Source organism: Bradyrhizobium canariense (genome assembly GCF_900105125.1).
GTDB classification, from domain to species: domain Bacteria; phylum Pseudomonadota; class Alphaproteobacteria; order Rhizobiales; family Xanthobacteraceae; genus Bradyrhizobium; species Bradyrhizobium canariense_A.
In genome coordinates this window covers 285,926-395,535 of record NZ_LT629750.1, presented here as the reverse complement: position 1 = coordinate 395,535, position 109,610 = coordinate 285,926, and the positions used below count along the sequence as shown (strand labels likewise).

Here is a 109,610-nt window from a genome sequence, read left to right as displayed (position 1 = left end):
GTTCGCCGCGGATCACTGCCCTCACCGCCTCCCGGTTGGCCGCATCATGCGTCGTCTTGAACATGTCTTCGGTATAGACGGCAGGCTTCACGTTTCGCGCCAGCGCCCGTTCGAGCGCGCGGGAAAGTGCCGGACGGTCGGCGCCATAGATCAGGATCGGCTGGCCGATCAGCGACAGATATTTGGTGCCCGAGCCATCTTCGTAAGGCTCGCCGATACATTCCGGGAATGCCGCCGCGACGCCGCTGGTGAGGAACGAGGCGACGTTGAGCTTCTGCCACGCTTCCAGGTCGGTCCTGATGATGACCGCGATCTTGGTATCGAATTGCATGGATGATCCAGCCAAGAAGATTCTTGTCGTAGCTTAGCCTCGCCACATCGGCGACGGAAGCGCCGACCTCTCCCTCAGGAAGAGGTGAGATCGTGCTCGTGGCACGCCCTGAGCATCTGGAGAATGAAATCAGCCCTTGGCATCGCAGGCCCAGGCGCGGATGACGCATTCCTTGCCGCCGAATTCGTAGCATTTTTTCGTGGCTACGTTGAGCGAACTCGAAATCCGCGATTCCACCGCGTAGCCGTGGGCACCGCAGGGGTTGGTCAGGTCGATCGACAATGCCGCGCAGGCGCGCTTCATCGTCACGGCGGTACACTCACCCTTGCATTGCTTGAGCGCGGCGGCCCGCGCGCCGGCCTCGCCGGCAAAATCATAGGCCTCGCCGTAAGCACCGCATTTGCCGATGGCAAACGCCCCTGCCGCCCATGCCTCGGTGACGAAACGCGTTCCGGCCAGCGCCAGAGTCAGCGCGAAAATGAACATCGCGCGGCGCTGTAAAGCAGTAAACGAAGTCAAAAGCCCCTCCCCCGAGGTCACGCGGCGGAATCTACCCGAGCGGATGTTTCCACTTGGTGAACGAGGGATTGAAAAATGGATGGCGCGCGAGCTGCTATCGCGCGACTTACGATAGCCGCTCCGTCTGGCGCTTGCCTTGCCGAGCCGCTACGAGCGCCTCGGGCGTATCGATATCGAGAAACGCGCCGTGCCCCTCGACCGGGACTTCCGCCACCGCCTCACCGTGTTTGGCGATCAGATGGCGCGCGCCGATATCGCCGTCGAGCGTCATCAATTCGTCGAAGAACCGGCGCGACCACAGCACCGGATTACCGCGCCTGTTGTCGCTGACCGGCACCGCGATCAAATTGCCGCTATCAGGCGCAAACGCTTCGATCAACCGATCGATCAGGCGCGCATCGATCAGCGGCATGTCGCCGAGACACACCACCGCGCCGTCGGCATTGTCGGGCACCGCCGCAATACCCGACTTGACGGAGCTGGCCAGTCCGGCGGCGAAATCCGGGTTGCGCACGAATTTCACCTTGAGCCCCGCCAATGCTTTCTCGACCTCGGCGGCCTGATGCCCGGTCACCACGATCACATCGGATGCTTTGGAGGCCAGCGCCTGCTCGGTCACGGTCCGGACCAGCGGTTTGCCGCCGAGGTCGGCCAGTAATTTGTTGGGGCCGCCCATCCGGGTGGAGCGCCCGGCCGCCAGGATCACCGCCGTGATATTGCGATTGCCTTCGGAGCCAGCGGGCTTGCGCGGTTGCGGCCGGGTGACGATCTCCATCAACAAGCCGCCGACGCCCATGCCGGTAAGGTCGGCGCGCGTCACCTTGATGCCCGCCAACAGCCGCATCAGCACCCAGTCAAATCCATTCTCCACCGGCGAGCGGGCGCAGCCGGGCGCGCCCAACACCGGCACGCCGCCGGCATTGCCGATCAGCAGCAGATTGCCGGGATCGACCGGCATGCCGAAATGCTCGATGGTGCCGCCGACGTCTTCAAGCGCAGCCGGGATCACATCGCGACGGTCGGCGATCGCAGACGCGCCGAACACGATCACCAGTTCCGCACCAAGGCCGAGCAATTCCCTGATCGCAGCCGCCAGCACCGTCTCGTCATGCGGCACGCGGCGCTCGGCAATGATCGAGGCGCCAGCGGGCGCCAACCGGTCGGCGGTGACCCGCAAGGTCTTCTCGATCACTTTCGGCGCCAACCCCGGCAGCAGCGTCGAGACAATGCCGACGCGCTTGATCTTGTAGGGCGCAACGCGCATCGGGCCGGTCTTTGCCGCAGCCACCGCCCTTTCACACAATTCGCCTTCGATACCGAACGGCACGATCTTGACGGTCGCAATCATCTCGCCGGGCACAACGGCCTTGAAGGCCGGCAGCGTTGCAAACGTGATCGCTTCATCGACGCGGTTGATGTTGTCGACCGCCCCGCGATCGACGACCAGCACGCCTGCTTGCGCCGCGAACAAATTGGACCGTCCGGTGAAGGCACGCTCCACGTCGACGCCCTCACCGGCGATCGCGCGCGCGATACTGCCGGCCGCGACGTCCTCGGAGACGTCGCCGGGCTCAAGCCTGACGACAACGATTTCCTTGACGCCGCCCCTGTTGAGCGCCTCGACCTCGGAGGGACCGATCGTGGTGCCCTTCTTCAGCACCAGCGAGCCCTGGCGCAGCGTGTGAACGGTCACGCCGCCAATCGCGTCTCCCGGACTGGCAGGACCGAATTTCATGCCGCTTCTTCTTTTTCTTTCGGGGGCAAACGTAACTGCGCGGTGATCTCGGCCATGATCGCGACCGCGATTTCGGACGGCGAGACCGCGCCGATGTTCAGGCCGATCGGCGCGTGGATGCGCGCGATGTCGGCATCGGACGCGCCCTGCGCCTTGAGGCGGTCGCCGCGTTTGGCGTGGGTCTTTCGCGAACCCAGCGCGCCGATATAAAAGCAGTTGCGTTCGAACGCGTGCAACAGCGCCGGATCGTCGATTTTCGGATCATGCGTCACCGCGACGAACGCCGTGTAGTGATCGACATTGAGCGGCGGCAGCGCGACGTCGGGCCATTCGGCGATCAGCGGCACGTCCGGAAACCGTTCGGGGCTCGCAAAGGCGGTGCGCGGATCGACCACCGTCACATCGTAATCCAGCGAGCGCGCCAGCGGCGCCAGGGCCTGGCTGATATGAACCGCGCCGATGATGACAAGGCGCGCGGTCGGCGCGTAGACATTGAGGAACACCTTCTTGCCGTCAACCTCGATCATGCCGCTCTTGCCCATGCGCAACTGCTTTGACAGTTCGGCGCGCAACGGATCGGCGGCGATATCCTTGGCCTTGACCAGCCGCTGCCCGCCGTTGGTGGTATCGGTGACCAGGATCACCGGCCGCCGCGCCGCGCGCTCGGCATTCAGCTCTGCCAGCGTTTGAAGCTTCACGACTGACCAACTTTCTCGACAAACACCCGGATGGTGCCGCCGCAGGACAGGCCGACATTCCACGCGGTCTCGTCGGCCACGCCGAATTCGAGCATCTTGGGCTGGCCGCTCGCGATCACGTCCAGCGCCTCGGTGACGACAGCGCCCTCGACGCAGCCGCCCGAGACCGAGCCCAGGAACGTTCCGTCATCGTTGATCACAAGGCTCGAGCCCGCCGGCCGCGGCGCCGAGCCCCAGGTCTCGACCACGGTGGCCAGCGCAACGCCATGGCCGGCCTTTTGCCAGTCTTCGGCCGCCTGCAGGATGTCTTCGTCGCGATTGAGCGTGGTGGGCATGGGCGCCTCTTTTCAAGCTGCGGGGCGGATCAGGCTGCGGTGATGCGGCGGCGGCACCGAGGACAGTGCTGCAATCAGCCCCTCGATAGAACTCAAATTATGCACCGGACGGAATTCGTCAACGTGCGGGAGCATCATTTTGATGCCCTGCGCCTTGGCTTCGAAGCCGCCATAGCGCAGCAGCGGATTGAGCCAGATCAGCCGGCGGCAGGACCGGTGCAGCCGGTCCATCTCGAAGGCGAGCTTGGCGTCCGCCTCACGCTCCAGCCCGTCGGAGATCAAAAGCACGATCGCGCCCTGCCCCAGCACCCGCCGGCCCCATAATTTGTTGAACGTATGCAGCGAGGTGGCAATCCGGGTACCGCCGGCCCAATCCTCCACCGCCGAGGTGCAGCTTGCCAGCGCCTCATCGGGATCGCGTGACCGCAGCGCCCGCGTCACATTGGTCAGCCTTGTGCCGAACAGGAACACCGACACGCGCTTGCGGGCATCGGTGATGGCATGCAGGAAATGCAGGAACAGGCGGGTATATTCGCTCATCGAGCCGGAGATATCGAGCAGAGCCACGATCGGCGCCGGCTTGTCGATCAGCCCCAGGCGATGGATGTCGATGATGTCGCCCCCGGTGCGCAGGGATCCGCGCAGCGTGCGCCGCATGTCCAGCCGCAAGCCCCGCGCATCCGGCCGGTAGCGGCGGGTGCGCAATTCGGCCTGCGGCAATTTCATCTGCGCGATGGCGCGCGTCACTTGCGCGATCTCGGCCGCGCTCATCTGGGCGAAGTCTTTTTTCTGCAGCACTTCTTTGTCGGACACCGAGAGGCGGAGTTCCTGCTCCTGGGCCTGCGGCGTTTCGCTGATGGACGGTTGCGACAACGCCTCCTGGACACGGCGCGAGGCCGGCGGCGGCTTTTTCCTGGCTTGATCCGGCAGCGGCACCGAATCCAGCATGTGCTTCCAGTCCTCGGCGGCGCGGAAGAACAGGTCGAAAGCTTGCTCGAAGATCAGCGCGTGCTCGTGCCGCTTGACGAAGATCGCTTCCAGCGTGGCATAGACGTCGGCGCGGTTGCCGATTTCGATCACCTGCAGCGCGTTCAGCGCATCGATCACGGCGCCCGGCCCGACCGGAAGCCCGGCCGCGCGCAACGCGCGGGCAAAGCCGACGACGTTGTCGGCGATCAGGCCGGTAACTGACGGAGTGGGAGCTGGCGTGGCCATTTTCACTTTCGTCATTCCGGGGCGCGCCACCGGCGCGAACCCGGAATTTCGTGCTGTAATCTCTAGATCAGGATCCGATTAGATTGAATCGGATCCTGATCTCATCTCTTTGTTTGAGCATGATCTTTTCGGAAAACCGGTTCACTTTTCCGGATCATGCTCTGGATTCCGGGTTCACGCTTCGCGTGCCCCGGAATGACGATTGTTGTTTCGCAACGCGCGAGCTAATTCTCGCTCGTCGCTTCCTTGAGCACCTTCTGCAAGGCGTCGCCCTGCATCCGCGCGATATCGTCCTGGTATTTCAACAGCGCGCCGAGCGTGTCGCCGACCACTTGCGGCGTCAGCGAGCGGGCGTCGAGTTCGGTGAGCGCGGTGGCCCAGTCGATGGTCTCGGCCACGCCGGGCGATTTGTAGAAATCCTGATCGCGCAGCGCCTGGACAAACCCGACCACCTGCTGCGACAGCTTTGCCGAAATGCCGGGGACACGGGATTTGACAATCGCAAGCTCGCGTTCAGCGCTGGGGTAATCGACCCAGTGATAGAGGCAGCGGCGCTTCAGCGCATCGTGAATTTCGCGGGTGCGGTTCGAGGTGACGATGACGATCGGCGGCTGTGGCGCCTTCACCGTGCCGAATTCAGGAATCGTCACCTGGAAATCGCTGAGGATTTCGAGCAGATAGGCTTCGAACGCTTCATCGGCGCGGTCGAGTTCGTCGATCAACAGCACCGGTGCGCCTGCCGTATCCGGCTCCAGCGCCTGCAACAATGGCCGCTTGATCAGATAGCGTTCGGCGAAAATATCTGATGACAATTGGTCGCGATCGGTGTCGCCGGCGGCTTCCGCAAGCCTGATCGCGATCATCTGCGCCGCGCTGTTCCACTCGTAGACCGCGGATGCGACGTCCAGGCCCTCGTAACATTGCAGCCTGATCAGCTTCCGCCCAAGTGCGGCCGACAGCACCTTGGCGATTTCGGTTTTGCCGACGCCGGCCTCGCCTTCCAGAAACAACGGCCGGCCCATGCGCAGCGACAGATAGGTCACGGTCGCGAGCGAACGCTCCGCGAGATAGCCGCGCGAGGTCAGAAGCTCAAGCATTGCATCGACGGATTTGGGTAACGCCGATGCACTCATGAGTGGGCCAATCTTGATGATCCAGGAATCGGTGACTTCACGCTTTGGCGTTCGCAGCTTCGATCGCGCGGCGCGTTAGCACCCCGATCAGATGCGCGCGATATTCGGCGCTGCCGTGCAGATCGCTGTTCAGGCCTTCCGCGGGCACCGTCAAACCGTCGAGCGCCTTGTGCGAGAAGCGTTTCTTCAGCGCCTCTTCAAACGCGGCGACGCGGAACACACCGTCGGAGCCGGCTCCGGTGACGGCGACGCGCACATCCGACGGCCGCTTGGCGACGAACACGCCGACCAGCGCATAGCGCGAGGCCTGGTTGCGGAATTTGACGTAAGCGGCCTTCTTCGGCACCGGGAACATCACCTTGGTGATGATCTCGTCGCTCTCGAGCGAAGTGGAGAACAAGCCCTGGAAAAATTCCTCCGGCTTCAGGCGGCGCTTGTTGGTGACGATGGTCGCGCCGAGCGCAAGGCATGCGGCCGGATAGTCGGCGGTCGGATCATTATTGGCGAGCGAGCCGCCGATCGTGCCCTTGTGGCGCACCGCGGGATCGCCGATCAGGCCTGCCAGTTCGGCGAGCGCAGGGATCGCCTCACCGACAACAGCCGACGTCGCGACTTCGGCATGCTTGGCGGTGGCGCCGATGACGAGCGCACGGCCCTTCATTTCGATGTCGTTCAGGCCCTCGATATGGGAGAGGTCGACCAGATGCGGCGGGCTGGCAAGGCGCTGCTTCATGACCGGCACCAGCGTGTGGCCGCCGGCGATCAGCTTGGCGTCTTCATTCTTGATCAGGAGATTGGCGGCCTGCCGTACAGTCGCCGGACGATGATATTTGAATTCGTACATGAGAGATTCCTGGTCGCGGTCGCGATGATATCGGTTAAGCGAGGTCGGATTTCGCCATCGCCTTGGCGCCCGCGGCGATCGATAGAACGATGTTCTGATAGCCAGTGCAGCGGCAGAGATTGCCTTCAAGCTCTTCGCGGATGGTATGGTCGCTGAGATCGTGACCCTTGCGGTGAACCAAGTCGACCGCGGTCATGATCATGCCGGGCGTACAGAAGCCGCATTGCAAACCGTGATGCTCGCGGAAGGCCTCCTGCATCGGGTGCAGCGGCGCGCCATCCGGCGCAAGGCCCTCGATGGTCTTGACCTCATGGCCGTCGGCCATCACCGCAAGCGTGGTGCAGGATTTGACGGCCTTGCCGTCGAGATGCACGACACAGGCGCCGCATTGCGACGTGTCGCAGCCGACATGGGTGCCCGTCAGCCGCAGATTTTCGCGCAGAAACTGGACCAGCAGGGTACGGGGGTCGACATTGGCGTTCACGGGATTGCCGTTCACGATCAGGGAAATTTTGGCCATCAGCACTCTCTTCATCTGCGCTGCCGCATATCGACAGAACAGGCGTTTAAAATCATTCCAGAAGCCATAATATGGGCCATCCCGGTAATGAGCAACCTCACCTGCGGCATGGCCAGATATGACTTACGGCGAGTTGGTCGGGACTAGCCTTTCGGACTAACCTTGCACCGCCTTGGCAAAGTTAGCGAAAAATTCGTCGGCCAGTTTCTTGGCCGAACCGTTGATCAGCCGCTGCCCGAGCTGGGCGAGCTTGCCGCCAATCTGCGCTTCGACATTATAAGTCAACAGCGTGCCGCCATCCTTGTCGGCCAAGGCCACCGTCGCGCCGCCCTTGGCGAATCCCGCCACGCCGCCCTCGCCCTCGCCTGTGATCTTGTAGCCGTTGGGCGGATCGAGATCGCTCAGCGTGACCCGCCCCTTGAAGCGCGCTGACACCGGCCCGACCTTCATTTTGGCGACCGCGCGGAAGCCATTGTCTTCGGTTTTTTCCAGTTCCTCGCATCCGGGGATGCAGGCCTTGAGCACTTCCGGGTCGTTCAATTTGGCCCACACGGCTTCACGCGGCGCCGCAAGCTGGACCTCGCCATTCATTGTCATGGCCATGTGATTCGTCTCCTGAAAAGCTCGGGCGCGGCCCCGCGCCGGTACCAGCCCTGAAGTAAAGCACGGCAAGCCGAAATGAAAGGGGACCGTTGGGCTGATAGCGATGCATATTCGCAGGCGTAACAGGCAAAAGCATTGGCAGATACAGGCTGGAATGGTTAGGTCGCGCGCATCATGAGTACAGCCCTCTCACCCCTGCTCGCGCCTGTCCTGTCGAGCGCCGCCATGCGCGCGGTCTGCGACGATATGGCCTATCTCCAGCACATGCTGGATTTCGAAGCAGCCCTTGCGCGCGCCGAAGCCACCATCGGCATCATCCCCACAAGCGCGGCAGGACCGATCACGAGTGCATGCCAGGCCGCGGCGTTCGATCTTGGCGCATTGGCCGAGGCCGCGACCACGTCCGGCAATCTCGCGATCCCCCTCGTCAAGGCGCTCACCGCGGCTGTTGCCAGGACCGACGCCGAGGCCGCGCGCTATATCCACTGGGGCGCAACCAGCCAGGACGTGATCGACACCGCCGGCATGCTGACGCTACGTGCTGCCATCGATGCGCTGCTTGCCGACATCGACCGCGCCATCACAGGATTCGCCCGGCTCGCGCGACAGCATCGCCATACGCCGGTCGTGGGCCGCACCTGGCTTCAGCACGCCTTGCCGATGCCGTTCGGGCTTAAGCTTGCCGAATATGCCGCCGCGCTCGATCGCTCGCGGACGCGACTGCGGCGGTCGCGGAGCGAGGGACCGGCATTGCAGTTCGGCGGCGCTGCGGGCACGCTCGCCGCCCTCGGCGACAAGGGATTGCTGGTCGCGGAGCAACTCGCGCAAGAGCTTCGGCTGCCGCTGCCCGACGCGCCCTGGCACACCCATCGCGACCGCATCGCGGAAGCAGCCTCGGTGTTTGCCATTGTCGCAGGCACCTGCGGCAAGATCGCGCGCGACGTGTCGCTGATGATGCAGACCGATGTTGCGGAAGCCTTCGAACCTTCAGGCGAAGGCCGCGGCGGCTCTTCGACCATGCCCCACAAACGCAATCCCGTCGCCGCCGCCACCGCGCTTGCCGCAGCCACCATGGCGCCCAATCTGGCGGCGACGATTTTCGCGGCCCAAGTGCAGGACCACGAACGCAGCGCCGGACCGTGGCACGCGGAATGGCCAACCATGCCGAGCTTGCTGCTCGTCACATCGGGTGCGCTCGCAGCCATCGTCGATATCGCCGAAGGCCTGGAAGTCGATACGGCGCGGATGCGCGCCAATCTCGACGCCACGCGCGGGCTGGTCATGGCGGAGTCCGTGACGATGGCGCTGGCGGAAAAGATCGGCAAAAGCGAGGCCCATCATCTGGTCGAGGCCGCCAGCAAAAAAGCCGTCGCCGAGAAAAAAGGCCTGCGCGACGTGCTGACCGGGGATCCGAAGGTCACCAAGTGGCTCGACGCCAAAAAACTTGCAGACCTGTTCGAACCGATGGCCTATCAGGGCGTCGCGCAGCCGCTGATCGACCGGCTGCTCGCTTCGCTCGACAGACAATAAGATACCGGAGAAATCCCGATGCCGATGATCGACGCCGATGGTTGCCTGCTCAACGTGTCCGTCGAGGGCCGCGACGGCGGACCGACCCTGATGCTGTCAAACTCGCTCGGCTGCACCCTGCAGATGTGGGAGCCGCAGATGAAGGCGCTCACGCAGCTTTTTCGCGTGATCCGCTATGATCGCCGCGGCCACGGCAAATCCGACGTGCCGCCCGGCCCCTATTCCATGGAGCGCTTCGGCCGCGACGTGCTCGCCATCCTCGATGATCTCAATATCGAGAAAGTGCATTGGTGCGGACTGTCGATGGGCGGCATGGTCGGACAATGGCTTGGCGCCAACGCGCCGGAGCGCCTCGACAAGATCATCCTGTCCAACACCGCTTGCTACTATGCCGATCCGACCAACTGGCTCAACCGCATCAAGGCGGTGAAGGAAGGCGGCCTCGCGTCGGTGGCCGATACCGTGATCGCGGGCTGGCTGACCGCGGATTTTCGCGAGCGCGAACCCCAGATCACGGCGAATATGAAGGCGATGCTGCTGGCCACGCCAGTGCAGGGCTATCTCGCCTGCTGTGAGGCGCTGAGCACGCTCGACCAGCGTGCGTTGCTGCCGAAGATCAAAAGCCCGACGCTGGTGATCGCTGGGCGCCACGACATGGCAACGCCGCTTGCGGCCGGTGAATTGATCCGCAGCCAGATCCCCCGCGCCAGCCTCACCATTTTCGACGCCGCGCATATTTCCAATGTCGAACAGCCGCACGCCTTTACCGACGCCGTGGTCGGTTTCCTGACGCAACGTTAATTCACACGAATGCCGTCATTGCGAGCGCCAGCGAAGCAATCCAGTACCCACGGAACGATCTGGATTGCTTCGTCGCGGAGTTTATCATCGGGCCCGCCGAAGCCGGGACCCGTTGGCTCCCCGCAATGACGAAGGAGAAAGCAAATGGACGATCAAAAACGCCGGGACGACGGCATGGTTCAGCGCCGCAAGGTGCTCGGCAATGCCTGGGTCGACAAATCAATCGCCAACCGGAATTCGTTCAACACCGATTTCCAGGACATGATCACGCGCTACGCGTGGGGCGAGATCTGGACCCGGCCGCATTTTGACGAGCGCACGCGGCGCGTACTCGTCATCGGCACCATGGTGGCGCTCGGTCAATGGGACGAATTTCGCCTGCACGTGCGCGCGGCGCTCGCGGATGGCGGCTTTACGCCCGACGATATCAAGGAAATCCTGCTGCAGCAGGCGATCTATTGCGGCGTGCCCGCGGCCAATCACGCCGTCAAGGAGGCGTCAGCGATTGTCCAGGAGTTGGGCTTGCTGAAGGGATAAATCGGCAATCGCGCCCTGGTTCTGCGGCGCGGTCTCGACGGGACGTTCGAACACCATCACGATGGCGGTGCCGAGCAGCATCAATAGTTCCGTCGCATGCAGCTGAAGCGCCGCGGTCTCACCGACCTGCGAAGCCATCATCATGCTGGCAAAACTGATCACACTGCCGATGGCAAGCGCGATCGCCAATGCTTCGTCGCCCCCGCTCGTCTTGCGGACCACGGCACGGGCGGTGAAGACCAGAAAGATCGCAAAGAACGCGACCACCGTGAGCTTGCCCAGAGCGAGCAACCATGCCGCGCGCACCGTCGTCACCGCGGCCAGTTGCAGATGATCGCTGATGAACAGCGCCACCGAAATGTTCGGCCGCTCAAACAGGCCATGGATCGGCGAAACCATGATCTTGAAGGCGACGGTGGTCCAGGTCGGGATGAAATAGGCCGCCAGTAGCGCGCCGCTGAATGAACTGATCCGCCAGTTCCTGAACATATCGCTTCCCGCTATTCCGCAGGGCCCCGAATGACGGTGGCCTCATGGAGCGAGGTAACGCGCTTAAATAGCGAGCGGCAATTTAAACCCTTTATTTACCTTAACGTGGGTCAGCCGGAGCGGCCTTCCTGGGGGCAGCGGGGTGCACCTCGTGACCGAGGACCCGATTTCACCTGCTACCAAAGAAAAATCCCGCCTTTCGGCGGGACTTTCCTGCTCCCGCTTCGTCCAGATGCGGACTAGCGATCCTTATCCTTATTGGGGTTCTGGCCCTGACGGCTGGGATCCTGCTGCTGCTGACCGGGCTTCTGGCCGCCGCCCTGCTGCTGCTGGCCGGGCTTCTGATTGGGGTTCTGACTCTGCTGGCCCGGCTGGTTCTGGTTGGACATCAAAGATCTCCGTTGTTGATCCTAAGCCACAACCAACTCCGATGGCGCGCGATTGGTTTCGCAAGGACGCCGGGTTCCACCTTGATCTTTGCGTGGCCGTCGCTTGTCACGACTGTGGCACCGGAACCCTGCCCAAAAGTACCTATGTACAACGCCTTGCAGCCACGCCCTGTGCTGTTGCCGCCCCCGGTTCCCACTGTTAGAAAACGAGACGACGCGTCGTTTGGGCTGCCGGGGCCATCGCCGCGGAATTTGTGAGGCGAGCATTTTCTCGACGGCAAACCGGGACCACTTTGCCGGAAAATGCTCCAACTAACGGCAGCGCATGGACTATTTCGCCCAGCAAGTCATCAACGGCATCGTGCTTGGCTCGATCTACGGCCTGATCGCCATTGGCTACACCATGGTCTATGGCATCGTTGGCATGATCAATTTCGCCCATGGCGACATCTTCATGATCGGCGGCTTTATCGCGCTGATTTCGTTCCTGATCCTGGTCTCGATCGGCCTCACCGCGATTCCGCTGATCCTGCTGATCGTGCTTCTGGTCTCGATGGCGATCACCGCGCTCTATGGCTGGACCGTGGAGCGCATCGCCTACCGGCCGCTGCGGCACTCGTTCCGGCTGGCGCCGATGCTGTCGGCGATCGGCATGTCATTCGTGCTGTCGAACTATTCGCAAGTGGCCCAGGGCGCGCGGGTCAAGCCGGTGCCGCCCATCATCACCGGCGGCTACACGCTGCTGGAGAAGAACGGTTTTGCGGTGCGGTTGTCCAACGCGCAGATCATCGTCGTCGTCACCACCATCGTGCTGCTGGCGATTTTCACCTGGCTGGTGTCGCGCACCCGGCTCGGCCGCGACATGCGCGCCTGCGAGCAGGACCAGACCATGGCGGCGCTGTTGGGCGTCGACGTCGACCGCACCATTTCCATGACCTTCGTGATTGGCGCGGCGCTGGCTGCAGTCGCCGGCATGATGTACCTCCTGTATTACGGACTGGTCGATTTCTTCATGGGCTTTGTCGCCGGCATCAAGGCCTTCACCGCGGCTGTGCTTGGTGGCATCGGCTCGCTGCCCGGCGCGATGCTGGGCGGGCTTGCGATCGGGCTGATCGAGACGCTGTGGTCGGCCTACTTCTCCGTCGAATACAAGGACGTCGCGGCGTTCTCGATTTTGATCATCGTGCTGATCTTCCTTCCGACCGGCCTTCTGGGCCGGCCCGAAGTCGAAAAAGTTTGACGGACGAGCGCGTGGCAACCACTTCAACGCCCGCCTCGCGCCTGCCGGGCGCAGCCTTCATCTTCAAGAAAGCCCTGATCAGCGCCTTGGTCGCGCTGGTGTTGTTTTCGCTGATGATCGGCGTTCGCACCGAGGCCGGCCCCACCGGGCAATTGATCTACTGGACGAGGTTCGGCGATCTCGCTTCCATGGTCGCGATCGTGTTCGGCGGCAGCATCGTTATCGAATTGCTGCGGCAATGGTGGGGACCGCTCGGTACCGTCAGGACCGTTCCGCCGTCGGTGCAAAGCGGCCTTGCGGTCGCGCGGCGTGCCATCGCGCCGCTGCTCTTGATCTTTGCCTTTCTGGTGCCGGTGATTTTCTACGATCAGCGCTACATTCTCGACCTCGGCATTCTCGTGCTGACCTATGTGATGCTGGGATGGGGATTGAACGTCGTCGTCGGCCTCGCGGGCCTGCTCGATCTCGGTTACGTCGCGTTTTATGCGGTCGGCGCCTATTCCTACGCGCTGCTGGCAACCAATTTCGGCCTGTCATTCTGGATCTGTCTGCCGCTGGCCGGCATCCTGGCGGCGTTGTGGGGCGTCATGCTGGGCTTTCCGGTGCTGCGTCTGCGCGGTGACTACCTCGCCATCGTCACGCTCGCCTTTGGCGAGATCATCCGCCTCGTGATCATCAACTGGCAGAGCCTGACCGGCGGCCCAAATGGCGTCAGCGGCATTCCGCGCCCGACATTGTTCGGTATTCCGCTCACGCCCGGCGAGGACGGCCTCGCCGCCAAGCTCGGCATCGAATTCTCGCCGACCCACCGCATCGTATTCCTGTTCTATCTGATACTGGCGCTGGCGCTGCTGACCAACTGGGTGACGATCCGGTTGCGCCGTCTGCCGATCGGGCGCGCCTGGGAAGCGCTGCGCGAGGACGAGGTCGCCTGCCGCGCGCTCGGCATCAACACAACAACGACGAAGCTGACGGCATTTGCGACCGGCGCGATGTTCGGCGGTTTCGCCGGTGCGTTCTTCGCCACCCGGCAGGGCTTCATCAGTCCGGAATCCTTCACCTTCCAGGAATCAGCGCTGGTGCTGGCGATCGTCGTGCTCGGCGGCATGGGATCGCAGCTCGGCGTAGCCCTCGCGGCGCTCACGATGATCGGCGGCTTTGAGCTGTTTCGCGGTCTCGAACAATACCGCATGCTGGTGTTCGGCGTCGCGATGGTGCTGCTGATGATCTGGCGGCCGCGCGGGCTGATCGGCCATCGCGCACCGACCGTGTTCCTGCGACACTCGCAAGCGATCTCATCTGACCTCGTCAAGGAGGGACATGGATGAGCGGCGACGACATTCTCAGCGTCGATCATTTATCCATGCGCTTCGGCGGCATCGTCGCCGTCAACGATCTGTCGTTCGCTGCGAAGCGGCGCGAGGTCACGGCGCTGATCGGACCTAACGGCGCCGGCAAGACCACCGTATTCAACTGCATCACCGGTTTCTACAAGCCCAGTTCAGGCGCCATTCGCCTGACGCATGATAACGGCACGCAGATCCAGCTCGAACGGCTGAATGATTTCCGGATTTCCAAACAGGCCAAGGTCGCCCGCACCTTCCAGAATATCCGGCTGTTTCCCGGCATGACCGCGCTGGAAAACCTGATGGTCGCGCAGCACAACGCGCTGATGCGCGCCTCGGGTCTGACCTTTCTCGGCCTGATCGGCGCGCCATCCTGGCGCAGTGCGGAGAAGCGCGCGATCGATCTGGCAAAGCTCTGGCTCGATCGCATCGGGCTGCTCGACCGCGCCGATGACGCCGCCGGCAATTTGCCCTATGGCGACCAGCGCCGTCTCGAAATCGCTCGCGCGATGTGCACCGAACCCGCGTTGCTCTGTCTCGATGAGCCGGCCGCCGGACTGAACGCACGTGAAAGCGCGGCCTTGAGCGAGTTGCTGCTCTCGATCCGCTCCGATCACGGCACCTCGATCCTGCTGATCGAACATGACATGTCGGTGGTGATGGAGATTTCCGACCGCGTCGTGGTGATGGATTACGGCGTCAAGATCGCCGAAGGCACGCCACAGGATATTCGCGACGACCCCAAGGTGATCGCGGCCTATCTCGGCGCCGACGAAGAGGAAGCCATCGCGGTGATGGAGAGCGGCACATGACCGCTAACGATGGTTCTTTAACCTCCCCCTGCAAGGGGGAGGTCGACCGCGAAGCGGGCGGGAGGGGGTCACGCTTCTCTCGCACGCGGAGGATGACTGCGCGCGCGCGAAATCTTCGCGGGAACATGACTGATGCTGAAAATCGGCTGTGGCATGCACTTCGCCGTGACCAGTTTAATGGCCTTCATTTCAGGAGGCAGCATCCGGTCGGGCCATTCACGCTTGATTTCTATTGCCCGAGCCTGCGCCTCGCCATTGAAGTAGACGGTGGACAGCATGCTGAACAGCAGAAGCACGCCGATGATCGCCGTACGCATTGGCTCGCGGATAACGGCGTTGCGGTCGTTCGGTATTGGAACAACGACGTATTATCGAACTTGGAGGGTGTGCTCACCGACCTTTTGACGCATGTTGAAAGTCGTGCGCGCGGCGTGACCCCCTCCCCGACCCTCCCCCTTTCAGGGGGCGGGAGCACGACGTCCGCCGTTGGGAAACCGGACAAAGAGAGCAAGGCATGACTCATCCCCTGCTCGCGATCCGCGGCCTGCGCGCGGCCTACGGCAAGATCGAGGCGCTGAAGGGTGTCGATCTCGACATCAACAACGGCGAGATCGTAGCCCTGATCGGCGCCAACGGCGCCGGCAAGTCGACGCTGATGATGACGATCTTCGGCAAGCCGCGCGCGCGCGCGGGCCAGATCCAGTTCGACGGCCGCGATATCACAGATGTGGCGACGCATCAGATCGCGCGGCTGCGCATTGCGCAATCGCCTGAGGGCCGGCGGATTTTCCCGCGCATGAGCGTGGCTGAAAATTTGCAGATGGGCGCCGACGCCACCGACTGCAGCGAGAGCGATCGCGCCGCCGGGCTGGAACGCGTCTTCACGCTGTTTCCGCGGCTCAAGGAGCGCATGACCCAGCGCGGCGGCACATTGTCCGGCGGCGAACAGCAGATGCTGGCGATCGGCCGAGCGTTGATGAGCCGCCCTCGCCTTTTGATGCTGGACGAGCCCTCGCTTGGACTGGCGCCGCTGATCGCGCGGCAGATTTTTGACGCGATCCGGACCTTGAACCGGCAGGACGGCCTCACCGTGCTGATCGTCGAGCAGAACGCCAACCACGCGCTACGGCTGGCCCATCGCGGCTATGTCATGGTCAACGGCCTGATCACGCTGAGCGGAACAGGCGGCGAACTGCTGCAGCGTCCGGAGGTTCGGTCAGCCTATCTGGAAGGCGGCCGGCGCGGATAATGCCGCGCGGGAGTCGTTCCAGCGAGCGTCAGGAAGACGTGCGCTGCGGCAAGATGCTGCGAAGGCCCCTTGGATTTGCCCGAAATTTGCCGATGACTTCATGGCAAAATCAGCCGACAATGACGATAATTTCCGGACCCGGCCGCCAGCCGGGGAATTCCCGTAGCGATCCACCGCGAGGACTCCTCATGAAATCATTGAAGCTGATCGGCCTGGCACTCGGCGCGTCGCTGGTCCTGTCCACGACGGCGCTTGCGCAGGACATCACGATCGCTGTCGCCGGCCCGATGACGGGCAGCAACTCCGCGTTCGGCCGGCAGATGAAGAACGGCGCCGAACAGGCGGTGGCGGATCTCAACGAGGCCGGCGGCGTGCTCGGCAAGAAGCTGGCTTTGGACGTCGAGGACGACGCCTGCGATCCCAAGCAGGCGCGTTCGGTCGCGGAAAAGATCGGCAGCGCGAAAATTCCGTTCGTCGCCGGCCATTATTGTTCTTCGTCGTCGATCCCGGCGTCGGAGGCCTATGCCGACGGCAACGTGTTGCAGATCACGCCGGCATCCACCAATCCGCTGTTCACCGAGCGCAAGCTCTGGAACGTGGCGCGCGTCTGCGGCCGTGATGACCAGCAGGGCACTGTTGCCGGCAATTACATCGCGAAGAATTACAAGGGCAAGAATATTGCCATCCTCAACGACAAGTCGACCTATGGCAAAGGCCTCGCCGACGAGACCAAGAAAGCGCTCAACAAGGCCGGCGTCACCGAGAAGCTGTTCGAATCCTACAACGCGGGCGACAAGGATTTTAACGCCATCGTGTCGCGCCTGAAGCTGAACAACATCGACCTGGTCTATGTCGGCGGCTACCATCAGGAAGCCGGCCTGATCCTGCGCCAGATGCGCGACCAGGGCCTGCAGACGGTTCTGATGGCCGGCGACGCGCTAGCCGACAAGGAGTTCGCCTCGATCACGGGGCCTGCCGGCGAAGGCACGCTGTTCACCTTCGGCCCCGACCCCCGCAACAAGCCGACCGCCAAGACCATCGTCGAAAAATTCAAGTCCAGGAATATCGATCCCGAGGGCTATACGCTTTACACCTACGCCGCGATGCAAGTCTGGTCGGACGCCGTTAAGAAAGCCGGCACCACGGATCCGAAGAAGGTCATGGATACGATCAAGGCCAATTCGTGGGAAACGGTGATCGGTCCCCTCGAGTTCGATGCCAAGGGCGACATCAAGCAACTCGACTATGTCGTCTACAAATGGGATGCCAAGGGCGGTTACACCGAGATCAATCCCAAAGGGGCTTGAGATCGGGCTCTCGATACCCTGAATTCGACCACGATATCGCGCCCCCCGGTTCGCGGGGGCGTTTTCGTTTGCCGCTTATGGAAACGCTGCCGCCCCGTTTAACGCGCTGCTGCAACGGGACGTCGCAGCGACGCATTCGCCGCGTCGATCGCCCGGACCAGGTCTTTGGGCCGGAACGGCTTCTGCAAGCATATGACGTCGGACAATTCGGGCGACGCGGAAACGAAGTCGAGCGCCGTCATTCCCGAGATGGCCACCACCGGCAGGTTCGGAACGCGCTCACGCATCGTCCTGATGAGATCGAGACCGCTGGTTCCCTGCAGGAAGATATCAACGATCGCGAGGTCGAAGCTCGAATCTTCGAACGCTTTCAACGCTGCTGCCGCGCTCGCGGCCTCTACGATCTCGAAATGGTGGACCCGCAGCACGATGGAGATCATCGCGCGAACATCGGATTGATCGTCAATAACTAAAATGCGGGACATTTGCGCTCCCGGACCGGCTTTGAGCCAGCCTACATTGGTAATTCCGACTTCTGTCAGAGCGTCCCGGACATTATTCGGCCTGTGAGTAAAGATGCGGTTACTGCTACCGGTTGGTCTCCGATTCCATTAAGGAATATGTAACTTTGGGTTGAAGCGATCGGAAGCGCCGCAATATCCGCAGGGAGCATGCGCGTTAAGCCGGGGCCATAGCGAAATCCATGGCAAAATTGACGCGGATGATATTGGCATATCGACTAAATATGCCGATTCAGCGGGCGCGCTAGTATGGCATGCGAGCCGGTTGCAGGAGGCGACAGTGCAGGTGCAGGCGGACGACGATCACAAAATCTTCCTTTCGACGACACCGGCGACACGCCGCGATCGTGCCACAGCGCTCGCCGTGGTCGGCATCTCGTCGATCCTGTTCGCATTCGTGGTGCCTTTTGCCGGCATGCCGCTTACGCCGGTTCCGGCGTTCGTCGCCAGTTATCAGTCCGCGCTTGCGGTCAACGATCTGATCACCGCGATCCTGCTGTTTTCGCAGTTCAGCATCTCGCGTTCATGGGCGCTTTTGCTGCTGGCGAGCGGATATCTGTTCACAGCGGCGGCCGCGCTCGCTCACGCCCTGACCTTTCCAGGCCTGTTTGCACCAAGCGGGCTGTTCCACGCCGGGCCGCAGACCACGGTCTGGCTTTACATGATCTGGCACGGCGGATTTCCGCTGCTGGTGCTGGCTTACGCGCTGCTGAAAGACAGGGACGGCGGCCCCCGAATACAGGGATCAGCCGTCCGCGCGATCCTGACGAGCGCCATCGTCGTCGGCGTTACGATCGCAGCCGTCGTCTGGGTCGTGACCGGCGGGCACGACATTCTGCCGACGCTGCTGAGCGACGGCCATTATACGCCCGTCTTGATCGGCGTCGTGTCGGCGATATTGCTGTGCTGCTTCGCGGCCCTGCTCGTGCTCTGGTTCAAACGACCGCACACCCTGATCGACGTCTGGCTCATGGTCGTGCTCTGCGCATGGCTGTTCGACATCGCGTTGTCGGCGATGGTCAACGTGGCCAGATTCGACCTCGGCTTTTATGTCGGCCGGATCTATGGACTCTTTGCGGCAAGTTTTGTTCTGACGGTGCTGCTCGTCGACAACGTCGCCCTGCAGGCCAAACTGTCTCGCCTGCTGCAGTCGCTGCGCCGGCAAGCCGCTTCCGACAGGGATCACTATACCGAGCGCGAGCGGCTGTTCAGCGCGGTCGTGGAATCATCCAACGACGCCATTATTACCAAGACGCTTGATGCCACCATCACCGGCTGGAACCGTGCTGCTGAACGCCTGTTCGGGTTTACGGCCGCCGAGGCCGTCGGACAACGCATCGACATCATCGTCCCGCCCGACCGACGCGCCGAGGTGCGTGACATCCTCGATCGAGCTGGCCGGGGCGAAGCGATCGAACAACACGAGACTTTGCGGCTCCACAGGGATGGCAGGCCGGTAGAAGTCTCGCTGGGCATCTCCCCGATCAGGTCGGCGAGCGGACAGATCGTCGGCGTCTCCAAAACCGCGCGCGACATCGGCGAGCGCAAGCGGGCGCAGCAGGCGCTCAATCAGGAGATCGAGGAGCGGCGACGTATTTTCGAGACTTCACAGGATCTCATCCTGGTGACCGACACGAAAGGGAATTTCGTCCAGGTCAGCCCGAGCTCGATGACCATCCTGGGCTACACGCCCGCGGAAATGATTGGACATAGCGCCGTCAAATTCATTCATCCCGACGATCTCGACCGCACGCGCGAGGAGATGCGGGCGGCGCGGCGCGGACGGCAAATGCGCAATTTCGAGACCCGCTATGTCCACAAGGACGGCCGCGACGTGACGCTGACATGGATGGGAACATGGTCGGAGCCGGTGCGGCGGCATTTCTTCGTCGGCCGGGATCTCACGGAAAAGCAGGCTGCGGAAGCGCAGTACCGCCAGGCGCAAAAGATGGAAGCCGTCGGCCAATTGACCGGCGGCATCGCTCACGACTTCAACAACATTCTCACCGTCATCACCGGGACCATCGGGATTCTGGCCGATGCCGTTGCCGATCGTCCCGAACTCGAAGCCATCGCCAAGATGATCGACGAAGCCGCCGAGCGCGGCGGCCAGTTGACCAAGCATCTGCTCGCATTTGCGCGCAAGCAGCCATTGCAGCCGCGAGAGATCGACGTCAATGCGCTGGTGCTGGAAGCGGTGAAGCTGCTGCGCCCGACGCTCGGAGAGCAAATCCAGATCGAATCATTGCTTGCCGAAGATGCGTGGACGGCCCTGGTCGATCCAAACCAGCTCACGACCGCCATTCTCAACCTCGCGTTAAATGCGCGCGACGCCATGCCGGCCGGCGGCAGCCTCGCGATCGAAACCAAGAACACCTACCTCGATGAAGCCTATGCGGACATGCACGCCGAGGTTACGCCGGGCAACTACGTCATGCTTGCCGTCAGCGATACCGGCCAGGGAATTGCCGCCAAGGATATCGAACGGGTGTTCGATCCGTTCTTCACCACCAAGGAAATCGGCAAGGGCACCGGCCTTGGCCTCAGCATGGTCTACGGCCTCGTCAAGCAGTCCAACGGACACATCAAGATCTACAGCGAGGAAGGGCACGGAACCACGGTCAAGCTCTACTTGCCGCGGGCGTTCGGATTGGACCAGGGCGCAGGCGAGATGCTGGCGTTCTCGCCGCTCGAAGGCGGACACGAATCGATCCTGGTCGTCGAAGACGATGCACTGGTGCGCAAATACGTGATCACCCAGATCCACAGCCTCGGTTACAGCACGCTGGAAGCAGCCAACGCCAGGGAAGCTCTGGATCTGATCGATGCCAATGCTGCGATCAATCTGCTGTTCACCGATGTGATCATGCCGGGGTCCATGAACGGCCGCCTGCTGGCCGATGAAGCCCTGCGGCGGCGCCCTTCGCTCAAGGTCTTGTTCACGTCAGGATATACCGAGAACGCGATCGTCCATCATGGGCGCCTCGATGCCGGCGTGCGGCTGCTCGCCAAGCCGTATCGCAAGCCGGAGCTCGCCAGAATGATCCGGATGGCTCTCGACAATTGAAGCGTTTTTCGCAACTGTCACAGTGTGACGAACGATCGATAGGCGCCACGCGATCAAGCCCCGATGGACCAGCCTCTTGAAAAACCTCCTCACTGATATCGCGGGCGTCCGTGTCGGTCATGCCGGGGATGCCACGCTGGCGTCCGGCGTCACCGCGGTGGTTTTCGACCGCCCCGCCGTCGCCTCGATGGATGTGCGCGGCGGCGGGCCCGGCATCCGTGAGGGTTCGCTGCTCGATCCCGTCAGCACGGTGGAGCAGATCGACGCCATCGCGTTTTCAGGCGGCTCGGCGTTTGGGCTCGAAGCCGGCGGCGGGGTCCAGGCCTGGCTCGCTGAACAGGGGCGCGGATTCCGGATTCGCGACGCCGTGATTCCGATCGTGCCCGGAGCGATCTGCTTCGATCTGTTGAACGGCGGCGACAAGGAATGGGGCCGCTTTGCTCCGTACCGGGATCTCGGCTATGCCGCGGCGGCCGCCGCAAGCACGTCATTCACGCTCGGCAGCGTCGGGGCTGGCCTCGGCGCCACCGTGGCTAATTTAAAAGGCGGTCTGGGCTCCGCTTCGGCGGCGACACCAGGCGGTGTCAACGTCGCAGCGCTCGCGGTGGTCAATGCCGTCGGCAGCGTCACGGTCGGCGACGGGCCGTGGTTCTGGGCGGCCCCGTTTGAAATCGACAGCGAGTATGGCGGGCGTGGCCTGCCGACTTCGTTCACGTCAGACATGCTCACGATGCGCCTCAAGGGCGGTCCCGCGATCACCGCCGTGGAGAACACCACGCTGGCAGTGGTCGTGACCGATGCTGTGCTGACAAAGCCGCAGGCCAGGCGGCTCGCCATGATCGCGCAAACCGGATTTGCCCGTGCGATCTATCCGGTGCACGCGCCGCTCGATGGCGACGTGGTGTTCGCAGCCGCCACCTGCGAAAAGCCGATCGATCCGCTGTTCGGTCTCACCGAACTTGGCATGGTCGCCGCCAATGTCACGGCACGCGCGATCGCACGCGGCGTGTATGCGGCAACCGCACTGCCCTTCCCCGGCGCGCTGCCGGCCTGGCAAGACCGCTTCGGCTAGCGATGATGTTTGAGCAGCGCCTCAGCTCCGTAACCGAAGCATGGACGGCTATTCGCGTCAGGCGTTGAAAGCCGATAACGACGACATCATCTGAGCCTGGCGTTGAATCATCTGCTGGGTCACATTGTACGATGACGCACTGAGCGATATCGGCGTCAGCGAGGAAGAGTCTACAGCTGTCAAGGACGCCGAGCTCAAGGCGTTGCTACCCGATGTCGAGGTAGAGGACGAAGCCTGCAGCGCCTGCAACAGCGGATCGGTGCTCGGGTCGGCACTGCTGGAGTTGCCGGATCCGCTCGAACCGTCGGCATGATGATGCCCGTGACCGCCGCCGGCTCCCTTCAACGCCGACGACAATTCGCTGAGACTCACGCTGCCATCGCCGTTGGTGTCCAGCTTGCTGAACACGTCGTCGGCCTGCGCGACGTTGGTTCCTCCAGCGCCGAGCGCATTCTCGAATTCCGATTTGGTGATCTGGCCGTCGCCATTGGCGTCGATCTGCGAAAACAGATTCTGCAGCGCGTCAGACGAACTGGTCGATGCCGAAGTTGTCGTCGACGACTGGCCTTGCGCCGCAAGCAGCGCCTGCATCGTGGCCGGCGATATCTGTGAGCCCCCGCCGCTGAAGCCGGTGGTGGCCTGAGATGAACTCGTCGACGACGGAGCCGGACTGATTTCGAACGGGTCCGACGAGCCCTGGCCGAAGCCCGTGGATTGCGTCGAGGACGAGGCCGATGAGGTCAGCGACTGCATGGCGCTCAATGCGGTCGACGCGGCACCCAAAGCAAATAGCATGATCAAACTCCGATACACGCCGCAAAACGCGGTTCACACCTTCCGCCGATTGTTTCAGCAAATGATGTGCCACAACAAAAAGCCCGGAAAAAACAGGCATTCTTTGTGTACCGGATGGTTCGAGAGCCCGGCAATTGATGCCGCTGCGGCAGAATTTGCCTCGCGCCGGAGCTGAAAATGGAAACGCCGGGTAATTACTTGGCCAGCAACCCAGCCAGTTCATCCGTCGCCTGTGCACACCGCAGGTCGTCAATTTGACGAGAGAGCAAAAGTGCGCCGGCCTTCAGGGCGTCGATTTTCGAGCTCTCGGGTTGGCGCTTTTCGAGTTCTTCGATCTGTTGATTGAACAAGGCCAACTGAGATTGAAGCCCCTCGATCTCACCGTTGTTTCTGTGCGTCCCGTTCTTGTGCGCCCCAAGCGAATTCGAAACTCGTTGTGCCCTCATGGACATCTCCCCCATTTAGTCACGCTGTCGTGAAGGAACATTGTGGCGACCGGATGAGGGTTTTTCGCCGTTACTTTGTTGGTTCTCGTTCTCTTTTGGGCGCTCCTTCAACCTGACTTCGTCAATGCGCGCGCGGTGAGAGAAAGGAAGCCTGGCGATGACGCGAGGGATTTGTGCACTCGCACTATGTCCGCGCGACATTGGCCCGGATAAGCCCTCCTGGCTTTCAGGGAACTTTTTCCGAGCCCAAGCGCTATCCAATCAATTGCAGCAGACAGGGCCGCTTTGTGTATCGATCTGTTTTAACGATTTTCGTTGCGCTTACAGCGGCTTCCGCCTGCGAAGCCGAGACCGGCCTCGCCTCCTATTACGGCGGCCGTGGGCACCGCGGCGAGATGACCTGCGCTCACCGCACCAGACCGTTCGGAAGCATCGTCACGGTGACTCACGCCGGCCAATCAATCCGCTGTCGCGTCAACGATCGCGGCCCCTTCATTCGGGGAAGAGTCATCGACGTCTCCCTCAGCGCCGCCCGCGCTCTCGGCATGACGCGCTCCGGCATCGTTCGCGTCTCGGTCGAATGACGGAATCGAAAACCCCGCATGGACGGCGGGGTCTAATGTAACCCCGTGTTCGTCGGTAACGACGACACGCCATCCCTCGTCGGCCCAGATACGCGCCTTGGCGATAGCGATAAGCAAGCTGTCTCGCTCGCTTCTGACAGTCTCGCTGTCTCTCTCCGCGACAATTTTGTAAGCCAACTCGTCACCCCGACACACCACGCCACATCAAGCCACGTTCGCGCGTCGCTTTGTCGCCTTTTTGCCGAGAACGTGACGATTGAGAGGCGCGAGACAAAAAACTCATTTTCGATCTAACGGTCGCAGTCGGATCCAGCCATGTGCGCATGCACGGCCAAAGGCGTGCAGTCAAAAAGACGTGCGGCCAAAGAAATGGCCCCGGGGGCATTGATCCCCCGAGGCCCTTGGCTGCTGGAGGCGTACATCCGGCCGACAACAGTTACCCCATCTTGCCACGCATTTCTTGAACAAATTGCGACGGCTCCCGGGTTGAACAAGGGCACGCCATGGTTAGAATGCTGGCCGGGTGGAGATTGTAGTGCGGAGGCCGCGTAATGGGCCCACGATTTATTTTCGCCGCGTTGATCGTTGCGTTCGGTATCGTGATTGCTTTAGCCACACTCACCACCATCCGGCATGTGAACTTGCACACGTCATCAGCGGTGCGGGCCACAGCCCGGAGCTAGCCGTCCATCAGGCCCGCGAGCGGCTTAAGGCTGTCCGCGCCGCACCGTGAGCATCAATCAGATGCGCGGCGGCATTGCATTGGGCCTTGGGGTTTGGCTCAAAGCGTGCCCCCTGCAGGCTGACAGTGCCGTTGGCCAGTATCGGAAAATGATAGACATGGCCGTCATCGATGTGTGTGAGAACGACTTCATTCTCCAAAATCGCAGCCGCGAAATCGTTATCTGGCATTACGACGTCTACATTGATTACTTGGCACGGCGCAGCTTCTTGCCCAGATAATCGATTACCAGCAGCAACCCCAACAGGATCGCCGAAAGGGCCGCGGCGGCGCGGATTTTCTCTCTTGAAAAGCCGAGATCATCATGCGCAACGAAACCCAGCGTCATCGCGAGATACCCCGCGACGCAGAGCGCAATCACAATCGTCAGAAGATCTTTCCTAAGCATCATTGCCGTGGGGTTCCAACTCTCGCTAGCCATAGCTTCCGGTAGTCGCTTATGGCTGTGAGCTGGTTCACACTATTCGGAAGAATTAGCCCCCGAACGAGCCCCACAACATAACGGCATAATAGCCGAGCACCGCGACAACGATGTTGATCGCAAGCGTAATCATGACGTCGACGGGTAAAATCGGCTTTTTCTCAAATGGGTCCATCGCCAGTCTCGTGGCGCCTGCGGATTAAAATGGTGTCCGCAAGCCAAAGACTAGTGCAGCCAAATGACAACGATACATCGCAGGACTTCTCGACAAACGAAATTGTCGGATTGTGGCGCCGGAGGCTCACCGGTTTCTGAGCAAAATTGTTCCGGTGATCTCTGTGTGATCTTCACCTGACAAGCGCCAGGCGGCTAACCCGAAATAGCCGGTAAGCGCCAAGCTCAGCGCGATCAGAAGCGCGAAAGAAATCTGGCTCATCTCCTTTGGCTCCGGCCCCTCCCCCAAGGGGTCGTGCAGAAGAGCATTTTTCGCTGAGTCGGGGAAACGCTACTCCAGGGTGCGGGGTCGCAGAGCCAGCCCGCCCGCACGCGCTCACATGTCGCGCTCTTCGTCCGGCGAGAACACGGAGTAGTTGGCCACGGCTAACACGCCGCGCTACCGTCGCAAGACAGCCCTCACGTCGTGGTGTGGCTGATCGATGGAATGCTCAAAAGCGGTGCGGTCCTTGACCAGTTCGACCATGCCATGTCGATGCAGCCAAAGCAGCCCCATAGCCAGTTGGCGTAGATCGTTTCGGTGCGGGCCTACAGGCAGACGTCTCGCCCGACGTAGCGCGTCGGCGGCCTGCAGTTCCAACGCTGATAGCTTGCGTTCCATTCCCCGTTCCATTGGCGTCCTCCTGCATTACCATGCAGCCGACAACCCGGCGCCACACATACATCCATTCGAAGGGAGTTTTTGTGAAGCAGCTCACACACCAGTTGGGCTTGTGACCAGCCTAGCGCCGTTGCCGCCATCGCATGTGACCCGCCACCATCCATGGGCGCGAGAGGTATTTTAAATACAGACAGCGCCTCAATTATCCACAGCGGAAATACAATGCATGCGCGTTATGACGAACTTTTATCGTGCATCGGCCTGGCACTGCTCTGGTTCGATGAACATGCCGTGCCACGCCACTTCGCCTTTGCACCGGATCGATCCGCCAGCCGGCGGAACCGCGGGCTGCATTGCCCCCCGGCCCCACGCATGTTACGCGAAGACCGTTCCGCACGCATTTGAAGATGGTTTCCGGAAAAACGCACATGTCCCAGCAATTTGCGTCACGCCCTCTGGTCATCGCGCCGTCGATCCTGGCGTCGGATTTCTCCAGACTGGGCGAAGAGGTCCGCGCCGTCGATGCGGCCGGCGCTGACTGGCTTCATCTCGATGTGATGGACGGGCATTTCGTGCCCAACATTTCCTATGGCCCCGACATCATCAAGGCGATGCGGCCGCACACCAGGAAGATCTTCGACGCCCATTTGATGATTGCGCCGTGCGATCCCTATCTCGAGGCCTTTGCCAAGGCCGGCTGCGATCACATCACGGTGCATGCCGAGGCCGGTCCGCATTTGCACCGCTCGCTGCAGGCGATCCGCGCGCTCGGCAAGAAAGCCGGAGTCTCCCTCAACCCGGGAACCCCGATCAGCAGCATCGAATATGTGATCGACATGATCGATCTGGTGCTGGTGATGTCGGTTAACCCCGGCTTCGGCGGCCAGGCCTTCATTCGCTCGGCGCTCGGCAAGGTCGGCGACATCAGGGCCATGACCGCGGGACGGCCGATCGATATCGTGGTGGATGGCGGCGTGACTGCGGATGTTTCCGGCCCGCTCGCAGCCGCAGGCGCCAATGCCTTTGTCGCCGGATCGGCCGTGTTCAAGGGCGGCACCGTGGAAAGCTACAAGGCGAACATCGCTGCGATCCGCGACGCCGCGGCTGCCGCGCGTGGAGAGATGGTCTGAGGCGTTTTCGAGCGAACTAGGACCGATCGACATTCATTGCATCCAGATCATGGCGGCTGCGAGATGGATGAAGCCGGTAAAGTTGGCGGTTCGTCTGTCATAACGGGTAGCGAAGCGGCGGAAGTGTTTGAGGCGGTAGAAGCAGCGCTCGATGCGGTTGCGCTGTTTGTAGGCGTCGGCGTCGTGCGGAATGACGATCCTACGGGTGCGGTTTGACGGGATCACCGCCGTTGCGCCGATCCCGGCGATGATCGCGCGCAGGGCGTTGCTGTCATAGGCTTTGTCGGCGAGCACCGCATCGCCGCTTTGGCCGTCGAGCAGCGCCGGCGCCTGGGTGATGTCGCCAACCTGTCCGGCCGTGACGATGAAGCGGAACGGACGGCCGAGCGCATCAGCCAGCATATGGATCTTGGTGGTCAGTCCGCCTCGGGAGCGCCCCAGCGCCTGATCTTTGGCCCCCCTTTTCCGCTTGCGGCCTGCTGGTGGGCACGAACAATGGTGCTATCGATCATCAAATACTGGTTGTCGCGATCGGCGCTCAGCGCGGCGAACACCCGCTCCCAGACGCCGGCATGGCACCAGCGGCTGAAGCGCCGGTGCACGGTCTTCCACTTGCCGTACCGCTCCGGCAGGTCGCACCAGTGCGCGCCCGACCGTAACACCCACAAACATCCGTTCACGAACAGGCGGTTATCCGCAGCTGACCGTCCCGGGTCGCCAGCCTTGCCCGGCAGTAATGGTGAAATCTTCGCCCATTGCGTCTCATTCAACTCGTATCGCTTCGCCGCCATCATCCGCTCCGTGTCGAATCACGGAGCTCTATGAATCAGCGATCAAACCGCTTGGGAATCCTCAATGTCGATCGGCCCTAAAGGCTTACCGTTTGCGCGGCGTCTCAAGGCCCTTCAGCAACAGCTCGAGCAAAGCGTCGATCCGCGCCGCAAGCGCCGGATCCTTCCAATCGTCAGCATGGGCTGGATGATGATAGCGAATGGTGGCGTCGTAAATGGCGCGCGCCGACACTTTGACATCGGCGACATGGAAGGCGCCCTGTTTGACGCCATCAGACAAAATATCCGCGATTTGGTCGACCAGACCTTCCTTATAGGCCTTCACGGCCCCGCAGGCCTCGCGCGCCAATGTCAGATAGGTCTGAAACATTTCAGGATCGTCGCACACCTTCTTCTGCTTGGCAGAGCATAGCGCCCGTAGCCAGCGTTCAAGACGCACAGGTGCGGGACCGGAGCCTTCGGAGATCTTGGCCAGCGGCTCACTGAGGCGGTCAAGCCATCGCTTGGCCACCGCTTCGCGCAACGACGCCTTGCTCGGAAAATGCCGGTAGACGCTGCCGTGGCTCACGTCGAGCGCACGGGCAACGTCCACGACGGTTGCTTTCGCCAGTCCATAGCGGCGCAGCACGTCTTCTGTGACTTCAAGAATACGCTCAGGGGTCAGAACCACGACTTCGTTCATATGCGCCCCATTGGTTTTCCGCTGCCTGGCACTACCTAGCGGGTAAGTCTTGCAGCTTGTGCGGCCAGATGGCGGGCCACGCGCTCATTGAGCCAGTGATGGAGTTGTGAGGTCAAATAAATGATTTCGGCTGTCATCGGAGTTTCTCGGCAAAGTTTCTCGGTAAGTTTCTTGGCTAGTCCCTGCGCTTTCGCAGTGGCTAAGACAGTTATAATGATCTCGCTGACAGATTTCAATATCTGTCAGTCAATATTATGTGACTGACGGGGCCGGCCTAAAGGGGTTCCGGACTTGCCAGTTAGGCCGTCGCGGAAGGCCGTTTGTCTCACCGGAACAGCTCTGCTAAAGTGCAGCGTAATCCCCATTTCGCGCTATTCGAGCCATGAGTCGCCCATGATCCCCCGTTACACTCGTCCGGAAATGGCCTCGATCTGGGAGCCGCAGACCCGCTTCAAGATCTGGTTCGAGATCGAGGCGCATGCGGCGGATGCGCTGGCGGAACTCGGCGTGATCCCGAAGGAAGCCGCCAAGACGATCTGGGCCAAGGCCAAGGACGCCACCTTCGATGTCGCGCGCATCGACGAGATTGAGCGCGAGACCAAGCACGACGTCATCGCCTTCCTGACCCATCTGGCCGAGATCGTCGGTCCCGAGGCGCGCTTCGTGCATCAGGGCATGACCTCCTCCGACGTGCTCGACACCTGCTTCAACGTGCAGCTCACCCGAGCCGCTGATTTGCTGATATCGGACGTCGACAAGGTGCTGGCGGCGCTGAAGAAGCGCGCCTTCGAGCACAAGATGACACCGACCATCGGCCGTTCGCACGGCATTCACGCCGAACCCGTCACGTTCGGGCTGAAGCTCGCCTATGCCTATGCGGAATTTTCCCGCGCCCGCGAGCGTCTGGTCAACGCCCGCAAGGAAGTCGCGACCTGCGCCATCTCGGGCGCGGTCGGCACCTTTGCCCAGATCGATCCGCGCGTCGAAGCGCATGTCGCCAAAGCGATGGGCCTGGTGCCGGAGCCGATCTCGACACAGGTGATCCCGCGAGACCGCCACGCGATGTATTTCGCGACGCTTGGCGTGATCGCTTCCTCGATCGAACGGCTTGCCACCGAAATCCGCCATATGCAGCGCACTGAGGTGCTGGAAGCCGAAGAATTCTTTTCGGAGGGCCAGAAAGGCTCCTCGGCGATGCCGCACAAGCGCAATCCGGTGCTGTCGGAGAATCTCACCGGCCTTGCCCGCATGGTGCGCGCCTATGTGACACCGGCGATGGAGAATGTCGTGCTGTGGCACGAGCGCGATATTTCGCACTCTTCGGCCGAGCGCATGATCGGTCCCGATGCCACGGTGACGCTCGACTTCGCGCTCAACCGCCTGGCCAGCCTGATCGACAAGCTGTTGATCTATCCGGAGAACATGCAGAAGAACCTCGACCGGCTCGGCGGCCTCGTGCATTCGCAGCGGCTGCTGATCGCGCTGACGCAGAAGGGCGCCAGCCGTGAGGACGCCTACAAATTCGTGCAGCGCAACGCGATGCCGGTATGGCGCGGTGAAGGCGACTTCCAGACGCTGTTGAAAAAAGACCCCGAGGTGAAGAAATATCTCGGCGATGCCGAGATCGAGGAGCAGTTCGACCTCGGCTATCACCTCAAGCACGTCGACACGATCTTCAAGCGCGTGTTCGCCGAGAGCTGATCGAGACGCGCTATTTGTCTTGGTTATCCAAGTTTTGGGTTATCCAAGACGCGATGAGAACGGGGCAACCCGTTGCGCAACCACAATTTTGCGCCGCGGCGCCGGTATGCGATAACAACCGAATGGTAACCCGGATCGGCCAAGATCACGACGTGTCAGCTCGCCCAACGATACTCGTGTTTGATTCCGGCCTTGGCGGCCTCACGGTGCTGCGCGAGATCGTAAAGGCGCGGCCCGATGCGCATTATGTCTATGTCGCAGACGACACGTTCTTTCCCTACGGCCACCATAGCGAAGAGGCGATCACCGCGCGGGTGGTGCCGCTGATCGGCGAATTGATATCGGCGCATGCTCCCGACCTCGTCGTGATCGCCTGCAACACGGCCTCGACCCTGGTGATGTCGCATTTGCGCGGCGCCTACGCCGTGCCCTTTGTTGGAACGGTCCCCGCCATCAAGCCGGCTTGCGCCAGTTCGACAACAAAGCGCGTGTCGGTGCTCGGCACCAAGGGCACCGTCAAGCGCGAATATACCCAAGCGCTGATCCGCGATTTTGCCCAGGGCTGCGACGTGACGCTGGTGGGTTCGGCGGATCTCGCAGCGCTTGCGGAAGCGGCGTTGGGCGGCGCTGAAGTGAGCGATTCCCTAATTTTGGCCGAACTGGCGCCGTGTTTTGTCGGGGCCGGCGATCCCAATTCGGCGCGCACCGATACCGTGGTGCTGGCCTGCACCCACTACCCGCTGCTGATGGACCGGCTCGTCCGGCTGGCACCGTGGCCGGTGGACTGGATCGATCCCGCGCCCGCGATTGCGCGGCGGGTCGTGGATTTGCTGGGGTCGCCCGGCAGCGATGCCGATCAGGCCGGTGCCGAAATGATCTTCACCTCGAATCGGCCGCACACGCTGAGCCAGGCGCTGATGCCGTTTTTCGGCGGCCGAGTCCCCGCGTAAGGGTCGCCCGATCTTTTCGTCGTCATTCCCCGCTGCTAGTTTTCCGGTGGCCGCGATCGGCTAAATCGGACGGAGCCTTTGATGACCGCAGCGCCTGCCCCGCTCAACCGCCTCCGCAAACTATGGCGCGAGGGGCGTCCGACATTCGGCGCGATCGCGACCATTCCCAGCATACAGATGGTTCAGATCATGGCCCGTTCAGGGATCGACTGGATCATTGTCGATCTCGAACATGGTCCGATCGATCTCGGCTCCGCGCACGGCATGATCGTCGCCACCTCAGGCACGCCTTGCGTGCCGCTGGCGCGGATCGCCGCCAACGAACCCTGGCTCGCCAAGGCGCCGATGGATCTCGGTGCCCTGGGAATCAATTTTCCGATGATCTGCAACCACACGGACGCTGAAAAAGCCGTACGAAGCGTGCGCTATCCGCCGCGCGGCGACCGGCAGTGGGGCCCGTTTCACGCCCCGTTTCGCTGGGGCGTCTCGATGCCCGATTACATGGCGACCGCCGACGACGACATGATCTGCATGGTCACCATCGAGCATGTCGAGGCAGTCAAGCGCATCGACGAGATCATGGCGACGCCGGGCATCGACGTCGCTGTCATCGGCACCGGCGACCTTGCCACCAGCATCGGCAAGCGCGGCCGGCTGGATGATCCCGAAGTGCTGGCGCTGATCGCGCAAGCCGAAGCCGGCATCCTGAAAAGCGGCGTTCCGATCGGCGGCGCCGCGCGCACGGCCGAACAAGCCAACCAGATGATCGACCGCGGCTACGTAGCGCTGGCGCTCGGCTTCGACTGGTCGCTGTTCGCCCGCGGGATTGCCGTGAGTTTCGAAGGCATCAAGCGCTGAAGCGGCCGTTCGCGCGGACCCATGCAGCGCGCGCTTCTCCCCTTTACCTCACGCTGCTAGGGTCGCCGCACAGGGAGAAAAAATCATGATCAAGAAAATTCTGCTCGGATTAACCGTCGCCGCCTTTACCTTTGCAGGCGGCGCGCTCGCGCAGCAAAGCGGCATCAAACGCACCCCGCTGCAAAAAATCGAGTTTCCGGACGGCTACGTGACCATCACCGGCATTGCCGAAGTCCAGCCAGGCGGCACCGCTGGACGTCATACCCACCCCGGCATCGAAACCGGTTATGTGCTGGAAGGTGAAGCCGACCTCATCGTCGAGGGCAAGACCCAGCACCTGAAAGCCGGCGACTCCTATTCAATTCCTACCGGCGCCATCCATGACGTCAAGGTTTCCGGCGATAAGCCATTCAAAGTGCTTGGTATTTACGTAGTGGACAAAACCAAGCCGCTCGCCACGCCAGCACCATAAGCAGCCCGAACCATCTGTCCTCAGGCAAGTTGGATGATGTTTCGGCTTGCGAAAAAGATCGATATTTCTTCAGGCTGCGAGGCACCGAAGCTGGTGCGCTGCGCTGTCAGCCTGATCATGCGCGCACCACTGAGTCGACGGTCTTAGTTGGCGGGATCCCGCCGGAATTCTTCTGGCGCCCCGCTGGAACTATAAACGCCTCGGTGCCTTGCCTCTGCAGGAAGGGGCGCCAATGATGGTTTATCAAGAGAAGATCGCGCCGCCAGGCCCTCTTCCGATTTTAGAGAGCGACGGTGCTGATGTACTTATTTTTCACCGCACCATCGAATCTCTCGAGCGAGAGAACCGCTGGCTAAAACAGGTTTTGGCCCGCCTGTCGGGACTGAAACGCGATTAAAAAAGCCGCCAGTCGCGGCGGCCTTTTATTAGATTCCTGGTTGGCAGTTCCTGAGTATTTTTCCCGAGGCGGCCTGCAGCCACACTCCGTATTTCCGCTCGGCAAGCTTGACTTGAGTGTCAGTACAGGCGTCGCGCATCAAACGAGAAAGACGCCACCCTTCAATATCCTCCCCTCCTCGAATGGATCTTTGGCGGACGGAATGCGCTGCCGCATTTAAGATCAGACAGCGTTGCTCAAAGCTGGTGGGTGACTTCGTGCCGATCTCCATCATCTTGATTACCTCCGGTTGCCGAGACAACATGATGATCGATGCATGGTTGCAGGCCCGTCTCCAACGCGGTTAATTTCACGATAACAAATAGCGAAAAGCCGCCGAGCGTGCCCGGCGGCTTCCATGATCTCCCTGATCATATCAGGCACTCGTCCTCTTCGATCGGCGATACTCATCGGCCAGCTCAGGAACAAAGGCCAACGTGTGCATGTGATCGGTGCCGGCATCAACACGCAAAGCCATCTGGAGGCGCGCAGCTTTATCGAGCGGCGGGACGAGGACTACGGACCCTTCTCCATCACAGCGGTCGGCGAAGCCGAGTGGCTGCGGATTGTGGCCGGGTTCTAGAGATCTGACTAAAGGCGAAGGGAAACTGGATCGACGAGCCCAGGCGAACATCGAAGCCTTTTCGATGTTCGCCTATGTTTGGCGGAGGGCGCGCGACGCAGGAACAGGTGCCGCATTACTTTCTACGGCAACTCTTTGACCTTGCCGAAGCTGTCAATTACGAGGGACACTTCCTTGCCGGCCCTGACCGCCTTGTAGGTCATGATCTTTCCGGATTTCATTTCGCGGATCTGCGAATACCCAGCTGACTCGAGCTTGGCCACCACCTCCTGACTGGTCAGGCCATAAGCAGGCGAGACGACAGGAACTATCACTAACGCGCAAAGCGCCGCTCGGGATACTCGCATCAACATGGTCCGGGCTCCTTCATCTGAGGGGCCTCATCCAAATAAGCCCCGTGCCGCTTGGCATGAAGCGGCGCCCGCGCCTAACGTGCGGATTTGGCCGAAGCGCAAGGAGCGCTAGAAATGTTGATCGGCATCGCCGTTCTCGCCTTTGTCACCATTTTTACCGGCGGCTTCGCCTCGGGCTTTGCAGTCCGGGCCAGGCAATCCCGGCTCCGCCGCGTCAGGGCGCACTGGAGTAAATCCCTCCGGTGCTGAACCAGCCACCATTGCAACTCAAATTAGCGTAGGGTTCGCGAGCCTCGTCGAGCGACGCCACGTCGTCAATTTCGCGTCGCGTGTAGTTTTTGCTTCCAGGGAACCGGCCGGTGAGTCTTCCATGTTCCATCCTCAGGGCAGCAAAAGTGATGCGCTCGCACGCAACACGACGCGGTGAAGCGCTATAACTTCGCAGCAAAATCTCAAGTAATTTCAATGTACTTGCGCGAGGATGCAACGGGATGCGCTCGGAAGAGTTACATCAAATACTGGTCTCAGGCCCGTTGGTTCGTGCTAGACGAAGATCTGGCGGGCGAGACTCGTCCGCCGCTACGCTATCGCGGAAACCTGAGTGGAACGATGCGCGGAACGGCTCGAAAAATCTCTCTTCCGCGCCGTCTCGTCGCCGATCTCATGCACGCATCGCGCGGCGTTCCCTTCGTTTCGCTGCGGCGAAATCTCGACATCCGTCAGTTGCTGGAAGCCCGCGCGCTGGCCATGCAGCCGCCCGGATGGGCGGCGATTTTCGTCAAGGCGTTCTCGCTGGTCGCAAAAGACCAGCCGACTTTGCGCACGCTTTACGCCAAATGGCCCTGGCCGCATTTCTATGAACTGCCGCGCAGCGTCGGCATGGTGGCAATCGCGCGCGTCGAGGACGGCGAGGATTGCGTGCTGCCGCAAAAGATCGCCTTGGAAAACGATCACTCGCTGACGGAAATCGACCGGCTGATCCGGCACGCCAAGGATGCCCCGGTCGATGAGGTCCCGGCCTTTCGAAAGATCCTGCGGGCAACCGCGCTGCCGCTGCCGCTTCGCCGCCTGGTCTGGCTGGTCGGGCTGAATTTCGGACGCCAGCGCGCCAACTATTTCGGCAGCTTCGGGGTCACTTCCGTCGCCGCCTATGGGGCCGGCGAGCTTCATGCACTCAGTCCCGGCCCGTATATCCTCAGTTATGGCGTGGTAGAGCCCGACCAGACCATCGATGTCGTGATCCGCTGGGATCACCGGATCACCGACGCAGCCTTGATCGCCAAGACCCTGACCCGGCTGGAACAGGTGCTGAACGGCGAAATAGCGGCTGAATTGCGCGGCCTCCGGCCGCAAGGGGAGCCAAAGCCGGTCCGGGCGGTCGCGACCTGACGGCTTCGGCCGTCATTCCCGGGCGTTTCGACGGCGACGAAGCCGGAATCCCGGGGATAAGGGCGTTTGGACGGCCCGATAAAATCAGGCCGATTCATTTGACAGGATGGGGGCTTTTCCCCTAGAAACCGCTTGCTCGCGGGCCGGTTTCGGCCCGCGTTGCGTTTCGCGACCCGTGGCCTGTCCCTTTAGCTTAAGAGGCGAGCCTGTCGGCTCCGGGAAATTCCCGGCGCACAGGAGGGCGCGTTTCCTCAAAACACTCAACCTTTACCAAAGAGGACGCGATGACAAAGCGCAGTGAGGCGAAATACAAGATCGATCGCCGTATGGGCCAGAACATCTGGGGCCGCCCGAAGAGCCCCGTGAACCGCCGGGAATACGGTCCCGGCCAGCACGGCCAGCGCCGCAAGGGCAAGCTGTCCGACTTCGGTGTGCAGCTACGCGCCAAGCAGAAGCTGAAGGGCTACTACGCCAACATCAGCGAACGCCAGTTCCACGGCATCTACGTCGAGGCCGGCCGGATGAAGGGCGATACCGGTGAAAACCTGATCGGCCTGCTCGAGCGCCGTCTCGACACCGTGATCTATCGCGCCAAGTTCGTGTCCACCATGTTCGCCGCGCGCCAGTTCATCAATCACGGCCACGTCAAGGTGAACGGCCGCCGCGTCAACATCGGCAGCTTCAAGCTGAAGGTCGGCGACGTCATCGAGGTCAAGGAATCCTCCAAGCAGCTCACCCCGGTTCTGGAAGCAGTGCAGTTGGCCGAGCGCGACGTGCCCGACTTCATCGAGGTCGATCACTCCAAGATGACGGCGAAGTTCGCCCGCATCCCTGCTCTGTCGGACGTTCCGTTCGCCGTGCAGATGGAGCCGCATCTGATCGTCGAATTCTATTCGCGCTGATTGCTGTCAGCGCTTTGCCGAGATCAAGGGCCCCGGTTTTGCCGGGGCCTTTTTGTTTGAGTAGGATGCCGTCTCCCTGAGGTGCGCGCGCTTTCTTGCGCGCCGCGAAGGGCGACGGCGACGATATGACTCATCCTTCGAGGCTCGAGCGCTCGCACCTCAAGATGACGCATACTCACTTCGCTGAGACTCTGCTGAACCAAGAGAACCCGCCATGACCTACACCCCTGCCCCACGCGATCCCAAGCAGACGCCGGTCCGCATCAATTTATTGTCGGATACGCAAACCCGCCCGACGCCCGCGATGCGCGATGCGATGGCGCGCGCCGACGTCGGCGACGAGCAGATCGGCGACGATCCCACGGTAAATCTGCTTTGCGAGCGCGTCGCGGATCTGCTCGGCAAGGAAGCCGCCGTGTTCATGCCCTCCGGCACCATGTGCAATGTCGCAGCGACGCTGGTGCATTGCCGGCCCGGCGACGAGATCCTGGCGCATGAGAGCGCGCATATCATCGCGCGTGAAGGCGGCGCGCACGCCGCGCTCGGCGGATTCCAGATCACGGCGCTGCCCGGCGCCGACGGGCAGTTCGCACCCGACACGTTTCGAAAAGCCCTGCACCCGCGCACGCGCTACCAGCCGCCGCAGACCGTGGTCAGCGCCGAGCAAACCGCCAATATCGGCGGCGGCACGATCTGGAAGAAGACCGATCTCGACGAGGTCGTGCAAATCGCCAGGTCGAACGGGATGGCAACGCATATGGACGGTGCGCGATTGCTGAATGCCTGCGTCGCGTCAGGCATCAGCGCCCGCGACATGACCGCCGGATGGGATTCGGCCTGGATCGACTTCTCCAAGGGACTGGGCGCGCCGATCGGCGGCGTGATCGCCGGCTCCCGTGACTTCATCGATGAAGTCTGGCGCTGGAAGCAGCGCCTGGGGGGTTCGATGCGCCAGGCCGGCATTTGCGCCGCGGCTTGCGTCTACGCGCTCGACCACCATGTCGACCGCCTTGCGGATGATCATGCCAACGCACGGGCGCTGGCGCGCGGGCTTTCGCAAATCGCCGGCATGCAGGTGCAGCAGCCCGAAACCAATCTGGTGTTCTTCACCCCCGACGGCGCCGGCGTGACCGGCGACAGGATGGTCGAGGCGCTGCGAAACCGCGGCGTGCTGCTGGCGATGATGGACGGCCGAATCAGGGCCTGCACCCATCTCGATGTCACGGCTGCGATGATCGATGAGACGGTCGGGCTGGTGCGCGAGATCGTGCGCGGCGCGTAGACCCCTCTTGACAATAGTATCCTATAGGATACAATGTGTTTCAAATTCAAAAGACTGAAGAATTCGACAAGTGGCTGTCAGGCCTCGCGGATCCAGATAGCTCAAGCGAAAATCGTTTCCCGCATAGAGCGTCTCGGCCTTGGTAATCCGGGTGACGTTGAGCCAGTGGGCGCGGGCGTAAGCGAAATGAGAGTACCCCACGGTCCCGGTTACCAGGTGTACTTCAAGAAACCGGCAACACCATCGTCCTCCTTTTATGCGGCGGAGATAAGTCGTCGCAAGAGAAGGATATCAAGCGAGCGAAAGACATAGCTGCCGAATTGTGAGAGGGAAAGCAGATGGTGAAAATCTCGAAGTTCGATGCGGCGGATTATCTCAAGACCCCGGAAGCCATCGCCGCTTATCTGAACGAGGCATTGGCAACCGATGACGCGACCTATATTTCTACTGCTCTTGATACCGTTGCGAGAGCAAAGGGAATGACCAACGTGGCGAAGGAAACGGGTCTGTCGCGCGAAAGTCTGTACAAATCTTTCAATGGATCGTCGAAACCCGAGTTTGATACGGTCCGAAAAGTAATCAGTTCGTTCGGCGTGCGGCTCGTTACAGAGCCGATCAAGGATTAATTCCCCAGCGCGTCATAAACCAGCGTCTTCACCTCAGTCTCGATCCGGCCACGCTGCGACGGCGTCTGCATCATGCAGATCACGAACATGTCGTCCTTGGGGTCAATGAAGAAGAAGGTGCCGGCAACGCCGTCCCAGCGGTATTCGCCCAGCGGCAACGGCGTATTGGGCGGCTGCATGGTGCGGACGGCGAAGCCGAGGCCGAACCCACTGTCTGCCCCGGGGAAATAGAAATAGTCGCGCGCGATTTTTGTCTCGGGCCCGATATGGTCCGAAGTCATCAGGGCGACGGTTTCAGGCTTGAGATAGCGCCTGCCATCGAGCGTGCCGCCATTGAGCAGCATCTGTGCAAACCGCACGTAATCGCCTGTGGTGCCGACCATGCCGGCGCCGCCCGATTCCCAGCGCCGTTTCAGCATCGGATTCCGGATGCCGGCGATCGGACTGGTGAAGCGGTCGTTCGGCATCGGCTCGGCGATCCGCGGGCGCTTGGCTTCGTCCGCGACGTAGAACGCGGTCTCGCGCATTCCGAGCGGATCAAGCAGGCGTTCCTTCTCGAACTGAAATAAGGATTTTCCCGACACCACCTCGATGACGCGGCCAAGCACATCGGTCGAATGCCCGTAATCCCACAGCGTTCCCGGCTGCTCGGCCAGCGGCAGCTTTGCGAGCCGGTCGGCGAACTCGGCATTATCGAAATCGCCCTTGAACAGATCGGAATTCGCATAAAGTTTCCGCACGGCGCTGTCGCCATAGAATCCGTACGTCAGGCCCGAGGTGTGGCGCAACAGGTCTTCGATCGTGATCGGGCGCTTGAGCGGTTCGAGCGCGAGTGCCGGCTTGCCGCTTTCATTCGGCTCTTCGACGCCGACCTTCACGTCGGCAAATGCGGGGATGTATTTTGAGAGGGGATCGTCGAGCGCGAGCTTGCCGTCTTCGACCAGCATCATCGCCGCGACCGATGTGATCGGCTTTGACATCGAATAGAGACGAAAGATCGCATCCTCTGCCATCGGACGCTTGCTCTCGACGTCGAGCACGCCGAATTTTTCGAAATAGACCGGACGGCCGTGCTGCTGGATCAGAACGATGGCGCCGGGAATCTTGCCGGTCGCGACTTCGTTGCGCATGTAATCGCTGACGCGCTCAAGCCCGGCGTGCGAAAAGCTGACGGAATAGGAAAGCGGCGGCTCGGCGCGGCCTGCGGTCGCGACGATGAGGAGCGCAAGCGCGACCGCAACGCCTGCTCGGCGTGCGGCTCCGTCAGTTCTCCATCGCTTCATAGATCATCTTCTTGACCGCCGGCTGGATCTTCTGACGCTCCGACGGGGTCTGTTCCAGCAACACGAAGAACATGTCCTGCTTGCGGTCGATCACGAAATAGCAGCCGCTGGCGCCATCCCATTTCAATTCGCCGAGCGAGCCCGCCGGCGGCGGCTTGGCGTTGCCGGGATTGGTGCGGACGCCGAAGCCGAGACCGAAGCCGAACCCGTCGCCAGGGAAATAGAAATAGTCACGCTTGACGCCCGAATCCGGGCCGACGTGATCCGACGTCATCATCTCGAACGCCTTGGGGCTGAGATATTGCTTGCCGTCGAATTTGCCGCCGTCGAGCAGCATCTTCGAGAAGCGTGCAAAATCAGCCATGGATGTGACCATGCCGCCGCCGCCGGATTCCCATTTCATGGCAACGGACGCGCTGCTTACGAATCCCACCCTGAAATCGCTGTCGTTCGGCATGGGCAGTGCGATCAACTTTTGCTTCGCAGGATCGGTGACGTAAAAGGTGGTTTCGGTCATACCGAGCGGGTCGAGCAGTTTTTCCTTTTCAAACTGAAACAGCGATTTTCCCGACACGATTTCAATGATGCGACCGAGAATGTCGGTCGAATGGCCGTAATCCCATAGCGTGCCCGGCTGCTCGGCGAGCGGTAGCTGGGCGATGCGCTCCGCAAACTCGGCATTGTCGAAATCGCCGTCATAGATCTTGGCATTGGCATAGGCCTTGCGGACGAGGCTGCCGCCGTAGAAGCCGTAGGTAATCCCGGAGGTTTGCGTCATCAGGTCGAAAACCGTGATCGGCCGGTCCACCGGCACGAGTTCGAGCGATTTTTCGCCGTTTTCGGCTTGCTTTTCGACGCCCACTTTGACCTTGGCAAACGACGGAATGTATTTGGCGACAGGATCGTCGAGCTTCAGTTTGCCTTCATCAATTAGCATCATCGCCGCAACCGACGTGATCGGCTTGGTCATCGAGAAAATGCGGAAGATCGTGTCGTCGGTCATCGGCTTCTTGGAGACGACGTCCTGCACACCGAAGAATTCGTGATAGACCGGCTTGCCATGCTGCGAGATCAGGAGGACCGCGCCGGGAATCTTGCCGTTCGCAATCTGGTCGCGAAAATAGTCGCCGATGCGCTCAAGCTTTTGCGGGTTGAAATGCGCCCCCGCAGGAATATCGAAGGTGCCTTCTGCGCCGGCTGAGGATAGCGCCGCCAGTGTCAGCAACGCACCCGAGATCAGCGACCGCGCCATATGCCGTGAATTCATTGTCCCCTCCCCGGAGCCAAGCGCCGCGGAGTGTAGCGGCCGGTTCAATCGGCACAAGGGTTGCCGAACTCGTCAAGCACCTCCGCGTGCAGCCGGGCGCTATCGTTGGAAAAGCAGCAGAAAATCACGCGTGTTACGGCCGGCGCTGCTGCCAGCGCATCAACGGTGGTTGAAGCCGCGATCCGCGCCGCGCGATCAGCGGGAAAGCGATAGATGCCGGTGGAAATCGCGGGAAAGGCAACCGACGCCAGATGATGGCTTTGGCACAACTCGATCGCACGGGCGTAGCAGGAGGCGAGAGCGGCATCTTCGCCCTGGCTGCCGCCGTGCCAGACCGGGCCAACGGCATGAATCACGTGCCGTGCCGGCAACCGGTACCCTCGGGTGATTTTGGCGTCGCCGGTCGCGCAGCCGTGGAGGGTGCGGCATTCGGCCAGCAGCTCAGGGCCAGCCGCACGGTGGATGGCGCCGTCGACGCCGCCACCGCCAAGTAATGAAGTGTTCGCGGCGTTGACGACAGCGTCAACGCGCAGCGTCGTAATATCGGCGACGATGACTTCGAGCCGCGCCGTGCCGATCTGGCGCGCGGCCAAGGTTAAGCCGACGCGCTGACCGCGACGCCCTTCTCGGCCATAAGCTGCTGCAGCTCGCCAGCCTGGAACATCTCACGGATGATGTCGCATCCGCCGACGAACTCGCCCTTGACGTAAAGCTGCGGGATGGTCGGCCAGTTCGAGTAGGTCTTGATGCCATTGCGAAGCTCGGCGGACTCGAGAACGTTCACGCCCTTATAACCGACCCCGACGTGATCGAGGATCTGGACCACCTGACCGGAAAAACCGCACTGCGGAAACTGCGGCGTGCCCTTCATGAACAGCACGACGTCGTTCGACTTCACTTCGTTCTCGATGAATTGCTCGATGCTCATATTCTCTTCCTTCCGGGGTTTAAGCCCTCGCGGCATGGGCTCGCGGCCGCCTCGTCCATCTAGCCCGACACTGAACATATATGTAGCCCAAACCGTTGTGCATCCAAAGTAAAATGGCGAAGAGCTGGCATACCGGGGGCCGGCTGCGAGGGGGGCGGACCATTGGCTGATGAGGGCAATATCATGGTTCGGGGAGGCTTTTATCCCGGAACGGAGCACCTATCTAGGACGGACTGTCCGCCAGGAACCAGTTCGCAACATCAACGTTCTCTCCCCGACGGAGACACCTGTGACGAAATCAGCATCCGCCGCGGCCGCCTTTGCACCCCCCCATCCGTCACTTTTCTCCGATTCAGGCACCCTCGCCCAGAATCTGGTGGAAGCCTATCTCGCTGTGAGAAACGAGACCGAGCGCCGCACCGCGCCGTTGACACCGGAAGACCAGCTGATCCAGTCGATGCCGGACGCGAGCCCCGCGAAATGGCATCGCGCCCACACCACCTGGTTTTTCGAGCAATTCTTGCTCGGCGAACATTGCCGGGGCTACCAGCCGTTTCATCCTGATTATGCCTATCTGTTCAATTCTTATTACGTCAGCGCCGGACCGCGGCACGCCCGCCACCAGCGCGGCCATCTGACACGGCCCAGCGCCGAGGAAGTCACCGCCTATCGCCGGCACGTCGACGCCGCCGTGGTGAAATTCTTCCAGACATCGGATGCGGATGCTTTGGCGAAACTCGCGCCGCTGGTCGAAGTCGGTCTCAATCACGAGCAGCAGCATCAGGAATTGATACTGACCGACATCCTCCATGCGTTTGCGCAGAACCCGATTCCGCCGGCCTATGATCCGGCCTGGCGCTTTCCGGCCTCAACGCGCGGCGGCGACCAATGGGTCTCTCTCAACGAGGGCATCCACACCGTCGGCCATACCGACGACAGCTTCCATTTCGACAATGAGAAACCAGCCCATCGCGCGCTGGTCGGTCCGGTCAGGCTTGGCCGCGATCTCGTCACCAATGCCGAATGGCTCGGCTTTATGGCAGATGGCGGCTACCGCACGGCGACGCTGTGGCTGATGGATGGCTTTGCAACCGTCACCAACGAAGAGTGGCAGGCGCCTGGCCACTGGCGCCAGATCGATAGCGAATGGAAAGTGATGACGCTCGGCGGGTTGCAGCCGGTCGATCCGAACGCCCCGGTCAGCCACGTCAGTTATTATGAGGCGGATGCTTTCGCACGCTGGAGCGGCAAGCACTTGCCGACCGAGATGGAATGGGAGGTCGCCGCCCGCGCCGGCCAGCTCAACGACGCCTTCGGCATCGTGTGGCAATGGACCCGCAGCGCCTATGCGCCCTACCCCGGCTACCGCGCGATCGAAGGCGCGCTCGGCGAATACAATGGCAAGTTCATGGTCAACCAGCTAGTGCTGCGCGGCTCTTCGCTTGCAACGCCGCAAGGCCATAGCCGTATCACCTATCGCAACTTCTTTTATCCGCACCACCGCTGGCAATTTACGGGGTTACGCCTCGCCGACTACGCCTGACTTTTTCCTTGAGTAATCGCGCGCCCGAAGCGCGTTCTGGAGAGTATCATGAATGTGCATGCCACCGCTTTGGCCGAGGCGCATCTTCCCGATGAACAGACCTCGGTATTCGCGCGCGATGCGATCGATGACCTGTCGCAACGTCCCAAACGCCTGTCGCCGAAATATTTCTACGACGCGACGGGATCGGAGCTGTTCGAAGCGATCACACGGCTGCCGGAATATTATCCGACCCGCACCGAGCTTTCGATTCTCAGGGATCGCAGCAGCGAGATCGCGGCCATCATTCCGAAGGGCGCGGCCTTGGTCGAATTCGGCGCCGGTGCGACCACAAAAGTCCGGCTGCTGCTGGAGAACTGCGCCATCGGCGCCTACGTGCCCGTCGATATTTCCGGCGACTTCCTGAAAGTCCAGGCCGACGCGCTGCGCAAGGATTTCCCTGAGCTGGCGGTCTATCCGGTGGCGGCGGATTTCACCGCCCCGTTCGCGCTTCCGGCGGCCATTGCGGGAATGCCGAAGGTCGGATTCTTTCCAGGCTCGACGCTTGGCAATTTTGAACCGCATGAGGCCTGCGCCTTTTTGCGCAGCGCCCGCGAGATCCTCGGCGCGGGCGCGCAGATGATTATCGGCGTCGACCTCGAAAAGGACGAACGCGTCCTGTATGAGGCGTATAATGATGCCGCCGGCGTCACGGCGCGCTTCAATCTCAACGTCCTGGTGCGCATCAATCGCGAACTCGGCGGCAATTTCGACCTCTCGGCCTTTAGCCATCGCGCGATCTACAATCGCGAGCGGCATCGCATCGAGATGCATTTGATCAGCAAGAAACCGCAGACCGTGCGCATGCTCGGCACCAGCATCGCGTTCCGCGCCGGCGAAAGCATTCATACCGAGAACAGCTATAAATACAGCCTCGAGCGCTTCTCGGCGCTGGCGCGCGGCTCCGGCTGGACGGCAGTAAAGTCGTGGACCGACAAGGCCGGCATGTTTTCGGTTCATGCGCTGGTGGCTTCGGACTGAGAATTCGTAGAGCCTTCTCGGTTCTGATTGAATCAGAACCGAGGCTCTAACCTTTGATTTTACGCGTTTTCTTTACGCGAACCGGCACCCACTTCGCTCGAAAACGTTCCAGCTCCCGATTGCAGCGAGACGGTTTCCCATACCGCGACGACGATCAGGATCGCGGTGGTGACGATCGACAGCATGAGTGGCGACAGATCGCTTGCGAACCACGCCAAAATGGCCAGGGCAACGATGCCGACGCCATGCGACAGCTGAAGCCAGCCGCGGATCGCGTGCTTGAACAGGATCGTTCCGATCAGGAACAACAGCGGACCGCCGATCGCGCTTAGCACCGTCTTCGCATCGGAATGGCCGGCCGGGTGGTTCAGCACCAGCTCATCGGCCACCGCGCCGACAATGATGCCGGCCACGATCGGCATGTGCAGATAGGTATAGGCCAGTCGCGCCAGCCGCCCCGGCGCACTGGATTTCGAAATCCGTTCGGACCCTGCTTCCGCGCCCTTGTGGAAATAGATCCACCACATCGCGATGCTGCCGATAAAGGCCGACACGAAGGCGGTGACATTGTCCGCGGTCCAGCTCAGATCGGCAAACGTTGCCCCGGTGACGACAATGGATTCGCCGAGCGCTATAATGATGAAGCCAGCACAGCGCTCCGCCATGTGACCGCCTTCGACGGCCCAGTCCTCGATCGAGGACATGCCGTATTTGGGCACCCAGAACCGCGCCGCGGGCGACAGATATTCGATCACCAAGGCCACCATCCACAGCCACAGCCGGGACTGGCCTTGCGCGAGACCACCGCCAATCCAGAACACCGCCGATGTCGACAGCCAGACCAGGATGCGGACCGCGTTCATCCGGATCGAACTCTGCGTCCGCGGGATCGACACCAGGAGAAAAATCGTCCGCCCGACCTGCATCGCGGCATAGGCGATCGCGAACCAGATCCCCCTGCTTTCAAAAGCCTGCGGAATCGAGGTCGAGAGCACCAGCCCGCCGAGCATCAGCAAAAACAGCAGGACCCGGACCGGGGTTAGTTCTGGATCAAGCCAGTTGGTGATCCAGGTGGTGTAGACCCACACCCACCAGACACCCAGAAACAGCAGCGTGACCTGCAATGCGCCGAGCGGGGTAAAGCGGCCGAGCAAGGTGTGTGAAATCTGCGTGACAGCGAAAACGAACACCAGGTCGAAAAACAGCTCGGCATTGGTGACGCGGCTGTGATGGTTGGGCAATGTGGGACGAAACAGCGCACCGCGTTGGTCGCCGCCCGCCATGGCCGCCGTCCCCGCCTAACCCTCCGGTACCCCGGGTCCGCTAGGTACCCCGGTCTGCAGGGCCAGCGCATGAAGCACGCCGCCCATCTGGCCCTTCAGCGATTGATAGACGATCTGATGCTGCTGAACGCGGGATTTGCCGCGGAACGAGGCCGAAATCACCGTCGCCGCATAGTGGTCGCCATCGCCAGCGAGGTCGCGGATCGTCACCTCGGCATCGGGAATCGCTGCCTTGATCATCGATTCGATATCGTGGGCGTCCATCGGCATCCAGGTTTTCTCCAGTCTGGCTTCTGAGGGTCTCGCGACCGTGACGCCCAAACCTAGCGCGGACGCCCTTCTAGGTCACGTGCCACGGCACTATATTCCTGATCTAATCGTTTGAAATGTGCCAGATCGCCTCTACCGATCACAACGGACTGACCGAAAAGGCTGACCATCATGAAACTCCCCGGCCCCGACCATCCCATCACCATTACGGCGAACCCGAAACGCATCCGCGTGACAGCTGACGGCGTTGTCATTGCCGACACCACCCATGCCCTGACGCTCAAGGAAGCCAGCTACCCGGCCGTGCAATATGTGCCGCGCAGCGACGCCAATATGGCGCTGCTCAAACGCACCGACCGGACCACGCACTGCCCCTATAAGGGAGATGCGAGTTATTTCAGCGTCCTGGCCAACGGCAAGACCATCGAAAACTCGATCTGGACCTATGAGACGCCGTTCCCGGCGATGACGGAAATCTCCGGCCACCTCGCGTTCTATCCGGATAAGGTCAAGATCGAGGAAGTGGCCTGAGGGGTTGTAGATATTTGGAGCGTCATTCCGGGGCGAAGCAGAGCTTCGAACCCGGAATCTCGAGATTCCGGGTCTGGTGCTGGCGCACCACCACGGAATGACGGAGTTGGTTGCTTCATCGCTATGACGACGACGTCTGCTGTGATCGAGAGCGTCCCCTACACCCTGAATATCGTGAGGCCCAGGATCAACAGGACCAGGAAGATCACGACAAAGACGTAAAACAGGAAGCGGGCGACGTCGGCGGACGCGGCCGAAACGCCAGTGAATCCAAGGACGCCGGCGATGATCGACACCACGAAGAAGATCAGCGCCCATTTCAAGATCGTCATTGCTTGCTCCGAATTGGCCGCGTGGGCCGCGGCTCGAGATTTCGCTGATCTATAACTTCGGGCGGTGGAACCGGTTCCCGAACAAAGCCGGCAGCGGACGGATCGCCGACGCCGATCCCAGCCAGTCCGGCGATCGGCGGCACGGTCCGGGAAATCCGGGATTGCATCGGCCTTGCAAATCTGCCGATTGGGTCTTGCTGAATCGGGTTCCCGGCGGCAACATCCGGCAGCATCAGCCTGCCGAGGCGCTTATGTCATCGATCTCCCATACCGCAACGGGCGCTGACGTTCGCGCTGCGCCAAAAGCCAAAGCGCGCAACGCCTCGCTCGACCGCTCCCGCACCTTTCTGACGCTCGTGGTGCTTATGCATCATGCGGTCATTCCCTACACCCATTTCGGTCATACCGATCCCAAATCGTGGATCGGCTTCGATATGGTCGTGCTCGCCACCGACAGCTTCTTCATGGCGATGTTCTTTTTCCTGTCAGGGCTGTTCGTATGGCCGGGGCTTGGGCATAAGGCGCCGCTGATATTCTTGCGGGATCGCCTGCTCCGGCTCGGCCTGCCGTTTGCGATCGCAGCCTTCACCGTCATACCGATCGCCTATTACGCTATCGCGCTTCGCCAGCAGCCCGACATCAGCTTCTCGGCATTCTGGTTGAAAACGGTGACGGTGGGGCCGTGGCCGAGCGGCCCGCTATGGTTCGTCTGGGTGCTGCTGGCGTTCGATCTGATGGCAAGCCTGCTGTATCGGCTGTCATCCCGCCTCGTCGACCCGATCAATCGCGTCTCGCTGCGCGGTTTCGACCAGCCAGCCGCATTCTTCCTGTTTCTGTTGGTCGTCACGGCCATCGTCTATATTCCGGCGCTGCTTTATTTCGGACCGAACCGCTGGTTCGAGTTCGGACCGTTCTCGGTGCAGGCCAGTCGCGTGCTGCTCTATGCCGCCTACTTCTTCATCGGCGCCGGCATTGGCGCTGCGAATTTCGATCGCGGCGTTCTCGGCACGAGCGGGCGGCTGGCAAAGAGCAGCTGGGGCTGGATCGCAGCAACGCTGATTCCATATTGCCTGATGTGGGTGATGATCTACATCAAGCGCGAAATATTGGGCAATCCTCCCGTCCAGCCGCCTTGGTATCTGGCAAGCTACGGCTTGTTCTACGTGGCCTTCAGCGCCGCCATCCTGTTCGCGATCCTGGCGTACTTCCTGCGGTTCAAACAATCGGGCTGGAGCCTGCTCGATCCGATGCAGCCTGACGCCTACGGCATGTTCCTGGTGCACTACCCGATCGCGCTGTGGCTGCAATATTGGCTATTCGATTTCGATCTGCCTGCGATCGTCAAGGTTGCCATCGTATTCGTGCTTACGGTGGCATTGAGCTGGGCATTGACGGCGGCGCTGCGGAAAATTCCGGGCGCGACGCGGGTGCTTTAGGTCTTTATTCCCCGAGGGGGTGTCCGGCGCGTTTTCTTCAAGAAAGCGCTTTGGCTTGGCATCAAAACTGCATCTGCTTGATGAGGGAGGCGTGTCCAGGGTCCATTCGAAAGGACACCCAATGGGACTATCGGCTATTTTGATTGCTACCGCCCTCAGCCTGACCATGCTTGTAGCCGTATCGGACCTCCCCTAACGGTTTGAATTTATCATAGCGTTCGAGCGAAACCCTGCCCGCACCTCGATAGCGGGGTGGATGTCGGTTCGCGTTGGGAAAACGCATCAAAACAAGAGACTGGAGCCGGTTCTTGTCAAATTGGAACCGGTCTCTAATGCGCGCCGGCCATGTAAGCAGGCAACCAGCGTTCAAAAGCGGACTTGAGTGACGCAACCGAAACCGCCGGCTCGCCGGCCACGGTGATCGCGTCGCCGCCAGTGGTGCCGATACGCACGCAGGGCACGCCGGCGCCCTTCATTTTTGCCAGCACCAGACCGGCCTCCTGCGCCGGCACGGTGACGATGTAGCGGGCCTGGTCCTCGCCGAACCAATATGCATGCGGCACAATTGATGCCGGCGCCGCCAGCAATTGCGCACCGACGCCGCCCGACATCGCCATCTCCGCCAGCGCAATCAAAAGCCCGCCATCGGAAACGTCATGTACGGCTGTCGCCGTCCCGGCGTGGATCATGCCCCGCACCACGCAGCCGTTGCGCTTTTCCGCGGCGAGATCGACCGGCGGCGGCGCGCCTTCTTCGCGGCCGCAGACGTCGCGCAGATAGACGGATTGTCCGAGCCAGCCCTGCGTGTCGCCAATCAGCAGAATCGCCTCATCGGCGGCCTTGAATGCAAGCGTTGCCGATTTCGTGAAATCGTCGAGCAGGCCGACGCCGCCGATCGAGGGCGTCGGCAGGATGCCGCGGCCGTTGGTCTCGTTGTAGAGCGAGACGTTGCCGGACACGACGGGGAAGTCGAGCGTGCGGCAGGCTTCGGAGATGCCCTTCAGGCAGCCGACGAACTGGCCCATGATCTCCGGCCGTTCCGGATTGCCGAAATTGAGATTGTCGGTGATCGCGAGCGGCCGCCCGCCCACCGCCGTGATGTTGCGCCAGGCCTCCGCTACCGCCTGCATGCCGCCCTGATACGGATCGGCCTCGCAGTAGCGCGGCGTGACGTCGACTGTCAGCGCCAGTCCCTTCGGACCATCCTGTACCCGCACCACGGCAGCGTCGCCGCCCGGGCGTTGGACGGTGTTGCCGAGAATGACGTGATCATACTGCTCCCAGACCCAGCGCTTGGAGCAAAGCTCCGGCGTCGCGATCAGTTTTTCCAGCGCCGGCATGATCCCGATCGGCGGCTGGACGTCGCGCGCATGGACGACCGGCAATAGCGGCGTCGCGACATGCGGGCGATCATACAGCGGGGCTTCGTCGCCCAGTTCCTTGATCGGCAGATCGGCCATGACGTCGCCACCATGCTTCACGACAAAGCGCTTGCTCGGCGTGGTGTAGCCGACAACGGCGAAATCGAGCCCCCATTTGCGGAAGATCGCTTCGGCCTGTTTTTCCTTCTCCGGCTTGAGCACCATGAGCATGCGCTCCTGACTCTCCGAGAGCATCATCTCGTAGGCGCTCATGCCGGTTTCACGCGTCGGCACCGCGTCGAGATCGAGATCGACGCCGAGATCGCCCTTGGCGCCCATCTCCACCGCCGAGCAGGTCAGCCCCGCCGCGCCCATGTCCTGGATCGCGATCACGCAATCGGCTTCCATGATTTCGAGGCAGGCCTCCAACAGCAGCTTCTCCGCGAAGGGGTCGCCGACCTGAACGGTCGGGCGCTTCTCGGCGGAATCATCGTCGAATTCGGCCGACGCCATCGAGGCGCCGTGAATGCCGTCGCGACCGGTCTTGGAGCCGAGATAGACGATCGGCATGTTCACGCCGGATGCCGCCGCGTAGAAGATCTTGTCGGTGTCGGCGAGGCCAACCGCCATCGCGTTGACCAGGATGTTGCCGTCATAGCGGGTGTGGAAACGCACCTGCCCGCCCACCGTCGGCACGCCGAACGAATTGCCATAGCCGCCAACACCGGCGACGACGCCCGACACCAGATGGCGGGTCTTGGGATGCTCCGGCGCGCCGAAGCTCAGCGCATTGAGGCACGCGATCGGGCGCGCGCCCATGGTGAAGACGTCGCGCAGGATGCCGCCGACGCCCGTGGTCGCGCCCTGATACGGCTCGATGTAGCTCGGATGGTTGTGGCTCTCCATCTTGAACACCACCGCCTGGCCATCGCCGATGTCGATGACGCCGGCGTTCTCGCCCGGTCCCTGGATCACCCACGGCGCCTTGGTCGGCAGTCCCCGCAGATGGATTCGGGAGGATTTATACGAGCAGTGCTCGTTCCACATCGCCGAGAAAATCCCAAGCTCGGTGAAGCTCGGCACGCGGCCGATCAGCTTGAGAATGCGCTCATACTCGTCGGGTTTGAGCCCATGGCTGGCAACGAGTTCAGGGGTGATTTGCGGCTGGTTCATGAGGCTTCTTGTGCGAGTGAAGTCCCTTATTAGGGAGATCGGCAGGGGTGGAAAAGGCCTTTTATGGCGCAATTTCCCGATGTCCATAGCTTTGCGGCGGCAACGCCTTCCATCAAGGTTTGCACATCGCGGATGGATCGGATTTAAGGGCTGAAACCCTCAATGGAAGGCCATATCGCGTGGACGACCTGACCAAAACCGCATATCGCAACCGCCCCGACCTGCATGTCGAAACTTCAGGCGAATTCGCCGGCTGGCGGACCTGGAGCCGCGACAGCTTCGAATCCCTCAACGGGCCGTTCTGGCACCGGATGGACGACGACGGTCGCGTGCGCTGCGCCTTCCGGGTCGAAAAGAAGCATCTCAACGGCATGGGCAATGTCCATGGCGGTTGCTTCATGACGTTCGCGGACTACTGCCTGTTCGCCATCGCCTCGCCCCTGCTCGAGGGACCCGGGGTCACGGTGTCGTTTGCCAGCGAATTTCTCGATGCCGCCCGCGAAGGCGAGTTGATCGAATGCGACGGCGAAATCATGCGCGCCGGCGGCTCGCTGATCTTCCTGCGCGGGCTGCTGAAATCCGGCGATCGCTCGCTGTTCTCCTTTTCCGGCACCATCAAGCGCGTGAAGCGGCGAACGCTGCCGGCCGCCTGAGACCTGACGCTTCCCCGTCTATCTTACTGCATACTGACTAGCGTCAGATCGACGAACCACGACTGCGGCGAGACGAAGCCCTTGACCTTGGGACTCATCGCGCGCGGGTTGAGATCGTGGACGATATAGAGCCAGGGAGGGTTGTCGACGAGACGTTCATGCGCCTTGCGATAGGCCGCCGAGATTTCCTTGGGATCGGTGGAGTCCCCGACCGTCTTGAGCGCGGCCTCGAATTCATCGTCCTTCCATTGCTCGAAATTGAAGCCGTTCGGCGAAAAATTGGCGGATGAGAAATAGCGCGCCATGACGCCGGGATCCGACGATGGCGAACTGATATTGAGCGCCATCGCACCCTGCAAACTCGGGCTGTCGGGCGTGGCGCGGGCCGCCGTCAAAAGAACCTGCCATTCGATCACATCGAACTCGACATTGACGCCGCAGTCCTCTTTCAGATTCTGCTGCAGGAATTCGTTCATCGGCAAGGGCAGCATCTGTCCCGAACCGGAATTCGAGATCATCACCTTGAACGACAACGGCTTTGCTGGTGTGTATCCGGCCTCGGCGAGCAGCGCCTTGCCTTTGGCCGGATCGAATTTGTAGAGATTGGCCGGTGCGCCAAAATCGGGATCACCGATCTTGAGCCAGCCCACCGAGGGCTCCGCGGTCCCGTTGAGCAATGACACCAGCCCGTCCCGGTCGACGCAGTAGTTCAGGGCCTGGCGAACCCTGACATCCTTGAAGGGACTGTTGGTCGCACCGATGTTGTAAAACCACGGCCAGACATGAGGATAGGAGCCGGTCGTGATGATGTAGCCGGCCGATTTCAGCGAGGAGAGGCCATCAGCCGGAGGCACCTCGATCCAGTCCACCTGACCGGAACGCAACGCCGCCAGACGCGAATTCGCCTCGGGGATCGGCATCAGCACGACATTGTCGACTTTCGCCATCTTGGCGGCGTCCCAATATTTATCCCACCGCGACAGATCAGCCTCCTGCCGCGGCAGGATCCTGGTGATGCGGAACGGCCCGGTGCCGGCCGCCGGCAAGGTCGCGACCTTGGCCCAATCATGACCGGCCTTTTCGAACGAGGCCGGCGAGGTGAACAGCAGATAGACAACCATATAGGGGAAATAAGATGCCGGTTTCGTCGTGGTGATGGCGACGGTGCTGTCATCAATCTTCTTGTAGGAGCCCATCAGCGGCACGCGCGCCCGCGACATCGCCGAACTCGGCGCCTCGAATTGCGGGCTGGAATTGTTGAAATAGCGATCCAGGTTCCAGATCACGGCATCGGCGTTGAAATCCGTGCCGTCGTGGAATTTCACGCCGCGGCGCAGATGGAAGATCCAAGTCTTGTTGTCAGCCGGATCCTGCTCCCATTTCTCCGCGAGCCCGGGGCGCAAAGCCGCCAGTTGGTCGGTCCTGGTCAAATCCCACAGCACCAGGCCTTCAAAAATCGGGTAGCCGAGGAAGCGCATTCCTTCAAAGCCGTTATTCGGCAATCCGGTTGCGGTCGGGATATCGGCCGCAGTCATGGCGATGCGCAGTGTCGTTTCGGCCATTGCGGATTTGCCGCACAATAAAACAGCCGATAGCGCAAGGGCGCAGAAAGCGTTGCGCCAGGAAGCTTTGCGAATAAGCATGACATCTCCTGTCCGACGATCAGCGTTCGGCGAATAGGAGTGCAGGAGCAAGTTTCACGCCAGCCGTAGCTCAGCCTATCGCTGGACCGGAACCCCTCACCCGGCGCTGCGCGCCGACCTCTCCCAACGGGAGAGGTGATGGGGACGGCCGTTGCTTATTTCTGTTGCAACAGCTTGTGATACTTCTCGACGTCGCGCGCCACCAATTGCTGCAGCACTTCGGGCGCGTGCTCGTTGGCATCTGGCGCGACGGTCGACAGATCGGCAAAGCGCTTTTTGACCGCATCGCTTTCAACAGCGGTGCGCGCCGCGGTGTTGAGCTTGGCGATGAGCTCCGGCGGCGTTCCCTTTGGCGCGAACAATCCGTTCCAGCCCTGCGCCTCGAATTCGGGAAGGCCTGCTTCCGCCGAGGTCGGCAGATCCGGCAACGTCGGCAGCCGAACCGTCGAACCGACCACCAGGCCCTTGACCAGCTTGCCCTGGATCGACTGCGACACCGAAGCCGCCGCATCGCAGACGCCATCGATCTGGCCGCCGATTGCGTCCGTCAACGCGGGCGCAGCGCCGCGATAGCTGACCAGCGCCACATCGATCCCGGCCGCCTGCACGAAACTCTTGCAGATCAGGTAATTCGATGAGCCGACGCCGGCATGGCCGAGATTGACCTTGCCGGGGTTGCTTTTGGCGTAGGTGATGAACTCCTTCACGCTCTGGGCAGGAAAATCCTTGCGCAGCGCGATGATGCCGAACGTCTTCGCCACCATGGCGATCGGCACAAATGAGTCCGGCGTGAACGGCAGGTCCGGATAGATCGTGTAGGACGCCGCATTGGTGCCGGCATTGCCGATCGCGATGGTGTAGCCGTCAGGCGCCGCGCGCGCGGCCTTGGCCAGCGCGGTCGAGCCCCCGGCGCCGCCGATATTCTCGATCACGATGTTCTGTCCGAGCGCCAGGCCCATTTGCTCGGCGACCGTGCGCGCGACAACGTCCGACGTTCCACCGGCCGCGAACGGCACGATCATCGTGATCGGATGATTTGGAAAATCCTGCGCGTTGGCACAGGTCGCAAACGAAACCGCGGCAACAAGTGCGAGCAGCCGAACCCCGAATAGATTCACGCAGCGCGCTCCAGATGCGCGACAAGCCCCGCGAACAGGCCGCGACCGTCGGTGCAGCCCATGATGTCTTCGACGTGATTTTCCGGATGCGGCATCATGCCGAGCACATTGCCGCGCTCATTGACGAGGCCCGCGATCGATTGCGCGGCGCCGTTGAAGTTGGAATTTTCGTCGACCACGCCGTCCGCGGAGCAATAGCGATAGAGCACCCTGCCCTCGCCTTCTATCCGCTTCAGCGTCTCTTCATCCGCTTCGTAATTGCCCTCGCCATGCGCGACCGGCACGCGAATGATCTGGCCGGCATTGTAACCGCGCGTAAACGGCGTGTCGGAGCGCTCGACCCGCAGATGCACGTCGCGGCAGACGAATTTCAGCTGCGCGTTGCGCATGAGAACGCCGGGCAACAGGCCGGACTCGCAGAGGATCTGAAACCCGTTACAGACACCAAGCACGAGTCCGCCGTCGGCCGCGAAAGCGCGCACCGCATCCATCACGGGCGAACGCGCCGCGATGGCGCCACAGCGCAGGTAATCGCCATAGGAAAATCCACCGGGCACCACCACAAGATCGGTACCTTTGGGCAGCGAGGTCTCGGCGTGCCAGACCATCTGGGCTTCATGACCGGAAGCGAGCTTGAGCGCGCGTGCCATGTCACGTTCGCGATTGATGCCGGGAAAGACGAGGACCGCAGATTTCATGACGTAGCTCAGTATTCCCTAGCCCAACACTTCAACCCGGTAATTCTCGATCACCGTGTTCGCCAGCAACTTGTCGGCGGCCTCTTTCAATGCCGCCTCTGCCTTGGCCTTGTCGGAGCCTGAGAGTTCGATGTCGAACACCTTGCCCTGACGCACGCTGGCGACGCCGTCGACGCCAAGCGATTTCAGTGCACCTTCGATGGCCTTGCCCTGGGGATCGAGGATGCCGGTCTTAAGGGTAACGGTAACGCGCGCTTTCATATTCCTGACCCAGTATTCAGAACGCCACCCTGAGGTGCGAGGGCTAGCCCGAGCCTCGAAGGGCGACATTGTATTTCACATCTTCATCCTTCGAGGCTCGCCGAAGACGGCTCGCACCTCAGGATGACGGACATCAACTAGCTCTTCACCAGTACCGGGCCCGAACCTGCCGGACGCTCGTTCTCCATCAGAATCCCCAGCCGCTTGGCGACTTCGGTATAGGCCTCCAGCAGGCCACCGAGATCCCGGCGGAAACGATCCTTGTCCAGCTTCTCGTTCGACTTGATGTCCCACAGCCGGCACGAATCCGGCGAGATCTCGTCAGCGACGATGATTCGCATCATCTCGTTCTCGAACAGGCGCCCGCATTCCATCTTGAAATCGACCAGACGGATGCCAATGCCCAGAAACAGCCCGGTGAGGAAGTCGTTGACGCGGATCGCCAGCGCCATGATGTCGTCGATTTCCTGCGGCGTCGCCCAGCCGAACGCCGTGATGTGCTCCTCGGAGACCATGGGATCGTTGAGCTGGTCGTTCTTGTAGTAGAATTCGATAATCGAGCGCGGCAGCTGGGTACCTTCCTCGATGCCGAGGCGCTGCGACAGCGATCCCGCCGCCACGTTCCGCACCACGACCTCGAGCGGCACGATCTCAACTTCGCGAATCAATTGCTCGCGCATGTTGAGGCGGCGGATGAAGTGGGTCGGCACCCCGATGTCGTTGAGGTGCTGAAACAGGTACTCCGAAATCCGGTTGTTGAGGACGCCCTTGCCCTCGATCACCTGGTGTTTCTTGGCATTGAACGCGGTCGCATCGTCCTTGAAGTGCTGGATCAGGGTTCCCGGCTCCGGTCCTTCATAGAGAACCTTGGCCTTGCCTTCATAAATGCGGCGTCGACGGCTCATTGGGATGTACCGTGTTTTGTTGAAATCCATGCGATTGGTGTGCTCCGAATGACAAGGTTACGACCCACGACGGAGCTGCCGTGAAGGTCCGGGACTGGAAACAGAACAAGAACCGGGCCTGTTGGCAACCTATCCGATTGGCCCATGCAGCACAATCGATCCGGCTGCTTTGGGCCCTACTTATACCGCGCTAGTGCCCTGTTTCGGTGACGCAAGACTGCGGCCTTACGGCCCTTTATTTTAACGATTCGCCCTGCTTATCTAGGCATCAGGGCGAGCCGCCGCAACGAGGCCAGGCTACCCCTTCGGCATGAGGATCGGAACCCGGCCATGACCACATTCGACAAGCGCGAAGAGGGATTCGAGAAGAAATTCGTTATCGACGAGGGACTCAAATTCAAGGCCGATGCCCGCCGCAACAAGCTGCTCGGGCTGTGGGTCGCGGGGCAAATCGGCATGACCGGCGATGCCGCCAGCACCTACGCCAAAACAGTCGTAGCCGCCGATTTCGAGGCAACCGGCAATGGCGTGCTCGGCAAAGTCACCGCCGATCTCGGCGCCGCCGGTGTTACCGTCTCGGAAGAGCAGCTTCGCGCCAAGATGGACGAGTTGATGGCGCTGGCTATCTCGCAGGTAAAGGCTGGAATTTAGCGCTCCGTCATTCCGGACGTCGCGTAGATCCGGAATCTCGAGAGAACGAAAACAACTGCGAGATTCCGGATTCGCGCTTCGCGCGCCCCGGAATGACAGAAGGACTCATCCCTCCTTGAATCCGTATTCCGGTACGTTGCCGCTCGCCCCGTAATATTTGTAGGGCAGGAACTTGCCGGACATCGTGATCTTGACCCGATCGCCTTTCGGATTGGGCAGGCGCTCCATCACCATGTCGAAATCGATCGCCGACATGATGCCGTCGCCATATTCCTCCTCGATCAGCGCCTTCCAGGCCGGCCCGTTGACCATCACCAGTTCGTAGAAGCGGTAGATCAGGGGATCGGTCGGCGGCATCGGCGTGCCGCGCATCGGCACTTCGTTCAGCATCGCGGTCTCGGATTTGGAGAGCCCGAACAATTCGCCGGCATTGGCGGCTTGCGGTTTTGTCAATTTCATCTGGCCGAGGATGGCGCCGACGATCAGCACCTTGGAATAGCCGCCGATCTTCTCGCAGATGTATTTCCAGCTCCAGCCTTTCTCGCGCTTGATGTCGAGCAGCTTCTCAGTGAGATCGGATCGTTTCATGCGCATTCTCCCTGACGCTTGATGCGAGTATTCCAGCCCGATCAAACGCAAGGAGCATGCCAAATCCGCCGCACAAACCATCAGAGGAACATGGCGTACACCCCTGCTGGATGCCAGTCGGCCTCGGCAATTTCTCGAAAGGATTACCAACGTTTACCGATCGTCAAGCACGACAGCGCGCGGGCGCGCCGTCTTAAATGCCTGTTAGGGCGTGCGCGTGCTGATCCCGGCCGGGGACGGTGAACCTGATGCCGATCGAGAAAAAACTTTACAGTCTGCCGCGCTGGGGCATTGCCCGCTGGCTCGGCGATGCGGGGCCGGGCGTGCCCGACGATATCCGTGTGGCGCTGATCGACAGGCTACACGGCAGTCTTCCGGTTTTCGGAGCGGGCGCCATCAACACGATCGCCGTGGCGGCGGCGACCGCAATCCGGCATCCGACGGCGCCGTTCCTCGCTTGGCTGGTCCTGGAGGTTGCGATCTGCCTCGCCCGGCTTGTGGTGCTCCTCATCGCCAATAGCGCGGCGCTCGCGGGGCGCAGGACCCCGACGGACCTGCATATCCTGTTCGCCGTCGCCTGGAGCGCGAGTGTGGGGTTCGGCGCCCTGATCAGCCTGGCAAGCGGCGACTGGGGCGTCGCGACGCTGGCCTCGCTGTCGTCGTCGGCGATGGTCGGCGGCATCTGCTTTCGCAATTTCTGCGCGCCGCGCCTTGCTGGAACGATGATCCTGCTCAGCCTTGGCCCTATCGTGCCGGGCGTCGCGCTCGCCGGAGACCCCGTGCTCTATATCGCGTATTTGCAGGTGCCGCTTTATTTCCTGGCGATGACGGCGGCGGCTTTCAGGCTCAACAAGATGCTGATTGCGACCATGCGCTCCGATCGAAAGAACGATCATCTGGCGCGTCATGACGCCCTCACGGGGTTGTTGAATCGCGCAGGATTTGTCGATGCCCTGCAGGCGAAGCTCCCGGCGGGCGGCCACCGCGAAAAATCCGCCGCGCTACTGTTTCTCGATCTCGACAGCTTCAAGCCGATCAACGACACGTTCGGGCATCAGGTCGGCGACAGGCTGCTTAAACTGGTCGCAGAGCGCCTAAGTCACACGTTGTCGCCGACCGACGTGATCGCGCGCCTGGGCGGCGACGAGTTCGTGGTGCTGGCGAACGACCTGACGCCGGAGCAGGCGCTTGCGGTTGGGCACCGCATTATCAGCGTGGTCACGATGTCCTATGATTTGGGCGAGGGAATTCGCACCAATGTCGGCGTCAGCGTCGGCCTGGCGATGTCGCCGGAACACGGCACCGAGGCCGAGGTACTGCTCGCGGTTGCCGATGCGGCGCTCTATGAGGCGAAATCCAGCGGCAAGTCCTGCTGCCGCGTGGCTTCCGCCGGGGCCAACCTGGCCGCCCTGCGCAGACTCCAGGACAAGAGCACCACCAAGATCGGGACTGCCAGGGTCGCTTAACCCGACGCCGAGAGGCTTGATTGCAGCCGCGTGAGCTCTCCCTCGATATCTCGCTCGACCGCGGCGGCCGGCATCTCGATGACCTTGTAGCCGCGCTGCTCCAGCCATGCCTGCCGCATCGCGCGATCCCTGGCGATCAGGTCGGTCTCATCGGGATTGATCAGTTCGATCGCGTGGCGATGCACGAACGAGACGAAGTCGGGGATGTGCCGCCCCACCGGGGTCTGGCGCTTGAACTGCCCGGCAAAGCGCCGGTCGGTGGTCAAAGCCTGCCAGAGAATGCGCTCCGCATCGGTCGGATTTCGTCGTAATAGCCGCGCCAGCCCGCGCACGGTGCCGCTTTCTGACGGCAGCGCACCCTGCCCGTGTTCGGCGAGCAACGCGCGCAGCCGTATGGCCTGTTCGCCATCGAGCACGCCGCCCTTGGCCGGGCCTTTGCGTCCCTCGGCGATCGCCATCACCACGCCGTGCAGCGTGTGCATGTCCTGCTTGGTCGGATCCATGCGGGTGAAGATGTTGCGCAAATTGACCAGCATGGTCTCGCGCTTCTCCGGCGGCCGCAGGAATTCGACCTTGTCGAGCTCGCGCACGAGATTGTCGAAGAACGCCTGCATCTGGTGCTGCGAGGCGGGTTCCGAGCGTTCCGGCATCGCGAACGGCAGTGCGCCCTCGGTCGAGAGCTTGAACCATTCATAGCCGATCAGCAGCACCGCCTGCGCCAGATTGAGCGAGGCGAAACCGGGATTGACCGGAAAAGTGATGATGCGGTTGGCGAGCGCGACCTCCTCGTTCTGCAAGCCGTAGCGCTCGCGGCCGAACAGGATGCCGACCGCGCCACCGGTTGCGACGTGGCCCGCGATTTCCCGCGCGGCGGCTTCAGGTGCGACCACCGGCTTGGCCTGATCATGGGCACGCGCAGTGGTGGCAAACAGCAGGTTCAGATCGGCCACCGCCTGCTCGACGGTGTCGAACAGTTCGGCTTGATCCAGAATATGATCCGCGCCGGAGGCCGCGCGCTGCGCGCTGATGTTCGGCCAGCCGTCGCGCGGATTGACGATCCGCAGCCGCGTCAGGGCAAAATTGCCCATCGCGCGCGCGGCCATGCCGATGTTCTCGCCGAGCTGCGGCTCGACCAGGATGACGACGGGGCCTTCGAGATCGGCGCCTGTTTTGGTCTTGTCGGTGCCCGAACCGGACATCTCACGTCACTTTCTGATTCAACATCCGAAGCTTTTGAATCAAGTCCTGACGAACCTGATCCAGCACCTCATTTCCAGCCTTATTCGACTGACCCGAGCGGAGGAGTTTCTCAAGCGAAATAACGCGGTTAGAACCGCACTCTCGAGAAAACTTTCAACAGGGCATTGTCGAGCCCCGGCTTGCACGCGCGCACCTGTTGGATACGGTATCAATCACAACCCACGCAAACCTGCAAAGACGACCTGACGGCCAGATGCAACGGCCGCGGGCATACGGGAGGACGCCATGCGCAGCCGATGGTCACTGGCGATTGCCGGACTGATCCTGATCGTGGCCGGCGGACTGCTGGCCCGCATGACGCAGACCTCCGACGGCATCCGGATCGAGGATATCCGCTTCAAGGGCGCCGAGGGCAACACCATGAGCGCCCTGCTCTACATCCCGCCAAACGCGACCGCGCAGACCCCGGCGCCCGGCATCCTCGCGGTTCACGGCTACATCAATTCGCGCGAGACGCAGGATGGATTTGCCATCGAATTTGCCCGCCGCGGCTACGTGGTGCTGGCCCTCGACCAGACCGGCCACGGCTATAGCGATCCGCCCGCCTTCGCCCACGGCTTCGGCGGCCCCGACGGGCTGGCGCATCTGCGCAGCCTCGATATCGTCGACAAGGCCAATATCGGCCTCGAAGGCCACTCAATGGGCGGCTGGACCGTTCTCGCTGCCGCTTCCGCGATGCCCAACGACTACAAATCGATGGTGCTGGAGGGATCGTCGACCGGCAAACCCTTCGCCGCCGACGGCACCCCGAACTGGCCGCGCAATGTCGCACTGGTGTTCGCGCAATATGAGGAATTCTCCACCCTGATGTGGGGCGTCGAGCGGGCGCGCGACGTCCCGCTGAGCCCAAAACTCCAGGCCATGTTCGGCACGCAGGAACCAATCGAACCCGGCAAGGTCTATGGCGACATCGAGAAAGGCACCGCGCGGGTGCTCTACACGCCCCCTATGACGCATCCGGCCGAGCATATTTCACAACAGGCGATCGGCTACAGTCTCGACTGGTTTGCGCGGACATTGGAGGGCGGCACGCCGCGTCCCGCGAGCGACCAGATCTGGTTCCGCAAGGAAATCGGCACGCTGATCGCGCTGATCGGCTTTGTCGAGCTTCTGATCGGCGTGTTCGACGGCCTGCTTGAAGCGGCCGTGTTTTCGCGCCTCAGATTGCCCGAGATCGCCGACGGAACGATGCCGGCCCATGCTGCTGCGAGTGGCGGCCGCTGGGTAGCCGCCTTCGCGCTATCCGTCTTGATTCCCGCGCTGACCTATTACCCAGCGTTCGCGCTGGCCGGCACCTTCGTGAAGGCCTCGCCCTGGCTGCCGCAGGGCATCACCAACCAGATCGTGGTCTGGGCCTTGATCAATGCCCTGATCGCGCTGGCGATGATGCCGTTTGCGCCCAAGCGCGCCAGCAGGGCCGGCATCATCGCGCCGTCGATCCTGATCGCGCTTCTGACCGTAACCGCAGGTTATGCCGTGCTGTGGCTGGCCGATCTCGCGTTCAAGATCGATTTCAGGATCTGGATCGTGGCGCTCAAGCTGATGAACGGCAAGCAGGCCCTCATCTTCCTGATTTACCTGGTGCCGTTCACCGCGTTCTTCGTGATCGCCCTGCACGTGCTGCACCGGAATTTCAGCACCATGGCGGCGGGACGCGCCGGTCTCTACCTCACCAATATCCTGGCGCTGACGCTGGGCTTCATCGTGCTGCTGGGCCTGCAATATGGCACGCTATGGAAGACCGGACACCTGTTCAATCCGCTGCAGGACCCCGGGTTCGTGCCGCTCTCCACCATCGTCGCGATTCAGTTCGTGCCGTTGCTGGCGATCGCGGCCGTGATCGCCACCTTCACCTGGCGGCGTACCGGCTCCAGCCTGCCGGGTGCGCTGATCTGCGGCCTGTTCGTGACCTGGTATGTGGTGGCCGGTACGGCCACGCAGGCTGCATTCTAGGCTAAAAAGATCGGCAGAACTGCATAACGGCTTGGCTTCCGCCGGGCCGGTTGCGGTGCTATAGCGCGGATATCTTCACCCTCCCTCCACGCGTTACTCCATAAAGGCCCGATCTCCATGGCAAAAATCAAGGTGACCAACCCCGTCGTCGAACTCGATGGCGACGAGATGACCCGGATCATCTGGCAGTACATCAAGGACAAGCTGATCACTCCTTTCCTTGATGTTAACCTGATGTATTTCGACCTCGGGATGGAATACCGCGACAAAACCAACGATCAGGTCACGATCGATGCCGCCAACGCCATCAAGAAGGTCGGCGTCGGCGTCAAATGCGCCACCATCACCCCGGACGAAGCCCGGGTGAAGGAATTCGGCCTCAAGGAAATGTGGAAGTCGCCGAACGGCACGATCCGCAACATCCTCGGCGGCGTCGTGTTCCGCGAGCCGATCATCTGCCGGAACGTGCCACGGCTGGTGCCGGGCTGGACCAAGCCGATCATCATCGGCCGTCACGCCTTCGGCGACCAGTACCGCGCCACCGATTTCAAATTCCCCGGCAAGGGCACGCTGACGATGAAGTTCGTCGGCGAGGACGGCAAGGTGATCGAGCGCGAAGTCTACAAGTCGCCGAGCGCCGGCATTGCGCTGGCGATGTACAACCTCGACGATTCGATCGCCGATTTCGCCCGTGCCTCGTTCAACATGGGCCTGTCGAAGAACTATTCTGTCTATTTGTCGACCAAGAACACCATCCTCAAGGTCTATGACGGCCGCTTCAAGGACATCTTCCAGGAGATTTTCGACAAGGAGTTCAAGTCGAAATTCGACGCCAAGAAGATCACCTACGAACACCGCTTGATCGACGACATGGTCGCCGCCGCCATGAAGTGGTCGGGTGGTTACGTCTGGGCCTGCAAGAACTACGACGGCGACGTGCAGTCCGACACCGTGGCGCAGGGCTACGGCTCGCTCGGCCTGATGACCTCGGTGCTGATGACGCCCGATGGCCAAACCGTCGAAGCCGAAGCCGCCCACGGCACCGTGACCCGGCACTTCCGCGAACACCAGAAGGGCAAGGAGACCTCGACCAACTCGATCGCCTCGATCTTCGCCTGGACCCGCGGCCTCACGCATCGCGCCAAGCTCGACAACAATGAGGCGCTGGCGAAGTTCGCCGCCACGCTGGAGAAGGTTTGCGTCGCCACTGTCGAGGACGGCTACATGACCAAGGATCTCGCGCTTCTGGTCGGCGCCGACCAGCGCTGGCTGTCGACCACCGGCTTCCTCGACAAGGTTGCCGAGAACCTCACCAAGGCGATGGCGGCGTAAAGCGACCATCGGCCCTTACAATGGACGTCATTCCGGGATGGTGCGCTAGCACCAGACCCGGAATCTCAAGATTCTCCAATGTGCAATTGCACATCGGAGTTCGATGCTTTGCATCGCCCCGGAATGACTAGAGCCAGATTGCTTCGTCGCTTCGCTCCTCGCAATTGACGAAACCCACCATCAGGAGAGCGTGATCATGCATGTCTTTGAAAAAGCCGCTCTCGCTGTGTTGTTGCTGTCGGGCTCGCTGATGAGCCCGGCTGCGGCCGAAACACCCCTGCCCGCGGCCATCGCGGCACCGGGCGAAACGACCGTGCTGACCGCGCATGCGGTTGGCGAGCAGATCTATGAATGCAAGGCCGGCACTGACGGCAAGCTCGCCTGGGCATTCCGCGAACCGGCGGCGTCGCTGACGGCAGATAACAAGATCGTCGGCCGTCACTTTGCCGGACCGAGCTGGGAGTTGAGCGACGGCAGCGCGGTGGTCGGCAAGGCCGCCGGCAGCGCGCCCGGCACGACAGCGAACGATATCGCCTGGCTGAAGCTCGACGTGGCTTCCCACCGCGGCGGCGGCACACTCTCAAACGTCACCACGGTGCAACGGATCAACACGGTGGGTGGCGTGCTGACCGGTGAATGCGACAAGCCCGGCAATACCCGCGCCATGCCTTACAGCGCGGATTATGTGTTCCTGCGCAAGGGCTGAGTGAGAGATCGAAGGCATCTAATTCGTCATGCCCGGCCTTGTGCCGGGCATCCACGTCTTAGCGGTACAAGACAGACGTGGATGGCCGGGACGAAGCCCGGCCATGACCGTTTTCAAGACTGAGTACAAAGTCCCAAAATAGGTTGTCGCCAGTCTTCCTCCTCAGGCGCCGGCCATCGCCTTTTCGATCGCCGAAAGCGCAGCGTTCGCCTTCGCCCCATCGGGGCCGCCGGCCTGGGCCATGTCGGGCCGTCCACCGCCGCCCTTGCCGCCGAGCGCTTCGGAAGCCACCCGCACCAGATCGACCGCGTTATAGCGTGAGGTGAGATCGGAGGTGACGCCGACCACGACGCCGGCCTTGCCGTCACCGGTGACACCGACGATCGCGACCACTCCGGAGCCGAGCTGCTTTTTGCCGTCATCGACCAGGCTCTTGAGGTCCTTGGTCTCGACGCCTTCCACCGCCCGCGCCATCAGCTTGACGTTGCCGATTTCGCGCACGCCATTGCCGCCGGCCGCAGCGCCGTTCGTCGAACCGCCGCCGCCCATCGCGAGCTTCTTGCGCGCATCCGACAGATCGCGCTCCAGCTTCTTGCGCTCTTCCATCAGCGAAGCGATGCGCGCCGGCATGTCCTCGAGCGTGGTGCGCAGCTCGGATGCCGCCGTCTTGGCGAGCGCCATCGTCTCGTTGGCGTGTTGCCGCGCATGGCGCCCGGTCAGCGCCTCGATGCGGCGCACGCCCGACGCAACCGCGCTTTCGCCGGTCACCGAGATCAGACCGATATCGCCGGTGCGGCGGACATGGGTGCCGCCGCACAATTCCACCGACCAGCCGAGTGCGTTCTGGCCATGGTCGCGCGCGGTCTTGCCCATCGACACCACCCGCACCTCGTCGCCGTATTTCTCGCCGAACAGCGCTCGCGCCCCGGCGTCGCGCGCCTCATCGACGCCCATCAGGCGCGTGGTGACCTCGTCATTCTCCAGCACCACCTCGTTGGCGATATCCTCGACCCGGGCGAGCTCTTCCAGCGTGATCGGCTTCGGATGCACGAAGTCGAAGCGCAGGCGATCCGGCGCCACCAGCGAACCGCGCTGCGCGATGTGGTCGCCGAGCACCTGCCGCAGCGCTTCGTGCAGCAGATGCGTCGCGGAGTGATTGGCGCGGATCGACGAACGCCTGACGTGATCGACCTCGAGCTGCAGCGCCGCACCGGGCTTCAGCGTGCCCTGCTCCACGGTGCCGAGATGCACGAAGAGATCGCCGGCCTTCTTCTGGGTCTCGGTGATCCGAATCCGCACGCCGTCACCGCTCATCATGCCGGTGTCGCCGACCTGCCCGCCGGACTCCGCATAAAACGGCGTCTGGTTCAACACGATGGCGCCGGACTCGCCAGCCTTGAGGCTGTCGACCTCCTTGCCGTCTTTCACCAGCGCCCCGACCACGCCTTCGGCGGTTTCGGTCTCGTAGCCTAAAAATTCGGTAGCGCCGAGCTTCTCGCGCAGCGGAAACCAGACGTTCTCGGTCGCGGTGTCGCCGGAGCCTGACCAGGCCGCGCGCGCCTTTTCGCGCTGCCGGTCCATCGCATCGGTGAAGGAGGCAACATCGACGCCGATGCCGCGCGACTTCAGCGCGTCCTGGGTAAGATCAAGCGGAAAGCCGTAGGTGTCGTACAGCGTGAACGCCGTATCGCCGTCGAACATGTCGCCCTTCTTAAGCGAGCTGCTCTTCTCGTCGAGGATCAACAGGCCACGCTCCAGCGTCTTGCGGAAGCGTGTCTCTTCCAGCCGCAGCGTTTCCTCGATCAGGTTTTCGGCGCGCACCAGTTCGGGATAGGCTTGGCCCATCTCGCGCACCAGCGCCCACACCAGACGATGCATCAGCGGCTCGCGCGCGCCGAGCAACTGCGCATGGCGCATGGCGCGGCGCATGATCCGGCGCAGCACATAGCCGCGGCCTTCGTTCGAGGGCAGCACGCCATCGGCGATCAGGAACGACGACGCCCGCAGATGGTCGGCGATGACGCGCAGCGACGCCTTCTGCGGCCCTTGCGGATCAGCGCCGGTCAATTCGGAAATGGCGCGGATCAGGGCTACGAAAAGATCGATGTCGTAATTGTCGTGCTTGCCTTGCAGCACAGCCGCGACGCGCTCCAGGCCCGCGCCGGTATCGATCGAGGGCTTCGGCAAGGGGTTGCGGATGCCGCCCTCGAGCTGCTCGAACTGCATGAACACGAGATTCCAGATCTCGATGAAGCGGTCACCATCCTGCTCGAGCGAGCCCGGCGGTCCGCCCCAAATCTTGTCGCCGTGATCGTAGAAGATCTCCGAACAGGGACCGCAGGGGCCGGTATCGCCCATCTGCCAGAAATTGTCGGCGCCATCGATCCGGATGATCCGCGACTCCGGAAGGCCCGCGATCTTCTTCCAGAGATTGAAGGCCTCGTCGTCGTCGATATAGACGGTCGCGGTGAGCTTGTCCTTTGGCAGGCCGAACTCTTTGGTCACGAGGTTCCAGGCCAGCTCGATCGCGCGATCCTTGAAGTAATCGCCGAACGAGAAATTGCCGAGCATCTCGAAAAAGGTGTGATGCCGCGCGGTATAGCCGACATTGTCGAGGTCGTTATGCTTGCCGCCGGCGCGGACGCATTTCTGCGAGGTGGTGGCGCGCTGATACGGGCGCTTCTCGACGCCGGTGAAGACGTTCTTGAATTGCACCATGCCGGCATTGGTGAACATCAAGGTCGGGTCGTTGCGCGGCACCAGCGGCGACGACGGCACGATCTCGTGGCCGTTCCGGGCAAAGAAGTTCAGAAATGTCGACCTGATCTCGTTAACGCCGCTCATGTTCATCCAATCGCAAAACTGCCGGGAACCCGCCGCAAACAGCTAAACATTATGTCGCAACGCTTTTAGACAAGGGGGATCGCGGTGTCCAGAAACTGTGCAGCCGGATCATAGGCTTGCCGCAATACACCAAAGCTGGTTGATAGATGCTGCGGCTGCGTTGACAGGGTTGGGGTCGCCGTGTTTTCTTCCTATCTGTACGAGACAGTCACGTCGGGAGAGATCGGCTTGAATGCCGACGCCGAAGGAGCAACCGCCCCGGAAACTCTCAGGCAAACGGACCGCGTGACTTGCTAGCATCTGGAAAGAGACGCCGAAGGGTCTTGTCCCTGACGTGTCCGCCGACGGGATAATACTCTCAGGCACAGCGACAGATGGGGCTTTCTGTAGGTTTTTGCGAGGGATCGTCCTGGCAAAAACCGCGAGGGCCCAGTGATGCTTGCGCGCGAAGACCAAACTCCGCTGAAACGTACCCCGCTGCACGCCCTGCATGTGGCCCTGGGCGGCAAGATGGTGCCGTTCGCCGGCTATGACATGCCGGTGCAATATTCGCCCGGCGTGCTGCGGGAACATCTGCATACCCGCAGCGCCGCCGGCCTGTTCGACGTCTCCCATATGGGCCAGATCGCGCTCCGCCCCAAATCCGGCCGGGTCGAGGACGCCGCCCTGGCGCTGGAACGGCTGGTGCCGCAGGACATCGTGGCGGTCGCACCCGGCCGGCAGCGCTATGCGCAATTCACCAATCAAAACGGCGGCATCCTCGACGATCTGATGGTGGCGAATTTCGGCGACCACCTGTTTCTGGTCGTCAATGCCGCCTGCAAGGCCGAGGACGAGGCGCATCTGCGCGCCAATTTGTCCGATGTCTGCGTGATCGAGCCGCTGCCCGATCGGGCGCTGATCGCGCTGCAAGGGCCGAAGGCCTGTTCGGAGCTGGCGAAGTTTTGTGCAGAGGCCTCCGCCCTGCGGTTCATGGACTCCGGACCCCAGCGTGTCGATGGCATCGACTGCTTCGTCTCACGCTCCGGCTATACCGGCGAGGACGGCTTTGAGATTTCGGTCCCGGCGGACCACGCCGAGGCGCTTGCCAAGGCGCTGCTGGCTGACGGTGACGTGCTGCCGATCGGGCTTGGCGCGCGCGACAGCCTGCGGCTCGAGGCCGGGCTTTGCCTCTATGGCCACGACCTCGATACCGCGACGACACCGGTCGAGGGCGCGCTGGAATGGTCCATTCAAAAGAGCCGCCGCACTGGCGGCGCGCGCGCCGGCGGATTCCTCGGCGCCGAGACAATTCTCGCCCAGTTTGAGAGAGGCGCCCCGCGCCGCCGCGTCGGGTTGAGGCCGGAGGGCCGCGCGCCGGTGCGCGAGGGTGCGGCGCTGTTTGCGGATGGCACCTCATCCGAACAGATCGGCGTGGTCACTTCAGGCGGTTTTGGCCCCAGCCTCAATGCGCCGGTGGCGATGGGCTACCTGCCGTCGTCGCACGCCACCACGGGATCTTCAGTCTTTGCCGAAGTCCGCGGCCAGCGGCTGCCGATGCAGGTGTCGCCGATGCCGTTCGTTCCCAACACTTATAAACGTTGAAGCTTGCAAACGCTGAAGAGGTTTTCATGACGACGCTGTTCACATCAGACCACGAATGGCTCCAGATCGAGGGCGACGTCGCCACTATCGGCGTCACGGACTATGCGCAGTCGCAGCTCGGCGACGTCGTGTTCGTCGAACTGCCGAAAGTCGGCCGAAGCCTGAAGAAGGCCGAAGCCGCAGCCGTGGTCGAATCGGTGAAGGCCGCCTCCGATGTCTACGCGCCGATCTCGGGCGAAGTGGTCGCAGTGAATGATGTCCTGGCCGCCGAGCCCGCGTTGGTCAATTCCGACGCCGGCGGCAAGGCGTGGTTTTTCAAGTTGAAGATCGCAGACAAGAAAGAACTCGACGGCCTGATGGATGAGGCCGCCTACGCCAAGCATACCGCGTGAGATGATGAACAGAGAAACGACATCAAACTCAGTGTCATCGTCCGCGAAAGCGGACGATCCAGTACGCCGAGACGTCTCGATTCAATCGCTGGCGTCACGGCGTACTGGATACCCCGCATTCGCGGGGTATGACGGCTGGTGCTGGTGCGGGGCATGACGAATACGAATAAAAGGTGATAGCCATGAACGCGCCGTTCAAACCGACCAACGAAGCCGCCACCAATTTCGCGCGGCGTCACATCGGCCCCTCGCCGCGCGACATCGCGGCGATGCTGGAAACCGTCGGCGCCAAAAGCCTGGATGCGCTGATGGCGGAGACGCTGCCCTCCTCGATCCGGCAGAAGACGCCGCTCGATCTAGGGCTGGCACTGAGCGAGACCGAAGCGCTGGCGCATATGCGCGAGCTGGCATCGCAGAACCAGGTCTTCACCTCGCTGATCGGCCAAGGCTATTCCGGCACAATCCTGCCGGCGGTGATCCAGCGCAACATCCTGGAAAATCCGGCCTGGTATACGGCCTATACGCCGTATCAGCCCGAGATCAGCCAGGGCCGGCTGGAAGCTTTGTTCAACTTCCAGACCATGATCTGCGACCTTGCGGGCCTTGATGTCGCCAACGCTTCGCTGCTCGACGAGGCGACGGCGGCGGCGGAAGCCATGGCGCTGGCGGAACGCGCGGCGCAGGCCAAGACCAAATCGTTCTTCGTCGATGCGGAAGTGCATCCGCAGACGCTGGCGGTGCTGCGCACCCGCGCCGAACCACTGGGCTGGAATCTGATCGTTGGCGATCCCGCTGTTGATCTCGAGCGCGCGGACGTGTTCGGCGGCCTGCTGCAATATCCGGATACTTCGGGCGCGGTGCGTGATCTCAAGCCTGCGATCGCGTCGCTGCATGCGAAAGGCGCGCTGGCGATCGTCGCGGCCGATCTTTTGGCGTTGACGCTATTGGCCTCACCCGGCGAACTCGGCGCCGATATCGCGATCGGATCGGCGCAACGCTTCGGCGTGCCGATGGGCTATGGCGGCCCGCACGCGGCCTATATGGCGGTGCGCGATGCGCTCAAGCGCTCCCTGCCCGGCCGCATCGTCGGTTTGTCCGTGGATTCACGCGGCGAGCCGGCCTATCGCCTTGCGCTGCAGACCCGCGAGCAGCATATCCGCCGCGAAAAAGCGACCTCGAACATCTGCACCGCGCAGGTGCTGCTCGCCGTGATCGCCTCGATGTACGCGGTCTATCACGGCCCCGAGGGACTGACCGAGATCGCCCGCAGGGTGCATCGCCGCACAGCGGTGCTGGCGGCCGGATTGCGCAAGCTCGGCTTTGCGCTGAAATCGGAAGCCTTCTTCGATACCGTGACGGTGGACGTCGGCGGTCGTCGCGACGAAATCGTTGCCCGCGCCTTTGCTGAAAAGCTCAATTTAAGGATTGGTGAAGGCACGCTCGGCATCGCGCTGGACGAAACCACGACACCGGCTACCGTCGAGGCGGTGTGGCGCGCGTTCGGCGGCGCGTTGGCCTACGCCGATATCGAGGCCAGCGCGCGCGAGGCGCTGCCAGCCGAGCTGAAACGCGCCAGCGCCTTCCTCACCCATCCGGTATTCCACGCGCACCGCTCCGAGACCGAGCTGTTGCGCTACATGCGCAAGCTCAGCGATCGCGATCTCGCGCTCGACCGCGCGATGATTCCGCTCGGCTCCTGCACCATGAAGCTCAACGCCACCTCCGAGATGATCCCGCTGACCTGGCCGGAATTCGGCAATCTGCATCCGTTCGCGCCGCGCGCGCAGGCTGCGGGCTATCACGCATTGTTTGCGCGGCTGGAGCAATGGCTGTGCGATATCACCGGCTATGACGCGATCTCGCTGCAGCCGAATTCCGGCGCGCAGGGCGAATATGCCGGCCTGCTCGCGATCCGCGGCTACCACGCCGCGCGCGGCGAACCGCATCGCAACGTCTGCCTGATTCCTTCATCGGCGCACGGCACCAATCCGGCGTCCGCAAGCATGGTCGGCATGACGGTCGTGGTGGTCGCCTGCGACAAGCGCGGCGACGTCGATGTCAATGATCTGCGCGCCAAGGTCGAGCAGCATTCGAAAAATCTCGCCGCCGTGATGATCACCTATCCCTCGACCCATGGCGTGTTCGAGGAGCATATTCGCGAGATCTGCGACATCGTGCACAGCCATGGCGGCCAGGTCTATCTCGACGGCGCCAACATGAATGCGCAGGTCGGGCTGTCGCGGCCCGGCGATTACGGCGCCGATGTCAGCCATCTCAATCTGCACAAGACCTTCTGCATCCCGCATGGCGGCGGCGGCCCGGGCATGGGACCGATCGGCGTCAAAGCGCATCTTGCGCCCTTCCTGCCAGGTCATCCAGCGAATTGCCATCCCGCAACCGAGGGCGCCACGCCGCACGCGGTCGGGCCGGTGTCGGCGGCGCCGTTCGGTTCGGCGTCGATCCTGACGATTTCCTACATCTACATCCTGATGATGTCAGGCGACGGCCTGACGCGCGCCACCGAGATCGCGATCCTCAACGCCAATTACATCGCGACTAAACTCGATGCACATTTTCCGGTGTTGTATCGCAATGCGCGGGGACGCGTGGCGCATGAATGCATCGTCGACCCGCGGCCGCTGAAGAATTCGAGTGGCGTCACGGTCGACGACATCGCCAAGCGGCTGATCGATTATGGCTTCCACGCGCCGACCATGAGTTTTCCGGTGCCGGGCACGCTGATGATCGAACCGACTGAATCCGAATCGAAAGCGGAGCTGGATCGTTTCTGTGACGCCATGATCGCGATTCGTCGCGAGATTGCCGAGATCGAGCAGGGGCGCTGGAAGGTCGAGGCCTCACCGCTGCGCCACGCGCCGCATACCGTGCACGACATCGCCGACGACGCCTGGTCGCGCGCCTATAGCCGCGCCGAGGGCTGTTTCCCGGCGGGCACCTCGCGCACCGACAAATACTGGTGTCCGGTCGGACGGGTCGACAATGTCTATGGCGATCGCAACCTCGTCTGCTCCTGTCCGCCGGTTGAGGCGTACGCGCAGGCGGCGGAGTGATGGCCGCCAAACCGCTACCTCGTCATGCCCGGGCTTGACCCGGGCATCCATCCGAAATGACTCGACCGCAGGGGACGGATTGCCGGGTCAATCTCGGCAATGACGGCCCGTGCGAATTTGCATCCATCTCAAGGTGCGATCAAAGCGCTGTTCGGCTTATCCCACCGCCACAGCCGATCGTTGGTTAATTCGGTGCCGCCCCACCAGCGATGGATCGGGTTATGCCGGCTGAAATCGTCGGCCTTCGCAACGACCGCTTTGCCAAGTTCAGTGAGCGACAATCTGCTTCGCTTGTAGCGTTCGTGACGATCGCGATCGTCGTGCATCTCCAACGTGAACGGCCCCTCATCCAGATCCGACACCGCGGGCGCCGGACAGCGCGCCAAATCATCCAGCAGGGAGCCGACCTCCCAATAGCCGAACACACGCCGCTCGTTGCGCTTCTGATGGCCTGGAAAAACGTCGAACGGAAACGCGTTACCTTCCGAGATCAATTCAAGCATCCGCATTTCCGTCGCGCCGAGACCGGAGCCGGGCATGGGAAGTTCTTCGAGTAACATCACGACAGCCGGCCGAAGACACGGCAGAAGGCTCAAATCCCTCGGCAAAAGATCGAACCAGTCCCGCGGCGTCGGCGCGCGATAGGCCTGCCAGGCCAAGCCAGCTATTTCGAGATGCCCATTCAGTATCTTGATGGCGGGTATCCGCCACGCAGCTACTTCTTCGGAACCGTGGCTACCGATGGGAGTGTCCGCCTGTACCAAAAACAGCTTCGAAACGATTTTCTCGTGAGGACGCAAATAGTCGAGCAGCCAGATCAGGATCAGTTGTGCATTCGGATCGGGATCGATCCATAATTCGATCGTATCGAACAGCTCGCAAAGATCGATGAGGCCAGTGCGGCTATCAATGTCTCCGAGATGCTTGCGGTAGATACGAAACGACCAGTTGTCGTCCGCCTGGTCGTGCTGCGAGGAAAGCGTCATCAACGACGTTGCGATATCGGTATCTGACGGCAGCGGTCCCCAGACAAAGCGATATCCGAACGGGATCACGATGTCGGCGATGCGGGCGCCCTTGAGGGCTCCCGATCCTGAGTCGTTCGTCGTCAGGATCAGACGCGTCATATCATCACCGCTCCGCAGGAGCCGTCAGAACAGGAGCCCAGCGCCACAAACACGCGTTGGTCAGCCTCGTGCCGCCCCACCAACGATCGATCGGGTTATGGCGGCTGAAATCTTCTTTGTGAGCAAGAATCGATTTGCCGAATTCGGTCAGCGAGAGCTCGCTGCGGTGGTAAGCCGTTTGGCGATCCCGCAGATTTTTTCGGCTGATCGTGCGCAACTCGTCATCGAGGCCGGTAACAGCAGGCGTCGGACCAAGCGCAAGCCCATCAAGCAGATACCCGTTCTCCCACTCGTCGAAGACGCGGGTCTGGCGGAGGTCCCAAAGATGGAAAAGTGCGTTCGTAAGCGAATATCCCCTCCCAATTAGTTCCAGCATCCGCATTTCCGTGGCGCCAAGCCCTGTCGAAGCGGAGGGCAGCTCTTCGAGCAGGTCGAGCAGGACCGGCCTGAGCAACGGCAACGCGCTCAAATCCCGACGAAGCAGACCGAAGCAAGCCTCCGGCGTCGTCGCCCGATACGCTTGCCATGCGGCGCTTGCCGTTGCGAGTTCCTGTTCGGTGACGTCGACGAGCGGCGGCCGCCACGTGCCAAAGCCTCCCGGGGGAATCCCGATCATATCGCTGGGTAGCAGACGCAATTTCAACCTGGCCACGGTCTCGGGATTGGAACGGAAGTCATCGAGCAGCCAGATCAGTTGCAATTGAGCGTTCGGACGCGTGTCGAACCAGAGTTCGACGGTCTCGTATTGCTGGCAAAATTCGGCCAAGCTGAGATCCCGCAGACCTTCGTTTTTGCTCCGTTCCCAGCGACTCGCAAAGTCTGACCAGTGGTAGCCGTGGCTGGGGCCGTGGTCGGGCGTCCGAGGGCCAAAATAAGCTGCAAGTTCGTCTGGAGACGGCAACTGTCCCCACACGAAGCGAAAGAAAAAATTAACCGCGAGATCGCCGAGGTCCGCTTCAATGAAGCCAGGGATCGGCCAGCCGGTCAGGACCAGAGGCTTCATGCTCTCACCAAAAGCTATTCACAGAAACAAAACGGGCACCGAAAACGTCGGCAACTCAACGTCCTCAGCGCCCGCGTCTGTCGAAACTTCGGTCACGCGACCCAAGTTTGCAAAAACTCAATCCTCCGCAGCCTCCGGCTCTTCGCCGTCGGCGTCGCGCTCGGGCGAACCGGCCAGGATCTGTTCGGCGATCAGGCCAGAGTTCTGGCGGATTGCCGCTTCGATCTTGGCGGTCATGTCGGGGTTGGCCTTGAGGAATGCCTTCGAGTTCTCGCGGCCCTGCCCCAGGCGCTGGCTATCATAGGAGAACCAGGCGCCGGACTTCTCGACGATGCCGGCCTTGACGCCGAGATCGAGGATCTCGCCCATCTTGGAGACACCCTCGCCATACATGATGTCGAATTCGACCTGCTTGAACGGCGGCGCCAGCTTGTTCTTCACCACCTTGACGCGGGTCTGGTTGCCGACCACCTCGTCGCGCTCCTTGATCGCGCCGATGCGGCGGATGTCGAGACGAACGGAGGCATAGAATTTCAGCGCGTTGCCGCCGGTAGTGGTTTCCGGCGAGCCGTACATCACACCGATCTTCATCCGGATCTGGTTGATGAAGATCACCATGGTGTTGGATTTGTTGATCGAGGCGGTGAGCTTGCGCAGCGCCTGGCTCATCAGCCGCGCCTGCAGGCCGGGCAGCGCATCGCCCATCTCGCCTTCGAGTTCGGCGCGCGGCACCAGCGCCGCCACCGAGTCCACCACCAGCACGTCGACCGCACCGGAGCGCACCAGCGTGTCGCAAATTTCCAGCGCCTGCTCGCCGGTGTCGGGCTGCGAGATCAGGAGCTCATCGATGTTGACGCCGAGCTTCCTGGCATAGACTGGATCGAGCGCATGTTCGGCATCGATGAAGGCGCAGATGCCGCCCTTCTTCTGGCCTTCCGCCACCGTATGCAGCGCCAGCGTGGTCTTGCCGGAGGATTCCGGCCCGTAAATTTCAACCACCCGCCCCCGCGGCAATCCGCCGACACCGAGCGCGATATCCAATCCCAGCGAACCCGAGGAAATGGTCTCGATATCCATCGAACGGTCGTTCTTGCCCAGCTTCATCACCGAGCCCTTGCCGAACTGACGCTCGATCTGGGAAAGCGCGGCAGACAAGGCTTTGGACTTATCCATGGAGGATCCTTCGACGATACGCAGGGCAGTGGCGGACATAGGTGGTGCTCCTTATGGCGGGGATTCGCTAGCGGGACAAACGGGCGGCGAGAATTGAGCAAGTGATCAGCTTATGGAACCTTGTACCACGTTTGTTCTATGTTCGCAATATGTTCTTTTGTCGAAGTGGGTACTGGCCTGTTTTAATTCCTAGTGGCCTAGTTTGAATTTGGCAGTGGCCTAATTCGGATTCTCAGAAATGGCCAACCATCAACCGACGGGTGCCGGCCTATAAAGTGGTTCAGTTTGAATTATTTCAAGATGTTTCTGTATTGTTCAATGCGTGACTAAGTGAGGTATCTCTACGCCAGTCATGCCGAGCAAGAGCAGTAAGGTGCTGGCCTGTTTTAATTCCTAGTGGCCTAGTTTGATTTTGGCATTGGCCTAATTTGAATTTTCGTGGCTGGTCGCATATGTACCCCAAGCACTGCCTCGAAAAGAATCTGGAGGAGCCGCCATGCTGCCCTTGATCGTTTTCATCACGATCCCCGTTCTGGCCGTGGCGTTTCTGTCCGGTCGCTTCACCGCAAAATACGCGGCAGAGAGGGGGCGTTCAGAACGCGCCTGGTTTCTTTTTGGCGCTCTGCTCTTCCCGCTCTTTCCTGTCCAGTGGATGGTCCTGGGACTCTTACCAAGAAAGTAAAGCCGCCTCAGTTGGCGCCCTTTTTATTCAGCGCCATCATCATCGTCATCCGACAAGACTGATTGTTGGGCCTTAAGCAGCCTAATGAATTTGCCGATTTCCTTCGGACCCAGATTACCCGCCACAACTAGACGATAGCTGACATCTTTCGAACGCGGGCCACGAAGCCACTCCCGCTCGCCGACCGAAAATGGTGTTTGCGGCCTCTCAGTGTTGGCCTGCTTCTGATTGCAGCACCCTGATTTGATTTTCGCAGTGGCCTATTTTGGATGAAGTGATCAATACGGACCATCAGTCGTTCACCGGACATGACATCGTGCCGCGATCACCGAGGTGGCGGCAATTGGCATCCATCGACGCGGACTCGCCTTAGCGACCGACAAAATGATTCGCCCGTTCGGCGCTGCGAAAAATGCGATTGGGAGTTGACCTTGTTGGGAGATCTTCCGGCCGTCGCACTGCACGCCGCGGTTAGGGTTTTCCGTTGCTACGTTTGTAACAATATCGTTTCAGAAGAATGCTAAGGCCGCCTCAGTCGGCGCCCCGGCCGGTACCAGGTATGGTCCCTTCCATCCCGGATTAAATCGACGGTGCCTTCTGGTTTTGGACCGTCCAGCCCGAAAAAATATTCGACTAGGCCCGATATCCTACTGTCAAAACTCTCAGGTAGAAAAAACCCGCCACGGCGGCGTGACATTCGTCGTGGTTTCTCAAACTATCCCCGCTCCCGCCCCCGAGAGTGGGGATTTTTTCTGACTATACAGCGCAGCCTGGTGCTGCCGTGAAATCAGAGCGCGTAAGCCCAATCTTTAACACATGAACTTCATAAATTAATTTAGCCGGTTGGATCAGACGCAAAATCTCCACGACCGGTTAGGCCCGGCGCGTGACCGACGGGGGGAACGCAGCCGGGCCGCCTCAGTTGAAGGTGCAAGTTCCAGTGTTACATAGTGGACAGACGCCGCCGGTTACTTCCTTTTAACTGTCCACATTCACTGACGTTAAAAAATACTTACGATTATATTTGCGATTATATTTACGATCAGCCCGGCCCTCAAAGCCGGGCTTTTCGTTTATGGCCGGCTTTGAAGCTGGGCGTGACCGTTTCGGCCGGTATCGCAGCGTCCAATAGAAGCGGCCGAGCCCGGGAAGAAATCAGGGCCGGATTTGGGAAGTTGTGCCGTTTGCGGCGACAATCGTTCCCGGCACGGCCGGCACGGCGGCATAGTATGGTTGGGGCCTTGGCGCCGTCTGCGGTGCCAGTTTCTACGCTTGCCAACCAAATAAACTTGCCCCGCCCTTTGGTCTCCATCGGGCGGGCTTTTTCTTTGAACCTTGGCGCGACCTGCACAGACCAATAGCGACCGGGGGATTGCGCTGTCCGGATCTAAACCAACGCCACCAGGCATCATTCAGCTTGGTGGCGTTGTGCATTTCAGGGGGCCTGTTTCGAATCCGCCAATGGCCTGAATCCGGCGAGCAGCTGCCCCCTACTCCTATGAAACCCTGGCCGGACGAGGACGTATCTGGTCATGCTGGAGGATTGCAATTTCCAGTTCGAGTGCCTCGCCGCCAAGCATTATTCAGCTTGGCGGCGTGGTGCAGCGCAATGGCACTTTCCATGGGGCCGCCGCAACTGGCGGCCTTTTTTATCGCACCGATAGAAACACGATCGCCAGCACGACAGCCCATCCTACGACGACCAGAGCAGCCACCGCCCCGGCGGTTATTTTGAGCTTCTCTTTGGTCGTGTACTCGAACATTCAACCTCGGTTTTGCGGCGCGGACGCCGATACCGACTCCCGCATTATCGAAAATTTGAATCGATTTCGATCTTCAAATTGAGGCAATGAGGTTTACTCAACCTTAGATCATGTACCGTACATTTACGGGGCAAGTCAGTTTTGGCATCACCGCAAGGAGGCAAGCTTGAAGCGCACTTTCCTTAAGTTCTTGTCCGATGAATCCGGGGCAACCGCCATCGAATACGGACTGATCGCAGCCGGTATCGCACTCGCCATTATCGCGGTCGTTAACGGGATCGGCTCCAATCTCAACACCCAGTTCTCGTCGATCAACAGCTCGCTGAAATAAACACGCGCGCTCTGGGAAGTTCATCGAACAGGCCGTCGCTGGTCATTCAGCGGCGGCTTTTTTGCGCGCATCCCATCGGGACAGCATCCCGCTAGGTGGTGTGGACATTTACCGCAGCCATAGGGCAATGGCGGCGAGAGTAACGACGGCCCGATAATTTCGTGCCGTTTTCTCGAAGCGTGTTGCGACGCGGCGGAACTGTTTGAGTTTTGAGAAGCAGCATTCCACGAGATGGCGCTGGGCATAGAGATGCTTGTCGAGCGGATATTTGAGCGCACGTGACGGGTTGTTGGGGATGACAGCGAGCGCCCCCTTGGCGGCGATGGCTTGGCGCAAGTGATCGGCATCATAGGCCGCATCGGCCATGACGACCTCGGCGGGTAATCCCTCGATCAATGCGGCGGCTTGCGGTGCATCGCCCTTCTGACCCGCGGTAAGCGTGAACCGCACGGGACATCCCAAGCCGCGAACGGCCATATGTATCTTGGTGCTCAGGCCACCGCGCGAGCGGCCGAGCGCCTGATCTTCAGACCCCCTTTTTTCGCCCCGGCCGCGTGCTGATGCGCCCGAACGATGGTGGAGTCCATGACCAGATATTCGAAGTCCGGATCATCGGACATCGCCTCGAAGATCCGCCACCAAACACCCTTGATGCTCCATCGACTGAAGCGCCGGAATACGCTGTTCCAATCCCCGAACGTCTCCGGAAGATCACGCCAGGGAGAGCCCGTACGCACGATCCACAGCACGCCCTCCACGAACATCCGGTTGTCGCGTCCAGTCGACCCTTTCTGGTCGGGCCGACCTATGATCAGCGGCGCCATCCGCTCCCACGCCGCGTCGCTCAAAACCAAACGGTCCATCACACCCAAGGCTGCCTCCCAAAAAGCAGCCTTGAATCTGATTTGCTCCTAAAAGGGAATCCTTAGAGTCCACACCACCTAGTGCGTGGTGGCGTTGTCGCCGGCCTGACTGTCGCGCTGCCAATCCTCAATGTCGGCAAGCCTTACCCAGTATTCGGCAATGCTCATCAGGCGATGGGCTTCGCTGGCGTCCCGCTCCTTGTCGGCCTGGCGGGCGACCCGGGCAGCCCATTTCCTGAAATCCGGTGACTCGGACATACCATCCCTCTAACCCCCGACCCAGTGGTTACGACTCAGGGACGGCCCAACAGGTTCAATCACCTTTCCTCAACGACTGGTGAACGATCGGGTATGGCGATCCGCGCGAGAATAAAAAAGCCCCGGACGATGCCCGGGGCTTTTTCTTTGTCTGCGGAGAAATCCAGGTCAGTATTTCGCGACCACCGGGCCGCCCCAGCCGAAGCGGTAGTTGACGCCGGCTTTGACGGTATCCACGCGCAAGCTGAGCGCAATGGGATCGCCAAGGGTTCCTGCCGGCGAGGTTACGGAGTCGAAGTCGTAGTGCATGTACTCGATCTTGGCGCTCCAGTTGGCAGCGAAGCCATATTCGAGGCCGGCACCGACCGCATAGCCCCAACGATCGGCATTGTAGACGCCCGTCGTCCCCGGAGCGGGCAACGCGCCCACAACCGACAGGGCGCTGTAATGTGCGTTGGCATACCCTAATCCGCCCGTTGCGTAGAGCAGCACCGGTCCGGTTGCCCAGCCGACCCGTCCGCGAAACGAGGCCAGGTCACGCGTATTGGATGCGCAAGAGGCTATCGGGCTTGGGCAAGGCGCGGACCCGCTGATGTTGGCCCAATCGCCGTCGGCCTCGACGCCGAACACCCACGCTCCAGCCTGCCAGTTGTAGCCGACCTGACCGCCTGCCAGTGCCCCCGACGTATCGTGGCTGGTGGTCGTCCCAAACAGGGTGGAAAATTCACCCGTGTGTCCCCAGCCGCCGCCGCCGTTAACGCCGACATAGAAGCCGGTCCAATTGTAGACGGCTTCGGCCATCGGCGGAGCCTTGGTGTATGGACGAGCCGCCAGATCAGCCGCGGATGCTGCGCCGATAAATCCAGCAATCGAAAGTAATCCCGCCCCGACGATGGCAAAACGCTGCATTTCCAGTCCCCAGCATGATCAAAAAAGCGCCAACCGCGTTCTGCATGAAATTCTGGTGTGAAGACAGCGGCTACCAGCCCAGATTGTATTTTACGCCGCAATGTTGCCCAAATGGCACGTTTGCACGCAGCCGGCCGGCCTGTTTACTCGGCGCCGAAAACGGCCCAACCCCCGGGCGATACGCACCCAACCACGTTTCAACGGGGTTGTATTTTCAATCAAAAGTCTATAGATTGGCGACATTCGATTAGCCGCTGTGCCTTGTTGAACGCGCCTGCGGGCTCTTTTTCCAGTGACATCGTCAAAATTGAATTGAATCGCGTGATGGTCATGCGAGTTTTTGCGCGTGCGCGCTTTGGAGAAGAGACATGCCGACAGGCACAGTTAAGTGGTTCAATGGCCAAAAGGGCTTCGGATTCATCCAGCCTAATGACGGCGGCAATGACGTGTTCGTACATATCAGTGCGGTCGAACGGGCGGGTCTTACCGGTCTGGCCGAAGGCCAGAAGGTGAACTTCGAAGTCAAGGCCGACAAGATGCGGGGCAAGACCAGCGCAGAGAACCTCTCGCTAGCCTAAGCCCTTCGCGCCATTTCACGGATGTACTGAAATGGTGTTGGCTGCCCGCTCGATCCAAGGGTTGAGCGGGCTTGGCCTGACGGCAAGCTGGAGAGGCACATGACCGGCAAGAAACCTGGTGACCTCTCACCCGAAAGCATCGCCAGGGCCAACCGGCAACGCGTCGCCGCCGAGGAAGGCGTGCGAGCCATGGCCGAGGTCGAACGCCAAGCCGTTGCAGTCCGCAAGAACATGGAACGGCTGCGCGTCCTGAGAAAAGCCAAAGAGGCAGAAGCGGTCGAAACCGAACTGGCTACTGGCGACACCGTCGCGAACACCAAGCGCAAGAAGCGAATTTCAAAGGCTGCCCAGCCTTCAGACCCCAAATAAGCCAGTCTTCCGGCTTCTTGCGGGCACCCTCGCCGAGCCTTCCGCTGCGACACCCCCAACAAATGTCCAAACTCGCCTGTTGAAATTCAAAATCGATCAAGTATCGATTTTGACGATAAAATTGCAGAATCGAAGTTTACTCAACTTTAGATGGTCCGCCTGTAAACCCCCGGCGCTGCGTCACGTCGCAGAGTTCCCAGGAGGAGGCAGGCTTTGAAACGCACTTTTGTTAGATTTTTGGCTGATGAATCTGGTGCCACTGCAATCGAATACGGCCTTATCGCCGCGGGTATCGCACTCGCCATTATCGCTGTCGTCAACGGCATCGGCTCCAATCTCAATACCCAGTTCTCGTCGCTCAACAGCTCGCTGAAATAAAAACGTCTCGCCTTTGGTGCGCGCTCTCGGAACAGCCGTCGCCGGTAACCCCTGCGGCGGCTTCTTTCTTGGAGAGGCCGCTTCGGCCGACAGCCGCAGCTTCACTGAGGCTTCCGTGAAATCCCGCGGGTAACCTCTGGTTCGCACCATCTCGGCAAACCGCAGCCCCGAACCCGCCGGTAAGAAAACATGAACCATAAGAAGCGCGAATCGGCATAGCTCGGCAACCCGCCGGCATCCATCATCGCCTTCAGCTAAAACGACGCAATCTCCGCTTTTTCAGGCTGCTGATCGGCTTCACCTGGCGCCAGGCCTAGCCGAAGTTCCTTTGCGGTAACGAAGCGCGCGCCGACCCGTTCGCCCCGACGCCAGATCAATGAACATACCCGGAGCACCTCGCCGCCCGAGGTGAATGCAAGACCGAACAGTTTCGGCACCGCCAGCGCGCCGACATCCAGGCAAACCCCGTCGTCGGAAACATCGACGATGGTGCACTCGATCCATGGCGCCTCGGGCGCCGGGATCAGAAATCCCGGAGTATGCAGGTCGACCCGGATGCCCTTGCGCCTGCCGCCGTCGTTGCGGTGTTTCGCCATCGTAGTCCTCGCGCGCGAGGATAGGCAAAAATGCTTCAGCAGCCGTTATCGGGAAACGTCAATTCCCGCGAAATTTTACGGAAGGCCGGTTCCAAGATGTCCGCAACAGACGCGATCACATTTTTTGAGCGATGTCGGGACCGAAAGGTTTTAGTCGGCGCTCCGCAACCGCCGCATCGTGAACTCGATATCGCCGCCAGGCAATTCGCGCCAGCTTTCGACACCGCTCATATAGGCGGCCTTGGGATAGCGGGAGAGAAAATCACGCGCCTTGGTCCGGGCCTTGTCGCGCGGCAAAGTGAAGGTCTCGCGCAGATAACCATCGTCCGGCTTGCGGCGGCCGGCCATACGGTCTGCCAGATCGCGCGGGCGAAAGGCCATGTCGCCAACTCCAACACATCACGACCGGCTCAATATAGGGCGCGCGGGCGCCGGTCCCCAGCCCCCCTCGGCCGGCTCAGCCGGAGAAATCGAGGTGTCGAGGGACCAGATGACCGCGGACGCCGCGCCGCTATTTCAAATATTGCTGGATCAACCGGCCGCAAAAGCCTGCACGGGCGCGGCGGCGTCCGCCGGGTTACGCGTCTAGTTCGCGTTGCTGCCGGTTTTGATGCGTGGTTTTGCGGATGGCTGCTTCGTGGGAGCCTGGCTGGCGGAAGTCTTCGGCGTATCCGAGCGCACATTGCCCCACGGATCGGAGGAAACCTTGGCGTCCGGAATTTTTTTCAGCGATTCCTTGTAGGCCTTGTCTCTCGCCTGCTCCGCTTCAATCTGGTCAGGCGTCTTGGACGCCGTTTCCGGAATCAGATTGATGTTGGGCATCTGCGCGTAAGCCGGGCCCGTCAGCAACGCCATGACTGCCGCTGCGCGTAGAAACTTCATGGGATGCTCCCTGCATTTTCCCCGGAAATATATCATTGCGCCGGCCGCAACGCCAAGCGCCTCCGCCAGCGCGCTACAGGTTATCTGACTTGCAGGATTTAGGCAGCCAATCGTCCCAGATCGGGCCGCATTTGGTGCAGCCGTTGAGCAGCAGACCCATGGCGATCACGCTAAAAATCAGTGCCAATCGTCTGAACATCGTCCACCACTCCTGCTACCCCGATTATACGACCTCAAGCCCGGCATTTTCAAGCCGAACGGCCGGCGCCTTTTTTGCGCGAATACCTTCTAGGATAGACAGAAACATACGGACAAAGAGGAACCGGCACTCATGCAGCAAGAGACGAGCTCTGGCGAGGAATTCGGCATCGAGGAAGCAAGGCGCGTCCTCGGCCAAGTGTTTGCGCCCTGGGTGCAGGACCTCAACCTGTCGATCGATCGCATCGACCACGTGCCGCCGCCCGATGCCGTATCCGACTGGCAGCCGGGGGCAATCCTTCGCATGCCGTTTTCAGAGCGTCTGTGCCGGAACGGCGGCATGGTTTGCGGCCAGGCGCTGATGGCGTTCGCCGACACCGCGATGGTGATTGCAAATCTGGCGGCCAATCGCGGGTACCGGCCGATGACAACAGTCGATCAAACCACCCACTTCATGCGCGCGGTCACCTCGTCCGACGTGATCGCCGACGCACGGGTGATTCGTCTCGGGCGCACCATGAGTTTCGGGCGCGTCACGCTGATGAGCGCCAGCGACAACAAGCCGGTCGCAATGGTCTCAAGCGCATTCGCGATGCTGTGAAGAACGTGCGCCTGCCCCTCACGAGAAATCCTGCTTCAAAGTAGCGTCGATCCGCTCCAGCGCCCAGTCGACCTGATCGCCTGTGATCACGAGCGGCGGGGCGATGCGGATCGTGTGTTCATGGGTATCCTTGGCAAGGATGCCCATGCCCTGGAGTGCCTCACAGTAACGACGTGCCTCGCCCGCTTCCGGGTGAAGCTCGACCGCCAGCATCAGCCCGCGTCCGCGCACCTCGCGGATCGTATTGGCGCGGATGCTCCTCAGGCCGTCGAGGAAGCGCGCGCCCTGCACGGCTGCATTCTCGATCATCCCCTCCTCGACAAGCACGCGCAGGGCTGCGCGTGCCACTGCGCAAGCGAGCGGGTTGCCGCCGAAGGTCGAACCGTGCTGGCCGGGTTTCAGGGTACCGAGCACCGCATTGTTCGAAAGCACGGCCGATACCGGATAGAAGCCGCCGGACAACGCTTTGCCGAGCAGCGTCACGTCGGCTTCAATTCCTTCGTGCTGCTCGGCGAGCAGTTTGCCGGTGCGGCCGAGCCCGGTCTGGATCTCGTCGAGGATCAACATCACGTCATGCGCGGTGCAGAGTTCGCGCACTTTGGCGAAATAGCCTGATGGCGGGATGATCACACCAGCCTCGCCCTGGATCGGCTCGACCAGGAAGGCGACCGTATTCGGCGTGATTGCCTCCTCCAACGCCTTGGCGTCGCCGAAGGGGATGATCCGAAAGCCCGGCGCGAACGGCCCGAAATGGTCGCGTGACGCCGGATCGGTGCTGAAGCCGACGATACCGAGGGTACGTCCATGGAAGTTGTCGGCGCAGACGATGATCTCGGCTTGCCCGTCCGGCACCCCCTTCACCTCGTAACCCCATTTACGCACGGACTTGATCGCGCTTTCCACCGCCTCGGCGCCGCTGTTCATCGGCAGCACCTTGTGCGAACCGGTGAGCTCCGCGATCTGCTCGTAGAACGGCGCCAGTTGGTCGTTGTGGAAGGCCCGCGAAGTCAATGTCAGCTTGCCCGCCTGCTCCACCATGGCGGCCAGGATCTTCGGATGGCAGTGGCCCTGATTAACCGCCGAATAGGCGGAGAGGCAGTCGAGATAGCGGTTGCCTTGCGTATCCCACACAAAGACGCCTTCGCCACGGGACAGAACGACACCGAGCGGCGCGTAGTTCTGGGCTCCAAAGCGCGCTTCGGTTGCGATGAAATCAGGGACCGGTGAACTCATCTTTCGTCACTCCAGTTGCAGCAAACTGGCACCGACCGGGTTCTTCACCTGCGCTGATCACGATCCCGGGCATCAGCCTGCCCGCATTGAATCGCTGCAAGGTTCAGCTTGCCAAGCGCGGCATATTGATCGCGGAGAGATTCTGTCTTCGTCCGCAGCGGTCGATGCTTGTTCACATCGGTAGTGTGTCGCGGACCGCGCCTCCCTCATTGTCCCACCGGCACAAAGCCGCAGCGTCGCTGCGCGTACCGTCGATTGGAGTCAGTTCGCTGCGAGCGGCATCATCCTTGTGCTTGTGCAGAAAGCGGGCAATCTGTCCCCGAAGCGCCACCGTATCCAACAATTTTCCCACGGATTCGGCGGTGTCGAAGACCTCCCGTTGCAGCGTCGTCGGCAAGCTGTTCCATTGCATGATGACCGCCGCCCCAAGGCATCGCAGAACGTGCTCTTCCTCGGCAGCAAGGGCTGCGTCACGGGATTGGTCTTGCTCCGTGACGTGCACCGCATCGTTATAATCGTTCGCGAGCCCCTGCTCGCTATCCGACAGCCAGGCGAAGCGATCCTTCAATTCCTGAAATTCGCGGCTTTCCTCGGGGCTGGTCGAAGTCCTGACCAGTTCGCCGTACTCGGTCGCTTTTGCACGATAATGCTTTGATTTGAACATGCAGAGCCCTTTCGTGGGAAGTCTCCGCGCAATCCGACCAATCTCGATGGTTGATCGGCATCAACGAGAATATAGAGATCAAGGGATCGAATAGCGAGCCTGCTGGCGCGAATTTCTCACAACTTGGAATCTGGATTGCGCCTGGAGATCGCGACCGATAATGCAATCCTGCGCCCAGCATGGCGATCAGTATGTCGTAACCGTTCCAAGCAAGATGTCAGGCCCGACGCCTTGCCCATCCCTGACCAGGATTTCTGACAGGATGCCGGTTATGGGTGAACATACTTCGTGCGTCGTATTGCCGATTTCGATTTCAACAACAGGCTCGTTAAGACTCACGGCATCGCCGGTACGCTTGAACCAACGTCCGATCGACGCTTGAGCATCGAATTTTATGGTCGCCGGCACGCGTATTTCCGTGATCGTCACGATACTCGCTCCAGGTTTCAAGAACTGCGTCTACCAGCGGTTCCGCCATCCTCCGCTCCAGCGCCCTCCCCATCGGCTTCTTCCGCGGACCAGCCTGATGATCAGAAGAAGCACTATCGCCCCGATCGCGGCATTAATGATCGCCGAGACAATGCCCGAACCGAGATAGATTCCGAGCTGCGGAAGTATCCAGCTCGCAATGAAGGCGCCCGCGACTCCCACGACGAGATCGCCGAGGAGGCCCAGGCCTGTACCCTGAACGATCTGGCCCGCAAGCCAACCGGCGGCGATGCCGACAACCAATATGACGAGAAGGCTTTCGCCTGACATGTTCATCCTTGCGTCCTCACTGTCGGACAGCCCAGGCGGTAGCACCACCACAGGTTTTCAAGAGTAATCCTGAGCGAGGGCAGATACTGTACAAAATTGCTCAGATGCCGCTCGTTTGCGCGACGTGCCGCTCACTAATGGGTGTTGACCAGTTTATGGCAAACCTGTGCAATTTTGCTCAGCATGAGCAGGCAACGACAGATATGTTGTCGCAACGGGCCTCCAGACTCACCAGCGAGTCCAATTGGCTTGACTGCCAGCAATGCAGGCTCGTCCAGGACATCTCACTTTGACCATCAGGACAACGCGGACCACCGCTTCGTTCAGTAGCCCATTCACCCTTCAGGACCTGGAGGGCGTTCAGCCTGCCGGTGAATATGTCGTCCTCATTGACGACGAACTGATCGAAGGGCTGTCACGGGTTGCCTATCGGCGATTGGTGACACTGTTTCAAACGCCGGCCATTTCCGCCTCGCAGCGGCAGACTCAATCGTTTTCGATCAGCCAAACGAACCTCGACGCCGCGCTCATGAAAGACCGCCATCAAACGATCGTGATGCACTGAGCGCATGTGAACCGTATCTTGATTTGTTGGATGCTGCCGGCGCTCGTGATTTCATGGAACCGAAGATGCGCTCGTTCGCGATCTGATTTTCCAGACGGCAGCGGCGGTGCATTCGCGAGGCCGCAGGAGCCACGAAATAGTTCGTGCAGATTTTAGCTAGGCTCGCTGTACTTCGTTGGCCCGGCGGGCGCCAGACCTGTTAGACTGGGGCCTTAACGGGCACTGAGGATTTCATGCCAAAAGCGGCGAAGAGCTTATTCGACCCCAAAACCTTTCTCGCCAAAGTTGGCGAGGGCAAAGCCATATTGACATTCGACAAGAACCAGATCGTCTTTGCGCAAGGAGACGTCGCCGATACAGTTTTCTATATTCAAAAAGGAAGGATCAAGGTTCTCGTGGTTTCCGAACAGGGCAAGGAAGCAGTGGTCGGAATCCTGGAAACCGGACAGTTCTTTGGCGAAGGATGCCTCAATGGTCATCCCTTGCGGATTTCAACAACGACGGCCTTGGAAGAATGCCTGATCACGTCCATCGCGAAAGACGCCATGCTGATGGCGCTTAAAAACGAGCCAAAATTTTCAGAGTTGTTTATGGCGTATCTTCTTAGTCGGAATAGCCGCATCGAAGAAGACCTGATCGACCAGTTATTCAATTCCAGCGAGAAGCGGCTCGCGCGCTTACTGCTGCTCCTGGCAAATTTCGGAAAGGAAGGCACCCCGCAGCCCATCACGGCTCATGTCAGCCAGGAAACGCTGGCGGAAATGATCGGCACAACGCGCTCCCGTGTCAGCTTCTTCATGAACAAGTTTCGCAAGCTCGGTTTCATTACCTATAACGGAACGATCGAGGTTCATAGTTCGCTCTTGAACGCGGTCTTGTACGATAAGCCAGAGATAAAGCGGGACGAGTGAGGTGGCAGGACGGAACGATCGAGCCTCTTTGAGGTGTCTGCTCGTCGCGGAACATTAAGCGCGTCGTATCGTTGCCATCGGGGCAGTCTGCTCCGACAGGAATATGAATAGATTCAATTACGTCAGGCCATTTGTTCTGTAGCGACGTGAGGCGGTTAATGAGAAAGACAATTACACTTACCGAAGAAACTCAGCCGAGAAAAATCCAAAGAGCGGATGTAGCGCCCGCCGAAGGCTTCTCGCTGGTGGTCGACGGTCACTTCAAGGCTCACTACGATGACGAAAAGGCTGCTAAAGAAGTCGGCGCCGAGTTGTTTGGCAGGTTTCCAATGTTGCAAGTCTTGATTTACGATGCTGCGACGAAGACGCGGTCCCCGTTACAATAGCTTGCCGATCGCCATGCTGGTTTGCTGCGATTTCATGCGGCGACGCCAGCGCCACCCGAGAACAATCACAACGACGATCGCGAGCACGACCGCCATCGCCTCGCCCAGGAAGCGCCCGCCGGGCCGGTCGATCGTACGCGACCACAGCGAGGGCGCTTCGCCCTGCCGCGCCAGACGGAAGGCCACCACACTGTCGCCGATCGACGTGCCGACCTCGGAATGACCGCCGGCGGCAATAAGCACATATTGTTCGCCCTTCCAGAGGTACGTCATGGGATTGGCGATTCCGGGGACCGGCAGCCTGCCCTGCCAGAGCTCTTCGCCGGACCTGGCATCGAAGGCGCGCAAGTAGGCATCCATCGCGCCGGTGAAGACCAGGCCGCCTGCGGTAATGACGACGCCATTGACCAGCGGCGTACCCCACTTGAAGGCCATCCCAAGCGGTGCGCGATCCTCCGTGCTGCCAACCGTCGAGCGCCAGAGAATTTTCCCGGCCTTCAGGTCGAGCGCGACCAGCGTACCCCATGGCGGCTTGTTGCAAGGCAGGCCGAACCGCGACATCGCGACCGCGCGCGTCATCGCAAAAGGCGCGCCGCGCTGCCGTCCGAAGTCCACGCCCGGGGGAGGCTTGAGACCTTCGGCTTCCACGCTCGGTATCAATTTGACGAGGTGCACGGCGTAGCTGGTGTTGGCGTAGACGATCTGGTGGACGGGATCGAACGCAGCGCTACCCCAGTTCACGCCGCCTCCGGTCATCGGATAGATCACCGTGCCTTGCGTCGAAGGCGGCGTGTAGAGGCCCTCGTTGCGCACGCCTGCAAGCTGCGCATCGCAGGAAGGGCTGCCGATGACCGGCAGCGGCTTGAACTCGTCCGCGAGCGAGAATTGCTGCGGCACCAGCGCCGGCAGGTGGGTTGGAAACGGCTGCGTCGGCGAAAGCTGCTCGCCTTCGGCAGCCCCCTGCGGCACGGCGCGCTCCTCGACCGGCCATACCGGCTTGCCGCTGTCACGGTCGAGCACGAACACGAATCCCTGCTTGGTCGGCTGAATCACGACGTCGCGCATGCCGTCACCCGTATCGATGCGCGCCAGCGTCGGCTGTGCCGGCAGGTCGTAATCCCAGACATCATGATGCACGGTCTGGAACGACCAGACCAACTCTCCGGTCTCCGTGCGCAGTGCGACGACGGAATTGGCATGCGCGTCATTTCCCGGACGCTTGCCACCCCAGAAATCCGGACTGGGCGACGAGGTCGGCAGGAACACCAGCCCACGCGCCTCGTCCGCCGACATCGGCGCCCAGACATTGGCTGTGCCCGCTTCAATGCCATCGTGATCGAGCGGATCCCAGCTCCAGCGCGGCTGCCCGCTCCGCGCATCGAAGGCGCGCACGGTCCCGGCCGGTGCATCGACACGCACATTGTCCGAAATCGAGGAGCCGACGACGACAACACCGCGGCTCACCACCGGCGCCGACGTGATCTGAAATTCGCCCGGCCATGTGAGCGGCTTTCCGATGTCGAGCTTCACCTCGCCATGGGTGCCGAAATCGACGCAGGGGATGCCGGTCCTGGCGTCGAGTGCGATGACGCGGGCATCATTGGTGCCCATGAAGATTCGTGCACGGCAGGCCGCGTTTTCGGCGGCCTGATCATCGACCCAATGGGCGACGCCGCGGCAGGCGTAGCGGTTTCCCGGACGCTGGGTGGTGCTGATCTTTGGATCGTATCGCCACTTCTGTTCGCCGGTGCCGGGATCGAGCGCGATCACCTCGTTGAACGGCGAACAGAAGACGATGCTGTCCTCGACGAATAATGGCGTCGCCTCAAATTTCGTGCGCGCCATCTGCGCCGCATGGGACTCAAGATCGCCGGTGCGAAATTCCCACGCGCGTACGAGATTGCCGACATTGGCCGGCGTGATCTGGTCAAGCGGCGAAAACCGCGTGCCGCCACTGTCGCCGCCCCAATATTCCCAGCCGAACGCCGGCGTTATCGCGAACAACAACAAGGCAAACAGGCGAGCCAGCGTTCGCATGTGACCGTCAACCCCGGCAGAGAGAATTGAAACGTCAGCGCAATCTCAAGGATTTTGTTTCGGCTTCTTCGCAGGATCGGCCGGACGCGCCACACCCCACGGATCATATTTTTCCTTGGGATCGGGTATTCGCTCCAGCGCGGCCTTGTAGGCCTTCTCGTCCACTTTCGGCTTCTGCGCGTCGGTCTTTTTATCGTCGCTCTGATGCCGCTTGCCGCCCATCTGCGCGTAAGCAGGCATCGCGACCAACGTCAATATCGCGGCTGCAACCATGAAGGCCTTCATCGCACGAATCTCCTCGCCGTCGCTTTTTCCTGCCAGCCTGCCTGCGACCAAATGATGGCAAACAAGGGATCGGCCCGCGCAAGGATAATCGTTTCCGTCACCCGTTTCAGCAACTGTTGATGGTCGTTACCGAAAATTAAATTGACCGCCGGATGACTGGCAATTCTAACCGTCATGGGGGATAGACCGGCGGATGCAGCGGATTACTGTTCATATCGTGCTGATGGCAGCCACGGCGCTCGCGCTGGGGGGATGCGGCTTCGCCGATAGCCGCTCGCCGCTGCCGGAGTTCATGCGCGTCAAGGAGAGCGACCCACCACCGCTGGAGCCGCCGCCCGACGTCAAGGAGCTCGTTCGCAACCATCTGGATTCGGTGTTCATGGCCGCGTCAGCCCCGCGCAACGTAGAGGTCTCGCCGGCACGCCACGATCTTCGCGGGCTGGGCTGGACGGCCTGTGTGAAGGCCGAACTGACGTCGGCCAACGGTAAACCGCTTGGCGTCCAGACCTATCGCATCAGCATCAACGAAGGCCTGATTTTCGATCGTCGTCACGTCGAGGAAGAAGATACCTGCCTGTCCGAGAGCTACGAGCCGATCTAGCCGCGACCTGTCAGAAATTATTGGAAATAAAATAGCTGGCACGCGCGATGCGTGAGCGGATATCCTCCGGCTAAGCTGTCGTTTTTTTACGGCGGCGGACCAACCACGGGCGTCCAGCCCTCCGGTTACGATGAGAGTAACTCGCAAGGCTGATCAGGTCAGCGGCCAGCTGCCGCAAGGCCTCGTAATTGCCCTTGGCCCATCGATACTCGATCGCGACGTTCTTTGCCTCGGCGAATCCATAGTCGCGCAGACCGTCGCGAAATGCGGCCAGGTATTTGTCGCAGCCGACCGCAGAGCCGATACCGAGAAGCCCGATGCCGGCATCGGCGATTGCTGCGCGAACGCCGCAAGCGGCCTTGTGGCCGCCATGCTCCCGAGAAAGGTGACAAAGCCGCGGCGTCGCATGGCGCTTCCGGAGGAAGCGCACCAATCGATGGCCGCAACCTAGCATTTACAGCCTGGAGAACCAGCGACAATCGATGCCCAATCGGCTCTGGACAAGGCGTCCACATCAGGCTCAAATTTGATTCAGCGGATTGGTTCGACCGGAAGGCCGAAGACGACCGCAACGAGCGCCCGCGGCAACGACGGGCGCCGAAAAACATAAATCCGGGAGGAATTGATGGCCGTTTCACGTCGTGACGTTTTGTTGGGCAGCGCCGGTGCACTCGGTGCCGCGACGTTTTCATTTCCAAAACCAGCTTTTGCCCAGTCGGAGCCGATCAAGATCGGCTTCCTCGCCGCCATGACCGGACCGAGTTCGGCCCCGACCATCGGCTTCAATCGCGGCGTCGTCTTCGCGGTCGACGCCATCAACGCCGCCGGCGGCGTCAAGGGCCGCAAGATCGAAGTCATCACCCGCGACACCCAGGGCGATCCCACCAAGGCCGTCAATGCCACGCAGGAAATGATCAGCCAGCTCAAGGTCCACGGCATCTGGGGCCCGCTCAATTCGGGCGAGGCGCTCGCCACCACGCCGATCATGGCGCGGGCCAAGATGCCGGATATCCATCCTTGCGTGGTGGAAAGCCTGATCGACACCACCAAGTTTCCGAACGCATTCCGCATGGCGCCGTCCAACAGCCAATGGGACGATGCCGTGCGCAACTACTGCCTCAATATCCTCAAGGTGAAAAAGATCGCGGTGTTCGGCGATACCACGGGTTACGGCGTCACCGCGGTCGGCGCATCGGTGGCTGCGTTCAAGAAGGACGGCGCCGAGGTGGTCTATCAGGCCAATATCGACGCGACCCAGCCCGATATGACCCCCGACATGCTGCGCGCCAAGAACGCGGGCGCCGAGGTCATCGTGGTGTGGAGCGTCGCGACCGGCATGGAAGCGCGGATGTTCAACACCCGCGCCGTCATGAACTGGGACATCTCGTTTGTCGGCCATCCGTCGCTGGCGTCGGGTGACATCGCGGGTCTGATCGAGAAACCCGCCAATTGGGAAAAGGTCTATGCCGTCGGCTACAAGAGCTGCAGCTACGACGCATCGGGTAAATTGCCGGCGAAAAGCCAGGATCTGGTCGATCGCCTGACCAAGGCCAAGGTCGCGCTCAACGATTCCCTGCTCTGGTGGGTCGCAGGCGGAATCGATGCGATCGAATTGTTCGCCAAGGCCGTCGAAAGCAGCGGATCCACCGACAGCGCCGGCATCATCGCCTACTTGAATTCGCTGACGAAATATCCCGGCTATTTCGGCGATTACACGTTTACGCCGACCCAGCATAACGGTTACCCGACCGACGAGATCGTGATGTCGGCGGCCAACTCCGCCAAGAGCGGCACCTTCGCGCTGGCACCTGGCTACACTTAAGCGATACCGCGGAGAGCGCCGCCCATGCTCGCCTCGATTATTGCATCTGGTCTCGCGTCGGGCGCGATCTACGCGCTCGTCGGCGTCACCTACAACACGATGTTCTCGACCTCCCGGGTGATGAGCTTCACCTCGGGTCAACTCGCCATGCTCGGCGGCGTATTCGGGTCGATGTTCACGCTCAAATTGGGGATGCCCATCTTTGCCGGCTTCCTGCTGACGCTGCTCGCCTGCGCCGTGATCGGGATCATCACCGAATTCGTCGCGGTGCGGCCGGTGCTGAAAAACCTCGACCAGCACCTCTATGTGCTGTCGACGCTGGCGCTGGCTTTGATGATCCAGCAGGTGGCGGCGATCAAATGGGGCACCGAGCCGCAGCCGTTTCCGCGCCTGATCGGATGGGGCAGCGGCGTTTGGGACGAGAAATTCTGGCTGCCGGTGGTCGCCTGCGCACTCACGATCATTGGCCTCGAATATCTTTATCGCCGTACATTGGTGGGCCGCGCCTTTCTCGCGATCGCCGAGGATAATTTTGCTGCACGCGCCCTCGGCCTGCCCGAGCGTAATCTGCGGATCGCGAGCTACGCGCTTGCCGGCGTCATCGGCGGCATCGCCGGATTTTCCGGCGGCGAATTGCTGCTGGCGTTCTTCGCCAACGGCGCGCTGCTGAACTTCTACGGCTTCGTGCCGGTGGCGCTTGGCGGCCTCGGCAACAACCGCGGCGCCGTCATCGGCGGGCTGGCGCTCGGCCTGTTCCAGCAGGCCGCCAATTTCCTGGTCGGAGGCATCTTCTCGTCGGTTGCCGTATTCACCCTGTTCATTGTTGTGCTGCTGGCGGCGCCGCAAGGCCTGTTCGGCTCGGCCACGGCGCGGAGGGTGTGATGACCGCTGTCACCACCTCTCCCGCACGCAGCGAAGTCAGTGCCTCACGTTCTCTCCTGCCGCAGCTTGCGCCATTTATCGGCGTGTTCGCGGTCGCAATGCTCCTGCCCTTCGTCAGCAATGACTACTGGGCGCTGATCGGCACCCGCGCCGCGATCTATTGGGTGCTGGTCGCCGGCCTCAATCTCGTCGTTGGATTCGCCGGCCACCTCGCTATCGGCTATGTCGCGCTGCTGACGCTTGGCGCCTACACCACCAGCGTGCTGGTCGCCGGCAACGTCCTGCCGGCGCTGCCGGTGTTCGCAGCCTTGCCGATCGCGGCCTGCGTCGGCGCGGCATTCGGCGTGATCGTCGGCTTGCCGGCGTTGCGGCTGCGCACATTCTATTTCGCGATGTCGACGCTCGGCTTCGCCACCATCGTTACCCAGATTGCGCTGGCCTGGCAGAGCGTCACCGGCGGCGGCATCGGTATCGCCGGCCCCGAGTTTCCCGAACCCTTCAATACCGCGTGGGGCTATTACTACCTCTGCATCGCGTTCGCGGCTGTCGCGACCTGGATCAGCGCCAACGTCGCTCACAGCCGTTTCGGCCGCGCCCTGATCGCGGTCCGTGACGCCGAAGTCGCGGCCGAAGCCACCGGCATTTCCAAGCCGCGGATGCTGATCGCGATCTTTCTGCTGGCCGGCGCATTGGCGGCCGTTGCGGGTGGATTGTTCGCCAGCCTGCAGACCTACATCACGCCGGATGCCTTCACCTTCGATCTCTCGGTGCTGTTCTTCATTGCGATCCTGATCGGCGGCCGCGGCTCGATCCTCGGGCCGATGCTCGGCACCATCATCCTCACCATCCTGCCGGAAATCGCAGCCCCTTTGGCGGCGTGGTCGACCTTCCTTTACGCCATCCTGCTGCTGGTGATCGTGCTGGCGATGCCCGGCGGCATCGCCGCCCTGTTGGACTTCCGCAACCGCCGCCCGCTCGCCAGCAACCGCGCCATCGTGCCGCGCCCGGCGGCGCTCGGCGATATCATGCGCAAGAGCGCCGGCGGCCGGCCGCTCAGCCTGCGCGGCATTGCGCTCAGCTTCGGCAATGTTCGCGCCATCGATGGCCTCGATCTCGACGTAGCACCCGGACGGATTCACGGCCTGATCGGCCCCAATGGCAGCGGCAAGACCACGACGCTGAACGTGATCTCCGGCTACTACGCCGCCAAGGGCGGCACGATGAAACTGGGAGACGATGTGCTGCCGCCGGGCATGCCGGCCCTGCGGGCCCGCAAGGGCATCGCGCGCACCTTCCAGACGCCACGGGTGATCGGCGAGGCCTCGGTGCTGCAGAACGTGATGATCGGCGGCACCATCGAGGGACAGGCGACGTTCGTCGAGGCGATGTTGTCGCTGCCGCGCAATCGCCGCGACGAGCGCATGCTGGCGGCGAAAGCCCAGGGCATGCTCGGCGTGGTCGGGCTGGAAGCGCTGGCCGACATCCGCGCCGATCGTTTGCAGCACAGCGAATTGCGCTTCATCGAGATCGCGCGTGCGCTGATGCTCGATCCTGATTTCCTGCTGCTCGACGAACCCGCCGCCGGTCTCTCCGGCGACGAGATCGAGCGGCTGGCCGGACTGATCAAGGCGATCAGCGCCCGCGGCACCGGCGTGCTGCTGGTGGAGCATCATGCGGATTTGATCTTCGCGATTTGCGATGAGATCACCGTGCTCAATCTCGGCCGCATCCTCGCGGCCGGAACGGCGGCCGAAATCCGTACCCACAAGGAGGTGGTCAGTGCTTACCTCGGCGCCTGAACCCCTGCTTGCCGTCGCGGCCCTTGAGTCCGGCTACGGCAAGATCCGTGTGCTGCACGGAATCGATTTCAGCATGTCCTCGGGCGAAGTGGTGGCGCTGCTCGGCCCCAATGGCGCCGGCAAGAGCACCATGTTGCGCGCGCTGTCAGGGTTGCTTCCGGTCAATGCGGGATATGTTCGTTTCGGCGGCCGCGACATCACCAACGCCACGCCGCGCGAGACGGCGCGCGCCGGCCTCGTGCATGTCATCGAAGGTCACCGCGTGTTCACCCAGATTTCCGTCACCGACAATCTCCTGCTCGCAGGCTACGACCTGCCGCGCGGCGAACGCGCGGCGCGGGTCGAGGAAGCGCTGTCGTTCTTCCCGGAGATCGCCGAGAAGCGCCATGAGCGCGGTGGCGCGCTGAGCGGCGGTCAGCAGCAGATGCTGACGGTGGCGCAGGGGCTGGTGCGGCGCCCTCGCCTGTTGATGCTCGACGAACCCTCGGCCGGCCTCTCGCCCGTGCTGGTCGATCGCGTACTCAACGTGATCGGGCAATTGCGCAAGCAAGGCACCGCCGTGCTGCTGGTCGAACAGCTCCTGGAAAAGGCACTTGCCACCGCCGACCGTGTCTACGCGCTGGTGCAAGGGCACATCGTTCTGGAAGCGCTGACCAGCGAGAGCAACCTGCCGCAGCGGCTCGAACGGGCCTATTTCGGCCATCTCGCGCCGGCATAGGAAGACGCGCAGTACACTGTCTATTTTTTAGTCATTTGCTGTCGAGACTTTCGTCTTGCGACCATGATTGACGTCATGTGAGCATCTTTTCCCAAGCGGATTTCGATCGGCCTGAAGCCATTGTTATCTCGCGGAAAATTGATCGCCGTTCCCGCGTTGGGTCAGGCCAGCCGAAAGACGTCAGTGATGCTGAAGAAAATCGTGATGGGTATCGCTCTGGCCTGCTGCCTGAGTGCAGCGGCGAGCGCGCAAGCGCCGAAGATGGGCGGCACCATCAACGCGGTGATCCAGCCCGAACCGCCCGGCCTCAATCTCGCGATGATCCAGAACGGCCCGACGCAAATGGTTTCGGGCAACATCTTCGAAGGCCTGCTGCGTTACAGCCCGAAACTGGAGCCGCTGCCAGGGTTGGCCGAAAGCTGGACCATCAGCGACGACGCCAAGGTCTATACGTTCAAGCTCAAGCCGGGCGTCACCTGGCACGACGGCAAGCCATTCACCTCCGCCGACGTGTTGTTCTCGGTCGACATGCTCAAGCAGACCCATGCGCGCGCACGGGGCAATCTGGCCCAGGTCGAAAAGGTCGAAGCGCCCGACGATCTCACCGTCGTGTTCACGCTGAAGCAGCCGTTCGGGCCGTTCATCGGCATCTTCGAGGTTGGCTCGTTCCCGATCATGCCGAAGCATTTGTATGAGGGCACCGACTACAAGACCAATCCCTACAACAATGCACCCATCGGCACCGGCCCGTTCATGTTCAAGGAATGGCAGAAGGGCTCGTTCATCCATCTCGTCAAGAACCCGAGCTACCACGAGAAGGGCAAGCCCTACATTGACGACATCTATTGGCAGGTGATCCCGGATGCCGCCGCCCGCTCGGTAGCGTTCGAGACCGGCAAGGTCGACGTGCTGCCCGGCGGCTCGGTCGAAAACTTCGACGTGCCGCGCCTGAGCAAATTGAAGGATACTTGCGTCACCGGCGCCGGCTGGGAGTTTTTCAGCCCGCTGGCGTGGCTGTGGCTCAACAACCGCTCCGGCCCGACCGCGAACAAGAAGATCCGGCAGGCGATCATGTACGCGATCGACCGCGACTTCGCCAAGGACGTGATCTGGAACGGCCTCGGCAAGGTCGCGACTGGCCCGTCGGCCTCGACCATCAAGTTCTATACCGATGACGTGCCGAAATACCCCTTCGATCCCGCCAAGGCCAAGGCCCTGCTCAAGGAAGCCGGCTACAATGGCGAGAAGATCCGCCTGATGCCGCTACCCTATGGCGAAACCTGGCAGCGCTGGGGCGAAGCCGTGAAGCAGAATCTTCAGGACGTCGGCCTCAACATCGAAACCGTTGCCACCGATGTGCCCGGATCGAACCAGAAGATCGGCGATTGGGACTACGATATCGCCTTCAGCTATCTCTATCAGTACGGCGATCCCGCGCTCGGCGTTGCCCGCAACTACATCTCGAGCCAGATCGCCAAGGGTCAAGTGTTCAATAACGTCGAGGGCTACTCCAATCCGGAGATCGACAAACTGTTCGCCGAGGGCGCGAACGCCACGCCGGATTCCAAGCGCCAGGAAATTTACGAAAAGATGCAGAAGATCCTGGCCGAGGACGTGCCGGTGGCCTGGATGCTGGAGCTGCAGTTTCCGACCATCACCCACTGCAAGATCAAGAATCTCATCACCACCGCGATCGGCGTCAATGACGGCTTCCGCGACGCGTGGATCGACAAGTGAGATCACCGTGACGCGGCAGCGGTAGCATCCGATGCTGTCATTCGTCGCCCAGCGGATCGTGAAAGGCGTGATCGTCCTGCTCGCGATCATCGTGCTGAACTTTTTCCTGATCCGGCTCGCACCGGGCGATCCGGCCTCGGTGATGGCGGGCGAAGCCGGCGCGTCGGACCCGGTATTCGTGGCCCAACTGCGCGAAAAGTTCGGCCTCGACCGGCCGTTGCCTGAACAGCTCCTGATTTACGTCAAAGGCATCCTCCGCTTCGATCTCGGCTATTCCTTTCGCCAACAGGCGCCCGTCTCCAGGCTGATCATGGAACGGCTGCCCGCGACACTACTGCTGACGATGACCGCGTTCGCGATCTCGCTCGTGCTCGGCATCTTCTTTGGCGCGCTGGCGGCGCGCTGGGCCGGAACCTGGGCCGACACCGCCATTACCGTGGTGGCGCTGATCTTCTACGCCACGCCACTGTTCTGGATCGCGCTGATCGCCATCCTGCTGTTTTCCGTCCAGCTGGATTGGCTCCCTAGCTTTGGCTACGAGACGGTCGGTGCGAATTATACCGGCATGGCCCATGCGCTCGATGTCGGCGCGCATCTGATCATGCCGGCGACGACCATCGGCCTGTTCTTCATGGCGACCTATACCCGCATGACCCGCGCCTCCATGCTGGAGGTGAAGCGGCTCGATTTCATCAAGACCGCGCGTGCCAAGGGGCTCAAGGCGAATGTGATCCAGCGCCGTCACGTGCTGCGCAACGCGCTGCTGCCGGTGGTCACGCTCGCCGGTTTGCACACCGGCACCCTGATCGGCGGCGCCGTGCTCACCGAAACCGTGTTCGCCTGGCCCGGCATCGGCCGGCTGATGTACGAGGCCCTGCTCCAGCGCGACTATAATCTGCTGCTGGGCGTCTTCGTGGTCTGCTCGGCGATGGTGCTGATCTTCAACCTGGTCACCGATCTGGTCTACCGCATCGTCGACCCCCGGATTGAATTCGCGGCATGAAGCAGTTCCTGAAACATCTGCTGCGCAATCCCAGCGGCCTGATCGGCTTGATCATCCTGGTGATCGCCGTCGCGATCGCCGTATTCGGGCCGCTGATTTTTCCGAACTCGCCGTGGCGCATGGTGCAGCGGCCGTTCCTGCCGCCGTTCACCCTGTCGACGGTGCCGCTCGGCACCGACGCGCTTGGACGTGACGTCTTTGCCGGCATCATTTTTGGCGCACGCGTCTCGCTGCTGGTCGGTCTCGTCTCCACGCTGGTTGCGCTTGCGGTCGGCGTTCCCCTCGGCGCGATCGCCGGCTATTTCGGCGGCCGCATCGATGACGCGCTGATGCGCTTTACGGAGTTCTTCCAGACCATCCCGAGCTTCGCGCTCGCGATCGTGCTGGTCGCGATCCTGCAGCCCTCGATCTATTCAATCGTCGCCTCCATCGCGATCGTGAGCTGGCCGCCGGTGGCGCGGCTGGTGCGGGGCGAGGTGCTGTCGTTGCGCACCCGCGAATATGTCCAGGCCGCGATCGTGACCGGCCAGACCAATAGCTGGATCATCTGGCGCGAAATCCTGCCCAATGCGTTGTCGCCTGTAATTGTGCTGGCATCGCTGATGGTGGCGACCGCGATCCTGCTGGAATCCTCGCTGTCGTTCCTCGGTCTCGGCGACCCCAATTTGATCTCGTGGGGCTACATGGTCGGCGCCGGCCGCACCGTGATCCGGCAGGCGTGGTGGATCACGGTATTTCCGGGCATCGCGATCCTGATCTCGGTACTCGGCCTCAATTTGATCGGCGAAGGCCTCAACGACGCGCTCAATCCGCGGCTTGCCCGCGATGGGCGCTGACAATGTCCGGTGATCCCGCCGTTGCGATCAAGGATTTGAGGATCGCACTGCCGCCTGGCGGCGAACGGACTCACGCGGTCGACGGGGTTTCATTCGATCTGGTGGCCGGTGAAATCGTCTGCGTGGTCGGCGAATCCGGTTCCGGCAAGTCGATGAGCGCGCACGCTTTGATGGGGCTGCTTCCGGAACGCGTCCGCACCGAAAGCGGCGAGATCGCCTTTGAGGGCAAGAACCTGCTCGCACTCGACGAAGACGGCTGGCGCGATCTGCGCGGCCGCCGCATCGCGATGGTATTTCAGGAGCCGATGACGGCGCTTAATCCCTTGATGCGGATCGGCGACCAGATGACGGAAATGTACGAAGCGCATGGCTTGCTGACGCCGAGCGAACGCCGGCAAAAGGTGCTGGCGCTCGCACGCGAAGTCGGGCTTCCCGATCCCGAGCGCATCGTGCGCGCTTATCCGCATCAATTATCCGGCGGACAGCGCCAGCGCGCCATGATCGCGATGGCGCTGGCGCTGGAGCCCGCGGTGCTGGTGGCGGATGAGCCGACCACCGCGCTCGACGTCACCACCCAGGCACAGATCCTCAAGCTGATCCGTGACCTGCAGCGCAGCCGCAACATGGCTGTGATGTTCATCACGCACGATTTTGGCGTCGTCGCCGATATCGCCGATCGCGTCGTGGTGCTGCGGCACGGACAGATCGTCGAGCAAGGCAGCGCGGAAGCGGTGCTGACCCGCCCGCAGCATCCCTATACCAGGGCACTACTTGCCGCAGTCCCGTCGATCACGCCGCCGCAGCGGGCGCCACTGGCCGATCGCAACAGGGTTGTCGACGTGATCGGTCTCGACAAGACCTATGTGACGGCGGGCGGCTGGTTCAAGCCGGATCGCAGGGTCGAGGCCGCGAAAGGCGTAAACTTCTCCATCCTTCACGGCGAGACGCTGGGCCTCGTCGGCGAATCCGGCTCCGGCAAATCATCCGTGGCGCGGCTGGTGATGCGGCTGATCGATGCCGACCGCGGCACCATCCGGATCGGCGACGTCGACCTCACCCGACTCGACAGCAAGGCGCTGCGCGACCAGCGCCGCCGCATCCAGATGATCTTTCAGGATCCGTTTGCCTCGCTCAATCCGCGCCGCAAAGTCGGGCAAATCATCAGCGACGGGCCAATCGCCCATGGCGCCAATCCGACGCAAGCGAAGACGCGCGCGCGCGATCTTCTCGGGCTGGTCGGTCTCGATGCCGGCGCGATGGAACGCTATCCGCACGAATTCTCCGGCGGCCAGCGCCAGCGCATCGGAATCGCGCGCGCCCTCGCCCTCGATCCCGAGATCATTGTCGCTGACGAAGCCGTCTCGGCGCTCGATGTCTCCGTCCAGGCGCAGGTACTCAACCTGCTGGAAGACCTGAAGACCCGGCTCGGACTTTCGATGCTGTTCATCACCCACGATCTGCGCGTGGCAGCGCAGATCTGCGACCGCATCGCGGTCATGCAGCGGGGCGAGATCGTCGAGTTGAAGCCCACGGCCGCGTTGTTTGCCGCGCCCGAACACCCCTACACGCGAGAGCTGCTGGCGGCCGTGCCCGGTCAAAAGAACCCAGCGCCATTGCCGGCCTGAACGCGCGGGCAAAATTCTTTCTCTCTGTTTCTGAGCGCGATTCCGCAATCCACGGATACCGAGAACGGGTGGCTTCGGCTTCATGAATCACGCGGATACGCGTGACGCATGTTGCCCATTGGAAGCAATTGCTCCCGGTCTCCCCTGCACCCTGCACCTTAGCCGCTTCACAGGGTATATCGTTGTCTAGGTGCAGACCGACGCAAAGGCCGCGCCGCAATGACGCGGCGATTAACGACCGGTTAATTCGACCGCTCAAATTGAAGCCCCGCGCCAACGGTATTTTCCAATCTTTCCGCTAGCATTTTTCTTGTTAGCGCGATGGGGAAAGCAGCGCCGGAGGGGCGCCATCCGTCTTCCATGGCGAAGCAGGGATATGGGGACGTGGCCGAGATTGCGGATACAGCGGTTCGTCGTGCATCGATAAAAGATGCCACGGACAAGCGCGCCCGCAGCAACGCGCTCACCCCGCTCGAAGGCATTGCCGCGAACAAATGGCGCGAACTTGCCGAACGTGCCGTCGAGCCGAACGGCTATTATCTCCCCGAATGGGAATTGGCGGTCAACGCCCTCGTGCCCGGGCGCACCGATGCTTCCGCGCTCGCAGCCTGGAGCGACGCGCGGTCTACCCGGCTCGTCGGCCTGATGCCCGTCGTCTCGTTGTGGCGCGCCTACAAGGTCCCGCTGCCCGCGCTGGTCAGCGCGCATCCCTACGGCACGCTGTGCACGCCGCCGCTCGATCGCGACCTGGCCGACGATGCCGTAACGCAACTGATGCAGCAGGCCCGAAAAGCCGGCGCCCATGCACTGATCCTGCGCGACATGTCGCTGGACGGCGCGGCCATGAAGGCGTTTGCGAAGGTGCTGCAGCGCAGCGGCCTGCGGCCACAAATATTGCAATCCAATTCGCGCGCCTGCCTCGACGCCACCCGCGATGCCGACGAATTGCTGCGTGACGCGCTCGGCGCCAAGAAGCTGAAGGAATTGCGCCGCCTGCGTCAGCGCCTGGCCGAGCACGGCGCCGTCCGTTTCGACGTCGCGCGCACGCCGGATGACGTGGCCGCAGCGATCGAGATCTTCCTGGCGCTGGAGGCCAGCGGCTGGAAAGGCGCGCGCGGCACCGCGCTGGCGCAAAACGATGGCGATGCCAGCTTTATCCGTCGTGCAACGACCGCGCTTGCCGCGACCAGCCAATGCGAGATCGTGACGTTGCGTGCGGGCGTTACGCCGATCGCTGCGGGAATCGTGCTGCGGCATCAGGATCGCGCATTTTACTTCAAGATCGGCATCGACGAGCGCTTTGCAAAATTCTCGCCCGGGGTGCAGCTCACGCTGGATCTGACCCGGCATCTCTGCACCGACCCTGGGATCGCAACCGCCGACTCCACGGCCAGTCCCGATCATCCCATGATCAATCCGATCTGGCGCGGGCGCCTGGCGATTGGCGACGTGCTGATCCCGCTGCGGTCAGGTGATCCCGCGGTGTTGCTGATTCACGCGGCGCTGATGTCACGCCAGTTCGCCTTTGAGCTGGCGCGGCGCGGCGTCCGTTTCATCCGCGCTTGGCGGCGCTGAATCGCGCCCCCTCACATCGTTTTCAGCGGCCTCACTTCAACGGCGAATGCGGCGCAGGCAGCATGATGGTCGAGTGCATCTCTTCGAGCAGCGGCCCGCTTTTTCCGAGGAACTCCTTCCACGCCGGATCTTTAACGGCGTTTGCGCGGGCTTCCGCGCGAGCGTTCAAGTCGGGATACGCCCAGATGTGGCAGACTTCGTTCGGCTGGCCTGCCTCGGTCTGCCAGAGGCCGACAATTTTGGAATATTTCTCGCGAGCAGGCAATGCGCCGGTAAACGCATCGAGCCACTGCTTGACGGCGCCGCCGGTCTTGGCGCGATAATTGCGGAGCTCGTAGATGTTGCCGGTGGATGCCGGGGCAACAGGCGCTTTGATCGCGTTGAGCAGGCGAACATCCTGGCGCATCAGTAACGGATAGATCAGCGGTGTGTATTCGTTGTGCCAGCGCGGGTTCGCGGCCAGCTCTGCGCGCAATCTCGCGCGCTCGTTAAAATCGCTGTAGCTCCAGAGATGCATGACCTGATTGAGGGCGCCGATCTCGGTCGACCAGTAACCTTCAAGCTTGCCGTAGTCATTGCCACGGATCTCGCGCGACACCGTGCTCGCCGCTTTGACCATGTCGCCGAGGGTGCCGGGCTTCACGGTGTAGGTTCTCAACTCATAGATCATGACGTTTCCCCCAATTTTTTGATGTCCAAAATTCTTAACGTCAATGCCCGGCACAACGCCGGGCATTGCGAACCGGGATACAGCGCCCTACTCGGCCGCCTGCGCGTTCACTTCGTCCGAGACCTGCCGGATGGCACGGGCAAGCTGTTCGGCCGGCTGCGCACCGGACACTGCGTATTTCTGCGCGAACACGTAGGTCGGCACGCCGGAGATGCCCTTGTCAGCGGCTTCCTGCGCCTGCCCCGAAATCAGCGCCACGTCCTCGTCGGTCGCGAGACGCTTGCGCACGTCGTCGGCATCGAGCCCGCAATCGGCAGCGGCCTGGACCAGCACGTTGGTATCGGTGAGATCGCCGCCATCCCGGAAATACAATTCCATCAGCCGCTGTTTCATTTCGGCGGCCTTGCCCTTCGCCTCGGCCCAATGGATCAGCCGGTGGCAATCGATCGTGTTGGGCTGGCGTTTCACGAGGTCCGGCCGGTAGGTCAGCCCCTCCTCCTCAGCGGCCGTCACAACGCGCCCGGCAATGCCCTTGTAGGCCTCGGGCGAGCCGAATTTCGCGGTGAGATATTCGTCGCGGCTGATGCCTTCGCGCGGCACCCATGAATTGAGGAAGAACGGCCGCCAGTGAACCTCTACGGGAACGTCAGGCACCAGCGCCAAGGCATTCTCGATGCGGCGTTTTCCGATGTAGCACCAGGGGCAGACGACGTCGGAAACGATATCGATCTTAAGCGGCTTCAGGGCGCTCATCACGGCCTCCTTGGCAAGGAGACCCAGAAATAGGCGGCAAAAACAGCCCGGGCAAGGAGCTATTTCAGGCTGGCTGCCATCTTCCGCATGCGCTCCGCGGTCAGATCGTCGGCCGGAAAGAACGTCTCGAGCGCGAGTTCCGACAGCGTGATATCGACGGGGGTGCCGAATACCATGGTGGTGGAGAAAAAGCTCAGGACAACACCGTCATGCCGCATCTTGAAAGGGATCGCGACGTTGTCGGCCGAGAGCGGCGCGGAACGCGCCGGGATCGGATAGGCCTTGAGGTCGTGGTAGAGTTTGATCAGTTCAGGATCGGCTGTCGTTTCGCATTGACGGTGCAGCCGCTCCAGCAGATGTCCGCACCATTCGGCGAGATTGACGGTGCGTGCCGCCAGCGCCTCGGGGTGAAAGCTCAGCCGCAGCACATTGAACGGCTGGCCGAGCAGACGTTCCGGAATCCCATCCAACAGCGGCATCACCATGCGGTTTGCCGACACCAGATTCCAGTGCCGGTCGACCGCCAGCGCCGGATTGGGTTCGTGCGCTTTCAGCACGAGGTCGATCGCCGCCCGCACTGATTTCAGTGCGGGATCGTCGAGCGACCGTTGCGGAAACGCCGGCGCAAAACCGGCTGCGACCAGCAGCACGTTGCGCTCGCGCAACGGCACGTCGAGCCGCTCGGCAAGTTTCAGCACCATGTCGCGCGACGGCGCCGCGCGGCCGGTTTCGACAAAACTGAGGTGACGCGCCGATATCTCGGCGTCTCCTGCGAGATCGAGCTGGCTGAGATGGCGGCGCTGCCGCCACTCGCGCAAGTGATCGCCAACATGGACGGGCTGGGTTCGCTCGGTTCGTGCCGTGGCTGGCTGTGCGTTCATGGCGAGAAACCTACCATGCGAATTTCGGCCATTCCATTACGTCCGAGGTAATCGAATTACCGACCGCGCCGGATCATCTCTGGGATCACAGGAGATGATCATGCGCACGACTTCCCGACCCAGTCCCTCCCTTTCAGCCACCGGCACGATTCAGTGGTTGCTCAATCTGGCAACCCGGCTGCTGGCGCGTTCGCTCAACATGCCGGAGCCGCTGGTGCACAACACCGGCGTCTTTGTGTTCGCACAGGTCGTGGCCGTGGAAAACAGCGTCGGCAGGACGCTCTGCCCGATCCGGCTATGGCATCAGTTCCGGAATTGGTCGCGGCGATGGGAGCGCTGATGCCCGCTATGGCTTAACCCGGAAGAAGAAGCGCGTTCACCAGACCAAGCACTCGTAACATGGCGAACCTGGCGGCCTAAATCGAAGCGTGGCCGTTGGCGTTCGCGAGCTTGCCGTTTGCCTTTGCGCCGTTCAGCTTTTTCTTCCGCGGCTGTTTGGCTTTGGTCAGCTTCTCGGCTTTCTTTTGAGCCTTGCGCTCTGCCTTGGCTTTGAGGCGCAGTTTCTCCGCCCTCGCCTCGGCGCGCTTCTTCTTGCGCTTCTTTTCGCAGGCGTCGCATTTGCAGCCGATCGGCTTCAGGTAGGCCTTGAAGTAGTCGGTGCCGTAATCGTAGTTGATCTCCTCGCCCGGCTCGATGTTCTTGATCGCGCGGATCACCACCTTGCGCTTGCGCGGCTTGACGTCGGATTCCGCGTTCGGCTTGCAGGCATGATTGATATAGCGCGCGATGTTTTTGCGCACCGATCCGTCGATGGTCCAGCGGTTGTTGAGCTCGAACAGATATTTGTTCTCGATCGCGTCGTCTTTTTTCTTCTTCGAATCCAGCAGCGGGCCGAAATAGCGGACTATCTTGGCGCCCTTCTTGATCGGTTTGGTGGCGAAGAGGCCAAGTCCGGTGCGGGAACGGCCGACGCGATAGGGCTTATTCTGAGAAATGGCAGGCATGACCAACTGAAATTGACGCGAGTAAACACTCGGGAATGGCGAAGCCGCCGTTTTAAGACGATTCCGCGCCCGTGTCAGGCCTTTCACGCATTTGCCGCGAGCCTTCCCCAGCTTGTGCACGCCGAATTGAGCGCGCGGTTCCAAAAATACCGCGGCATTGGCATGAAATGCGTCTATCGGCGCGGCGATCAGACCTGAGGGTTACGGCGTCGGCCGGCCGATGGTGGATTTGAGCATGGCGTCGAGCAGGGTTTCGGCGTCAGTGCCTGCGGGAAGCCGGCGAAGGATGTCGGAAAGCCGGTCATCGAGCAGCAGCATGGTGAAGCCGTGGACCAGCGACCATGCCCGCGCGATTGCCGCGCCCTGGTCGAGCGACAGCGCCTTCTCTTCGATATGTTCGTGGCGGCTGGCGCCGATCGCACCGGCCAGCCCGGCAAACGAGGCGTTGGCGGCCTCGTGCAACGATGGCCGCGACATATCCAGACGCTCGGTGCGAAACATCAGCCCGTACATCCCAGGATGCGCCTGCGCATAGCCGACGTAAGCTTTCGCCCGGGCCAACGCCCTTTCGAGCGGCAGGCTGGCGGTGGACGCTGCGGCCATCGCGGCGTTGAATTGCCGGAAACCGATCGCGGCGAGTTCGCTGACCAGGCCAGTGAGATCGCCGAAATGATGGGTGGGAGCTGCGTGCGACACCCCGGCCTCACGCGCCACCGCACGCAAGGTCAGCCCCGACAGTCCATCGCGCTCGAGCACCCGCTCGGCCGCCTCCAGCAAGGCGTCGCGCAGCGCGCCATGATGGTAGGAGGAAGATGCGCCGGGGCCGGCAGCCTTGGGGGCCACTCGTTTCCGCGCAACGCCCGGCGCGGCCTTGGCCGGGGCATGCCGGACGCGCACTTTTGGACTTGCGGTTTTCTTCGCAACTTTCTTCGTCATATCGGTGTTATAGGCGGTCATTTTTACACTGTAAAGATTTCGCTTGACGTTCCACTGTTCGCGATTTATTCATCATCTTTACATTGTAAAGATGATGGGAGAGAGCGCCATGCAGCAGGAAATGGTGACCGACAAGGCCCCCGCCAACCGGGCGCCGATACCGATGGAATGCGACGCGCCCTTTCTTAAAGTGCAGGGCGAATTGCCGCGCGAACTCAACGGCACGCTCTACCGCAACGGGCCCAATCCGCAGTTCGAAGCGCCGGGCGCGCACTGGTTCGTCGGCGATGGCATGCTGCACGCCTTCCATCTCGAAGATGGCCGCGCCAGCTATCGCAACCGCTGGGTCCGCACCCCGAAATGGCAGGCCGAACATGATGCCGGGCGCGCATTGTTCGGTGGCTTCGGCCGCAAGCTTGCGGACGCGCCGGCCTTAGCGCTCGCCGACAGCGGCGTTGCCAACACCAATATCGTTTTTCACGCCGGACGCCTGCTCGCGCTGGAGGAAGGCCATCTGCCGACCGAGATCGAACCCGGCACACTGGCGACTCGCGGCTATTGCAATTATGGCGGCGGCATCACCGGGCCATTCACCGCCCATCCCAAGATCGATCCGGTCACCGGCGAGATGGTGTTCTTCGGCTACAACGCCGCCGGGCCGTTTACCCCCACCCTCTCCTTCGGATCCGTCAATGCTTGCGGCGCGGTAACGCGTTTCGATCGCTTTGAAGCACCCTACGCCAGCATGGTGCACGACTTCATCGTGACCGAACATCATCTGCTATTTCCGGTTCTTCCCATCACCGGCAGCCTGGAGCGCGCGAGGCATGGCAAGCCGCCTTACGCCTGGGAGCCGGACAAGGGCGCTTATGTCGGCGTCATGAAGCGCAATGGCTCGGCCCGCGACGTGGTCTGGTTTCGCGCCGAGAACTGCTACGTCTTCCACGTCATGAACGCGTGGGAAGAAGGCAATCGCATCATCGCCGACGTCATGCAGTGCGACGAGGCGCCATTGTTCCCGCATCCCGATGGCTCGCCGACCGACTCGAAAAAGTCGCGCGCGCGGCTATGCCGCTGGACCTTCGATCTCGCCGGCAATACCGATCGCTTCACGCAGACCTATCTCGACGACATCAACGGCGAATTCCCGCGCATCGACGACCGGCGCGCCGGTCTTGCCAGCAACCATGGCTGGTACGCGTGCGCCAACCCGCAACTGCCGGCATCCGAGGCGTTCTCCGGCCTGGTGCATGTCGGTGGCAAGGGGTCGCGCCTTGGGCAATATCTGCTGCCGGCAGGCGATACCATCTCGGAGCCGGTGTTCGTCGCGCGCGGCAATGATGCCGCCGAGGGCGATGGCTGGCTGCTGGCATCGGTCTGGCGCGCGCGTGAAAACCGCAGCGATCTCGCGGTATTCAATGCCACCGACGTCGAAGCCGGCCCCATCGCCCTGGTGCAGCTGGGCCATCGGATGCCCGACGGCTTTCACGGCAATTGGGTAAATGCGGTGAGCTGAGTGCCCAAGCCCTCAACTGCCGTCATTCCGGGGCGCGCACCAGCGCGACCTGGAATCCCGCCCCTTGCCCTGTCTCGGGATTCGCGGCTCATCGTTTCGTGACGCCCGGGAATGACCGGCCAAAGACTCTTCCAAAGACTCTTGCAGGATACCCTTGAGCGAACAGGCATTTTTACACTGTAAAGATTTAACTTGACGTTCCTATTTCCCGGGTCTAGCTTCATCTTTACGATGTAAAGATTAGCCCTGTGAGGCTGGCCATGATGGTTCTCCTGATCCTCGCGCCCTTTGGGGCTTTTGCAGCACTGATGCTGGTGACATCAGCGACCGTAAGCCTGTTCGCGGGAGCCGGTGTCGCGGCAGCGACGATCATTTATGACGTCGCGCGCGGGGCATCGATCAAGATGCTCGCTGTCGGCTCGCTGATCCTGTTCGGCGCGCTTGGCGGCTATATCGCCTTCATCGATTCCAGCTGGAGCAGCCCTGCGGTGCGGCTGGCCGTCGATGGCGGCGTGCTGGCGATGGCGCTCGTGTCGATCGCGATCCGCTTCCCCTTCACGCTGCAATATGCGCGCGAAATCGTCGACAGCGAAACGCGGAAGCTGCCGGGCTTCATGCACGCCAATTACGTGATCACCTGGGCGTGGACCGCAGCGTTCGTGCTGATGGTGCTCACCAATGTCTTGATGATCTATTTGCCGAGCCTGCCGCTGTGGGTCGGATTGGCCATCGCGCTTGCCGCCCGCAATGGCGCCGCCCTTTTCACCAAATGGTACCCGAAGCATCGGCGCGAGATGGCCGCAAAACAGCCCCTCCCCGGCGGCGTGATCTCGGCATCCTGAAGTTCAGCGGCCACCGGAGGGAACGACGATGAACAA

118 protein-coding genes, 2 pseudogenes and 1 riboswitch (2 of these 121 running past the window's edge) are annotated in these 109,610 nt (G+C 61.6%); of the genes and pseudogenes, 60 read left to right on the top strand and 60 right to left on the bottom strand.

The features are described 5' to 3' along the window. The 10 genes from BLV09_RS01845 to BLV09_RS01800 all read right to left on the bottom strand — a co-directional run. Positions 1 to 331: the 5' portion of a DUF2000 family protein gene (locus BLV09_RS01845; protein WP_146686118.1), read on the bottom strand. It extends 80 nt beyond the left edge of the window; the window shows 331 of its 411 coding nt (coding positions 1–331); it begins with the start codon at positions 329 to 331; its stop codon lies off the left edge, out of view. Positions 332 to 460: 129 nt separating this feature from the next. Continuing rightward, positions 461 to 817: a DUF4189 domain-containing protein gene (locus BLV09_RS01840; protein ID WP_100382668.1), complete on the bottom strand. Its 357-nt coding sequence runs from the start codon at positions 815 to 817 to the stop codon at positions 461 to 463. 139 nt (positions 818 to 956) lie between these two features. Next, positions 957 to 2,585, bottom strand: coding sequence for an NTP transferase domain-containing protein (locus BLV09_RS01835; RefSeq protein ID WP_146686117.1), 1,629 nt, complete (start codon positions 2,583 to 2,585; stop codon positions 957 to 959). After that, the gene (locus BLV09_RS01830; protein WP_146686116.1) at positions 2,582 to 3,283 is read right to left on the bottom strand and encodes an XdhC family protein; all 702 of its coding nucleotides are present in this window, start codon (positions 3,281 to 3,283) and stop codon (positions 2,582 to 2,584) included. The genes BLV09_RS01835 and BLV09_RS01830 overlap by 4 nt, the downstream gene beginning before the upstream one ends. Then, complete coding sequence (locus BLV09_RS01825; RefSeq protein WP_100382671.1) at positions 3,280 to 3,618, bottom strand: XdhC family protein; 339 nt, start codon at positions 3,616 to 3,618, stop codon at positions 3,280 to 3,282. Before BLV09_RS01825 ends, BLV09_RS01830 begins: the two co-directional genes overlap by 4 nt. 12 nt (positions 3,619 to 3,630) lie before the next feature. After that, a complete protein-coding gene (locus BLV09_RS01820) occupies positions 3,631 to 4,833 on the bottom strand; it encodes a vWA domain-containing protein (RefSeq protein ID WP_100386966.1) in 1,203 nt (400 codons plus the stop codon). 224 nt (positions 4,834 to 5,057) lie between these two features. Then, positions 5,058 to 5,966: an AAA family ATPase gene (locus BLV09_RS01815; protein ID WP_100382672.1), complete on the bottom strand. Its 909-nt coding sequence runs from the start codon at positions 5,964 to 5,966 to the stop codon at positions 5,058 to 5,060. Positions 5,967 to 6,003: 37 nt separating this feature from the next. Beyond that, positions 6,004 to 6,810 (bottom strand): FAD binding domain-containing protein, encoded by an 807-nt coding sequence (locus tag BLV09_RS01810; RefSeq protein ID WP_146686115.1) that lies wholly within the window; start codon positions 6,808 to 6,810, stop codon positions 6,004 to 6,006. 34 nt (positions 6,811 to 6,844) lie between these two features. After that, on the bottom strand, positions 6,845 to 7,330 hold the full coding sequence (locus BLV09_RS01805; RefSeq protein WP_146686114.1) for a (2Fe-2S)-binding protein: 486 nt from the start codon (positions 7,328 to 7,330) through the stop codon (positions 6,845 to 6,847). A gap of 156 nt (positions 7,331 to 7,486) precedes the next feature. Next, on the bottom strand, positions 7,487 to 7,933 hold the full coding sequence (locus BLV09_RS01800; protein ID WP_100382675.1) for an SRPBCC family protein: 447 nt from the start codon (positions 7,931 to 7,933) through the stop codon (positions 7,487 to 7,489). 174 nt (positions 7,934 to 8,107) lie between these two features. Here BLV09_RS01800 and BLV09_RS01795 point away from each other — a divergent pair, with 174 nt between their 5' ends. The 3 genes from BLV09_RS01795 to BLV09_RS01785 all read left to right on the top strand — a co-directional run bounded on the left by BLV09_RS01795 (position 8,108) and on the right by BLV09_RS01785 (position 10,801). Beyond that, positions 8,108 to 9,463, top strand: a complete 1,356-nt coding sequence (locus BLV09_RS01795; protein WP_146686113.1) for a 3-carboxy-cis,cis-muconate cycloisomerase — start codon at positions 8,108 to 8,110, stop codon at positions 9,461 to 9,463. Positions 9,464 to 9,481: 18 nt separating this feature from the next. Continuing rightward, a complete protein-coding gene (gene pcaD / locus BLV09_RS01790) occupies positions 9,482 to 10,264 on the top strand; it encodes a 3-oxoadipate enol-lactonase (RefSeq protein WP_146686112.1) in 783 nt (260 codons plus the stop codon). Positions 10,265 to 10,408: 144 nt separating this feature from the next. After that, positions 10,409 to 10,801, top strand: coding sequence for a carboxymuconolactone decarboxylase family protein (locus tag BLV09_RS01785; RefSeq protein ID WP_100382678.1), 393 nt, complete (start codon positions 10,409 to 10,411; stop codon positions 10,799 to 10,801). Here the strand turns inward: BLV09_RS01785 and BLV09_RS01780 are convergent. Beyond that, entirely contained in the window at positions 10,763 to 11,290 is a 528-nt protein-coding gene (locus BLV09_RS01780) for a hypothetical protein (protein WP_146686111.1), read from the bottom strand. The two genes, BLV09_RS01785 and BLV09_RS01780, sit on opposite strands and share 39 nt — an antisense overlap. Before the next feature lie 239 nt (positions 11,291 to 11,529). Continuing rightward, on the bottom strand, positions 11,530 to 11,679 hold the full coding sequence (locus tag BLV09_RS36910; protein ID WP_167558547.1) for a hypothetical protein: 150 nt from the start codon (positions 11,677 to 11,679) through the stop codon (positions 11,530 to 11,532). Between the two features lie 325 nt (positions 11,680 to 12,004). Between BLV09_RS36910 and BLV09_RS01775 the strand changes: the two genes are divergently transcribed. The 6 genes from BLV09_RS01775 to BLV09_RS01750 all read left to right on the top strand — a co-directional run bounded on the left by BLV09_RS01775 (position 12,005) and on the right by BLV09_RS01750 (position 17,633). Next, positions 12,005 to 12,919: an ABC transporter permease subunit gene (locus tag BLV09_RS01775; RefSeq protein WP_100382680.1), complete on the top strand. Its 915-nt coding sequence runs from the start codon at positions 12,005 to 12,007 to the stop codon at positions 12,917 to 12,919. Between the two features lie 11 nt (positions 12,920 to 12,930). Beyond that, positions 12,931 to 14,247: a high-affinity branched-chain amino acid ABC transporter permease LivM gene (gene livM, locus BLV09_RS01770; protein WP_146686110.1), complete on the top strand. Its 1,317-nt coding sequence runs from the start codon at positions 12,931 to 12,933 to the stop codon at positions 14,245 to 14,247. Beyond that, positions 14,244 to 15,077 (top strand): ABC transporter ATP-binding protein, encoded by an 834-nt coding sequence (locus BLV09_RS01765; protein ID WP_146686109.1) that lies wholly within the window; start codon positions 14,244 to 14,246, stop codon positions 15,075 to 15,077. Before livM ends, BLV09_RS01765 begins: the two co-directional genes overlap by 4 nt. Beyond that, positions 15,074 to 15,595: an endonuclease domain-containing protein gene (locus BLV09_RS01760; RefSeq protein ID WP_349536711.1), complete on the top strand. Its 522-nt coding sequence runs from the start codon at positions 15,074 to 15,076 to the stop codon at positions 15,593 to 15,595. Before BLV09_RS01765 ends, BLV09_RS01760 begins: the two co-directional genes overlap by 4 nt. Then, positions 15,592 to 16,326 (top strand): ABC transporter ATP-binding protein, encoded by a 735-nt coding sequence (locus BLV09_RS01755; RefSeq protein ID WP_100382683.1) that lies wholly within the window; start codon positions 15,592 to 15,594, stop codon positions 16,324 to 16,326. The genes BLV09_RS01760 and BLV09_RS01755 overlap by 4 nt, the downstream gene beginning before the upstream one ends. A gap of 188 nt (positions 16,327 to 16,514) precedes the next feature. After that, entirely contained in the window at positions 16,515 to 17,633 is a 1,119-nt protein-coding gene (locus BLV09_RS01750) for a branched-chain amino acid ABC transporter substrate-binding protein (protein WP_146686108.1), read from the top strand. A 98-nt stretch (positions 17,634 to 17,731) separates the two neighbouring features. On the opposite strand, the gene BLV09_RS01745 is transcribed toward BLV09_RS01750, so the two are convergent. Continuing rightward, positions 17,732 to 18,118, bottom strand: a complete 387-nt coding sequence (locus BLV09_RS01745) for a response regulator (protein ID WP_100382685.1) — start codon at positions 18,116 to 18,118, stop codon at positions 17,732 to 17,734. 451 nt (positions 18,119 to 18,569) lie between these two features. On the opposite strand from BLV09_RS01745, the gene BLV09_RS01740 reads away from it, so the two are divergent. Continuing rightward, positions 18,570 to 21,221: a PAS domain S-box protein gene (locus BLV09_RS01740; RefSeq protein WP_244549243.1), complete on the top strand. Its 2,652-nt coding sequence runs from the start codon at positions 18,570 to 18,572 to the stop codon at positions 21,219 to 21,221. A gap of 76 nt (positions 21,222 to 21,297) precedes the next feature. Further along, positions 21,298 to 22,293, top strand: a complete 996-nt coding sequence (locus tag BLV09_RS01735; RefSeq protein WP_146686106.1) for a P1 family peptidase — start codon at positions 21,298 to 21,300, stop codon at positions 22,291 to 22,293. Between the two features lie 57 nt (positions 22,294 to 22,350). On the opposite strand, the gene BLV09_RS01730 is transcribed toward BLV09_RS01735, so the two are convergent. Continuing rightward, a complete protein-coding gene (locus BLV09_RS01730) occupies positions 22,351 to 23,088 on the bottom strand; it encodes an EF-hand domain-containing protein (RefSeq protein ID WP_146686105.1) in 738 nt (245 codons plus the stop codon). Between the two features lie 194 nt (positions 23,089 to 23,282). Continuing rightward, positions 23,283 to 23,534: a hypothetical protein gene (locus tag BLV09_RS01725; protein ID WP_244548938.1), complete on the bottom strand. Its 252-nt coding sequence runs from the start codon at positions 23,532 to 23,534 to the stop codon at positions 23,283 to 23,285. A 287-nt stretch (positions 23,535 to 23,821) separates the two neighbouring features. On the opposite strand from BLV09_RS01725, the gene BLV09_RS01720 reads away from it, so the two are divergent. Beyond that, entirely contained in the window at positions 23,822 to 24,118 is a 297-nt protein-coding gene (locus tag BLV09_RS01720) for a septal ring lytic transglycosylase RlpA family protein (protein ID WP_146686104.1), read from the top strand. A 929-nt stretch (positions 24,119 to 25,047) separates the two neighbouring features. Here the strand turns inward: BLV09_RS01720 and BLV09_RS01715 are convergent. The 3 genes from BLV09_RS01715 to BLV09_RS38415 form a co-directional block, all read right to left on the bottom strand. Further along, the gene (locus tag BLV09_RS01715) at positions 25,048 to 25,251 is read right to left on the bottom strand and encodes a hypothetical protein (protein WP_146686103.1); all 204 of its coding nucleotides are present in this window, start codon (positions 25,249 to 25,251) and stop codon (positions 25,048 to 25,050) included. A gap of 82 nt (positions 25,252 to 25,333) precedes the next feature. Then, positions 25,334 to 25,456 carry a hypothetical protein gene (locus BLV09_RS38420; RefSeq protein ID WP_283806829.1) on the bottom strand — a complete coding sequence of 41 codons (123 nt, stop codon included), beginning with the start codon at positions 25,454 to 25,456 and terminating at the stop codon, positions 25,334 to 25,336. Positions 25,457 to 25,582: 126 nt separating this feature from the next. Further along, positions 25,583 to 25,717, bottom strand: a complete 135-nt coding sequence (locus BLV09_RS38415; protein ID WP_283806828.1) for a hypothetical protein — start codon at positions 25,715 to 25,717, stop codon at positions 25,583 to 25,585. Between the two features lie 827 nt (positions 25,718 to 26,544). Here BLV09_RS38415 and rpe point away from each other — a divergent pair. Next, a complete protein-coding gene (rpe, locus tag BLV09_RS01710; protein WP_100386972.1) occupies positions 26,545 to 27,246 on the top strand; it encodes a ribulose-phosphate 3-epimerase in 702 nt (233 codons plus the stop codon). Between the two features lie 33 nt (positions 27,247 to 27,279). On the opposite strand, the pseudogene BLV09_RS01705 reads toward rpe, so the two are convergent. Then, positions 27,280 to 28,037, bottom strand: a pseudogene (locus BLV09_RS01705) (IS5 family transposase). 85 nt (positions 28,038 to 28,122) lie between these two features. Then, positions 28,123 to 28,719: a TetR family transcriptional regulator gene (locus BLV09_RS01700; RefSeq protein WP_100382690.1), complete on the bottom strand. Its 597-nt coding sequence runs from the start codon at positions 28,717 to 28,719 to the stop codon at positions 28,123 to 28,125. Positions 28,720 to 29,112: 393 nt separating this feature from the next. On the opposite strand from BLV09_RS01700, the gene purB reads away from it, so the two are divergent. From purB to BLV09_RS36905, 5 genes are all read left to right on the top strand, one after another. Then, positions 29,113 to 30,420: an adenylosuccinate lyase gene (purB, locus tag BLV09_RS01695; protein ID WP_146686102.1), complete on the top strand. Its 1,308-nt coding sequence runs from the start codon at positions 29,113 to 29,115 to the stop codon at positions 30,418 to 30,420. A 152-nt stretch (positions 30,421 to 30,572) separates the two neighbouring features. Next, complete coding sequence (gene murI / locus BLV09_RS01690; RefSeq protein ID WP_146686101.1) at positions 30,573 to 31,370, top strand: glutamate racemase; 798 nt, start codon at positions 30,573 to 30,575, stop codon at positions 31,368 to 31,370. An 81-nt stretch (positions 31,371 to 31,451) separates the two neighbouring features. Next, on the top strand, positions 31,452 to 32,228 hold the full coding sequence (locus tag BLV09_RS01685) for an HpcH/HpaI aldolase family protein (RefSeq protein ID WP_146686100.1): 777 nt from the start codon (positions 31,452 to 31,454) through the stop codon (positions 32,226 to 32,228). A gap of 85 nt (positions 32,229 to 32,313) precedes the next feature. Further along, entirely contained in the window at positions 32,314 to 32,700 is a 387-nt protein-coding gene (locus BLV09_RS01680; protein WP_146686099.1) for a cupin domain-containing protein, read from the top strand. Positions 32,701 to 32,932: 232 nt separating this feature from the next. Continuing rightward, positions 32,933 to 33,097 (top strand): hypothetical protein, encoded by a 165-nt coding sequence (locus BLV09_RS36905; RefSeq protein WP_157809973.1) that lies wholly within the window; start codon positions 32,933 to 32,935, stop codon positions 33,095 to 33,097. Positions 33,098 to 33,125: 28 nt separating this feature from the next. Here BLV09_RS36905 and BLV09_RS01675 read toward each other — a convergent pair whose 3' ends face one another. Beyond that, the gene (locus BLV09_RS01675) at positions 33,126 to 33,371 is read right to left on the bottom strand and encodes a hypothetical protein (RefSeq protein ID WP_146686098.1); all 246 of its coding nucleotides are present in this window, start codon (positions 33,369 to 33,371) and stop codon (positions 33,126 to 33,128) included. 123 nt (positions 33,372 to 33,494) lie between these two features. On the opposite strand from BLV09_RS01675, the gene BLV09_RS01670 reads away from it, so the two are divergent. Further along, positions 33,495 to 33,719: a hypothetical protein gene (locus BLV09_RS01670; RefSeq protein ID WP_146686097.1), complete on the top strand. Its 225-nt coding sequence runs from the start codon at positions 33,495 to 33,497 to the stop codon at positions 33,717 to 33,719. A gap of 122 nt (positions 33,720 to 33,841) precedes the next feature. Here BLV09_RS01670 and BLV09_RS01665 read toward each other — a convergent pair whose 3' ends face one another. Beyond that, complete coding sequence (locus BLV09_RS01665; RefSeq protein WP_146686096.1) at positions 33,842 to 34,072, bottom strand: hypothetical protein; 231 nt, start codon at positions 34,070 to 34,072, stop codon at positions 33,842 to 33,844. A gap of 609 nt (positions 34,073 to 34,681) precedes the next feature. On the opposite strand from BLV09_RS01665, the gene BLV09_RS01660 reads away from it, so the two are divergent. From BLV09_RS01660 to BLV09_RS01640, 4 genes are all read left to right on the top strand, one after another. Further along, positions 34,682 to 35,461 (top strand): acyltransferase, encoded by a 780-nt coding sequence (locus tag BLV09_RS01660; protein ID WP_100382694.1) that lies wholly within the window; start codon positions 34,682 to 34,684, stop codon positions 35,459 to 35,461. A 284-nt stretch (positions 35,462 to 35,745) separates the two neighbouring features. Beyond that, positions 35,746 to 36,363 (top strand): 30S ribosomal protein S4, encoded by a 618-nt coding sequence (gene rpsD, locus BLV09_RS01655; protein ID WP_100382695.1) that lies wholly within the window; start codon positions 35,746 to 35,748, stop codon positions 36,361 to 36,363. Between the two features lie 214 nt (positions 36,364 to 36,577). Beyond that, on the top strand, positions 36,578 to 37,645 hold the full coding sequence (locus BLV09_RS01650; protein WP_146686095.1) for a threonine aldolase family protein: 1,068 nt from the start codon (positions 36,578 to 36,580) through the stop codon (positions 37,643 to 37,645). A 338-nt stretch (positions 37,646 to 37,983) separates the two neighbouring features. Continuing rightward, positions 37,984 to 38,271 (top strand): addiction module antidote protein, encoded by a 288-nt coding sequence (locus BLV09_RS01640; protein WP_146686094.1) that lies wholly within the window; start codon positions 37,984 to 37,986, stop codon positions 38,269 to 38,271. Here the strand turns inward: BLV09_RS01640 and BLV09_RS01635 are convergent. Genes BLV09_RS01635 through grxD form a run of 4 tightly spaced genes read right to left on the bottom strand, consistent with a single transcriptional unit; the run spans position 38,268 to position 41,749 of the window. Then, a complete protein-coding gene (locus BLV09_RS01635; protein ID WP_146686093.1) occupies positions 38,268 to 39,554 on the bottom strand; it encodes a serine hydrolase domain-containing protein in 1,287 nt (428 codons plus the stop codon). The two genes, BLV09_RS01640 and BLV09_RS01635, sit on opposite strands and share 4 nt — an antisense overlap. Further along, positions 39,535 to 40,821 (bottom strand): serine hydrolase domain-containing protein, encoded by a 1,287-nt coding sequence (locus BLV09_RS01630; RefSeq protein WP_146686092.1) that lies wholly within the window; start codon positions 40,819 to 40,821, stop codon positions 39,535 to 39,537. Before BLV09_RS01630 ends, BLV09_RS01635 begins: the two co-directional genes overlap by 20 nt. A 44-nt stretch (positions 40,822 to 40,865) precedes the next feature. After that, positions 40,866 to 41,414 (bottom strand): O-acetyl-ADP-ribose deacetylase, encoded by a 549-nt coding sequence (locus BLV09_RS01625; RefSeq protein ID WP_146686091.1) that lies wholly within the window; start codon positions 41,412 to 41,414, stop codon positions 40,866 to 40,868. A 2-nt stretch (positions 41,415 to 41,416) separates the two neighbouring features. After that, positions 41,417 to 41,749 (bottom strand): Grx4 family monothiol glutaredoxin, encoded by a 333-nt coding sequence (gene grxD, locus BLV09_RS01620; protein WP_167558589.1) that lies wholly within the window; start codon positions 41,747 to 41,749, stop codon positions 41,417 to 41,419. A 289-nt stretch (positions 41,750 to 42,038) separates the two neighbouring features. On the opposite strand from grxD, the gene egtB reads away from it, so the two are divergent. Both egtB and egtD read left to right on the top strand, forming a co-directional pair. Further along, the gene (egtB, locus tag BLV09_RS01615) at positions 42,039 to 43,292 is read left to right on the top strand and encodes an ergothioneine biosynthesis protein EgtB (protein WP_146686089.1); all 1,254 of its coding nucleotides are present in this window, start codon (positions 42,039 to 42,041) and stop codon (positions 43,290 to 43,292) included. Positions 43,293 to 43,340: 48 nt separating this feature from the next. Further along, the gene (egtD, locus tag BLV09_RS01610) at positions 43,341 to 44,312 is read left to right on the top strand and encodes an L-histidine N(alpha)-methyltransferase (protein ID WP_167558587.1); all 972 of its coding nucleotides are present in this window, start codon (positions 43,341 to 43,343) and stop codon (positions 44,310 to 44,312) included. Positions 44,313 to 44,371: 59 nt separating this feature from the next. Here the strand turns inward: egtD and BLV09_RS01605 are convergent, their stop codons facing one another. Beyond that, complete coding sequence (locus tag BLV09_RS01605; RefSeq protein WP_146686087.1) at positions 44,372 to 45,595, bottom strand: low temperature requirement protein A; 1,224 nt, start codon at positions 45,593 to 45,595, stop codon at positions 44,372 to 44,374. A gap of 15 nt (positions 45,596 to 45,610) precedes the next feature. Then, positions 45,611 to 45,865 (bottom strand): BolA family protein, encoded by a 255-nt coding sequence (locus BLV09_RS01600; RefSeq protein ID WP_100382703.1) that lies wholly within the window; start codon positions 45,863 to 45,865, stop codon positions 45,611 to 45,613. A 171-nt stretch (positions 45,866 to 46,036) separates the two neighbouring features. On the opposite strand from BLV09_RS01600, the gene BLV09_RS01595 reads away from it, so the two are divergent. Further along, the gene (locus BLV09_RS01595) at positions 46,037 to 46,396 is read left to right on the top strand and encodes a DUF427 domain-containing protein (protein ID WP_100382704.1); all 360 of its coding nucleotides are present in this window, start codon (positions 46,037 to 46,039) and stop codon (positions 46,394 to 46,396) included. 158 nt (positions 46,397 to 46,554) lie between these two features. Here BLV09_RS01595 and BLV09_RS01590 read toward each other — a convergent pair whose 3' ends face one another. Continuing rightward, positions 46,555 to 46,728: a DUF1328 domain-containing protein gene (locus tag BLV09_RS01590; RefSeq protein WP_100386976.1), complete on the bottom strand. Its 174-nt coding sequence runs from the start codon at positions 46,726 to 46,728 to the stop codon at positions 46,555 to 46,557. Between the two features lie 251 nt (positions 46,729 to 46,979). Here BLV09_RS01590 and BLV09_RS01585 point away from each other — a divergent pair, with 251 nt between their 5' ends. Further along, entirely contained in the window at positions 46,980 to 48,164 is a 1,185-nt protein-coding gene (locus BLV09_RS01585; RefSeq protein ID WP_146686086.1) for an acyltransferase family protein, read from the top strand. 329 nt (positions 48,165 to 48,493) lie between these two features. Here the strand turns inward: BLV09_RS01585 and purL are convergent, their stop codons facing one another. Continuing rightward, entirely contained in the window at positions 48,494 to 50,698 is a 2,205-nt protein-coding gene (purL, locus tag BLV09_RS01580; RefSeq protein WP_146686085.1) for a phosphoribosylformylglycinamidine synthase subunit PurL, read from the bottom strand. Positions 50,699 to 50,877: 179 nt separating this feature from the next. Here purL and BLV09_RS01575 point away from each other — a divergent pair, with 179 nt between their 5' ends. Continuing rightward, positions 50,878 to 51,351: a PaaI family thioesterase gene (locus BLV09_RS01575; RefSeq protein ID WP_146686084.1), complete on the top strand. Its 474-nt coding sequence runs from the start codon at positions 50,878 to 50,880 to the stop codon at positions 51,349 to 51,351. Positions 51,352 to 51,374: 23 nt separating this feature from the next. Here BLV09_RS01575 and BLV09_RS01570 read toward each other — a convergent pair whose 3' ends face one another. From BLV09_RS01570 to purC, 5 genes are all read right to left on the bottom strand, one after another. After that, the gene (locus BLV09_RS01570) at positions 51,375 to 52,994 is read right to left on the bottom strand and encodes an ABC transporter substrate-binding protein (protein ID WP_146686083.1); all 1,620 of its coding nucleotides are present in this window, start codon (positions 52,992 to 52,994) and stop codon (positions 51,375 to 51,377) included. Positions 52,995 to 53,149: 155 nt separating this feature from the next. Next, positions 53,150 to 54,112 (bottom strand): tripartite tricarboxylate transporter substrate-binding protein, encoded by a 963-nt coding sequence (locus tag BLV09_RS01565; protein ID WP_167558586.1) that lies wholly within the window; start codon positions 54,110 to 54,112, stop codon positions 53,150 to 53,152. After that, entirely contained in the window at positions 54,109 to 54,810 is a 702-nt protein-coding gene (gene purQ, locus BLV09_RS01560; protein WP_100382708.1) for a phosphoribosylformylglycinamidine synthase subunit PurQ, read from the bottom strand. The genes BLV09_RS01565 and purQ overlap by 4 nt, the downstream gene beginning before the upstream one ends. 18 nt (positions 54,811 to 54,828) lie before the next feature. Continuing rightward, positions 54,829 to 55,071, bottom strand: coding sequence for a phosphoribosylformylglycinamidine synthase subunit PurS (gene purS, locus BLV09_RS01555; RefSeq protein ID WP_100382709.1), 243 nt, complete (start codon positions 55,069 to 55,071; stop codon positions 54,829 to 54,831). Between the two features lie 137 nt (positions 55,072 to 55,208). Next, positions 55,209 to 55,976, bottom strand: a complete 768-nt coding sequence (gene purC, locus BLV09_RS01550; RefSeq protein ID WP_008974302.1) for a phosphoribosylaminoimidazolesuccinocarboxamide synthase — start codon at positions 55,974 to 55,976, stop codon at positions 55,209 to 55,211. 330 nt (positions 55,977 to 56,306) lie between these two features. Between purC and BLV09_RS01545 the strand changes: the two genes are divergently transcribed. Continuing rightward, positions 56,307 to 56,627 carry a DUF1476 domain-containing protein gene (locus BLV09_RS01545; protein ID WP_100382710.1) on the top strand — a complete coding sequence of 107 codons (321 nt, stop codon included), beginning with the start codon at positions 56,307 to 56,309 and terminating at the stop codon, positions 56,625 to 56,627. 105 nt (positions 56,628 to 56,732) lie between these two features. Here BLV09_RS01545 and cynS read toward each other — a convergent pair whose 3' ends face one another. Beyond that, positions 56,733 to 57,215: a cyanase gene (gene cynS / locus BLV09_RS01540; protein WP_146686082.1), complete on the bottom strand. Its 483-nt coding sequence runs from the start codon at positions 57,213 to 57,215 to the stop codon at positions 56,733 to 56,735. Between the two features lie 248 nt (positions 57,216 to 57,463). Between cynS and BLV09_RS01535 the strand changes: the two genes are divergently transcribed. Beyond that, the gene (locus BLV09_RS01535; protein WP_146686081.1) at positions 57,464 to 58,681 is read left to right on the top strand and encodes a GGDEF domain-containing protein; all 1,218 of its coding nucleotides are present in this window, start codon (positions 57,464 to 57,466) and stop codon (positions 58,679 to 58,681) included. Here BLV09_RS01535 and BLV09_RS01530 read toward each other — a convergent pair. Further along, positions 58,678 to 59,880: a TrmJ/YjtD family RNA methyltransferase gene (locus BLV09_RS01530; RefSeq protein ID WP_146686080.1), complete on the bottom strand. Its 1,203-nt coding sequence runs from the start codon at positions 59,878 to 59,880 to the stop codon at positions 58,678 to 58,680. The genes BLV09_RS01535 and BLV09_RS01530 overlap by 4 nt on opposite strands. Before the next feature lie 286 nt (positions 59,881 to 60,166). Between BLV09_RS01530 and BLV09_RS01525 the strand changes: the two genes are divergently transcribed. From BLV09_RS01525 to BLV09_RS01515, 3 genes are all read left to right on the top strand, one after another. After that, on the top strand, positions 60,167 to 61,894 hold the full coding sequence (locus BLV09_RS01525; RefSeq protein WP_146686079.1) for an alpha/beta hydrolase: 1,728 nt from the start codon (positions 60,167 to 60,169) through the stop codon (positions 61,892 to 61,894). Positions 61,895 to 62,011: 117 nt separating this feature from the next. Further along, the gene (locus tag BLV09_RS01520) at positions 62,012 to 63,226 is read left to right on the top strand and encodes an NADP-dependent isocitrate dehydrogenase (RefSeq protein ID WP_146686078.1); all 1,215 of its coding nucleotides are present in this window, start codon (positions 62,012 to 62,014) and stop codon (positions 63,224 to 63,226) included. A 196-nt stretch (positions 63,227 to 63,422) separates the two neighbouring features. Further along, positions 63,423 to 63,932: a DUF3455 domain-containing protein gene (locus BLV09_RS01515; RefSeq protein WP_146686077.1), complete on the top strand. Its 510-nt coding sequence runs from the start codon at positions 63,423 to 63,425 to the stop codon at positions 63,930 to 63,932. Between the two features lie 162 nt (positions 63,933 to 64,094). Here the strand turns inward: BLV09_RS01515 and alaS are convergent, their stop codons facing one another. Beyond that, positions 64,095 to 66,776, bottom strand: a complete 2,682-nt coding sequence (gene alaS, locus BLV09_RS01510) for an alanine--tRNA ligase (protein ID WP_146686076.1) — start codon at positions 66,774 to 66,776, stop codon at positions 64,095 to 64,097. Positions 66,777 to 66,979: 203 nt separating this feature from the next. After that, a riboswitch (glycine riboswitch) is annotated at positions 66,980 to 67,070 on the top strand. A gap of 141 nt (positions 67,071 to 67,211) precedes the next feature. Here alaS and gcvT point away from each other — a divergent pair. From gcvT to gcvP, 3 genes are all read left to right on the top strand, one after another. Continuing rightward, positions 67,212 to 68,360 carry a glycine cleavage system aminomethyltransferase GcvT gene (gene gcvT, locus BLV09_RS01505; protein WP_146690944.1) on the top strand — a complete coding sequence of 383 codons (1,149 nt, stop codon included), beginning with the start codon at positions 67,212 to 67,214 and terminating at the stop codon, positions 68,358 to 68,360. A gap of 26 nt (positions 68,361 to 68,386) precedes the next feature. Beyond that, complete coding sequence (gene gcvH, locus BLV09_RS01500; protein ID WP_146686075.1) at positions 68,387 to 68,752, top strand: glycine cleavage system protein GcvH; 366 nt, start codon at positions 68,387 to 68,389, stop codon at positions 68,750 to 68,752. A gap of 182 nt (positions 68,753 to 68,934) precedes the next feature. Further along, positions 68,935 to 71,823 carry an aminomethyl-transferring glycine dehydrogenase gene (gcvP, locus tag BLV09_RS01495; RefSeq protein ID WP_146686074.1) on the top strand — a complete coding sequence of 963 codons (2,889 nt, stop codon included), beginning with the start codon at positions 68,935 to 68,937 and terminating at the stop codon, positions 71,821 to 71,823. A 128-nt stretch (positions 71,824 to 71,951) separates the two neighbouring features. On the opposite strand, the gene BLV09_RS01490 is transcribed toward gcvP, so the two are convergent. The 3 genes from BLV09_RS01490 to recA all read right to left on the bottom strand — a co-directional run bounded on the left by BLV09_RS01490 (position 71,952) and on the right by recA (position 75,165). Next, complete coding sequence (locus tag BLV09_RS01490; RefSeq protein ID WP_146686073.1) at positions 71,952 to 72,950, bottom strand: hypothetical protein; 999 nt, start codon at positions 72,948 to 72,950, stop codon at positions 71,952 to 71,954. A 4-nt stretch (positions 72,951 to 72,954) separates the two neighbouring features. Then, positions 72,955 to 73,953 carry a hypothetical protein gene (locus tag BLV09_RS01485; protein ID WP_174556516.1) on the bottom strand — a complete coding sequence of 333 codons (999 nt, stop codon included), beginning with the start codon at positions 73,951 to 73,953 and terminating at the stop codon, positions 72,955 to 72,957. A gap of 117 nt (positions 73,954 to 74,070) precedes the next feature. After that, complete coding sequence (recA, locus tag BLV09_RS01480) at positions 74,071 to 75,165, bottom strand: recombinase RecA (RefSeq protein WP_100382720.1); 1,095 nt, start codon at positions 75,163 to 75,165, stop codon at positions 74,071 to 74,073. A gap of 457 nt (positions 75,166 to 75,622) precedes the next feature. On the opposite strand from recA, the gene BLV09_RS01475 reads away from it, so the two are divergent. Continuing rightward, on the top strand, positions 75,623 to 75,808 hold the full coding sequence (locus BLV09_RS01475) for a hypothetical protein (protein ID WP_146686072.1): 186 nt from the start codon (positions 75,623 to 75,625) through the stop codon (positions 75,806 to 75,808). Between the two features lie 1,929 nt (positions 75,809 to 77,737). Then, entirely contained in the window at positions 77,738 to 77,902 is a 165-nt protein-coding gene (locus tag BLV09_RS01470) for a Flp family type IVb pilin (RefSeq protein ID WP_100382722.1), read from the top strand. A gap of 108 nt (positions 77,903 to 78,010) precedes the next feature. Here BLV09_RS01470 and BLV09_RS01465 read toward each other — a convergent pair. The 3 genes and pseudogenes from BLV09_RS01465 to BLV09_RS01455 form a co-directional block, all read right to left on the bottom strand. After that, positions 78,011 to 78,726, bottom strand: a pseudogene (locus tag BLV09_RS01465) (IS5 family transposase). A 117-nt stretch (positions 78,727 to 78,843) separates the two neighbouring features. Further along, complete coding sequence (locus BLV09_RS01460; protein ID WP_100382723.1) at positions 78,844 to 79,023, bottom strand: hypothetical protein; 180 nt, start codon at positions 79,021 to 79,023, stop codon at positions 78,844 to 78,846. A 168-nt stretch (positions 79,024 to 79,191) separates the two neighbouring features. Next, on the bottom strand, positions 79,192 to 79,932 hold the full coding sequence (locus tag BLV09_RS01455; RefSeq protein ID WP_146686070.1) for an outer membrane protein: 741 nt from the start codon (positions 79,930 to 79,932) through the stop codon (positions 79,192 to 79,194). A 368-nt stretch (positions 79,933 to 80,300) separates the two neighbouring features. On the opposite strand from BLV09_RS01455, the gene BLV09_RS01450 reads away from it, so the two are divergent. The 3 genes from BLV09_RS01450 (at position 80,301) to BLV09_RS01440 (ending at position 81,257) form a co-directional block, all read left to right on the top strand. Further along, a complete protein-coding gene (locus BLV09_RS01450) occupies positions 80,301 to 80,510 on the top strand; it encodes a cold-shock protein (RefSeq protein ID WP_100382725.1) in 210 nt (69 codons plus the stop codon). 99 nt (positions 80,511 to 80,609) lie between these two features. Next, on the top strand, positions 80,610 to 80,879 hold the full coding sequence (locus BLV09_RS01445) for a hypothetical protein (protein WP_146686069.1): 270 nt from the start codon (positions 80,610 to 80,612) through the stop codon (positions 80,877 to 80,879). 213 nt (positions 80,880 to 81,092) lie between these two features. Continuing rightward, the gene (locus BLV09_RS01440) at positions 81,093 to 81,257 is read left to right on the top strand and encodes a Flp family type IVb pilin (protein WP_100382727.1); all 165 of its coding nucleotides are present in this window, start codon (positions 81,093 to 81,095) and stop codon (positions 81,255 to 81,257) included. Between the two features lie 254 nt (positions 81,258 to 81,511). Here the strand turns inward: BLV09_RS01440 and BLV09_RS01435 are convergent, their stop codons facing one another. The 4 genes from BLV09_RS01435 to BLV09_RS01420 all read right to left on the bottom strand — a co-directional run bounded on the left by BLV09_RS01435 (position 81,512) and on the right by BLV09_RS01420 (position 82,934). Then, positions 81,512 to 81,853, bottom strand: coding sequence for a hypothetical protein (locus tag BLV09_RS01435; protein WP_146686068.1), 342 nt, complete (start codon positions 81,851 to 81,853; stop codon positions 81,512 to 81,514). Between the two features lie 150 nt (positions 81,854 to 82,003). After that, positions 82,004 to 82,234: a hypothetical protein gene (locus BLV09_RS01430; protein WP_100382729.1), complete on the bottom strand. Its 231-nt coding sequence runs from the start codon at positions 82,232 to 82,234 to the stop codon at positions 82,004 to 82,006. A 204-nt stretch (positions 82,235 to 82,438) separates the two neighbouring features. Continuing rightward, positions 82,439 to 82,735, bottom strand: coding sequence for a hypothetical protein (locus BLV09_RS01425; protein ID WP_174556515.1), 297 nt, complete (start codon positions 82,733 to 82,735; stop codon positions 82,439 to 82,441). A 73-nt stretch (positions 82,736 to 82,808) separates the two neighbouring features. Beyond that, positions 82,809 to 82,934 carry a peptidylprolyl isomerase gene (locus tag BLV09_RS01420; protein ID WP_100382730.1) on the bottom strand — a complete coding sequence of 42 codons (126 nt, stop codon included), beginning with the start codon at positions 82,932 to 82,934 and terminating at the stop codon, positions 82,809 to 82,811. A gap of 132 nt (positions 82,935 to 83,066) precedes the next feature. Here BLV09_RS01420 and BLV09_RS01415 point away from each other — a divergent pair, with 132 nt between their 5' ends. Further along, positions 83,067 to 83,534 (top strand): PaaI family thioesterase, encoded by a 468-nt coding sequence (locus tag BLV09_RS01415; protein ID WP_146686067.1) that lies wholly within the window; start codon positions 83,067 to 83,069, stop codon positions 83,532 to 83,534. Positions 83,535 to 83,552: 18 nt separating this feature from the next. On the opposite strand, the gene rocD is transcribed toward BLV09_RS01415, so the two are convergent. From rocD to BLV09_RS01395, 4 genes are all read right to left on the bottom strand, one after another. Further along, the gene (gene rocD / locus BLV09_RS01410) at positions 83,553 to 84,767 is read right to left on the bottom strand and encodes an ornithine--oxo-acid transaminase (protein ID WP_146686066.1); all 1,215 of its coding nucleotides are present in this window, start codon (positions 84,765 to 84,767) and stop codon (positions 83,553 to 83,555) included. Between the two features lie 172 nt (positions 84,768 to 84,939). Next, a complete protein-coding gene (locus BLV09_RS01405) occupies positions 84,940 to 85,431 on the bottom strand; it encodes a hypothetical protein (RefSeq protein ID WP_146686065.1) in 492 nt (163 codons plus the stop codon). A 186-nt stretch (positions 85,432 to 85,617) separates the two neighbouring features. Further along, complete coding sequence (locus BLV09_RS01400; RefSeq protein WP_433994459.1) at positions 85,618 to 85,839, bottom strand: biotin/lipoyl-containing protein; 222 nt, start codon at positions 85,837 to 85,839, stop codon at positions 85,618 to 85,620. 51 nt (positions 85,840 to 85,890) lie between these two features. After that, a complete protein-coding gene (locus BLV09_RS01395) occupies positions 85,891 to 86,196 on the bottom strand; it encodes a GlsB/YeaQ/YmgE family stress response membrane protein (protein ID WP_100386983.1) in 306 nt (101 codons plus the stop codon). A 283-nt stretch (positions 86,197 to 86,479) separates the two neighbouring features. Here BLV09_RS01395 and BLV09_RS01390 point away from each other — a divergent pair, with 283 nt between their 5' ends. The 3 genes from BLV09_RS01390 to BLV09_RS01380 all read left to right on the top strand — a co-directional run bounded on the left by BLV09_RS01390 (position 86,480) and on the right by BLV09_RS01380 (position 88,052). Then, positions 86,480 to 86,755, top strand: a complete 276-nt coding sequence (locus tag BLV09_RS01390) for a hypothetical protein (RefSeq protein WP_146686063.1) — start codon at positions 86,480 to 86,482, stop codon at positions 86,753 to 86,755. A gap of 233 nt (positions 86,756 to 86,988) precedes the next feature. Then, complete coding sequence (locus BLV09_RS01385; RefSeq protein WP_100382736.1) at positions 86,989 to 87,666, top strand: Crp/Fnr family transcriptional regulator; 678 nt, start codon at positions 86,989 to 86,991, stop codon at positions 87,664 to 87,666. A 158-nt stretch (positions 87,667 to 87,824) separates the two neighbouring features. After that, positions 87,825 to 88,052, top strand: a complete 228-nt coding sequence (locus BLV09_RS01380; RefSeq protein ID WP_146686062.1) for a hypothetical protein — start codon at positions 87,825 to 87,827, stop codon at positions 88,050 to 88,052. Here BLV09_RS01380 and BLV09_RS01375 read toward each other — a convergent pair. From BLV09_RS01375 to BLV09_RS01365, 3 genes are read right to left on the bottom strand one after another with little or no spacing between them, the layout of a single operon-like run. Further along, positions 88,044 to 90,089, bottom strand: a complete 2,046-nt coding sequence (locus tag BLV09_RS01375; protein WP_146686061.1) for a pyrroloquinoline quinone-dependent dehydrogenase — start codon at positions 90,087 to 90,089, stop codon at positions 88,044 to 88,046. The two genes, BLV09_RS01380 and BLV09_RS01375, sit on opposite strands and share 9 nt — an antisense overlap. A gap of 45 nt (positions 90,090 to 90,134) precedes the next feature. Next, positions 90,135 to 90,374, bottom strand: a complete 240-nt coding sequence (locus BLV09_RS01370) for a hypothetical protein (RefSeq protein WP_146686060.1) — start codon at positions 90,372 to 90,374, stop codon at positions 90,135 to 90,137. After that, positions 90,371 to 90,550, bottom strand: a complete 180-nt coding sequence (locus BLV09_RS01365) for a hypothetical protein (RefSeq protein ID WP_146686059.1) — start codon at positions 90,548 to 90,550, stop codon at positions 90,371 to 90,373. The genes BLV09_RS01370 and BLV09_RS01365 overlap by 4 nt, the downstream gene beginning before the upstream one ends. Before the next feature lie 17 nt (positions 90,551 to 90,567). On the opposite strand from BLV09_RS01365, the gene BLV09_RS01360 reads away from it, so the two are divergent. The 11 genes from BLV09_RS01360 to BLV09_RS01310 all read left to right on the top strand — a co-directional run bounded on the left by BLV09_RS01360 (position 90,568) and on the right by BLV09_RS01310 (position 102,972). After that, entirely contained in the window at positions 90,568 to 90,975 is a 408-nt protein-coding gene (locus tag BLV09_RS01360; RefSeq protein WP_146686058.1) for a hypothetical protein, read from the top strand. Between the two features lie 130 nt (positions 90,976 to 91,105). Continuing rightward, a complete protein-coding gene (locus tag BLV09_RS01355; RefSeq protein ID WP_146686057.1) occupies positions 91,106 to 91,426 on the top strand; it encodes a hypothetical protein in 321 nt (106 codons plus the stop codon). 174 nt (positions 91,427 to 91,600) lie between these two features. After that, positions 91,601 to 92,797 carry an ABC transporter substrate-binding protein gene (locus BLV09_RS01350; RefSeq protein ID WP_146686056.1) on the top strand — a complete coding sequence of 399 codons (1,197 nt, stop codon included), beginning with the start codon at positions 91,601 to 91,603 and terminating at the stop codon, positions 92,795 to 92,797. Positions 92,798 to 92,821: 24 nt separating this feature from the next. Then, positions 92,822 to 93,679, top strand: coding sequence for a branched-chain amino acid ABC transporter permease (locus BLV09_RS01345; RefSeq protein WP_146686055.1), 858 nt, complete (start codon positions 92,822 to 92,824; stop codon positions 93,677 to 93,679). After that, the gene (locus BLV09_RS01340) at positions 93,679 to 95,478 is read left to right on the top strand and encodes a branched-chain amino acid ABC transporter ATP-binding protein/permease (protein WP_146686054.1); all 1,800 of its coding nucleotides are present in this window, start codon (positions 93,679 to 93,681) and stop codon (positions 95,476 to 95,478) included. Before BLV09_RS01345 ends, BLV09_RS01340 begins: the two co-directional genes overlap by 1 nt. Beyond that, a complete protein-coding gene (locus BLV09_RS01335) occupies positions 95,459 to 96,196 on the top strand; it encodes an ABC transporter ATP-binding protein (protein WP_197685017.1) in 738 nt (245 codons plus the stop codon). The genes BLV09_RS01340 and BLV09_RS01335 overlap by 20 nt, the downstream gene beginning before the upstream one ends. A 186-nt stretch (positions 96,197 to 96,382) precedes the next feature. Further along, the gene (locus tag BLV09_RS01330) at positions 96,383 to 97,933 is read left to right on the top strand and encodes an ABC transporter substrate-binding protein (RefSeq protein WP_146686053.1); all 1,551 of its coding nucleotides are present in this window, start codon (positions 96,383 to 96,385) and stop codon (positions 97,931 to 97,933) included. A 31-nt stretch (positions 97,934 to 97,964) separates the two neighbouring features. After that, positions 97,965 to 98,936, top strand: coding sequence for an ABC transporter permease (locus tag BLV09_RS01325; RefSeq protein WP_100382745.1), 972 nt, complete (start codon positions 97,965 to 97,967; stop codon positions 98,934 to 98,936). After that, positions 98,933 to 99,772 carry an ABC transporter permease gene (locus tag BLV09_RS01320; protein WP_146686052.1) on the top strand — a complete coding sequence of 280 codons (840 nt, stop codon included), beginning with the start codon at positions 98,933 to 98,935 and terminating at the stop codon, positions 99,770 to 99,772. The genes BLV09_RS01325 and BLV09_RS01320 overlap by 4 nt, the downstream gene beginning before the upstream one ends. Positions 99,773 to 99,774: 2 nt before the next feature. Then, on the top strand, positions 99,775 to 101,397 hold the full coding sequence (locus BLV09_RS01315) for an ABC transporter ATP-binding protein (RefSeq protein WP_167558584.1): 1,623 nt from the start codon (positions 99,775 to 99,777) through the stop codon (positions 101,395 to 101,397). Positions 101,398 to 101,781: 384 nt separating this feature from the next. Next, entirely contained in the window at positions 101,782 to 102,972 is a 1,191-nt protein-coding gene (locus BLV09_RS01310; RefSeq protein ID WP_146686050.1) for a GNAT family N-acetyltransferase, read from the top strand. 31 nt (positions 102,973 to 103,003) lie between these two features. On the opposite strand, the gene BLV09_RS01305 is transcribed toward BLV09_RS01310, so the two are convergent. From BLV09_RS01305 to BLV09_RS01295, 3 genes are all read right to left on the bottom strand, one after another. After that, positions 103,004 to 103,642: an NIPSNAP family protein gene (locus BLV09_RS01305; protein ID WP_146690942.1), complete on the bottom strand. Its 639-nt coding sequence runs from the start codon at positions 103,640 to 103,642 to the stop codon at positions 103,004 to 103,006. 87 nt (positions 103,643 to 103,729) lie between these two features. After that, positions 103,730 to 104,395 (bottom strand): DsbA family oxidoreductase, encoded by a 666-nt coding sequence (locus tag BLV09_RS01300; protein WP_146686049.1) that lies wholly within the window; start codon positions 104,393 to 104,395, stop codon positions 103,730 to 103,732. Positions 104,396 to 104,454: 59 nt separating this feature from the next. Further along, entirely contained in the window at positions 104,455 to 105,276 is an 822-nt protein-coding gene (locus BLV09_RS01295; protein ID WP_146686048.1) for a helix-turn-helix domain-containing protein, read from the bottom strand. A gap of 94 nt (positions 105,277 to 105,370) precedes the next feature. Here BLV09_RS01295 and BLV09_RS01290 point away from each other — a divergent pair, with 94 nt between their 5' ends. Continuing rightward, complete coding sequence (locus BLV09_RS01290; protein ID WP_100382748.1) at positions 105,371 to 105,616, top strand: hypothetical protein; 246 nt, start codon at positions 105,371 to 105,373, stop codon at positions 105,614 to 105,616. A 76-nt stretch (positions 105,617 to 105,692) separates the two neighbouring features. Here the strand turns inward: BLV09_RS01290 and BLV09_RS01285 are convergent, their stop codons facing one another. Both BLV09_RS01285 and BLV09_RS01280 read right to left on the bottom strand, forming a co-directional pair. After that, on the bottom strand, positions 105,693 to 106,280 hold the full coding sequence (locus tag BLV09_RS01285; protein WP_100382749.1) for an SET domain-containing protein: 588 nt from the start codon (positions 106,278 to 106,280) through the stop codon (positions 105,693 to 105,695). A gap of 201 nt (positions 106,281 to 106,481) precedes the next feature. After that, positions 106,482 to 107,237, bottom strand: a complete 756-nt coding sequence (locus BLV09_RS01280) for a TetR/AcrR family transcriptional regulator (RefSeq protein WP_433994373.1) — start codon at positions 107,235 to 107,237, stop codon at positions 106,482 to 106,484. An 88-nt stretch (positions 107,238 to 107,325) separates the two neighbouring features. Between BLV09_RS01280 and BLV09_RS01275 the strand changes: the two genes are divergently transcribed. The 3 genes from BLV09_RS01275 to BLV09_RS01265 form a co-directional block, all read left to right on the top strand. After that, positions 107,326 to 108,732: a carotenoid oxygenase family protein gene (locus BLV09_RS01275; RefSeq protein WP_146686047.1), complete on the top strand. Its 1,407-nt coding sequence runs from the start codon at positions 107,326 to 107,328 to the stop codon at positions 108,730 to 108,732. A gap of 260 nt (positions 108,733 to 108,992) precedes the next feature. Next, positions 108,993 to 109,574, top strand: a complete 582-nt coding sequence (locus BLV09_RS01270; RefSeq protein WP_146686046.1) for a hypothetical protein — start codon at positions 108,993 to 108,995, stop codon at positions 109,572 to 109,574. Between the two features lie 28 nt (positions 109,575 to 109,602). Further along, positions 109,603 to 109,610, top strand: partial view of an inner membrane-spanning protein YciB gene (locus BLV09_RS01265; protein ID WP_100382751.1) — the start only. The gene runs 544 nt beyond the window's last position; the window shows 8 of its 552 coding nt (coding positions 1–8); the start codon lies at positions 109,603 to 109,605; its stop codon lies beyond the right edge, outside the window.

Coding starts and splice junctions, on each gene's coding strand:
- BLV09_RS01840 (WP_100382668.1), bottom strand. CDS start 817: ATGTTCATTTTCGCGCTGACTCTGGCGCTGGCCGGAACGCGTTTCGTC.
- BLV09_RS01835 (WP_146686117.1), bottom strand. CDS start 2,585: ATGAAATTCGGTCCTGCCAGTCCGGGAGACGCGATTGGCGGCGTGACC.
- BLV09_RS01825 (WP_100382671.1), bottom strand. CDS start 3,618: ATGCCCACCACGCTCAATCGCGACGAAGACATCCTGCAGGCGGCCGAA.
- BLV09_RS01820 (WP_100386966.1), bottom strand. CDS start 4,833: ATGGCCACGCCAGCTCCCACTCCGTCAGTTACCGGCCTGATCGCCGAC.
- BLV09_RS01815 (WP_100382672.1), bottom strand. CDS start 5,966: ATGAGTGCATCGGCGTTACCCAAATCCGTCGATGCAATGCTTGAGCTT.
- BLV09_RS01810 (WP_146686115.1), bottom strand. CDS start 6,810: ATGTACGAATTCAAATATCATCGTCCGGCGACTGTACGGCAGGCCGCC.
- BLV09_RS01805 (WP_146686114.1), bottom strand. CDS start 7,330: ATGGCCAAAATTTCCCTGATCGTGAACGGCAATCCCGTGAACGCCAAT.
- BLV09_RS01800 (WP_100382675.1), bottom strand. CDS start 7,933: ATGGCCATGACAATGAATGGCGAGGTCCAGCTTGCGGCGCCGCGTGAA.
- BLV09_RS01795 (WP_146686113.1), top strand. CDS start 8,108: ATGAGTACAGCCCTCTCACCCCTGCTCGCGCCTGTCCTGTCGAGCGCC.
- pcaD (WP_146686112.1), top strand. CDS start 9,482: ATGCCGATGATCGACGCCGATGGTTGCCTGCTCAACGTGTCCGTCGAG.
- BLV09_RS01785 (WP_100382678.1), top strand. CDS start 10,409: ATGGACGATCAAAAACGCCGGGACGACGGCATGGTTCAGCGCCGCAAG.
- BLV09_RS01780 (WP_146686111.1), bottom strand. CDS start 11,290: ATGTTCAGGAACTGGCGGATCAGTTCATTCAGCGGCGCGCTACTGGCG.
- BLV09_RS36910 (WP_167558547.1), bottom strand. CDS start 11,679: ATGTCCAACCAGAACCAGCCGGGCCAGCAGAGTCAGAACCCCAATCAG.
- BLV09_RS01775 (WP_100382680.1), top strand. CDS start 12,005: ATGGACTATTTCGCCCAGCAAGTCATCAACGGCATCGTGCTTGGCTCG.
- BLV09_RS01765 (WP_146686109.1), top strand. CDS start 14,244: ATGAGCGGCGACGACATTCTCAGCGTCGATCATTTATCCATGCGCTTC.
- BLV09_RS01760 (WP_349536711.1), top strand. CDS start 15,074: ATGACCGCTAACGATGGTTCTTTAACCTCCCCCTGCAAGGGGGAGGTC.
- BLV09_RS01755 (WP_100382683.1), top strand. CDS start 15,592: ATGACTCATCCCCTGCTCGCGATCCGCGGCCTGCGCGCGGCCTACGGC.
- BLV09_RS01750 (WP_146686108.1), top strand. CDS start 16,515: ATGAAATCATTGAAGCTGATCGGCCTGGCACTCGGCGCGTCGCTGGTC.
- BLV09_RS01745 (WP_100382685.1), bottom strand. CDS start 18,118: ATGTCCCGCATTTTAGTTATTGACGATCAATCCGATGTTCGCGCGATG.
- BLV09_RS01740 (WP_244549243.1), top strand. CDS start 18,570: ATGCCGCTTACGCCGGTTCCGGCGTTCGTCGCCAGTTATCAGTCCGCG.
- BLV09_RS01730 (WP_146686105.1), bottom strand. CDS start 23,088: ATGCTATTTGCTTTGGGTGCCGCGTCGACCGCATTGAGCGCCATGCAG.
- BLV09_RS01725 (WP_244548938.1), bottom strand. CDS start 23,534: ATGAGGGCACAACGAGTTTCGAATTCGCTTGGGGCGCACAAGAACGGG.
- BLV09_RS01715 (WP_146686103.1), bottom strand. CDS start 25,251: ATGATGCTTAGGAAAGATCTTCTGACGATTGTGATTGCGCTCTGCGTC.
- BLV09_RS38420 (WP_283806829.1), bottom strand. CDS start 25,456: ATGGACCCATTTGAGAAAAAGCCGATTTTACCCGTCGACGTCATGATT.
- BLV09_RS38415 (WP_283806828.1), bottom strand. CDS start 25,717: ATGAGCCAGATTTCTTTCGCGCTTCTGATCGCGCTGAGCTTGGCGCTT.
- rpe (WP_100386972.1), top strand. CDS start 26,545: ATGTCCCAGCAATTTGCGTCACGCCCTCTGGTCATCGCGCCGTCGATC.
- BLV09_RS01700 (WP_100382690.1), bottom strand. CDS start 28,719: ATGAACGAAGTCGTGGTTCTGACCCCTGAGCGTATTCTTGAAGTCACA.
- purB (WP_146686102.1), top strand. CDS start 29,113: ATGATCCCCCGTTACACTCGTCCGGAAATGGCCTCGATCTGGGAGCCG.
- BLV09_RS01685 (WP_146686100.1), top strand. CDS start 31,452: ATGACCGCAGCGCCTGCCCCGCTCAACCGCCTCCGCAAACTATGGCGC.
- BLV09_RS01680 (WP_146686099.1), top strand. CDS start 32,314: ATGATCAAGAAAATTCTGCTCGGATTAACCGTCGCCGCCTTTACCTTT.
- BLV09_RS36905 (WP_157809973.1), top strand. CDS start 32,933: ATGATGGTTTATCAAGAGAAGATCGCGCCGCCAGGCCCTCTTCCGATT.
- BLV09_RS01675 (WP_146686098.1), bottom strand. CDS start 33,371: ATGATGGAGATCGGCACGAAGTCACCCACCAGCTTTGAGCAACGCTGT.
- BLV09_RS01670 (WP_146686097.1), top strand. CDS start 33,495: ATGATCTCCCTGATCATATCAGGCACTCGTCCTCTTCGATCGGCGATA.
- BLV09_RS01665 (WP_146686096.1), bottom strand. CDS start 34,072: ATGTTGATGCGAGTATCCCGAGCGGCGCTTTGCGCGTTAGTGATAGTT.
- BLV09_RS01660 (WP_100382694.1), top strand. CDS start 34,682: ATGCGCGGAACGGCTCGAAAAATCTCTCTTCCGCGCCGTCTCGTCGCC.
- rpsD (WP_100382695.1), top strand. CDS start 35,746: ATGACAAAGCGCAGTGAGGCGAAATACAAGATCGATCGCCGTATGGGC.
- BLV09_RS01650 (WP_146686095.1), top strand. CDS start 36,578: ATGACCTACACCCCTGCCCCACGCGATCCCAAGCAGACGCCGGTCCGC.
- BLV09_RS01640 (WP_146686094.1), top strand. CDS start 37,984: ATGGTGAAAATCTCGAAGTTCGATGCGGCGGATTATCTCAAGACCCCG.
- BLV09_RS01635 (WP_146686093.1), bottom strand. CDS start 39,554: ATGAAGCGATGGAGAACTGACGGAGCCGCACGCCGAGCAGGCGTTGCG.
- BLV09_RS01630 (WP_146686092.1), bottom strand. CDS start 40,821: ATGAATTCACGGCATATGGCGCGGTCGCTGATCTCGGGTGCGTTGCTG.
- grxD (WP_167558589.1), bottom strand. CDS start 41,749: ATGAGCATCGAGCAATTCATCGAGAACGAAGTGAAGTCGAACGACGTC.
- egtD (WP_167558587.1), top strand. CDS start 43,341: ATGAATGTGCATGCCACCGCTTTGGCCGAGGCGCATCTTCCCGATGAA.
- BLV09_RS01605 (WP_146686087.1), bottom strand. CDS start 45,595: ATGGCGGGCGGCGACCAACGCGGTGCGCTGTTTCGTCCCACATTGCCC.
- BLV09_RS01600 (WP_100382703.1), bottom strand. CDS start 45,865: ATGCCGATGGACGCCCACGATATCGAATCGATGATCAAGGCAGCGATT.
- BLV09_RS01595 (WP_100382704.1), top strand. CDS start 46,037: ATGAAACTCCCCGGCCCCGACCATCCCATCACCATTACGGCGAACCCG.
- BLV09_RS01590 (WP_100386976.1), bottom strand. CDS start 46,728: ATGACGATCTTGAAATGGGCGCTGATCTTCTTCGTGGTGTCGATCATC.
- BLV09_RS01585 (WP_146686086.1), top strand. CDS start 46,980: ATGTCATCGATCTCCCATACCGCAACGGGCGCTGACGTTCGCGCTGCG.
- purL (WP_146686085.1), bottom strand. CDS start 50,698: ATGAACCAGCCGCAAATCACCCCTGAACTCGTTGCCAGCCATGGGCTC.
- BLV09_RS01570 (WP_146686083.1), bottom strand. CDS start 52,994: ATGCTTATTCGCAAAGCTTCCTGGCGCAACGCTTTCTGCGCCCTTGCG.
- purQ (WP_100382708.1), bottom strand. CDS start 54,810: ATGAAATCTGCGGTCCTCGTCTTTCCCGGCATCAATCGCGAACGTGAC.
- purS (WP_100382709.1), bottom strand. CDS start 55,071: ATGAAAGCGCGCGTTACCGTTACCCTTAAGACCGGCATCCTCGATCCC.
- purC (WP_008974302.1), bottom strand. CDS start 55,976: ATGAGCCGTCGACGCCGCATTTATGAAGGCAAGGCCAAGGTTCTCTAT.
- BLV09_RS01545 (WP_100382710.1), top strand. CDS start 56,307: ATGACCACATTCGACAAGCGCGAAGAGGGATTCGAGAAGAAATTCGTT.
- cynS (WP_146686082.1), bottom strand. CDS start 57,215: ATGAAACGATCCGATCTCACTGAGAAGCTGCTCGACATCAAGCGCGAG.
- BLV09_RS01535 (WP_146686081.1), top strand. CDS start 57,464: ATGCCGATCGAGAAAAAACTTTACAGTCTGCCGCGCTGGGGCATTGCC.
- BLV09_RS01530 (WP_146686080.1), bottom strand. CDS start 59,880: ATGTCCGGTTCGGGCACCGACAAGACCAAAACAGGCGCCGATCTCGAA.
- BLV09_RS01525 (WP_146686079.1), top strand. CDS start 60,167: ATGCGCAGCCGATGGTCACTGGCGATTGCCGGACTGATCCTGATCGTG.
- BLV09_RS01520 (WP_146686078.1), top strand. CDS start 62,012: ATGGCAAAAATCAAGGTGACCAACCCCGTCGTCGAACTCGATGGCGAC.
- BLV09_RS01515 (WP_146686077.1), top strand. CDS start 63,423: ATGCATGTCTTTGAAAAAGCCGCTCTCGCTGTGTTGTTGCTGTCGGGC.
- alaS (WP_146686076.1), bottom strand. CDS start 66,776: ATGAGCGGCGTTAACGAGATCAGGTCGACATTTCTGAACTTCTTTGCC.
- gcvT (WP_146690944.1), top strand. CDS start 67,212: ATGCTTGCGCGCGAAGACCAAACTCCGCTGAAACGTACCCCGCTGCAC.
- gcvH (WP_146686075.1), top strand. CDS start 68,387: ATGACGACGCTGTTCACATCAGACCACGAATGGCTCCAGATCGAGGGC.
- gcvP (WP_146686074.1), top strand. CDS start 68,935: ATGAACGCGCCGTTCAAACCGACCAACGAAGCCGCCACCAATTTCGCG.
- BLV09_RS01490 (WP_146686073.1), bottom strand. CDS start 72,950: ATGACGCGTCTGATCCTGACGACGAACGACTCAGGATCGGGAGCCCTC.
- BLV09_RS01485 (WP_174556516.1), bottom strand. CDS start 73,953: ATGAAGCCTCTGGTCCTGACCGGCTGGCCGATCCCTGGCTTCATTGAA.
- recA (WP_100382720.1), bottom strand. CDS start 75,165: ATGTCCGCCACTGCCCTGCGTATCGTCGAAGGATCCTCCATGGATAAG.
- BLV09_RS01475 (WP_146686072.1), top strand. CDS start 75,623: ATGCTGCCCTTGATCGTTTTCATCACGATCCCCGTTCTGGCCGTGGCG.
- BLV09_RS01460 (WP_100382723.1), bottom strand. CDS start 79,023: ATGTCCGAGTCACCGGATTTCAGGAAATGGGCTGCCCGGGTCGCCCGC.
- BLV09_RS01455 (WP_146686070.1), bottom strand. CDS start 79,932: ATGCAGCGTTTTGCCATCGTCGGGGCGGGATTACTTTCGATTGCTGGA.
- BLV09_RS01450 (WP_100382725.1), top strand. CDS start 80,301: ATGCCGACAGGCACAGTTAAGTGGTTCAATGGCCAAAAGGGCTTCGGA.
- BLV09_RS01445 (WP_146686069.1), top strand. CDS start 80,610: ATGACCGGCAAGAAACCTGGTGACCTCTCACCCGAAAGCATCGCCAGG.
- BLV09_RS01435 (WP_146686068.1), bottom strand. CDS start 81,853: ATGGCGAAACACCGCAACGACGGCGGCAGGCGCAAGGGCATCCGGGTC.
- BLV09_RS01430 (WP_100382729.1), bottom strand. CDS start 82,234: ATGGCCTTTCGCCCGCGCGATCTGGCAGACCGTATGGCCGGCCGCCGC.
- BLV09_RS01425 (WP_174556515.1), bottom strand. CDS start 82,735: ATGAAGTTTCTACGCGCAGCGGCAGTCATGGCGTTGCTGACGGGCCCG.
- BLV09_RS01420 (WP_100382730.1), bottom strand. CDS start 82,934: ATGTTCAGACGATTGGCACTGATTTTTAGCGTGATCGCCATGGGTCTG.
- BLV09_RS01415 (WP_146686067.1), top strand. CDS start 83,067: ATGCAGCAAGAGACGAGCTCTGGCGAGGAATTCGGCATCGAGGAAGCA.
- rocD (WP_146686066.1), bottom strand. CDS start 84,767: ATGAGTTCACCGGTCCCTGATTTCATCGCAACCGAAGCGCGCTTTGGA.
- BLV09_RS01405 (WP_146686065.1), bottom strand. CDS start 85,431: ATGTTCAAATCAAAGCATTATCGTGCAAAAGCGACCGAGTACGGCGAA.
- BLV09_RS01395 (WP_100386983.1), bottom strand. CDS start 86,196: ATGAACATGTCAGGCGAAAGCCTTCTCGTCATATTGGTTGTCGGCATC.
- BLV09_RS01385 (WP_100382736.1), top strand. CDS start 86,989: ATGCCAAAAGCGGCGAAGAGCTTATTCGACCCCAAAACCTTTCTCGCC.
- BLV09_RS01380 (WP_146686062.1), top strand. CDS start 87,825: ATGAGAAAGACAATTACACTTACCGAAGAAACTCAGCCGAGAAAAATC.
- BLV09_RS01375 (WP_146686061.1), bottom strand. CDS start 90,089: ATGCGAACGCTGGCTCGCCTGTTTGCCTTGTTGTTGTTCGCGATAACG.
- BLV09_RS01370 (WP_146686060.1), bottom strand. CDS start 90,374: ATGAAGGCCTTCATGGTTGCAGCCGCGATATTGACGTTGGTCGCGATG.
- BLV09_RS01365 (WP_146686059.1), bottom strand. CDS start 90,550: ATGACGGTTAGAATTGCCAGTCATCCGGCGGTCAATTTAATTTTCGGT.
- BLV09_RS01360 (WP_146686058.1), top strand. CDS start 90,568: ATGCAGCGGATTACTGTTCATATCGTGCTGATGGCAGCCACGGCGCTC.
- BLV09_RS01355 (WP_146686057.1), top strand. CDS start 91,106: ATGAGAGTAACTCGCAAGGCTGATCAGGTCAGCGGCCAGCTGCCGCAA.
- BLV09_RS01350 (WP_146686056.1), top strand. CDS start 91,601: ATGGCCGTTTCACGTCGTGACGTTTTGTTGGGCAGCGCCGGTGCACTC.
- BLV09_RS01345 (WP_146686055.1), top strand. CDS start 92,822: ATGCTCGCCTCGATTATTGCATCTGGTCTCGCGTCGGGCGCGATCTAC.
- BLV09_RS01340 (WP_146686054.1), top strand. CDS start 93,679: ATGACCGCTGTCACCACCTCTCCCGCACGCAGCGAAGTCAGTGCCTCA.
- BLV09_RS01330 (WP_146686053.1), top strand. CDS start 96,383: ATGCTGAAGAAAATCGTGATGGGTATCGCTCTGGCCTGCTGCCTGAGT.
- BLV09_RS01325 (WP_100382745.1), top strand. CDS start 97,965: ATGCTGTCATTCGTCGCCCAGCGGATCGTGAAAGGCGTGATCGTCCTG.
- BLV09_RS01320 (WP_146686052.1), top strand. CDS start 98,933: ATGAAGCAGTTCCTGAAACATCTGCTGCGCAATCCCAGCGGCCTGATC.
- BLV09_RS01315 (WP_167558584.1), top strand. CDS start 99,775: ATGTCCGGTGATCCCGCCGTTGCGATCAAGGATTTGAGGATCGCACTG.
- BLV09_RS01305 (WP_146690942.1), bottom strand. CDS start 103,642: ATGATCTATGAGTTGAGAACCTACACCGTGAAGCCCGGCACCCTCGGC.
- BLV09_RS01300 (WP_146686049.1), bottom strand. CDS start 104,395: ATGAGCGCCCTGAAGCCGCTTAAGATCGATATCGTTTCCGACGTCGTC.
- BLV09_RS01295 (WP_146686048.1), bottom strand. CDS start 105,276: ATGAACGCACAGCCAGCCACGGCACGAACCGAGCGAACCCAGCCCGTC.
- BLV09_RS01290 (WP_100382748.1), top strand. CDS start 105,371: ATGATCATGCGCACGACTTCCCGACCCAGTCCCTCCCTTTCAGCCACC.
- BLV09_RS01285 (WP_100382749.1), bottom strand. CDS start 106,280: ATGCCTGCCATTTCTCAGAATAAGCCCTATCGCGTCGGCCGTTCCCGC.
- BLV09_RS01280 (WP_433994373.1), bottom strand. CDS start 107,237: ATGACCGCCTATAACACCGATATGACGAAGAAAGTTGCGAAGAAAACC.
- BLV09_RS01275 (WP_146686047.1), top strand. CDS start 107,326: ATGCAGCAGGAAATGGTGACCGACAAGGCCCCCGCCAACCGGGCGCCG.
- BLV09_RS01270 (WP_146686046.1), top strand. CDS start 108,993: ATGATGGTTCTCCTGATCCTCGCGCCCTTTGGGGCTTTTGCAGCACTG.